Raw genomic sequence first — 91,966 nt, 5'->3', positions numbered from 1 at the left:
TTTTCCTGAATTCTACTATTCTTATCTTTTAATGGCACAATTCATGATCACAACTATTGGTATGGTTACCACCATTTACCGTTTTTTTCGTTATGGTAAAAAAGAGTAACCCCATGAAGAGATTACTCTTGCTCCGATTCCTTTTGTAGTGCTCTCACTTGATCATCTTTGCCAAGAATAATAAGAACATCTTTTTCTTCTAAAACTTCGTCCGGATTCGGATTAAAAATCATCTCATCCGAATTAGCTTTTTTCAATGCAATTAAAATTAAATCTGCCTTTTCTTTTATGTTAGCATCTTTAATCGATCGATCACATAGTTCTGATCCACTTGTAATCTCGATTTCATCCAAATCTAAATCAAGATTTCCTGCATGAGTGACTGTGTCTAAAAAAGAAATAACAGAAGGCCTAAGTAGCATAGATGCCATCCGATGCCCTCCTATCTCATTAGGAGAAACTGTTTTATTTGCACCAGCACGAAGCAGCTTATCATGCGACTTATGATTAATTGCCTTGGCAATAATGGTAAACTCATAATTTAATTCTCTCGCTGTCAACACGGTGAAAAGATTATCCGCATCTGTTGACAAGCTAGCTACTAATCCTTTCGCATCCTCTATCTTTGCTTTTTTTAATGCATCTTCAGTCGTAGCATCTGCAACGATTACATTAATATCATCTTCTTTGAGCGTATTCACAATATCGGGGTCGTTATCGATCACTACAAAAGGAATAGACCTAGCTTCTAAGGTCTGAATCACATAGATGCCCGTCTTTCCTGCACCACAAACGATATAATGATTGGTTAAACGTTCAATTCTGTCATTCATTCGCCGTGTCCTCCACGCTTCTTTCAGATTGCCTTCAAATATATAGCTAATAACAGTTGATCCTCCGTACCCAATAACACCAATACTGAAAATAATTAAGGCAATAGAGAATATTTTTGCCAAATCAGACATAGGTGCGACTTCACCATAACCAACAGTCGAGATCGTAATCGCCGTCATATAAATCGCATCTAACCAGCTTATTCCATCAAGAATTAGCCAATATCCGAGACTCCCTATGATAAAGAGGGCACATACTAATCCAAAAAAGAAAATAATTTTATTTCGATTTTTCATTGTATTACTCCAATAAAACGAGATTAGATTTTAATTCCCCTCCACACACTCTGGGAATCATTAGCATTATTATATCTTCTTCGTGAAATGAACACAATCAATATCTAAGATTCTCTCTCTTTATACGTTTTTGCCAACCTCATCCCAAATTCAAGGTAGCTTTCCTTGTGTTTCTCCATCTCTGTCAGCATTTTTGCAGACAAAATTAAGTTAGGATTCGTAACTTTTTCCCATTCCTCTTTAATAACACGATGATAGTTATTATTGCCTGACGTCTGATCAACAGCAATCGCGATTTTGTTCAGTTTTGCAAAGACTTCCTCCGCCCAATCAGTTAACAAAACTTCAGAACCATCGTATTGATACAACTTAACATTCGGCTTTCTACCTGTTAGTGCCGTTATATGATGATTTTCATTAGCCAAGCGCAATTCTTCTTCGGTCATAAAACGGCTATCCTCAAACAAACAAAACAACATAAAAATTTGCATAAAATGGAGCTGATTTAAACTAATACCTACTTTTTCAAACGGATTGTTATCAAGGATTCGAATCTCTAAATAACAAACACCCTCTTCTTCAAGACCTTTCAATTGTGACTCGCATTTCTTACGAGGTTTGAACCGTAAAGGCGAATAAAATTCTCCCTCATTTTGCAGAATATTACTATTTAATTGAATTTGTTCTCCATTCTGATAGATTCCTAATCTTTCATACTTATTGTGCGTTGTATTTAATAGTTTTCTAATATCAGATAGATACTCACTCAACTGGTTATAGGAAATATGCTGCTGATGTTCTACTTCGTTTGAATATCCAAAACGACTTACACGGATAGAAATCGCATTTTTTTGGTATGTTTTCAAACGATCTCGAAGATTGTGACACTGATTTGAAATAATGTCTAATTCTTTATCTAATGCAGATTCATAACTTTCATCATAAACCGGTGAAGCACCGAACAAATAAATCAATAACCATCGATATTTCATGAAATTTCTTGCCGTAGCAAAATAAATCTCATTTTGAAATGATTTTCTATCCATATCCCCACCATAATGGTGATAAAAAAAATCAATCAACGAATCTCCGAAAGAAAAATTATAATGGATACCAGATAACATCTGCCGTTTCTTCCCATATCGATGTGCTAAACCTTTACGGTAAATATACTTCTTCCGCCCTGATTCTGATTGATTGAATTTAGCGATCGGTATTTCTCTCTCATCATTTGGTAAAACCGGTGGCATACTTAATGGCCAAAGAAATTCATCATTAGGAACTCCATCATCGACTGTTTTATGTATTTTTTTTAATTGACCAAAAACTTCTGCTACACTTCGATATGGCTTTGTGACGATTTCTAATTGACTTTCCGCAAAATCTGTTGTTATTTCCGGGTTTTCTAATTTATCACCAAAAACTTCTGGATGATTGGTAACAGCCATTTCTCCTCCAGCAGTAGTGCGTTGGGTCTCTCTTTCCACTCCCCATCTTCCCTCGAGCAAGAAAGATGTATCTGGTAATCCAAAGATAAGATTCGATATCTGATTAAAATTCCAGTGTTTCTTACTATCCATCTATAATAAGCCCCTTTTACTACTAGTTTCTACTAGCGATTCAACCTATTACACCATATTCAGCTCCTTACACAAATACTACTGAAATTCTGCCATTAGCACTATTCGCTAAGCATCTCATCAAAGATAGCTGGTGTGTTTGCTCTTCCTATACTTAATTCCCAATTTTACATGAAATGAACCAATTTTTAATAAATAATTTCATTCGTCTATCCCGGAGCAATCGTCCGTTATTCCCACTTCACAACAACGAGAACACCAAGTTGTTTACGTGGGAGTAAAGAACGCTAGCACCCCGAAGGCTTCAAGCGCCTTTAGGTCATCCTTTAGGACTAACAATCAGTGGAGGAAAACCTAAAAACTCCCACTGATGGAAGTTTCACTTTATTATAATTGACGTAAAAAATTTTTTCTAGTTTAACACCTTTAAGCACCTGTTTATTTATTAGTAAATCGACAATCATCCTTAGCATCAGTATCCGAGCAGTCATTGAAACTGCTTTACTATATCAAACAAAAGGTATTGCAACTATTGATAGCTAATGAAAGAGGTAGGGAGAAAAGAAAAAAGGCAATATAATAACCGAACTATAGTAGAGGTTTAGTCAATTATGGTTTGGTTTTTTTCTGAGAAACATAATTAAGCACCTGAAATATGCGAGACTCTAGCGGGAATCAGCAAATGTTTTCGATGGGACGAGTAATCGCAGTCCCACGAGTCTGATGATCCACTCGGAAAGCGAAATTCACTTATCCGAGTTAGCTGAAGCCGTGCCCGCGGAAAGCAAGTATATTTCAGGTGCGGTGCTCTTCCACTTATTTATGCGAGAAGATTATTCGTATTTTGAGTAAAGGGATTTTTTTGTCCCACCTCTTTTTTGTCAGCACGAAGAAGGAGGTTACAATCTTGAAGAAAAGTCCAAGCTCAACTGGAAGCCAGATTGGAAAACTTACAGTTGCTCCGGGAGAAATTCTCGATATTTCTTATTTTGTGTCCTCTTTTTTTGTCCCACGATAAAATTTATGTCCACCAGATAAGTTCGATACATCTTTAAAACCATGGTTAATCAAAATGTTTTGCACAGCATTTCCAGTTGTACCACTATTGCAATAGGTCACTGTAGGAATATCTTTATCTAGCTCAGATAGCTTGTTACGAATTTCAGCATGTGGGACATTCACAGCGCAATCAACATGAGCAGTCTCGTATTGCTTAGAAACTCTCGTATCAATTATTTGGATTGGTTTCGACTGATCGATATCTGCTTGCACATCTTCTGTCGTCCGAATCGAACGACCATTATTTAATGCGTTATCCAAAATCATCCCACTATAATGAATAGGATCTTTTGTTGTCGAAAAAGGTGGTGCATAAGCTAGATCCAAATGGAAAAGTTCCTCTACCTTTGCCCCGTAAGTAATCAAGGTAACAAACACATCAATTCGCTTATCTACACCTTCCCTTCCTACAATTTGCACACCTAGTATTCTTTCTGTTTCTCGATCGGCAATCGTTTTGATACACATTTCTGTTCCATTAAAATAAGCAGGCTTATCTGGTTTTATGTTATGAGAGGTGACCGTATTATAGCCTAGTTCCTCTGCTTCTTTTTCTGATAAGCCTGTAGATGCAACCGTTAAGTCAAAAATTTTATAAATACTAGTACCTAAGTTACCGCGATATTGCAGTTTTCCTCCGGATAGAACATCTCCAGCAATTCGACCTGTTTTATTTGCAGTCGAGCCTAGTGGTCGATAAACTGGCTTTCCTGTAATAACTGAAAATGTCTCGATACAATCTCCACAAGCGTATACTTCATCCAGATTCGTTTGCATTCTTTTATTTACTTTAATCGCACCTGTTTCACCAAGGTCAATCCCAGCGTCTTCAGCAATTTTAACGTTTGGCTTTATCCCAGTTGCCATAATAATCATGTCACAAGATAATTCCTGTTCATCTGCCAACACTACCTTGTCTGATTTAATTTCAGTAATAGTTGTGTCTTTTAATATTGTTATCTTCTTTTTCTTTAAAATATCTTCTAAATAGGAAGCCATATCTTCATCAAGATTAGGCGTTATTTTAGACATTTTCTCAACGATGGTTACCTCTATGTCTTTCGCCATTACATTCTCTAACATTTCAAACCCAATAAATCCCGTTCCTGCAATCACCGCTCGTTTTGGTTTTTTCTCATCGATAAATCGGCGGATTTTTCGAGCATGTTCTACATTACGTAAAACAAAAACGTGTTCTTGCTCACCCCCTTCAACCCCTGGAACAAACGGAGTAGCTCCTGTTGCAATGACAAGCTTGTCATAACTATCATCAAAGGTCTCACCCGTTGATAATTTTTTTACCGTCACTACTTTTTGGTTCGGATCTAGTTTCACCACTTCGTGTCCATGAAAAACATCAATATTGTACTTTTTCTTGAAAAAAGCAGGGTCTCTAGGTGTGAGGGAATCGATATCCTCTACTTCGCCTCCAATATAATAAGGTAGACCACAGCTTGAGTATGATATATCTTTATCTTTTTCATAAATAACAATCTCTGCATTGTCATCATTTCGTCTTGCTTTAGCTGCTGCTGATGTTCCACCTGCAACAGCTCCAATTACGATAAGTTTCATTTTTTTACCCTCCGTAATGAATAATAGTTTGTAGATTCGCTTACTTTTGATTTATCTACAATAGACAACTTCAAATTTTTTTATCTAAGTAAAGTTTCTAATACAGTTATTTCTACCTTTACTATAATTAATTGCTAAAATCGTTTCAAACAATTGAACTCAAATTTACATGAAGTTTACATGATAAAGTGTCAGTGGGGGTTTTTAGGTATTCCCCCACTGATTGTTAGCCCTAAAGGCCTTTAAACCATTCAAGGGGCTAGTGTCCGTTACTCGCACTTAAACAACTTGATATTCTCGGTTGTTTTGAAGTGGGAGTCTTACGGACGGTTGCTCCGGGATAAAATAAAAATTAGCTAGTCTTGTCAGTGACGCTTTTGTGACAGGCTTTCTCATATCGAAAACGGTAGTTAACCATTCATGGTCAACTACCGTTTAAACATACTTCTTATAACAGCTATACAATTCTCCTGTAGAGCGGATCGCCTTTTTACCGTTTCATTACTTCAAGGAAAGTTTTAGAAAGCTTACTATTCAAAAGAATGATTCTTTATCCGATGATATTCTTCTTCCGTAATCGTTAAAACCGTCCCATGTTTGAATCCATAGGGAAAACCAAATGCAGAATCCGAACGTTTAAATACGCCAGATTCTAAGCTTTCAGCAACAAAAGGCACATATCCTTGGCCTTTTCCTTGCACACCGAAGAAATCAAGCAACAAGGTCCACTTTCCGTCTACCATCTTAAACGCTGTCGGTGCTTCATATGCCCCAGAACCTAGTTTACTCATTTCTTCATCAAATGAATAGACACGTTCAAACGGTCCGGTTATCGATTCACTTTTTAAAAGAATAACGCCTAATGGATTGTGCTCGCTTTTCACAAACAAGTAATACATCTCATTTTCTTCGTACATTGCGGAGTCAATCACACCACTATCTTCTTTACGGTATAATAATTGAGGTTCAGAGTAGTTCTGAAAATCTGTTGTTCGCGTATAGTAAATAGCCATTGGTCCAAAGTTATTGCTTCGATGTGGGGATGACCAATGTAGAATATAATCTTCATTCTTTTTATCATAAATAATATCCGGTGCCCACAAACAACCAAAGTCTTCTGTACCTAAGGTGATCATTTTTTGTTCAGACCAATGAACTAAGTCCTCAGATTCCCACATCACAAGATCATGGCTTCCATGGCGAGCAATGTTTCCCCATGAGTGTTCGTACTGATTTGGCATCCCGTATGCTAGTGACAAATCTGTAGCAAAAATGTAAAACTTACCATTGTTTGCTCGAGAAATCGTAAAATCTCGAACACCTTTATCTCCTTTTATACTCCAGAGAATCGGGTTACCATTATTGACTTCTTCCCATCGATAACCATCTTTACTTAGACCAAAGTATACTTGTTCACCATCAGGAGTTTTCTTTTCTTTGAAATGAACGAATAAATAGTGCTGCATGTTTCATAGCTCCTTTGTTTAAAGCAATAAGTGAAACTCTGCTCGGATCGGATCAGGGTTAGGTCCCCTCGCTGATTACTAGCCCTAAAGGATGACCTAAAAGACCCTTGAATCATTTAGATTACTAGCATTTGTTAGCTCACTTAAACCTTTTTAAGTGGGAGTCTTACGATGATTGCTCCAAGATGAGTGGTATGAACATTGACTCTTACACATTATCTTAATTATAACGATATTGTAAGCGTTTTATCAAGATGGATATACAATTTTTTTCAATTAGAAAAGAGAAATACGAGCAAAGCAAATACCTTATGCTCTAGCAGCACAAATTTCTGTCAGCTACAAAGAAAAAAGATGCTTCCATAAATAATGGAAGCACCTTGGTTTATTAAACTTGCTTGAACTCGATCCCACCTATGTGAATACCAGGTTTGGTGAATTCTAAATTCAACGCATAGAAACCGGTTTCTAATTCGATTTTCACTAACTTCTGTTTGATCCACTTTCCATCTGTTCCGTTAGAATTGACCGTAGTCATAATCTCACCATTTAACAGTACATTACAAGCGGTTTGTGCTAAATCTGTTCCTGGCGACATCAGATTGACAATAATACGATAATATCCAGGACGATCCACCTTCAAATAAGTGGTTGCTTGAGGATCAGGATGTACAGTAGAATCTTCTGTTAGCGAATGAAATTCAGCTGGTGCTAGGGTAGCATCTGAATCAAACTTCACTACTTGTTCTGCCATCACTTGATCTCGAGAGAAGACGGGTGCATGCATAAGGAAATCACAAATATTCATCGCGTTACGTTGCAATTCTCCACGTGTTAACGAGCCATCTTCTAAAGATGCGATCGTGTTATCATTTGTCGCATTCACTTCCGCTCCATAATTATTTACTACCATATAGAGATCATTTTGTGCGCGAATCATAAAATTCGTGTTTTTCACATCCTCAGGTCCGCCTGCGATACAATCATTCATCTTCGCCCACCAGTCGGTCATAACAATGCCATCAAATCCCCATTCTTTTCGCAGAACAGTAGTATTTAAATCATAGTTTGAAGCCGCCCAATGGCCATTTATAGGATTGTATGATGTCATGACACCTTTGGCTCCGCTCTCTTTAATCGTCATCTCAAAGCCCTTGAGATAAATTTCTCGCAAGGCTCGCTCCGATACAACCGCATCCACTTTAGTACGAGCATGTTCTTGACTATTACAAGCGAAGTGCTTCAATGTCGCATGGGCACCATCTTTCATAATTCCACGAGCATTGGCAATCGCAAAGACGCCTGTAATCAGTGGATCTTCAGAAAAATACTCAAAATTACGACCATTTAATGGACTTCGGCGAATATTCATTCCTGGTCCAAGTAACATATCAATCTGATTACTTATTAACTCTTGTCCTTCCAATTCAAACAAATCTTCTACTAACGCCGTATCCCATGTACAAGCTAGTAATGTTCCAATCGGCACTTGTGTAGCTTTGTGTCCACTATCCATTCGAATACCAGAAGGACCATCAGCCGTACAACCAACTGGAATTCCATAATTGAACAAACTGTCACTGACCCCACCGAAAGCTGAAGCAGTTCCTGGGGTAACCAATGGACTACTCATACCCTCTCCTCTAACAATGGTTGCAAGTTCCTCATCCGTTAATTGAGCGATAAACGTTTCCATCGTAATCTTCTTTTCCGCTACATCTTTCAACGTGTATCCTTGATTACCGGTTTGCGCCAAAGTTTCTGGAAGGTTCTTTTCAATTCGATCTGCTAAAGAAATTTGACGTTTTGGCACATCCACATACGTTAATTCATATGTACCATCTTCGTTTCGTTTACCTGGCTTCATTCTCGTGAAATCATCAATTGGTGCTAACACTTCTTCCAATTGCTCAATCACTTGTAGTTCTTCCACTACATAGCCATCTCCACCTGCTACAGCTATTTTTTCCAGATCCCTCACGCTGTTTCCTACATAGAGATAATAGGTTCCACTTTCCATCACATAAGCAGATTGATAACCCGTTACTCCGCTATCATCATAGGAGCACATCATTTGAACAGGGAACTGTAGTGTAAGCATATCTGTTTCGCCCGGCTGAAGTAATTTTGTTTTTTCAAAAGCAGCTAATTCTTTAGTTGGCTGACCTAACTTTCCTTGTGGTGCTTCATAATAAGCCTGTACAACTTCTTTTCCTGCAAAAGTAGTACCCACGTTCTTAACAGAAACTTCGATTTCAAAAAAGTCTACATTATCTTTTGTTACTACTTTCGCATCACTTGTTTCCACCGAAAAGTTAGTATAAGAAAGTCCATACCCAAATGGGTATTGAACTTTTTCAGGACAGAATGTTTCAAAATATCGATAGCCTACATAGATATCTTCTTGATAGACATTCTTAAGTTCGCTTCCGTGATTCTTCGTAGATGGGTAATCATCAATCGAGTATGCAATCGTATCTGTTAATTTTCCACTTGGTGTTACGTCCCCAACTAACACATCAGCAATCGCATTTCCGCCCTCCATACCACCATGCCAAGCATAAATGACACTCGGAATCGGATGAACAAAATCTTTATCATTAAGCCAGTCCATATCAATAATATTTGATACATTTAACACCACTGCTACTTTTTCAAAATACGTACTGACAATTTTAAGCATCGCTTTTTCATCTGATGTGAGTTGATAACTTCCAGGGGCATCCGCATTATCCTGGTCTTCTCCAGCAGTTCGTCCAATAACAACTATAGCCTTATCGGAATGATCTCTTGCCGCAGAAACAAGATCAGCTGACAAAGGCATTTCTTTTTGATGCCAAGGTTCTGCAGCCCAACCGCCGCCGCCATCATCAAATGGATTATCTTTAATCCAATTTTCGTACACACTAGCCAAATCCTCATTAATATTTATACTAGTTTTGTTTCGCAGACTATCTAGAAGGTTTGTCGTATACGTTACATTGACACTTCCGCCAGAGCCTGTTCCGCTTCGATAGTAATCTTTTTGTATTCTTCCAAATATGGAAACCTGTTCTCCTTTATTAATCGGAAGCACTTGTTCTTCGTTTTTCAATAAGACAGCACCATCAGCTGCCACTTTTCTACTGAATTCAGCAAAACCTGGTAAGGGTATTCCTATTTTACTTTTACTCATTAGATTTCCTCCATTTTTTCTTAGTATTTAAATTACCATATTTACATCTTAACAGAAAACGCTTTCGTAAAAAACAGATATCATAAAAATTTTATTCACACAACCGATAGATTCGTTTGAGCTATTGTCTAACTGGGTAATAAACACATATAAAGACACATTTAGGAGGGAAATTCATGATTAAAAAATTAGAGACTAGTGAAAAAAACATTTTAGAATATGAAGTATCTGATGAGATCACAAAAGCTGAAGATGACATGATTTTACGAGAAGTAAAACAGGTAATTGAAGAATACGGAAAAGTAAATCTACTCGTTCGCTTAGTGAATATTCCTAAAGTAGAACTTGCTGCTATTAATAACCGTTTCGATTTCGCCAAACAGTATATGGACAGTATCGATAAATATGCTGTGGTAACAGATTCTAGCGTTATCTCAGTAGTAGAAAAAGCAGTCGATGCTTTTACGGATCTCGAATTTAAGACTTTCTCTTTTGAAGAAGAAGATGTAGCACGTTCATGGATTCGCTAGGGGTGTAATTACAATACTAAACTCATTAATTAAATGAAAAAGAGAGAGGAAATATATCCTCTCTCTTTATAGAGTAAACTAACATTCTCTGTCTCGCTTTCCTGGGTATTAATACACTCTGACGTTATCCAGATATATTGCTGATTGACCGTAGCTATTACCAGAAGTGATGAATTCAACACCAATTTCTCTAACTTGGCTTAAGTTTGGAATAGATGACAAATCGATGGAGACATCTGTTGCATTCTGACTAATATCTACATTACTACCATCATGCCATGTCCAACCCGATCCTGTTTTAACATATATTTTTGCTTGCATACCACTTCCTACGTTACCCCAACTTGCATGCCTAACAGTAGCTGTCATCGTTGACCTATTTGAAAAGTCCATATTTTGAATAAGAGATAAGTAATACTTAGAGTTAGCCGTTAGCATAACATCAGCTTTCAAAGATTGACTGCCATGTGAACTCCATTCCGATACTGCCCATGGGCCGCCGTTAACATTAGAACCAGACCAGCCTTGGGTACCATCTTCAAAACTATAGAGTGTTGCACTTGGCTCTGATGGCGGAGTTGGATCTACTGGATCTATTGGCGGTTCGGTTCCATCTTCTGTAAAGACGCTAGCAACCCGACTAGTAGACCTAATCCCATTAACTCCATTTATTATTCTGTCTCCATACCAAGTTAAATTAGTGCCTCCCCAGTCATTTGACATGTCTAAATAAGCCCATTCAGCACTGTTACCTTTCCACGACCACGCTAACCAACCCACTCCTCTTTGTTCAGAATGACTAAGAATGGTGTCTTCGTCAACATTTCCATTTGTATGATAGTGTCCAAATTCACCAATGATAGCCGCTAGACCGTTATTAAGAACACGATCAATATTGTTTCTTACAGTATTTGCGTCTCCACCTGCATACTCGTACATATGAATGGAAAACATCACGTTTCCTTGAGGATCAGCGTTAAATACTTCGTTTCCATAATCGAATATCGATTGCGGATACTGCCCCCAACCGGCCGCATCAACGATTAACGTATGATTTAAGCCAGCATCTCGTAAACGAGGAATCACCTGTCTATATCCCTCTGCCCAAGCGATTCCATCCCAAGTACCGTACCATTCGTTTGCAATATTAATAATAACGGTGTCCTCTTTACCGATTAACGCACTTCTCATTTCAATCCAATAGTCTGTAGCTCGATTAAGTGAAGCAATTGAGTCATCTCCAGTTGCATCATGTACCTCTAGAACCGTTATTAAATTGTGCTGTTCAGCCAAATCAACTATATTTCTAATAGTATTAATGTCATCTTTCTGCCATTGCCCTCCATCAGATAGTACAATACGAATTGTATTCGCTCCCGTAGCAGCAACAGCCGGAATTACTGTGCTATACGTATCTTTGTACCAAGCATGTCCGTGATTAACGCCTCTCATAACAAAAGAATTTCCATTGGCATCAAGTAATTGAGTCCCATTTACCTGAAAACCTCTTGTACTTGCCTGAATAGGCGATTCAACGGAAAAAGAGAATACCAATGAAAAAAGTAACACGCACGTTAAAATCACTTTACCACTTAACCTCATAAAAAAACCTCCATAAATTTTTAGTTTATGCAAGTTCATAGGTGTTTAAATCTATTACATTGTTTTTTTCTCGTTTCACCTCCTTCTTAATTGAAAGAACAAAGGTAATTATGAATCCGCTTACATAATTATATTGTAAAGGTAATCGATTGCTTAAACAATAGGCAAATTTAACTAAAAATATTAATAGATTTTAAGTAACACTAGTCAATCCCTATTAGTACTTGGATAGAGAAAACAAAAAAGAGTTAAGTAGGATATTCTACCTAACTCCTCAAGTCAATTGTCAAATGAATTATTATATTATTTACCAGAACTAGATCTCAAAAAAGTTGTTTTGTACCGTTTGTTTATACCAGTAAAAGCTATCTTTTTTAATGCGTTCTAATGTTCGATAATTCACGAATACTATTCCAAAACGCATTGAATACCCTTCCGCCCATTCAAAGTTATCCAAAAGTGACCATGTCATATACCCTTTTATATTGACTCCTGAATGCATAGCGCGACGTAGTGCTGTTAAATGTTGCCTTAAATAAGTGATGCGCCCTTCATCTTTTACTACACCATTCACTGGTTCATCATTATAACAAGAACCATTTTCTGTAATATAGATAGGAACATTACCATAACGGTCTTTAATATATACTAATACTTTATAAAAACCTTCAGGAAAAACATTCCACCCTATATCTGTTTTTTGATAACCTTGATCGACTTGTTCGTGATGAAGCAATCCACCATCCGTATGTTTGCTTACACTGCCTGTATAATAATTAATTCCTAGAAAATCGATTGGTTGAGAAATCAACTCCATATCCCCTTCTAAAACTGGAACAGTAACCCCTTCTTTTTCTTTAAACCATTCTGTCATAAATGAAGGGTACTCCCCTTTAAAAACAGGATCCATAAACCACTCTATAAACCAGCCACTTGCTCGACGACATGCATCAATATCTTCTTGCCTATTACTAAATGGTTCATTCCATTCCACATTAGGAGCATAGCCAATTTGACCCTCTTTACTATTTAATCCACGGTATTTTTTTACAGTTTTCCCATGAGCTACAAGTATATGGTGAGCAACATTTGTTGCTAATTGAAGATCTTGAAAACCTGGTGCATGTACACCTATATAATTCGATAAAAATGATGCACACCATGGTTCATTAAATGTTATCCAATACTTTATTTTCCCCTCGAATTGTTTAAACATTAGTTCCGCATATTCAACAAACGCATCAATTGTCTCTCTATTATCCCACCCTCCTTTGTCTTGAAGTGCTTGTGGGAGGTCCCAATGATATAGTGTACACATTGGCTCAATCTCATTTTCAAGTAAGCAATCCACCATGCGATGATAAAAGTCTAGTCCTTCTTGATTTACATCACCAACTCCTTGGGGAATTACCCTTGGCCAGGCTATAGAGAAACGATACGTGGTAATACCTAGATCTTTCATAATCTTAATGTCTTCTTCAAAACGATGATAGCTATCACAAGCAATGTCACCATTGTCACCGTTTACAATTTTTCCAGGAGTTTTTGAAAAGGCATCCCAAATTGATTGTCCTCTTCCGTCAATATTTGCTGCCCCTTCTATTTGATAGGAAGCAGTAGCTGTTCCCCATTTCATTTCTTCGGGAAATTGAATAATAGTCATGATTTATCTTCCTCTCTTCTTTTTAAATTCGCAAAACTTATAATAAACCTTCATACGTATGTATCACCTGAAATATAAGTTTATCGATTAAGTCTTATTTTCATTTTATTATTTAAAACACTTCCTTGTCAACTATATAACAGATTAACTAAGTGAGTTAATAGTGAATTATTACTTAATACATTTATCATCAAAAAATATGGTTAAATACTAGTTTATCATGTGATAATACTATGACTTTCACAAAAAGAGAAGAACGATATTGACAATAATTTCAACACTATTTACTATTGGTTAGGTAAAGTAAATAAAGTTAATAAATAAGTTAAAATACTAGTTATCGGAGGTATCTCATGTCTCAAATAATGGTATATGTTCCTTATAATTCACTTGCGAATGATTTATATTTACATAATTATGGCCAGGAATTATGTATGCCAAACCATTTCTATGGTCCAGCCATTCGTGAATATTATTTATTACATTATATAAAGAAAGGAAAAGGAGTATTTAAATTAGGAACACGAAACCTACACGTGAAGAGGGGGTAGGGGTTCCTTATTCCACCTCATGTTATTACCTATTATGGAGCAGAAAAATGACCCCTGGGAATAGTATTGAATTGGCTTCAATGGATCTAAGATAGGGAGTGATATGAACAGAACATGCTTAATTATCAATAATCTCATTTTAACCAACGAACACGATGTATTGTTTCGTTTAAATGACCTCTCTAAGTTTAACTAAGATAATTGAAACCATAGCAAAATAAACAAACACCATTAAAGTCTGGTGTTTGTTTATTTTCAATTGATTTATTGGAGGTACCACTCTTTTAATACACGTTCAGCCTTCTTACCATATATATCAAACCCAAGATTTGTTTTAGCTTTATCTAATGGATATAAATCGACACTCCAATCCCACCAAAAGAAGCCTGCAAACCACGGCTCGTCCCAAAACACTTTGAGTACTGAGGAATAAAATTTTGCTTGTTCATCTTCGCTAAATGGTAAATGTGTATTAGAAAAATCCCAGGGCATCGTAGCGCAACCCTCTGCACTTCTACAGCCAATTTCCATGAATAGAATGGGTTTATTAAATTTTCTGCTTAATTTCTGCATCTTTATTTTCACAAGTTCCCAATTTTTGATCATGTTTTCTTCACTATCACCTGGTTTCTCAGCTACTGGATAATATGCACTTGTTCCAATGATGTCTACATTATCAAACCATTCAACCCCTTCTTCCTTACCGTGATTCGCATTATAAATCAATGGCCCATGATAAACTTCTCTAACCGATTCTATTAATTGCCTCCAATGTTCTGTTTGTCCTTCTGTTGCAACCATTTCACATCCTATACAAAGCATCTCACATCCTAATTTCTCAGCTAATTCTGCATAGTGGAGCATAAATTTTGTATAAGAATCAAACCATTTTGCCCAAAGGGCGACCGCTTCCTCTGGAAATCCTATTCTAGCTCTCCATATCCTGTCTCTAGAATTTACTACCGGCTTTAAACATACTTTCATATTCATCTCTTTTGCTTTTTTTACAGCGAAATCGATATCTCTATCTGTCATAGTATGCCCATAATCAAAGACTATCTCTGTAGAAGAGTATGTCTCTTGGAAAGTATAAAAGGACAAAGCTATCCACTCTGCTCCCGTTTCTTTTAGCTTTTCCATTGATTCGACTGCTTCTTTCGTTTGGTATTTTCCACGAGTTGTATTCCACCCATATGTCATACCTTTAATTAACAAATCTTTCATTGCCCACCATCCTCGAAAATAAATATGTAATAACACTTAAACTTAATTTTGAATGTCGCTAAATAGCATCATAACATTTTTACGGATGAAAAGCTAATCGTTAAGTTAATTTAACATTAGTTTTTGTTACGATAGAATGTGCACACTACTCGGAAGATATGGTATAATGAACACAAATAATATTTTTTACCGTTTTTACAACTCATATCACATAAACACTTCAACTAATCTTTTTATAAAGTAAAACTTCCCTAAAAGATGATAATAAAGGGCCTTGAATCGTAGTGATTCCATTTGTTTCTCTTTCCTTATTTAATAGCTGATTTTTTGAGATTTTGTGTTCATGATGTGGTCGTTTATTCACGTCTAATAGTATAGTTATCAGGTGCTCATTCGCTGCGTCCATGTTGTTAAATGTAAAGTCAGATGAGAAATTCTGAGCAATCACAGTCCCTAATTAGTAAACTAGCTTATTTCGCAGATACTGACACATTAACAGTTTTATCTAATTGACGCTTTTTTTATGATAGCCTTGAAACAGCAACAAATACGTCGAAGCCTTTTTCTATTTTCTATATTGACATTGATGGTTTTAAACAAGTCAATGATTCACATGGTCATGATGTTGGAGATGGATTACTCAAAGCAATTTCAAAACGTATCATATCATCAACGAAAGGAAAAACTCATCATGTAGATATTCATAGTGATTATCAGTATAAAACTAATTCCATTTACCGAAATGGCGGTGATGCATTTGTCGTACTAATGAACACCAACGATCACAAATTACTAGAAAAATATGCACAGAAACTCGTCGATAATCTTAGTAAACCAGTCTAACATAATTAATGTGTCAGGTAGTATCGGTATAAGTACATTCCCGATGGACTCTACTTATTCAGAAGAACTTCTTAAGCAAGCCGATACCGCTATATATAGCTAATAAAAAAAGAATTGATATAAATTTTACAACGAGCTAACTCCTTGAATTTTGTATTACCAAAAACGAAGCTTCTCTTTTTCTAGAGAAGCTTCGTTTTTTTACTCTTTGAATTATATCTCTTTTAATGTTAACAATATACTTGAGAAGTCCGAATGAGAATGATTAATGTTTAATCCTGCATTCATTAGCTCATCACCATAGTAACTTTTTTCTAACTCCTCAATGTAATATTTTTTACCTGAAGCTAAACCATTTAATTTTATCTTTTTAAATGGAGCATTTGGTATTGCTAGAACAGAAATATACACAAAAACAGCTTCTGTTTTGTTTTCTGTTACATAGATCCAAGACGTGTCATTGCTACTAAATGGACTTAACAATCGGTAGAATTCTCCAAACTGAATGATTGATCGTATCTTTTTATATTTTTTTATTTGTGCTGCCATGGCTTGCAACTCATTTTCTGTAAGTTTCGTCACATCAAGTTCGTATCCTAGATTACCCGACATCGCTACATGACCTCGAACATCCATTGAAGTCATTCGATTCACTTGATGATTCGGAACTGCAGAAACATGAGAACCCATAGAAATAATAGGATACGCAAGACTGGTCCCATATTGTATTTTCAAACGTTCCACTGCATCGGTATTGTCACTTGTCCATGTTTGAGGCATATAGTAAAGCATTCCTGGATCAAATCTACCTCCACCACCCGAGCAACTCTCAAATAATATGTGAGGGAATTTCGTTGTTATGCGCTCCATAACTTTATAGACACCTAACATATAACGGTGTGCAGTTTCTCTTTGCCGTTCAGGAGGCAAACTTGCCGATCCCGTTTCAGTCATATGACGATTCATGTCCCACTTCACATAGGAAATAGGATTTTTTTCTAAAATATCAGAAACTCTTTTGATAATTTCTTCACATACATCTTCTCTTGAAAAGTCTAAAATCAACTGATTTCTTCCTTCAGAACGATTTCTTTCTGGAACATGGATACACCAATCCGGATGTTCGCGATACAAATCACTATCTGGTGAGATCATTTCCGGTTCAAACCATAACCCAAACTTCATATCTAGCTTATTAATTTTATCAGCTAACACATCTAAACCACTTGGTATTTTTTTCTTATCAATATACCAATCACCTAATGATCCTTTATCACTATTACGATCTCCAAACCAACCATCATCTAAGACAAAAAGTTCAACACCTAAGCTTTTTGCCTTTTTTGCAATTTCATAGATTTTCTCCTCATTAAAATCAAAGTAAGTGGCTTCCCAGTTATTAATTAAAATCGGGCGTTCCTTATCTCTATAATTCCCTCTACAGAGTCGTTTACGATATAAATGATGGTATGTTCGAGACATTGCACCTAAGCCATCACTAGAATAAACCATGACCACTTCTGGCGTTTGAAACGACTCACCTGCCTTCAATAGCCAATTGAAATCAAAGGGGTTAATACCCATCGTGACACGGGAATTACTAAATTGATCTACTTCAACGGATCCTAAAAAGTTACCACTATACACAAGGTTAAACGCGAAAACTTCCCCATGGTTTTCATCTGTTCCCTTCCCCACTAACGCCATGAAAGGATTTTGCTGATGACTACTTGTTCCTCTTCTACTCTCAATAGATTGGACACCTGAGCGCAGATCTGCTCTTTCTATATGCCGTTCTCTAGCCCAAGCACCAGGTAATGTAATTAGGTCAAAATCATTCTGTTGAAAATCGAGACTCATACTAGCTGGTTTTAATAGCTTTAGAGAGCTATTTCCTTCATTAACAAAACGCGAGGATCGTGTAATCGCATTAAAATCGTTGAAGATTGTATACGATAGTATTACTTTCAGATTTGTTAATTCATCTACTAGGGTAATTTCTAATGTCTCCGCTTCATCTATTGATTCAACGTATGTCGCCGGCAAATCAGCTAATAATGGTTTACCTTGATTTATAACATGTGAGACGTAACGTAAATCAGTAATTGTTGTACCATTCTCAAACTGTACTTGATAAGCGGGATTTCTGAAATCAGAATTGCCATAGGCAGGATACTCTTGCGGTAAAGTATCCAATGAATAGCGAGCATCCCAATTCTCCGGATCTGGATTTGGAGAAAATGATCTTTCTGCGAAAATAAACTCATTTGATCCGTTGTATTGATTCACCTTTTTTCCCCAATAAAGGTGTGCTAAATTACCGTTTTTTACAATTCTGAAAATATAACTTGTATTTTTGGATTGCAGATGAAATGTTTTCGTATTTTTTTCAAATAAGATTGTCATAAATACCTCCGCTAAATAGACATTGAACATAAAGAATAAATAATCAATTGATAATTATGTTTAGATAAAATAAAGACGACTCTAGCTTATTTTTAGTTATTATAGATTAGAACCCCCTCCCAATTTTAGGAAGAGAGCTCTATTAATAATATTATTCAGTAACTTTCTTTCTTGATTTGAAGAACACTGTACCACCAATTAGTAGTAATAACATCCCTACTAATAAATAGTTGAACATGTTTGTTGCTGTATCAGCTAATTGATCTCCGTCTTTGCTTTCTACTGTTGAGTCTTCTTTCGAATCAGTTTCGACTACTTCTTCTGGTGACCCACTACCTTCATTCGGAGGAGAATCATCAACAGATTCAGTAGAAATTCCTTCTTTTAACTCATTTACTTGATTCTCTAGATTATTGATTAGTTGCTCTAGCCCATCAACTTTTCCATCAAGAGCATCGTACTTAGCTTTAAGATTTTCAAGTTCACCCTCTAACTCACTTACTAGCTCTTCAAGATCTGCTACTTCTGTACTGTTCTCTAACTCTTCTATTCTGTCAATTAAGTCAGAAATAACATCAATTAACTCTTGAGGGATATCAATTGGTACTTCAACATCAGTTTCAGCAAATAGGTTATAAACATTCCCTAAACGCTCTCCAAATACTGTGTAATCATCATTATAGAATTCAATGAAGTTTTCAAGCATTTCACTGTTTCCTAATAGGAAGTGGTTACGATATGGTACCCACATATGGTTTAACGCACCATTTCTCCACGTCATCATGTAAGCCAATTGACGAGCTTCTTCATCTTCTTGCAACTTATTTCCTAAATCTGTCCACCAAGTTTTGTTTTTATTTTCATTTTCATGTCCGTCTGGCCACAGACCACTGTTTTCGTACATTGCTCCAACTTCTGTAAGAGCTGCTAATTTATTTCTTTCGTTTGCTAGTCTTACAACCATCGCCGCATCTGCAACAAGACGGTCCATAGACTCTTCTGTTAAGTCTCTGTCATATTGATCAAACGCTAAGATATCAACGTATTCGTCACCTGGATATCCGAAGAAATATGCATCTTCGTCACCATCAAAGTAACCATTAGGTGAATACGCGTATAAGAAGCTATTAACGCCTTTCTCATCACGTAAATATTCCACCGTATATTGCCATAGCGCTATGAAGTCTTCCTCACTCGTGTTGTAAGGAGTTCCCCACCAGAACCATCCTCCATTATGCTCGTGGAATGGACGGAAAATAACAGGAATGTTATTACCATTTTCATCAACTAATAAGTCATTCGCGAAGTATGCTAAGTTATCTAACCAATCTTTATACACATCATTATGGCTTCCTCCTGGTAAGATATGTTCCGCTGCACTAGTAGTATCATAGAAATCTCCACCTGTGTAGAAGTTATTCATATGAGCACTTAACGTAATAATACCGCCTCTGTCATAAGCTAATTTCATAACTTCTGCAGTTTCATAGATACCGTTCGGCTCTTCTTGTCCATCAATTGACAAGGTATCCCATCCATAAACTGCTGGGAATTCACCTACGGAATTATATACATCAGATTGCGTACCATCACTACCACTAAATGTTACACCTTGAGTCGTAGCATGTTGGTGTCCAAATAGGATGTGGTTGTTACTAATGTTTTGTAAATAAGCATATAAAGATCGTGTTTCTGGTGTTGCATTTGGATCGATTAGATTAACATTATCCAATACGAAGTCATCAGTATTAATTGTTTCTTGTTTTACTGGTAATAGATCTGGATCTGGCCAATCACCAACAAGTTCAGTATCTTGGAAAATGACATTGTCGATGTATATTGGGCCTACATAATGAAGGTTATCAGCAACAAAGTTAATATTCAAGATGTTTTGCCCACTCGCATCACCTAAAATATAGTTTGTTGTTGTAATTCTAATATAATCTTTGTCATTAAACGTTACGATTGGGTAGTCATTAACTCTACGCACATTTTCACCATCACCGTATTTTACCCAGCCTGGATCTAACGCAATATGCGGATTAATTGGTCTACCACCTTGTCCTTCTAATAAATCTAATTCTAAGAACATGTCATAAGTGACCATCGTTACATCACTTAAAAAGTCAAGCTCTACAGACATTTTTAGTTCTTGCCAGCTATACATTTCGTCAATTACAGCACTAACACGTAACGCTCCATTGCCTACTTCTGTGCTGTGCTCGATTTTTGGATCGCCAAATTCTGCTTGCCATCTATTATCTTCTTCTTTAATGAAGAAGCCTTCCATGTCATTATCAAATGTGAATTCTGCAACAACATCTTCAAATTCACGGTTATCATAGTCAGGGTCTTCACGACGGCTATCATCAATTACTTCTTCTTCAGCAGGCTCTAAAACAAAGTGCTCAACGATCGCAGTGCCATTGCCAAGGAACTGAATGCCAAATCCACCTACATTATCTCGATCAGAAATGTGTGAAATATCAAAAGTAATTTCTGTGAATTCATCAGCCTCTATCGTAACTTCACCACCATCAACCCAAGTCCAACCTTCTCCAGTTTGGATAAATTGTTTCGCAATTAAAGAATCTGTATCTTCTACTTTTAATCGGGCAGTAATAGTAGCATAATCAGAAAAATCATCGCCAGTTTGATTTTGGAACATTGTTTCTCCATCTACCTGTATAAATACATTGCCATCTTCGACATAAATACCCTCTGGCTGCCAACCTTCAAGATCCTCTTCTGTTTCAAAAGTAATGTATCTTGATTCAATTTCAGGAACTCCGTCAAGTGTTGTTAAAATTTCAATCGAATCAATATATGCATTCGTAGTTCCTTCAGCTCCTTCTGGTGCAGTAAATTCAAGACCAATTTCTTGAACATTTTCTCTTGCAGCATTATCGGAAATATCGAATACAATCTCGGTATATTCATCAGAAGATAAACTAACGTCTCCGGAATCAGCCCAAGCCCAACCGCTACCTGTTTTAATAAATAATTTAGCATTCAAAGGATCGTCACCGAACGTTCCTTCTTCATCATGTTTTACTGTCGCTACAATATAGTTATGTCCACTTAAGTCATAGCCAGAGGTTTTCTTCACTTCGGTTTTCACTGCATTACCTAGACCAATTGGATGAACTAAGTTTCCATCTACGATCGAAGATGTACTTCCTCCCCAACCATCTAGGTCAGATTCAAAGTCGTAGATAATTGGTTCAACTTCACCAACTACTTCTCGTTCAGGTACTTTAGGAGCGTCTTCATCGTTCACTGCTCTTATATCATCAAAGTATAATGTACCGTTACCTCGTTCTCCACCCATATAAAGAGCAAATTGACTAACGCGCTCTAATCTAGGAGTATCAATTATCGCGTCTTGATTTCCTTCCCAATGTGCTGGTGCAAAATCGGCAAACGGAATTGTAACTAGTCCTTCAAAGCTTTCTTCTAAATCGATTTCAGTTTCAAAGCTCACTCCACCTAGCTGAATTTGAACCGTTAGGTGGTTTCCTGGGTATTCATCATGCTTTAACCAGAATTGGAATGCATTTGTACCAGACCAATCTACTGGTCCTAAAGATGTTTGCCTTCCAGAGTAGCCTTGACTACCAATTGTCCAATCATACTGAAGGCCGTACTCACCACTATTTTTGTGGTCAGGAGTTAATGATAATGAAATTGGATCACCATTAGTTGAATAGTTACGGTTTAATAAATCATTGTCACCAAGGTATCCTTCAAAATCATCAACTAATAAAGGATCAGCTGGAGCTTCAACGTATGCGTTTACAAATTGTATATTGTCTAAATAGAACGTGTCAGTAAAGTCTAATTGTTTTCCAATAAGTCCAAACTCAGTTCCCTCTGTAATCGTATCGTCTAAATTGATAGTAGCTTCATAAAGTTTATATTCCGCTCCATCAACTTCCACCGTTTCAAGATCAGAAACGTTTTGCTCTGTAGAACCTTCACCATATTTTGTTTCACCATCGGCTGCTAGAGCAGTACTTACTAATGCACCATCACCAGCTGATCCTGGAATTAATACATCTAGTTTCACTTGATTTACTAAATCAAAATCAATATGAGATAAATCCGCAAAACCGATTTTTAATTCTTGCCACCACTCATCGGCAGGCATACCAGAAACGGAAAGTGCAAGTTTTCCATCTTCACCTAATTCAGCATGTGAGAGTTCAAAGTCAACGCCATCTTCTGGCCACGTTCCTTTGTTTAGGGCACCTTCTGTATCTTCATCAAATGTAATTTCATCAACTAAAATCTCGGAAACTCTTAAGTACGTACGAATAACCTCTTCACTTACTAGATTATCAGAACCATCATAGTAGCGTACCGTAATATCCGCAGTACCACCATTTAATGCTGCGCTTGGAGTCCAATCTGCAGTATAGTATTGACCATCAAAGTTCATTTCTACTTCTTCTGAACCTTCTACACTATAAGTTACCTTCGCATCATCATCATTAACAACTCGCGTACGAATCGTAACAGTGTTATCTGTAATCGCATCTCCATTAGTCGGTGATAACGTGTATGCTACACTTTCATGTTCTGCCACTACAAAATTCTCACCTGTGTTGTAAACATGACCTTTTACTTGTTCAGTAAATAAAGACTTCTCGTCATCATGGAAAGCTTGGAATGTTTCCAAAAGTTCGTGATTTCCACCTAAATCACCATGTATATCTCGATAAGGAACATACATATTGTTAGGGAATCCAAAGTTAGCCCAAGTTAACATATATGCCGTATTTGCTGCTTCTGGATAATCCGGGTGATTCATGATTGCATCTAATAAATCTTCCCACCAAGAAAGATTATTTCCTTCTTCATTCATTCCCGTAGCACTATATCCGAATTCAGTAAATGCAGAAATTTTCCCTCTGGCTTCTGCTTCTATAGCAAGCATTGCTAAGTCTTCTGCAACCGCGTCTAACCATGCTTGTGAACCTGCATTGCTTTTGTTATCGTAATTATCAATACCCAAAATATCGACATAATCATCGCCTGGATATGTTTCAAAATAACGCTCAACATCACCAGCAGGACCAGCCCCCGGTGAATAACCTATAAGGAAGTTGTTAGCACTGTGCTCTCTTAAGTATTCAACTGTATATCTAAAAATCGCTTTATATTGTTCAGGTGTTGTTGTGGACGCTCCCCACCAGAACCAAGAACCTGTTTGTTCATGGAACGGACGGAAAATAATAGGAATATGATTTCCATCTTCATCTTTAACCAAATGAGATAAATCAACAATATTATCTAGCCACTCATTATAGTCGTCATGATGTGTTCCACCTGGTAAAATGGCTTGTACAACATTACCGTCTGTATCCCCATAGTAATTACCCGTTACAAAATTGTCAGGGTGCATACTAAGTGTAACGATTCCACCTAACTCATGTGCTGTAATCATTGATTCAGCAAGGTTTTGTGTTCTTTCCTCCTGAGATAATGGAACATCATCGATTGCATTACCTGGTCTTTCTCTACCATCTAAACTATTTGTATCCCAACCAAATACAGCTGGGTAATCTCCAACAGCATTTTTCACTTCAGACTGGGTTGATCCCACAAAGTTAACATCACCATCTTCTGGTTTAATCGTTAATCCTTCATCTGTAGCGTGTTGTTGACCAAATAAAACTTCATCATCACTTACATCTTGAAGATAAGCAAATAATTCCTTAGTAAATTGAGTTGCATCTGGGTCAGAGATCTTTAATACTCGCCCTTCTTCTACTGAAGAATTCGCCAAAATATTCGTCGGCATCATAGAAAACAATATGGTGAATATTAATAAAACCGAAAGTGATTTTTTGTAATTTATTTTCATGTTATCCTCCTTGCAGTTTTTTAAAACGCTTACATTTAGGGGTAAAATGTACAAAAGCTCTTCATAAATTGGTATTATCCCTCCTCCTATTTAACAAATTGCATAAAACAAAGATGGAAAACTACTAACATGATCTTAGAAACTACCTTAAAGGGGTTAAAGATAGTTACTATAGGTGCACGAAATAACTAAAATAAGCATAGCATTTATTAAACTTTATAAATGACTGAAATATTACTTAATTTTAGTTACATAATAACTATATATTTTTTAAATTATTAAGTCAACTATTAGTTATCGTTTAGTTAAATTAAGAAGTCTAGCATTTCACTACACTTCATTCCACGGAATATTCACCAAAGTTTGGAACAGGTTTAATTTTGATCAATAGAAAAAAGAAGAGAAGCTCTACAACATCCGCTCTCTTCTTTATTGCACTATGATTATATAGTTTCTCTAATTGTAAATATTGCTGAAGAAAAGTCTTCTGTTTTCTCTTTGGACCAAAACTCACCTGCTCTATCAGTATAATTTTCGCCTAATATAATCCCGACATTCATTAACTCATCACCATAGTGTAGCGTTTCTCTGCCTTCAATTAAATAAAGTTTCTCAGGATCTAACCCGACTAATTTTATTCGATAATACTTATCGTTAGGTTTAGAAAGCACTTTATAGTAACCAACAATCGCTTCTTTTTTGTCTTCTGACACAACCATCCAAGAGACTTCATTTGATTCAAAAGCGCTTAACAAACGATAAAACCGGCCATCACGAATTAATTTTCGTTTCTCTTTAAAGAACGAAACTTGTTCTTTTATTTTTTCTCTTTCAACATCATCTAATTTTGTAATGTCCATTTCGTATCCGAACGTGCCAAAATAAGCAACATTCGCTCTTGATTCAATAGAAGTTGTACGTCCAACTTGATGATTAGGTACCTCGGAAACATGAGCTCCCATTGAATATAATGGATAAACCATTGAAGTCCCGTATTGAATCTTGAGACGCTCCACTGCATCTGTATCATCACTCGTCCATGCTTGAGGTGCATAGTATAACATCCCAGGATCGAAACGTCCGCCACCACCTGCACAAGATTCAAAAAGGATTTTTGGATACTTCTTTATTAATTTCTCATACAGCTTATACACACCTAAAATATATCGATGGAAAAACTCTCCTTGTTGGTCAATTTCTAAATCTAATGAATATGGCTCCGTAATATAACGGTTCATATCCCATTTAATATAGGATATATCTGACTTTTCTAGTGTTTTATCCATTAAAGTAAAAATGTGATCAACAACTTCATCACGAGAGAAGTCAAGTATAAATTGATTACGTCCATGCGAAGCATCTCGATTAGGTGTTTTAATCATCCAATCTGGGTGATCTTGAAATAGTTTTGTATCTTTACAAATCATCTCTGGTTCAAACCAAAGTCCGAATTTCATCCCTAAGTTTGTGATTTTTTCCGCTAATCCTTCCATACCATTAGGCAGTTTTTCTTTATTTTCAAACCAATCACCTAGTGAACTATTATCTGAATTCCTTTCTCCAAACCATCCATCATCCAATACAAAAAGTTCAATGCCTAGTTCATTAGCAGTTTCTGCAATCTTCATTACTTTATCTTCATTAAACTCAAAATAAGTTGCCTCCCAGTTATTAATTAAGATAGGACGGATTTTATCTCTCCAATAGCCTCTAACGAGACGAGTACGATAAATATCATGATATGTTTGGCTCATATCATTTAATCCATTTGAGGAGTAGACCATGACACATTCTGGTGTTTGAAAAGTTTCGCTAGGTTTTAGGCGCCATTTAAATTGAAATGGGTTAATCCCCATCATTACTCTTGTTACATCATACGTATCAACTTCAACTTGACCAAGAAAATTCCCACTATAAATTAGACTGAAACCATAAACTTCGCCTTGATTTTCGGATGTATCAGGACGCTTTAATGCGAAAAATGGGTTATGAACATGACTACTAGCTCCTCGAGAACTGTAAATAGACTGTACTCCTTTAGACAACTGACTCGTTTGCACATGTGCTTCTCGAGCCCATGCACCAGCTAAATGGATCATTTCATAATTATCGTCTGGGAGGTCTACACTTGCGCTCATGGCAGTATCAAGATAAAAGTTCTCCTTTCCGATATTTTTAAATGATGCATTACGGCAAATTACATTTTTATCTTCAAATATAGTGTATGATAATACCAATTCACAAGCTAATACTTCATCAAACAATGTTACTTCTAACGTTTGAGCCTCTACATTATTTTCAACATATACTGCTGGTAAACCATTCATATCCCGTTTACCTTCAATTACTTCAAAACCTCTGTATTGAAAATTGGTAATTTTACTTCCTAATTGATTCGTTATCATATGAGCAGGGTAACGATAATCTGTCGATCCATAACTAGGATACTCTTGTTTTATATGTTCTAAACTAGATGTGTGATCTCCCTCAAACAAGTTACATGATGGCCGTACATCTCTTTCAATTAAATGCGAAAATGACTCGCGATGTTGTATTCTTTTTCCATAATAAAGGTTCTCTAAGTGTTTACTTTTTTCTAACACTCGAAAAATATAACTAATTTCATTATTAAATAGGTGAAACTCTAAATTTTTTTCATTAACAATAATCGGCATTGTCAGCTCTCCTTTTAATCATTTATAGACAGTTCATCACTATTGATTCTTACTGATTGATAATGTTCAAGACAAAATACCGCTTAAAATACTTATTAAGCGGTATTTTTCATTACAATGTAAAAGGAATACTTTAATCTTCTTCAAGAATAAATGAGTTAATTTTATTTTCTAAATCTGAGATTATTTTAACTAAGTCTTCCGCTAAAGAACCTAATGTTTCAGCCGCTTTAGCCTGTTCTTGAGTGGTAGCAGTTACTTCCTCTGTATTAGATGATGCAACTTCTGAAACTTCTACCATTTCACCAATTGAACTTTCTACTTTGTCTTTTGCATCTGTAATTTTCTTAATAGCAGATTCAATGGACACTACTTCACCAATAATAGAGCTTGTATCAACAATAATCTGCTCAAATGAAGATTTTGTCTTTTTGATCGAATCTGTTTGTTCCCCATACAGATTCATTGATTTCTTAACAAGGTTAACTGATAAGTCTGTTTGATTCAAAATTTTGTCAATCACTGATTCTATCTTCATCGTAGAATCACTAGATTCTTCAGATAACTTACGAACTTCCTGAGCAACTACCGCAAAACCTTTCCCAGCTTCTCCAGCTCTGGCAGCTTCAATACTTGCATTTAATGAAAGTAAACTAGTTTGATCACTGATACCTTTGATTAATTTCATTATTTCTTTAATTTCTAAAATATCATTTGATAACCGGATAATAGATTCGTCTACTTGCGAGATATTCGATCCCATTTCTTCATTTTTATCCGTTAATAATTTTATATTATTTATCGACTGTCCACTTAATTCTTTCGTTTTATTTGTTGCATTAGAAACATTAATGACATTTCCTTCCACTTCCTTAATCTGGTTTGATAATTCTTGCATTTCTGTATTAGATTTTTCTGCATGATTAACTTGCTCTGCTGAACCCGACGCTATTTCATCGATAGCTAGTGCAATTTGGCCTGTTATATCTGCAGATTCATTTGAGAAAGTTTTTAATTTATCTGCACTATCGGATGCGAAGTTCGACACATTTTTGCTTTCCTTTAAAATATCCTTTATCTTTTGTAACATTGTATTAAAGCTTAAGCCCAGTGCTCCAACTTCATTGTTATACGTGTAAGAAGATCTAACGGTTAAATCCCCTTGTTCTGCCTTCTTCATTAGAAGTACTATTTTATTAATTGGTTTCGTTACGCTTAAAGTAATGATTAGTCCAGCTATAATAGATAAAATAATAAAAATGGCTACGACAACGTAAACATAATTAACAACTTGATTGATTTCACTCATTAAATAATCTCTATTCGTCTTAATGATCACATTCCAGTCATTTATAGTTTCATTAATTGAATAAAGGAATTCATCTGTTTCTACCAAACTAGCATCTTCTATCCATTCGTTACCAGTTGCTTGTTCTAAGTTACTTACAACAATTCTGTTTAAGTCATCGATAATATAAACTTCTTTTTGATCCGCACCTCCTAACAAATCAAATGTTTCATTAAAGAAAGATCGATCTACAGTAATGACAAAAGCTCCTACCGTTCGGTTGAAATTATTTTTCACTCCTTGAAAAATGTAGATATGATCAAGGTCATTGCTAAAATTAGAAATCCACAAATATTCCTTTTCTTCTAATTGTTCTAATATGTTTTCCTCCATAAAACTTTCAAAAGAAAAGCCAGAGGAAATATTCCTACCATATATCTCTCCCTCATTATTAACAAAAAAGAAATTATCAATATGAGTATTCAAATGGATCATACTTGAAAACTCATCTGAAGCACTTCGAGCAAGCGCTGCTTTTTCATTATCTGTCAGATCGTCTCGTCTAATATTACTCATAAAACGTTGATTACCAACAGGTATGTACATAAGCCTTTCTGTCTGATCTATCATTGTATTAATATTATGGGTTAACTGAACACTTACCTCTTCTGTTAAATCTGTTACTTTGTCCTCAATTGCATTTCTTGATGCTAGAAAGACAAACGAGGCAACAATAATACTTGGAATTACACTACACAAAATAAAAGAGATAATTAATTTAGATTTTAGTTTCATTTTCTTTTTACTTTGCTTGTCTTTTATACGCACTTTTTTTGCGCTTTTTTTATTACTTCGCTTCAAAAGACTGAAACCATCTTTCAACCTTTTTCCTATTTTCATTTTATACACCCCTTTATGATGCTATAATAAAAAAATCAAATTAACGAAAAAATATAAATAAATCAACGTATTACAATAACAATATTAAAAACATCAAATCAGTTAATGAATTAACTTAAATAAGTTTAATTATTTTATATATTAGTTTATATTTTAATTAAAATATAAACTAATTAAGGTGGAAAAGCAATGATATATTGGTTTTATTGTCGGAAAAAAGCGCGAAATTATAGAATAACGCGCCACTTTATCCTTAAGTTAATCGTTTAATTATTGAATTTACCTTATCTCTAATCAAAACTAGCTTACCTTTTGCATCTTCAACAGAACTTCCTTTCACACCAAAATAAAACTTGATTTTTGGTTCTGTTCCTGAAGGGCGTATACAAAACCATGAATCATCAGAAAGGAAAAACTTTAGGACATCTGAAGGTGGAAGTTTGATTGTTTCTATTTCACCTGAGACGACATTTTTAGATACTGATATCCTGTAATCATCTTTCTTTATTAATTTGTTTTCTCCTACTTGAAACTCTTCTATCACTCTAAAATGCTCCATTATTTTAATCATTTGTACTAAACCTGCTTTACCTTTTAAGGTAATTGATTTAAGATCTTCATAAAAATAACCATATCTATCAAATATGTTTTCTAATGCTTGGTACAAAGATGCTCCTTTTGATTTATGGTATGCTGCAACTTCAGCAATAAACAAACATGCTTGAATTGCATCTTTGTCCCTAACAAAATCACCAATCAAGTAACCATAACTTTCTTCATAACCAAACATAAATTGATGCTTATTTGTTTGTTCGAACTGATTAATTTTTTCCCCGATGTACTTAAATCCAGTGAGTGTATCTATTGTTTCAAGATTATAAGCTTTAGCTATCTCGCGACCAATTTCACTTGTAACAATTGTCTTCAGAACAGTTCCGTTGGTTGGTATATCCTGTTTATTTGATAATAAGTAATCCAACATCAATGCACCCGTTTGGTTACCAGTTAGGACAACATAATTTCCTTGATTATCTTTCACCACAACACCCACACGATCTGCGTCAGGATCTGTTCCCATTAAAATATCCGCATCCATCTTTTCCCCATAACTAATTGCTAACTTAAAAGCTGCATGTTCTTCTGGATTTGGGGAATCAACTGTAGAAAAGTTAGGATCCGGCTGTTCTTGTTCTTTAACAATGTTAACGTTGGAAAATCCGAATTCTTTCAGACCTTTTTGAACAAGTCTATTAGACGTACCGTGAAGTGGAGTGAAAACAATTTTTAGTTCTTTTGCATACTTATCTAGTACTTCTTGGTTAACAATTATTGACTTCATTTCTTCCATGTATTCTTTTTCTATTTCTTGACCTATCATCTTTAATGTTCCAGAATCTAGTAACCTATCTTTGTCTAACACCTCAATTTCCAACTCGTCTACTACAGCGTTTATGTTAGAGATAATTGCGTTCGCTGCATCTAAAGTAATCTGACAACCATCTGATCCATAAACTTTATACCCGTTATATTCAGGTGGATTATGACTAGCAGTAATGACGATTCCAGCTGATGCATTCAAGCGACGGACTGAGTATGATAGTAGTGGGGTTGGCTTCAATTCATTAAATAAATACACTATTATTCCGTGTTTACCCAAAACTCTTGCAGCTTCTAAAGCGAATTCTGGAGATTTATGTCTACAATCATAAGCAATAACAACACCTTGTTTTTTCGCTAATTCACCTTTTTGAATAATATATTGTGCTAATCCCTCTGTTGCTTTTCGAATCGTATATACATTAAGACGATTTGTTCCTACCCCGAGTTCACCTCTAAGTCCACCTGTTCCAAACTCTAAAGACTTATAAAAACAATCTTCAATTAAAGTTTCGTTTCCTGCAATCACTTCTAATTGCTTTTTCATGTCACGATCTAACTGCGCGTTGGTTAGCCAACGTGTGTATTCTTCTTTCCAATCCATAGCCTTTCACCTTCCTATATTTTTTAAGCTGTTGTATGTGACACGATTAATTCTGTTTCCCCATTCAACTCAAATTCGTTTATAGTTGATGGAATAATAAAATGATCACCTTTACAAAACGGGAACTCTTTTCCTTCTATAATTACAGATCCATTACCTTTAAAAACACTCATTAGTAAATAACGATAATCTCTATTCATTTTTACAGACCCGGCTAGGGAGTAGTGGTAAACTGTGAAATATTTTTCTGAGACAAGCATCTTATAAACTAAGCCTTCTTGCTTAATAACTTTCTGCTCCAAATTGGGCTCAACATGTGGAATTGTCGATACATCAATTGATTTTTTTACATGTAATTCTCTTTTATTTCCCTCTTTATCAGTACGGTCATAATCGTATACTCGGTAGGTCGTGTCGGAACTTTGTTGTGTTTCTAGAATTAGTGCTCCTTTACCAATTGCATGGATCGTTCCACTTGGTACATAAAAAAAGTCTCCCGGTTTAATCGCTATCTTTCTCAATAGAGAATCCCAATGACCGCTTTCTACTTTTGCAATGAATTCTTCTTTTGTTTTCGCATGATGACCTACAATTAAATGTGAGTCCACTTCACAATCAATGACATACCAACATTCCGTTTTACCTAAATCCCCATGTTCATGTTGGTTTGCATATTCATCATCCGGATGAACTTGTACAGATAAATCGTCATTAGCATCTAATATTTTCACTAGCAGAGGGAAAGTATCGCCCTGTTCGTTTGCGAATAGTTCACGATTTTCTCTCCATACATCATTTAATTTTTTGCCTTTTAATGGACCATTTTTTAAAGTCGAAGGGCCGTTTTTATGAGCTGATATTCCCCAACATTCACCAGTTATATTTGAAGGAATATTATAATCAAAATAATCTCTTAATTTCGTTCCACCCCAAATTCTTTGCTTAAACTCCGGTTCAAGAAAAATTGGTTCACTGTACATAACAATAGCACTCCTTTTTCATTTCAATACTTTTAATTGGTGAGTTACAACTAGGAATCTTTTAAAATTTTATTTATTTCACTAATTATTTCATTTGATAAAGTAATTTCAGAAGCCTGGGCATTTTCCACAACTTGTTCTGGTTTGCTTGCTCCAATAATCGTACTAGCTACACTTGGATGTCTTAATATCCATGCAATTGCTAATTGAGAAAGTTTCACTCCAAGTTCTTTTGCAACTAACTCCAGTTTAGCAACCTTCTCTAGAGCATCGTCTGTTAAATACGGGTTCATCCACATATTGGCGGTTTCGTCAGTCGCCCGACTATTTTTAGGTAATCCCTTTCCTTTTTTATACTTACCAGTTAAAACCCCTTGCGCTAATGGTGAGTATACGACTTGACTTATGCCCTTATTTTCACAAAAAGGAATAATTTCTTCTTCGATTTTTCGATCAAGCATATGATACATCGGTTGATTTACGACTATTTTATCCAATAAGTATTGGTCTGCAACCCCCAATGCTTCAGCTATTTGAGCCGCCGTCCACTCACTTACTCCAACATATAATACTTTTCCTTGACGGACAAAATCATCAATCGTTCTCAATGTTTCTTCAATAGGGGTCTCTGAATCGAATCGGTGGCAATAGTAAATATCGAGATAATCTTTATTAAGACGTTTTAGAGATGAATGAAGTTGTTCGAAAACGTGCTTTCTTGATAATCCGCGATCATTCACGCCATCTCCCATAGGCCAATATACTTTTGAAGTGAGGATATAAGATTCTCGGGGGTATTGTTCTAAGGCCTTTCCAACAATTCTTTCTCCTTCTCCTTGAGCGTAAACATTTGCTGAATCAAAAGAATTTATTCCAACTTCATAAGCTTGCTTAATTATATTTGTGGCTTTTTTTGCTTCTACAGAGTTTCCATATGTAAGCCAACTTCCCAGGCTTAATTCACTTATCTTTAAACCTGATCTACCTAAATTACGATATTTCACTTTTACACCTTCTTTTCTAAATTATAGAAATAAAGTACATTTTTAAGTAAGACAAGCCATTGAAATATAGCCTACTTTCAATGGCTTAACTTTACATAAAGCTAGTATTGTTTTTTTATTCGTTCGATAAGCTCAAAACAAAAGCGGGAGTTATGATATGGACATTTCCATGGTTCTACTTTTGGCATGTTTTCATATACCTTTCTATTCTTTGCAACCTTCCAATACCATTCACCATTTTGATGATCAATCATATAATCATTTAAAAAGCTCCACAAACCAAATACTTTTTTTAGATATTTTGGATCTTTTGTAATTTCAAAAGCATTAAAAAAACCTACCATCCCTTCTGCTTGTACCCACCAAACCTTATCCGCATCAACTATAGAAGTCTGATCCGCTTCATTTAAGATACTACCATCATCATCGAAACCATCTTCATAGACTTTGTCTGCCATGTTTATTGTAATATTTTTCACTTTAGCAATAAGTTGCTCATCCCCTGCTACTTCAGCAGCTTCAAATAACAACCAACTTCCTTCAATATCATGACCATAAGAAATTATCTCTGACTTGGAGTTCCAAGCTTCGTCAAAGAAAAGTTTAAACTGGAACCTATTATTATCTATAATTTTATCAATTGAAATATTAATCAGCGAAACCAGCTTTTCTTTTAAAGCTTCATCTTTCCAAGCTCGATATAAATTTGTATATGCTTCCATAATATGAAGATGTGTATTCATAGATTTTGGATAGTTTAAATCTTTATCACTTAATCGCAAATCTTCTTCAACTTTCCATTCCCGCGTAAAGGCTTCAAAGTACCCACCGTGAACATTATCATAGGCATGTTTTTCGATTAGTTCGAAAAGTTCCTTTGCTAAGTCCAGCGCCTCTTTATCACCTGTTGCTAGATAGTACTCTGAAAGCCCATAGATGCCAAACGACTGGTTGTACACATGTTTTTTTGTCACTGTTGGCTGACCTTCGGAGTCCACCATCCAATATAAACCTTTATATTGCTCATCTGTAAAGCTTTCTTTTAAAAATTGATATGCGTGTTTGGCTATTTCTGAGTATTCTTTGTTCTCGTACGTTCTAAACGCTTTAGAAAAGGTCCATAGAATGCGCGAATTTAATATACAACCTTTTTCTGACTCTAAAAGAATTTCTTCATCATTAGTTATATATCCATAAAAACCACCATTTTCCTTGTCAATGGTTTTGTTGGCCCAGTATGGCAAAATCCCTTCAATTAATTCTTTTTCAATGTCTTCTTTCAAACGCATTAAGTTCATCATTTCCCCCACCTTCATTTTTTATGAAAAAAGGTAAACCTTTTAGGGCTTACCTTTTTCATTTCAACTATTTACTTTCCTAATTCATTATCATCTGCAATATCTTCATGATTTTCTATGGTATATTTTATAATCTCATCAACCGTTGTATAAGCAACCCCAACATAAGTATCTGCTGCGCCGTAATAAATAGCGATTCGACCAGTATCTGCATCGGTCAACGTTGCACAAGGGAAGATAACGTTATCCACAAAACCTTTTTCCTCATACCATTCTTCTGGAGTTAAGACAAAGTTTTTAGATCGGTATTTAACTTTTGATGGGTTTTCTAAATCTAAAATTACACTTCCCATGCTATACACAAGACCATTACATGTTCCGGTAACACCATGGTAAAACATTAACCATCCCTCAGATGTTTCAATAGGTGCTGGGCCACCACCAATTTTCACTGCTTGCCACCAACCATCTCCACCTTTACTCATTACATGGCGATGTTTACCCCAAAAAGTTAGGTCAGGACTTTCACTTAAGAAAATATCTCCAAACGGAGTATGACCGCTATCACTCGGGCGCGATAACATTACATAGTTACCATTGATTCGACGCGGAAACAGAACTCCGTTGCGATTGAATGGTAAGAATGGGTTTTCTAGTCTAACAAATTCTTTGAAATCTTTTGTTTTCGCCACACCAATTGCAGCTCCGTAGAAATCAGTACACCAAATGATATAATACGTATCTTCTACTTTTAGTAACCTTGGGTCATACGCATAATTCGGTTGATAAGGATCGCCATTTTCATCAACAAATTCAATTCTGTTTTCATCGATGTCCCATTTCAGTGCATCTTCACTCCACCCTAAATGTAAGTGAGGGCGACCGTTCACTAACTCAGCACGAAATACACCAATGTATTTACCTTCATAAGGAACTACTGCGCTGTTAAAAATTCTAGATACTCCGTTTACAGGATTTCTTTTGATCACAGGATTTTGAGAATGCCTCCAAACCGGGGCGTGATGATTTTCTGGTTTTTCTTCCCACGGTATATTCGGTAATGCTTCTCCTATAATATTAAATTTATTCATATGAAATCTCTCCTTATAATTTACTAAATTTTAACCTTTCATTGCCCCTTGAGTAAAACCGTTATAAATATACTTTTGCAAAAATATAAATAAGACTAAAGTTGGCACGATAACAATGATAATACCAGCAGAAATAACTTCCCATTGCGCCCCAAAAGGCCCCATAAATCTATACAGTGACGTTGATACTACTTGCAATCTTTCAGCCGGCATATAGAGAAATGGAATATAAAAGTCATTATAGATCGCTACTCCTCTAATAATAAATACAGTAGCCATCGCTGGTTTTAACAGTGGAAGTATTATTTTGCGATATATTGTAAAATAACTTGCACCATCAATCATTGCAGATTCATCCAATGAGAGCGACGAACTATCAAGGAATTGCAGAAATATATAAATCCCAATTATATCCGTTCCAGTAAATAACAGAATAGCAGCCCATCTTGTATTAAATAAACCTAAAGAACTAATAACTTGAAATGTTGCTACCTGTGTTGTAATACCTGGAATTAACACGGCAAACAAAAACAACCCAATCATAACTTTACTAAACTTAAACTGAAAACGACTTAAAATATAAGCAATCATTGTACCTATTAAAATAGAGAATACAATGGCCACAAGTAATATAAAAATCGTGTTAAAGAAACCTACCAACATATTCCCTTCTGTAAATGCTCTACGATAGTTCTCGAAATTCAACCAACTTTCGGGTGCAGTGAGAATATTGGTTGTTCTATATTCCTCTGTTGTTTTAAATGAAGAAAAGAACACTACTAAAATTGGTATTATCGCTGCAGCTACCCCTATAAATAAAGAAGCATATTTTATAAATGATCCTGAAAAAGATTTTACTTTATACAATTTCTAGGCCTCCTTTTCTTTAAGCCAAGTTTTTTGAACAAGTGTTACCAATAGAACGATTATTAACAACACTATACCCATTGCTGAAGCTAACCCAACTTTTCTAAACTTAAATGCAGTATCTAGGGTTTGAATTACAAAAGTCATTGTACCGTTTTGACCTTGAGTCATTATATACGGAATTTCAAATACACTTATTGCACCACTAATTGCAAGGATAATATTTAATTGTAAGATTCTTTTAATACTTGGAAGGATAATATATCTGAATTGATGCCAGCGGTTAGCTCCGTCCACTTCAGCAGCTTCATAAATTTCCCTTGGAACAGATTGTATTGCACCTAAGAAAATAATAAAGTTGAATCCCATATATCTCCAAACCGATGTAGCAGCTAGAGAAATATTAACTATACTTCGGTCACGAAGCCAAAACTGAATATATTCTCCTAAACCAAACATTTCCATCAGACTATCAAGAGTTCCTCCTCCGGTATAAAACACACGAAAGATAAAACCGATAGCAACACCATTTAATAAGTAAGGAAAGAATAAGACTCCTTTAAAGAAATTTTTAAACTTCACATCAAAACTTAGAATTGTTGCAAAATAGAGCGCAAATCCCATTTGAAAAAAAGTAGCGACAAAGTAGTAAATACTAACTCTAAAAACAGAGAAGTACTCTGGATCAGTAAATATTGTTTTATAATTTTCTAAACCAACAAAATTTTCAACAGGTCCTAATCCATTCCATTCATGGAAACTATATCTAAACATTTGCATAAGTGGATAATAGGAAAATGTGAATAATAATAATAATGGAACAATAGAAAAAGCAATAATTATTATACTTCTTTGCTTCTTATAGCTTAAATCACTTAATGACATCATATTAAATTTTTTTTCTTTTGGCTTTTTTTCCATTTTACAACCCCCGTACCTCCATTATTGTATCTAATCAAAGTTAAAAAAACATAAAAACATACTTAAACCACACATTACAATAAAGTTTTTTCCCCCAATCAATTCATAAGTATTAGTTTATCGTTTAAGTTACAATAACATTTTATTATGTCAACGCTTACTTGTCAAGAGTGAATACTATGCAATATACACAGACACTTTAATCCATCTATAAATCTCATATGCTATGTATTTTGAGTTTAGGCTAAGAGTTTAGTTTCTCTATACTCTATTCAAAATCACAATCTTTCTAGTTATAGTCTAATCTAGATTGTTCCTTAAGAAGCAGGCAGCTTAACTACACAGTAAGGTTATGAATTTTTAACATAATAACAACAACTTAAAAACGTCCTAAACCACGGTGTGGTTTAGGACGTTAAAATGACCCATGTTTTTTTTGTATTGCATGAGTGTCTATTGCAACCAATAGCACATTTATGGCTAAAGCATAACTAAAGGGTGCTAAAAATAAGAATAATAAAAAATTGTAAATTGCTAATTGATAAAACAAAACAATCAATACAATAATTGAAATAGAAACCCATAATTTTTTTATAGATAAGTAGAGTGCAATTAAAAATGTATTTTTGAAACCATAATTATTCTCCATTGCCAGGTAGCTATATAAAGTTAGAACAATTATGTGTAAAAATAATAGATAAAATAAAATTAATAATAGAATTAAGTTAATATTTTCATTATACTCATTCTGTAAAATAAATAAGGTAGAATACAAAATGATTATTGGTATTGACATACAAAAAGATTGTATTTTTTTATGATCATATTTCTTCATATTTGCCTTGAATATCTCATTTATTGAACTGTGATCCGTGCCTTTCCAGATTCTTTTCACAGTGGCAAGTAGGGCTATATTGGCAGGTAAAAAATTATATATTAAGAAGCCCTGTAAGATATATTTATAGTATAAAAGGCTAGTTGAAATCAAATCATAAAAAGTTGTAATAAACTTTACCATGTTACCTCCTTGGAATACTAATGCACAATACTAAGATTTAGAATAGCAGTCTATACGGTTTACCGATTCTCGATAGATTACATTCCCTTTAATTAAAATTCGACCATATTTAGCAGTTTTATCTTTTATCTTCTTAATGATAATTTTTACAGCCACTGAAGACATTTCTTTAACATCAACGGCTACAGTTGTTAATGGCGGGGTTGTAAGACTAGCGTAAATATCATCATCAAACCCAACTACTGAAAAATCATTTGGCACGTTGTAACCTAAACTGTTCAATCTTCTTATCAAATTATAAGCAACCTGATCGCAGTTACATACAAAGGCAGTAGGTAGATCACCTGTGAGCTCAATGTCTAAATACTTTCCGTAATCGTCCCTATCTTTAAATATATAGGAGTCTTTTAAAGGTATATTGTGCTCAAGTAATGATTTATAATACCCTAAATATCTATCCTGTATACTACTTGTTGAGTGAATGTTACCGACAAAGCCTATGTTAGTGTGCCCTAATTTGATAAGGTAGTTGGTAAGTTCATATACACCATAAAAATTATCCGTTACGATAGAATCGAACTGGGAATTATCTGTATAAAAGTCCAAAAATACATTTGGTATGTCAATATTCTGAAACATTTCTATATAATCATTATTGAGTTGACCCAAAACAATAATTCCATCCACTTTATTTTCCGAATAAATTCTTGGGAAATTCAATTCTTCTTCGTCCTTTTTATCAAGAATTTCAAGGATAGCATAATAATTATAATTTTCCAGCACTTTTGATACTTGATTATAAAATTTCATATAAAATGATTGTAGATCTCCAGTAAATCTTTCAGGAATTAAGATTCCTATATTATAGGAGTAGCCTTCTTTCATTGATTTTGCTAATGTATTAATCCTATAACCCATCTCTATAGAAACCCTTTTTATTTCGGCTTTTAACTCTTCACTGACGCCATCTTTATCATTAAGCGCTTTAGAGATTGTTACACTACTAACACCCATTCTTTTGGCGATATCTTTCATTGTTACTTGTCGATTTTTCATATGCAAAATCCTCACTATCATTATTTCTATGGTTGAGCAAACGTTAGCTTAAATCGTTTTTTAAAAAACAAACTATATCTACTTAAATTAACGATTGCCTTACTTAATTATCGACATTTTTTTTCTCCTTGTCAAGTTTATAAATTTTTTCCAATAACAAGTATACCATTAACTAAACAAATATCCCTTTAGTTTTGCTTTCAGATAAAGTTAATAAGTAGGGGGAAGTTATTCCCGCAACTGCTTACTTATCGTAATAAGCTCTATGATAACTCAACAGTTGATAAACGAAAAGAAAACACTATCAATTCCACTGCGAAGTACCATGCTATAGGGGAGTTGGAAAATAGAAGGGCCTTTTCATCTATGCTAGCGGATAACATATAACAGCAATATTCTATTCATACAATATCACAAGTGAATTTATCTAGGAAAGTTTCTTAAAATCAGATTAAATACAATAAATTAAACAGTTTCTCATTTTGCATTTATATATGCGCTACAGCAGCCTAGGTGTACTCCCGTAAATTTTTTTCATTTTATTTTTATTTTATTCAATGATTCTTAAATGAATTGTACTACATTTTGATAAAAAAATTGGGACTCACTGATTTATTCAGTAAGTCCCACTATTAGTTAGTCTAAAACAGTTTCTCTTGCAGTGTTCCATCTTTCATTTAAGTCGTTCATGATATCGTCGAAAGACTCATCTCTGTTTCCGATTGCTGCCTCAACAATTCGCAATTTAAAGTCAGGCTCCCAGAAACCAATCTCAGCAAGGTTATCAATATCTCCAATTAAGCCTTCTTCTCCAACAGGCGTAGGTACTACATTACCTACTTCAACACCTAAATCCTCTAATAAAGATGGTAATGCTTCGCCTCTAACAGGAGAAACACCTCCCATTGCCTCGGTAGCATAGTCTGTTTCATGAACAAAGAAATCAACCCACGCACGAGCCGCCTCTTTGTTATTGCTATGTCTATTAATTCCAATTGTGAAGTCAGACTCAATAGGAATTATGGTTGGATCTGCGTCTGTCGGGTACGGCATAAATCCGATATCATCAGGGTTTTCAGCAGCTTCCATCATTTGAGGAACTGCCCAGTTACCTAATACCATTGCTCCAATCTCACCGTTACCCATCATAGTTTTAGAAAGTTCCCAATCTGTTGTATATGGATCTGCTTCAATTAAGTCATTCGCAGCTACATCATACAATAGTCTGTAAGTATCATAGTGTGGCATGCCAGGAGCGAAAATATCTTCCGTATGAAGACGGTTAACGTCATAGTATTCAAAATCTCCCGCCACAACAGTTACATTGGATTCAAATTGAGTCATCGTCCAGCCAGCAGCAAAGTTTGTGTAATACGGAATAGCATCTGTATTATCAGCAATTGCTTGCATCGCTTCAATAAACTCATCATGTGTGCCTGGAAGACCAGTTACACCAGCGTCTTCAAAGACACGTTTATTATAAACAATACCTGGGAACCCTAGCGCAGTTGGAATACCGTATACAGTTCCTTCATAAGAGGAAGTCGTAATTTCTAAGTATTCATCTTCCATTTCTTCTACAGTACCTAATGGCTCGAAGAATAGTTCAAATTCTTGAGCGTCAACTTCAGGAAGCATAAGTACATCACCATAGTCTTCTGTACTCATACGTGTTCTCACTTGTCCATCATAGTCAGTCATTACTTCAAAATTAACAGTTACATCTGGATATTTTTCATTGAAAGCGTCTCTATAATCACGAAATAGTGTATCATTAATGTCCGTTCTGTGATGTAAGACTGTAATAGAACCAGATAAAGAATCTTCTGTTTCCCCTTCATCTGGTTGTTCATCAGAAGTTCCGTTGTTACCTGTCATTTGTTCTTCTTCCTCCCCATTACCACAACCTACAACAAGACCGAGGACTAACAGAATACTAGCCAAAAATAATAATAAACTTTTCTTCATCTCTTTTTTTACCCCTCTCAGCTTTATATTTTATAGTTACCGTTTAAGTAACAATTTTATTTTATATTGTAACCGTTTACTTGTCAATACTTTTTCTTTATGTTTTAAAATATGAACTTAATAATTTATTTTTGAGTAACTTTATTTTTATATAAAAGTAAAGTTATATAAACTTATTGACGTAGTATAAGAGCTCCCGCACCAATGATACCTACATCTCCACCCAATGAAGCCTGCTTTATTTTTGTTTCCCTAGCTTTAGGGTTTAGTGCATAGTTTTGAATATATTTTTCAATAGAACTAATCATTGGCTGACCAACTTTAGAAACCCCTCCACCTAATACAAGAAGATTAATATCAAGCAGATTAATTAATGAGACACAAGCCATTCCCAATCGGTCAAATATATCATTAACCATCTCAACGATTTGAACATCTTTATTGAAATACATCTTGAATACTTCTTCTGTCGTAACATCCTTTTTCAGTAGATCTGTGCCTTGTCTAGCAATAGCTGTTCCTGAAGCAATCCATTCTAGGCATCCTTTCTGACCGCATTTACACGTTCCGTATGAAGGATCTACAACCATATGTCCAACTTCACCGGCATTTCCTGTACTACCTGCCACAAGACTTCCGTTTATAATAATTCCTGCTCCGATGCCTGTACTTATCGTCATATATAGAAAGTCCTTCTCTTCCTTAGCTGTTCCAATCCACATCTCAGCCAAACCAGCTAAACTAGCATCATTCTCTAATTTCACTTCTAATCCTACTCGCCTTCCCAAATCTTCTACTAACTTAAAATCATTCCAGCCCGGTAAATTGGGGGGGCAGACTATTTTCCCTAGTTTTGTATCAATAGGACCTGGCGCACCAACTCCTATTCCCTGTATTTCTTTTTTACTGATGTTTAAATCATTGATTAATTGTTGCATATTCGTGTTTATTCTATCCATCATTATATTAGGAGCTACACTTTGATCCGTAGGGATAATAACCTTACTTAATAGTTTTCCTTCTCGATTGAGAACTCCTATTGCAGTCTTTGTTCCTCCAATATCTATTCCAATTGCTAAAGTCATTTTTCATCCATCCTTTTTATATTATTGATACATAAAAAGAATACGACTATTTTAGAAGTCTCTCACAACCCCTACGTATAATCGTATTCTAGTTAATCTATTATTTTGTTTCCTGCTGTATTAATACGTTATTTTTCTCTACCAAAGTTACTCTTTGTTTTGCACAATCCAATGATCGAAGTGGATCTTCAGGGGTATTGAACGTGTAATCCACTAGTTTTTCAATGGTTGTTGTCGCAACATGCGTACGCGTATCACTAGAAGCATAGTAAATATACACATTTTGTTTTTCATCTACTACTGCACCATTACAGAAAATAACATTCGATACATCTCCAACTCTTTCTCTATCATACGGAGCTATAAAATGCCCACCTGGTTTTGCGATCACTTTGGTTGGATCCTCTAAACTTGTCGCAAATGTGTACAATACATATCTAAGGCCAGCCGCAGTATTTCTCACACCATGAGCAATATGGATCCAACCTTTATCCGTTTTAATAGGAGCTGGACCTTGACCATTCTTCACCTCATAAACAGTATGGTACACCCTTTGATCCATAACTACTTCATCTTTAATTACTGGTTGCAATATATCATCACACAGGCCAAAAGCAATTCCTCCACCAGATCCTGTAGAAATAAATCCATCCTGTGGTCTTGTGTAAAATGCATATTTACCATTAACAAATTCAGGATGAAGAACTACGTTTCGTTGTTGAGGTGATGGTGTTTCAATGTTTGGCAAACGTTCCCAATCTTTTAAATCTTTTGTTCTAACAAGACCTGCTTGAGCTACTGCACTTGAAGTATCATGTTCAGGAGCGCTAGGATCTTTCCGCTCAGAACAATAAATGCCATAAATCCAACCATCCTCATGTTTTACTAGGCGCATATCATAAATATTTGTTTCTTCTTTGTCAATATCTTCCCAAGTTAAAGGCTTGTCTAAAAATTTAAAGCCGTCTACCCCACTATCACTCTCCGCAATAGCAAAAAAAGATTTACGATCTAACCCTTCAACTCTTACAGCTAAGTAATATTTGTTATCATGATAAAGGGCGCCAGCATTGAACGCTGCATTTATTCCCAATCGTTCCATAAAATGAGGATTGGTGTTTTTATTTAAATCAAAACGCCAATGCAATGGAATATGATGGCGAGTAACAACAGCTTGCTGATATCGATCATAAATACCATTGTAGAACTCGCTATTTTTTTCATTTTTCTTATTCAATAATTCCTCTTGCTTACTTTGTAATGTAAAGTACATTTCATGAATCAAAATTAACATCTCCTTTTTAACTAAACGTTAACTTAATTATAATGTATGAATTAACTTACTTCCACTTTTTTTATCAATTAACTGAATTTATTTTTCTTAGCTGCGCTTATAACTATCCCTTCACCTCTACTCTTTACTTCTGTAATATCTCTTAACCAAGTTTTTGATAATGTCCGCTTCAATCCGAACACCACCCTTACTATCTCGTGTGAATTAGCTAATAGAAACACCACATACAGTGGTAATTGAAAATATATTGCTATCGCTGCCACCGGAATCCCCACCAACCAAACTCCTAACAAATCTAAATACAATACAAACTTGGTGTCACCTCCCGCACGAAGTATCCCCATATTGTTAACCATGTTTAAAAACCTGGGGGTAATAATGAGTCCGTATATGAGTAATACGCTTCTCGCATTCTCTACCACTTGTGGTGTTACGTTATAAAGCTTAATAAAATGTGGTGCTACTAGCAGTATACCTACACCCGCCATAATAGAAAGCATAAATGTAATCACTAAAAATCGTTTCGAATGTGTATAGGCCAACTCATTTTTATTAGCACCTATACTGTTACCAACCATAATCGAAGATGCATCACTTATACCAATAAAAGAAGCCATGAAAACAAATATCAATGGATCGACTAGAGTTACAGCTGCAACAACATCTGTCCCGAGAAAGGCATATAGCCAGAAGAATGTCACTTCACCTAATGTCCATACAACATGATTAATTACTGACGGAATTGCTATATCAACATATCTACGAATTAGTGCAAAGTCAAAGATTTGTCTAAAACTATGTTTACGTAATACGGATAATACATTAAATCTCTTTACGAGTAAAATCAAAAGAATACATTGCATTAATCTCGCAAAAACTGTTGCAAATGCTGCTCCTTGAACCCCGAAAGCAGGCATACCTATACTTCCAAAAATAAATACATAATTTAAAAACGTATTTAAAACAATGACAAATACATTCACGTACATTGCTGATTTCACTTCACCCATAGACCTTAAAATAACCTGAAATAATATTGTTACTCCTGTAGTTATATAAGAAAAAGCTATAATCGTTAAGTAGCTAGCTCCTAAAAGTATAACCTCTTGATCGCTAGAGAAAAGGCTAATCACACCTTTGCTAAACAAAAGAATAATTGCCATAAAAAGTGTTGCAACTGCACTTATAATTACAAAAGTAATCACAGTTATCTTACCAATACCTAACCTATCTTTCTTCCCCCAATATTGAGCCGCAAAAATTGCTGCTCCCGTAGCAAATCCTTGCAAAATAATAAAAAACATGGAGTTAACTTTGTTGGCTAATCCTACAGCTGCTATACTATTAACTCCCAGCTGGCCGACCATTATAGAGTCGACCATGTTTAGAGAAGAGGTGATCAGCGTCTGTATAATAATCGGTATGGCAAAAGACAACATTCTTCGATAAAATTGCTTTTTTTCATTATTTATCATTAGTGCTAATCCCCCTTAGAATCTTAATTTTTGTATTGCTATCCTCTTCGCTAATTAAAATGGGAGTTAGTAGCACATACTTTCGTAGCATTTTCCCAATGTTCTCCATACGTGTTTCTCAAAACCCTTGGCAAGCACTACACGCAGCAGCCTGTAGATCAGGAAATACTCAACTTTTCTTAATTGTGTGTCGGATATTTCTTGAATGAAAATATTTCTATTCATTTTCAATGTAATCATACATAGTACGAATTTTCAGATCGTGAAGATCGAATTGTTGATCAAATTCAACAAGTTTAATTTCACCAGGCACAAGATCAAAATAATTATCAGATAATAAACATTCTTCCTCCGTTGATAGGTGCACTTGCTTAGCTATGAAATCAGTGCGCAAAGCAATAACATTATCTTCTATTTGATCAACTGTAATTGTGGGTTTCTTTAGTTCAATTTCTTTTAATGATAAGAAATAGTATTGTTTTTCATCTAATAAGCTAGATTCGCTTGATAATTGCACTGACAACAGGCTCTTTTCTAAAGGATGGTCTTTTAGAACGTTATCACGATCTAAAGAAATGATTACTTTGGATGAATTTGACTCAATTTTTGTTTCCATAACACCCTCATCCAAAATATCTCCATAGAAGGTTACTAATCGCCATTTAATTTGCCCTACGAAAGAATTCAGCTTATCAGAAACCACATAAACATCTACTTTGTTATCTTTTTCAATGATAGAAACAATCGTATCTTGATAGCTTCTTTTCACAAAGTATTGTGCAGCTTTCCATCTACCAAAATAATCCATGCTAGCCCATGACGCAACTGGCCAACAATCATTCATCTGCCAATAAAGCGTCCCCATACAATAAGGCTTGTGACGACGATGACTTTCGATAGCAATTTTCATTGCCTCCCCTTGTAGAACTTGACTCATGTAAAGGAAAGAAAGGAAATCTTTTGGCTTTTTATAATATTTTTGCATGTATTCATTTATAAGTTGATTACCTCTGTTATTTTTTTGATGGTTGAGCATAACTTCTGATTCCAGAAACATATCTTTGTCTTGAGCAACAGTACGCACTGTTTTCTCTTCCGGAAATGATTGAAATCCATATTCACTCATGAACCTTCCGACATATTTATTAAAATTCTCTAGTGGCTCCTCCATATGCCATACACCCCAGTAATGAATATCACCACTAGTAGCTTCATTAGAACTGTGTTGAGTTTCGTCACCGGTTAAACCACACATAGGTGAAGAAGGCCAATAATCAATTCCAGGAGAGAATTCTAACACTGCTTCAGGCAGGATTTCATGGAATATTTTTTCGTAATCACTCCAGATTTTATTTCTTACTTCTTGCGTGTAGTTATTTTTCCAACCCCATCCAGATTCTTCATTATAATGTGACCAAGCCATATCGATCTCGTTATTTCCACACCATAGAACGATTGAAGGATGATTTCTTAATCTTTTTATATTGTCAACCGCTTCATGTTCTACAGATTCCAGAAAATCATCATCACCAGGATACATACTACAAGCAAACATGAAATCTTGCCAAATAAGTATCCCGTATTCGTCACATAATTGGTAAAATTCATCATTTTCATATATGCCTCCACCCCATACTCGAAGCATATTCATATTTGTTTTCACGGCTGACTCAATTTCATGTCTATATTGTCCTATCGTTACCTTGTCATTAAAGCTATCATTTGGGATATGGTTCGCACCTTTTATAAATATCGGTTTTCCATTCAATTCAATATAAAAGCTCGTTCCCGCTTTATTCTTTTTTCTAACTAATTTAGCAGACCTTAAGCCTGTTCTGACATCTTTTTGAGACAACACTACGTCCTCTACGAATAAAGATGTTGAAAAATTATATAAAGTAGCATCACCTAAACCATTGCACCACCACAATTCAGGGTTTGCGATCGTCAAATCTAGTGTGATTTTGTTCATACCTTTTTTTAAAGCGATCGGTATTTTTTTATCTATCCCCTTTGTAGTTATCTGAATATGTGCATTTAAATTAGCATCGGAGTGAACTTCAGTTATAACGGTTAGATCCGCACTTTCTTCACTTACTTGATTTTGTTGAATAAATACATCTTCAATGTGAGCATTGCTCCAACCTCTTAACATTACTTTTCTCCAAATTCCACTTGTAACAAAGCGCGGTCCCCAATCCCAACCATAATGATAAGGGGCTTTCCTTGCAAAAACACTTACTTTTTTATCTCCTAGTTCGCCCATTTCAGAATCATCGTTCGCTGCAGGCAGGCTATATCCTAGCTCTTCTAGCTTTGGTAAGTCTTCATGAATTGGAGACTTAAACAAAATTCGCAGCGTGTTATTTGATTGTTTAATATAATTTTTCACATCTATCTTCCATGTTCTAAACATGTTATCTGCTGATAAAATAAGTTGGCCATTTAAATAGACATTAGCATAAGTGTCTAAACCAGAAAACTCTAGTTCTAGGTTGGAATGGTTATACATCCTCTCATCCAAATAAAAAGCCGTTTCGTACTCCCAGTCTCGTTTATCAATCCACTGAAGGTCCTTTTCATTGGTCCCGTAAAATGGGTCATCAATAATACAATGACTATGCAAATCTGAATGAATACAACCAGGCACTTTAGCAGTTAACCATGTTTCACTAGGAGATTTAAATTTCCAGTTTGTAAGTAGTATAGTATTTTCCATTTTAAACTTCCCCTCAAATCGCACAAATTGGTTTTGCAGTTATTTCTTATCCTTGCATTTGTTTCAGTTGATAGAATTCACCTTTCTTTTCAAGTAACTCTTCATATGTCCCGGTTTCAACACATTCTCCATTCTTCATAACTATTATTCGATCTGCATCACGAATTGTAGATAATCTGTGCGCAACGATAAACGTCGTTCGCCCTTTGATTAGCTCTCGTATCGCTTCTTGAATCCTAAATTCTGATTTATTGTCTAAAGCTGATGTAGCCTCATCCAATAATATCAGCTGCGGGTTACGAATAATTGCCCTCGCAATTGCAATCCGTTGGCGTTGCCCTCCTGACATTTTGTTACCATGCTCTCCAATATGAGTTTCTATTCCATCAGGCATCTCTTCAATAACATCACGTAAATTAGCCATCTCAATTACTTCTTGTATTTTTTCTTCTTTCACATTAGATAACCCATACATAATATTCTCTCTAATCGATCCTGAGAATAAAATTGTATTTTGAGGCACAACAGCAATTTTCTGCCGATATGATTGTAAGTCAAGATCATCGAGAGCTATTCCATCGATAAGAATACTTCCCTTCGTTGGTTTATAAAATCCTACTAACATACTTAATATAGTTGATTTCCCAGCCCCTGATTCTCCAACTAATGCGATACATTCTCCTCGGTTCACATCTATATTTACATCTCGTAGTACATGCTTGGCTGTATCATTGTAATGAAAAGACACGTTATTGAATTGGATGTTTCCATCAATATGCTCAATTTTTTTCGTTCCGTTATATTCATTGATATCATTAGATAATAATACTTCAGATACGGATATGATTGACTCATATCCTTTTGCTAATTGTGGGTATACATTAATAATATGATTTATGGACATCAAAATAGAGTTGAAGAAACCTTGATACATAGCGATATCACCAACCTGTATCTGTCCACGTAATGCTAAGATGGACGTGAACACAAGACAAAACATTTGGAACATCTGAAAGACAACCCAACCAGACGCGCCGAATAATGCTTCCGCTAGATCTAAACGATACCCCTTTCCTTTTAGATTCTGGAGAGTATGATCGGTTTTCTCTATTTCCAAGTCCTCTAAACCGTGAGCTCTAGTTACCGGAATCATGGTTAATGTTTCAGTAACTTGACCTGACATCGTTTCAATTTGTTTACGAAAAATTCGGTTCCTCGACAGCAAACTTTTTTTAAAGAAATAGACTAACCCTATCCCAATTGGTATGACCAAAATAAAAAACAACGCAACAATTCCATTTTGATAAGCAGTAACACCAATTGCTACAACAACATTTGTTATTGCTGCAGAAAATGTAAACATAATCTGCTTGGATAACACCTCTATATTCTCGACATCTCTCAGAACTTTCGCTTGTAATCTACCAGCCCTCAACTCACCGTGATAAGAGATTGATAAGTGTTGAAGTTTCCTCATTAGAGTACTTCGTAATCCAGACTCCACTTGACGGGACGCTTTACTCAAAAAACTGATGTGGAAATATTGAGCAGGGATATTCTGCGCAATAATAATACTAATAACGAGTAAATTAATCCATATCCCGCTAAGGTCTCTTTCCGCTGGATTACTTGCGATATTAATCATATTGGCAGTAATAATAGGAATGATCCATACAGGCGAATGCTTAATTAGAAAAAAGAAAAAAGAAAAAAATAAGTTTAGTCTCTGTCCTTTATAAACCGCAGCTAAAAAAAGGAAAGGTTTTTTTAATTTGTCGGAGTTTTCATTAAACAACGTTTCATAATCGATTTGCTCTTCTTTCTTTCTCCCCACCTCCACTCTCCCCCTTTGTGTTGTAAATTGAAAGGAAGGAATAGCCTTCTCCCACCTTTCGCTTTTTTCGCATCTAAAATTAATAAAAACATTCTACAAACTCTTAACAAGCAGCATTTCTTATTTTTCTAGTAAATATGGTAATGAAAAAAATGAAATTATTTTTTCGAATAATAGTATTTAATTGTTTCTTCTGCTTTTTTTCCGTATACACAGTAATCAGTATTTTTTGATGCTGTATCTCTGTTGTATAGTTTTGCAGGCCAATCCCATAATGCATAGCCTGAAAACCAAGGTACTGAATCAAGTTTTTCAAACATTTCCTTGTAATAATCATTTTGTTCTTCCTCATTGACATCTCCAACGTGATTCCAGTCATTAGGAGCATTTGAAGAACCAGTTCTACTTGGACAACCTGCTTCCATAAAGAAAAATGGTTTGTTTTGTTCTTTAACAACTTTCTCAATTCGTTTAATTTGTTTATCCCATGTTCCGACAGGATAATAACCACTAGAAGATATCATATCTACTGCATCCCACCATGTTAAACGGTCTTCTTGATACTTATCACAGTTATAAGTGATTGTTCCAGAATACACTTCTCTTACTTTCTTAATTAATCGACGCCACTCGAAATCCCTTTTATCAGCCTGGACCATTTCACAACCAATACAGAACATTTCGCATTTTGTTTCCTCCGCCATTCTTGCATAATAAAGAATATATTCTTCATAACTATTAAACCATTCTGTCCATGACGGCTCCCCCGGTACATCTTGATCAAAAAAGTTGATATGAGCTCTCCATGTCCCGTTCGTGCAATTTACAACTGGTTTTAAACAAATCTTCAAACCTAAGCTTTTCGCTTTGTCTATAGCCCAATATATTTCCTCAGTTGTTACGACAGGGGAATCCTTATAATTAATTTCCGTACTGTGTGCTGTTTTTTGTTGCGCTTGAAATGCAACAGCAGTCCAATTCACACCCAGTCTGTCTACCATTTCTTCCATCGAATGTTCGGCTTCCGTTGTTTTCCATTGCCCTCTAGTACCTATCCAACCCCATGTCATCCCTTTAACGAATTCCATTCTTACACCTCTTTTGTTATTTTTGTTATTATATTTGTTATTAATTATACGTTTTATAATAACACTTTAAGAGGTGAATTAAAAGTTTTTTTTCTACTCTTTTACTTTTGGTGAAGATACAGATTCTCTTATCATTAAATCACCATCTACTAATATTTTTTCCGGCGGGAATTGTTCATGGTTAATTCTCCATAGAAGTTTCGAAACCGCTCGTCTTCCAATAGACTCTTTCATTACTTGAACTGTCGAGATTGGCGGGGTTGTATACATTCCGACCTCAAGATTATCAAACCCCGTTACTGAACAGTCCTCCGGTATACAAAGGCCTTGTTTTGTCAAAACCTTCATTGTATTTACAGCGATATCATCATTGGCACAAACAAATGCAGTGGGAAAAGATAAATGTTTCTTCTCGTTTTGCGCTATCCAATCATTAAATTTGTTTTCAAAATTATGATAAGCAAGGGATATTTGCGCCTGAGAGTGTTCCGTATTAACCCCAGCTTGTTCACAAGCAATTCGAAAACCTAACCAGCGATCATAGAAACTGAGCGAAAAATTAATATCACCTACAAAAGCTATTTGAGTATGTCCTAACGCGATTAAGTGTTTAGTCATTCTATTAACTCCACCGAAGTTATCCTTAAATATGGTATCAGATTTTATTAGTGCATCTTCGTTATCTATCATCACTATTGGTACAGCAAGTCGTTGTAAATCTAGCAGGTAATCAGTAGATATTTGCCCAACGCAAATAATACCGATTAGTTTTTTAATATTTATATGTTCTTTTATCTCTTGGTTTTCCGTCATAATTATTGTATTTAAATTTTTTTCATAGATACCCGACGTAACACCGTCAATCACCCTTCCCCAGTACGGTGAATTTTCAAAATACTCATTTTGATTAGGGACTACAACTAAAATTAAACCACCATTCTTATCTCTTTTCCCATCACTCGTTGCCAGAATATCTCCCTTAAAATACCCTAGTTCCTTTGCAATATTTAGTACTTTTTTTCTCGTAGTTTCACTTACTCCCGGCTTCCCATTTAATGTTTTTGACACTACATACTTAGATACTCCAGCAATTTCACTTATCTTTTGCATCGTTATTTTTTTTCTCGCCATATTTCCACCTCATATTTTTTATCGTTGTTATTTTTGTTATTTTTGTTATTTTTGTTATTTAATTTTAGCACATTAATTAGTAGGTCGCTATATCATTATCTCAACTTATTATTGGAATTTGAAAATGTCGCCAGTTCAAAAGAAATAGTGTTCACTAAAAATACTGATATATCCCTTTCTTTCTAGTCATATAACCCTTTCCTTTAACATCTCTAATATTTTTAATAAATAATAGTTATGTCTAAAGAATGTATATTCATACTTCCTTATGATTACTTATCTATTCAAATACCCTTCAGGAGAACTAATTTAACAATAATTACAAATCAAACGACCAATCACATTACTGTTCAACAAATTTTTATTCTATCACTTTTAGTCAACACTATAACTCCCTATTTTATGTCGCAAATTAGACAAAAAAAAAGAACCCTTAATCCACTCCTAGGGCTCTTTGCTTGAATAAGAAATTTCTTTGTACAAATCTTTTATGCGACGTTTGGAAACATGTACATGATGTGGATAGTTTTTTAGGTGGGCAAGATATGTCTCCCCTTCTAAACTAATATGAGAAATACTATATACATTAACAATAAAAGAACGATGAGTACGATAAAAATCACTGTTTAATCGTTTAGAAATACTATCTAAAGATTCATTTGTTTCATAGATTTCTTCTAACGTGTGAATCACTGTCTTTCTATTCGCTCTTTCGATACATATAATAGAATGAAAATGAATGAAATAACTATTTCTATTCATTTGGATTGTCAGTATCTTTTTTGCTTGTTGTATAGGGTCTAATATCATTCGTCTTGCCTTTTCTAAAGCACTATATAAGCGTTCTTTTTTAATTGGTTTGATTAGATAATCGACTGCATTCAACTCAAATACATCCACTGCATATTCCTGATATGCCGTTAAAAAAATAAACTTTACATTAGGATTCACCTCCAAACAAGATGAAACCGCTTTAACGACATTTAATTTCGGTATATTAATATCTGCAAGTATTAAGTCTGGTTTCCGATTAATAGTTACTTCGAGCAGACTCGCTCCATTATCAACAACATCGATTAATTCTAAAAATTCAATAGGTAAAATAAAGGTTGACATTATTTCTTGGGCATCTAAATTATCATCTGCAATAACTAATTTAATTTTTGAATCCAATCACAATGCCTCCCCAAAACTAAACAATAGCACGTACTTTCCTTGCTAAGTCAAGTATTTTCAGATAAAGTGAAACTTCATTTAACAACGATAATATAGTTGGTTCAACATGAACTCGGACCACTCTGTGAAGAACGAAGAATTAACCATCCTAAACCGCTTTATTTTCCCCTTATTTGAGCTCAAGTCTTCCCATGTCACTTTACAACTATATTGTATCATTATTTAGCGATTTTTTAGTAAATATGGCCAAATTGGAAATAATTTTTTAAGAAGGTTACGAGGCAATTAATGTACTTTCTTTATTGCCTCTCTATTCTTGATCTCCTGCTTGATTAACTGAATAAAGTTTCTATCTAAACTAAGTTCTACTGCCTTTTCATAAACTTCAAATAATAGTTGATCACTTAACATATGCATCTATTTAAACCCCTTCACAAAAAATGTTCGTAACAATTATATTCTCTTCATCTATGTTTTCAAACATCCGTTAACTTATCCCTGTTACATATAACCGAATAATTGGATAATTCAAACAATATAATCGTTAATTCAACATAAGAAAACGACTTTCTAATATTTTTTTGTGGTCTAGTAAAAAAACTAGACCACAAGCAAAAAGAAGAGGGACAATCCTCGTCTTTAACAAATTTTTTCAAAAAAATAGAGTGAAATATTTTTAGGCTTCATTCTTCATTTTTACTATTATGCCGTAGTTACAGCAGCATTTAGCTCTTTGGTTAAACGATCCATATCTTTAACTTTTTCATTTAAGCCCGTAATTTTCGCATTTTGTTCTTCTACACTAGCTAGCACTTCCTCAGCAGAGGCGTTTAACTCTTCTGAAACACTAGAAACAGAGTTTACTTCGTCTACAACGGTTGCAGATGAACTACTCAACAGCTCCACTTTTTGATTGATTTCCGTCGAAATTTCTTGCAACTCCATAACAAACTGTTCAATACTATTGAATGCTGAACCTGTTTCATTCGTTAAATCCTTACTCGTTTTGAATGTGTTTTCACTTTGTGTCACTCTCGTTGTCGCAGAATTTGCTTTATCCTGAATTAACGTTAAAATATTTCCTATCTCGTTTGTTGACTGAATGGAGTGTTCGGCAAGTTTACGCACTTCCTGAGCTACTACTGCAAACCCTTTACCGCTTTCGCCCGCACGGGAAGCCTCAATCGCTGCATTCAATGCTAATAGATTTGTTTGGTCTGCAATATCTGAAATAGTCTGTAGAATATCACCAACTTTAGCAGTGGAACTATTTAATTCTTTCATTTCTTCTACGGTAGTTTGTAAAGTGTGATCTAGCTCAGAAATTGTTTTGTTTAGTTGCTCTACTTTAACAGAACCAGACTTCACCATTTCACTTGTGTTTAATGCTCGATCCTTCATTGTGTTCGCACTTGAAGAAATATTATCCACTTCTTCATTGATGGAGTATATCGATTCACTCATCTCCATTGCACTATTTGATTGGCTTTCAACCCCACTAGAAATCTCTTTAAAGGTAAGTGCTAATTCATTGGCATAGGCATTTGTAGAGCTCGAATGGTTTGTTAACTCAACATTAATTTCTTCTAATTTGTTTACAGTAGATCGCACATGATCGACGATTTCTCCCATGTTTTCCTTTGCTTTCATTGCCTCACTAGCTATTACCTCGGTATCATTTTGAATACTTTTCCCAATAATACTTTGGTAGATTAAAAAGGTCGTCATTAATATAAACAATAGATTCAATGAAGCTAAATAAACCGAATCATACCCCACTATTGTTTCCTCACCATAATTGATCGCAAAGTAATTCGTAATAATCACTCCAAAGAAACCAGATACAATCACATAACGATAATTATGATAAAGTGAGATAATAATAACACTATAATACACAAGTAAATAGGTAGTAATAGCCGGTCTGTTTAGTAGCATAAAGACTGTCATCATAGCTAAACTGACAATAAGAAAATAAGGGATCCAATTGATTTTTTTATGGAATTTGTGCATTAATGTTGCTATGATAATGGTGGTTACACCGAATAGAATACCAATAAGATTAGTGAGAAAGGGGATCCCTCCTGCATGCAAAATAATGCCTGCCAAAGCTACCGATAAGACATATAATTTAATTAATAAACTGTTTCTTGCTTCGAATGAGTAATTTTTTTTCTTTTTCACAATAAACCTCCAGATAATGTAATGTTTTCACTTTTTTCTATCATATGTTATTTTTTCATTCAATTCTTTCTTTTTTTGAAAAATAGATATAAAGATCTATTTGGTTCGTGACTTTTCGCTCTATACATTTTATCCCTCGCAACCGCCCGTAAAACTCCCACTTCAAAATAATGAGAATATCAAGTTTGAAGTTTCACTTTATTGAATTGAATAACCCCATTGAGTTGTCTATATCCTATCAATTTTTCATGCTAACTTATTATCTCCTATCAGCCGATATAACGGATAGCGAGTACGTCTTTATGAGTATTTTTCCATTAAACATGCTTTGGGTTTAAAACAAAAAGGAACGAAACTTCAGAAAGAGGAGAAAGAATGAAAAAAAAAATATTGCTATGCATCTTGTGCTCCACCATAATATTCAGTTTTAATGCTAGCTCGTATGCGTATGCGGCACCCAAGATAGGTGATGTCATACAGTTGGGGCAATACAACGATAAAGCAATAAAGTGGATTGTTATTCATATAGACCGTGATGGTGATCCCTTATTGTTATCGGACAGAATTCTCACATATAAAGCTTTTGATGTTACAGGGAATTATCATCAAAGCGAACTGAGACAGAAATATGGAAGTAACTATTGGCAAGATTCAAATATTCGTCAATGGTTAAACAGTGATAAAAGACAGATTGACTGGATACAAAATCCTCCTACTGAAGATAATTTGCGCTTTTCTTTTTTTCTAGATTATGCCTATGAAAAGGAACCGGGCTTTTTATCTGATCCAAACTTTACGAAAGCAGAAAGAAATGCAATCAAGTCCTCTACACATAAGGTGTTATTATCTCAAGCAGATCTTGATAAACGAGATGGCGGGGAAGAAGGACATCAATTTCACGAGGATATTGATCAAGTCATGCAAAATTACGATACGTCTTATTATCAACTAGTTACAGATCGAGTATTTCTGCTTTCTGTTCAAGAATTACACGATTACATCTATAAAAATGGTTGGCCACATACTGCAAGACCTGTAGATGGTCTATTATTACCCGGTTCAGGAACAGGTGGTTGGTGGCCTTATTGGCTACGCGATTCAGTTTTTTACTCTGAATCTCAGCCTCGCTTCGTACTGCATTTAGGAAGTATTAACGGAAATGCTGATAGTGGATGGAATAATCATTATCTTCTTTCTAATACAAACGGCATTCGTCCTGCTTTTTATTTGAATTGGTCATCGGTTCAGTCAAAAACAGGAGTGGGAATTGGGAGTGATCCTTTCGTATTTGAGTTAAAATCCCCTCCTCAACTTAACATAGACATTCAACATCAAGAGCCTATCACTCTTGTGGTTGGGGAGAACGAAACGTTAAACATAGACACACCGATAGAAGAAATTCATTTTTATTTTCAATCAAGTGATAAGGAAGTAGCTGAAATTTCTCCAGACGGTACAATTACTGCTATCGGACCTGGGGTTGCAACTCTATACATAGAGGCAACACACGATTCTTATGAAGATTATTTTGTCTCGATAGAGGTAATGGTTGAGGGAGAAATTTCGATCGAAGAAGAAATTCTCCGTAATGATAGTCGGAATAACAGGGGAAATCTTCAGGATAAAAAAATTGTGCTTATCTCCGTTAGCATTTGCATAGTGGTGGTCTCCTTCCTTTTTATAAAAAAATTCAGACGTAAAAAATGAGAGATCAAATGAAGTGGGAGTAACGGACGCTTGCACCCTGAAGGTTTCAAGGGCCTTTAGGTCATCCTTTGGGACTAACAATCAGTGGGGAAAACCTAAAAGCCCCAATGATCGAAGTTTTACTATATAGGCACAATACATAGCGAAAAAGAATAGAATGATATGTAAAAATTCAAACTGTTTATTAAAATAGCTATGAAAGGAAGAAATCAGATGTATCCTACACATCAACCATATCAGTCTTTTTATCCGATGAGTCATCACCACCATTTTTATAACAACTTACATCCTCACCATAAAGGGGGAGCATATTGGAACAATCATTTACAACATTTCCCTTGGAGAGATTACGGACCTTCACCATTTGTAGTAAATATAAAGGAAACTACGAAAAAAAACACGAATTTTCGAACCGCTCTCTGGACAGGAAAGTATATGCAACTTACACTAATGCATATAAATGCTGGCGATGATATTGGTTTAGAGGTTCACCATGATCACGACCAATTTATTCGAGTGGAACAAGGGCAGGGAATTGTAAAAATGGGGGATAGAAAAAATCAACTAAACTTCCAAGAAGAAGTTTATCCGAATTACGCTATATTTATTCCTGCTGGTAAATGGCATAACATTATCAATACTGGCCGTACACCGCTTAAAGTCTATTCGATCTACGCACCACCAGAACATCGTCACGGAACAGTACATCGAACAAAAAGAGAAGCTAGTCCACACTACGCTTATTAATGGAAAGAAGTATTTTTATTAGGGGACAGTCCAAAGATCCTCCGTTACTCATACAAGGATTGGAACATCAGAGTAGACAATAAATTATGAGTTGAACGCTATTAATGTTGTTATCTCGTGGAACATTTTTATCATATCCTTATCAAACAGAAAAGCAAAGTGCTGATTAGGAGCACTTTGCTTTTTTTACTGGATAAAGTGAAACTTCAATCAGTGGGGGGTTTTTAGGTATTCCCCCACTGATTGTTAGCCCTAAAGGATGACCTAAAGGCCTTTGAACCATTTGGGGTGCTAGCGTCCGTTACTCCCACTTAAACAACTTGATATTCTCATTATTTTGAAGTGGGAGTCTTACGGACGGTTGCTCCGGGATAAAGTGAAACTTAAATCCATCCGGTTATCGATTTTCCTAACACTCTAAAAGAAGGTCTAAAGTAGCTTGAACCATTGAGAGACTAACCACTTGTACGCCTTAGATTTTCTGTTGTTTTGAAACTTACGGACGGTTGCTCCGGGAAAAGATATGTTCCATTGGATAATTATTATGATGATTATTAATTCACGAGAGTACTAGTTTTCTGTGGAAAAGTATTCGTTAATTTCTTAATAGATAAAGACAAAAAGAAAGATCTCGATAAACTAAATAAAACAAAAGCAAGCCATACACCATGATAACTATAACTTGGAATAAAGATGGCCATCGTAATAAAAAATACAAGTAAAGCAAGTAAAATAGAATTTCTTATCGCAGTAGCTTCTGTTGCTCCAGAAAAAATCCCCTCCAACTGTAAGCCCCAAAAGCCCGTAAACGGAAAAATAATCATCCAGATTAATAATTGACTAGCAATTGCTTGTACTTCTTCTATCGTTGTGAAAAAGCCAAGTATATGATTACCGAATAAGAAAATAGTAAGGGACATAAGAAAAGCGGAAAATAATCCCCATTTAGCTGAATAAGTAAGAGCTAGTTTATAAGTGTCGATATGTTTTTTACCAATTGCTCTCCCAACTAAAATACTTGATGCATTGGCAAAACCACCAAAAAAGTAAGCCATAATATATTGAATTTGCAGCATAATCGCATTTGCAGCTAAAATGCTTTCCCCCATACTTGCACTAATCGAAGTGAAAGTAAATGTCATTATAAGCAAACAGATCGTTCGCAAAAATAAATCCCGATTCACTTGAAACATATGAACCAATGAACGTCGATTCAGTAACAAATGAAACGATATTGCTTTTATCCTTGCGCGGTGATGAAAAAACACAAAAATGATAGCAGTCAAAATCACACTAATTTCTGAAAGGACAGTTGCATAAGCAATCCCAGCAACGCCCATGTTAAAAACAAGCACAAAAAGAATATCTAACACAATATTAAGTAGATTCATAGCAATTTGAGTAGTTAAAGATAATCCTACTTTCCCGAGTCCGATTAACCATCCGATAATGGTATAGCTTAATAAAATAAACGGAGCACCCCAGATCCGAATAGAAAAGTATGTTTCTGCAGATGATAAAACTGCGTCACTTCCTCCCATCAAAGTAAGGGAAATGTTCAATATTGGTTTTTGAAAAAGAATAAATAAAAGTCCACATAGAATGGAGATAATCATTGGACGTAATAATGATAAAACAATTTCTTTTTCGTTATTCGCTCCTTCAGCTTGTGCAGTAAATCCACTTGTGCTTACACGAAGAAATCCTAACAACCAATACATGGTGTTAAAGATAACCGTGCCAATTGCAACCCCTCCAATGTAAGACGGGTCTGTCATTCTTCCAACAACAGCAGTATCAACCGCCCCTAAAATCGGAGTAGACACACCAGATATAATTAAAGGAACTGCTAGTTTAAGATACATAGAATTATTCGTTATTTTGCTATTTTTATTAGGAAGAGTGGTGTTCATGTGCTTCAATTATACTCCTTCAACTAGGTAATTTATGATAATGACGCCACCTTGATCAATTGCTTTGTATAAAGATGACGATTTTTCTTATATAAATCTTTCATATGGAAATGATCAACAATGATGCCTTGCTTTAGAACAACAATTTTTTCACAAAGAAAAGTAACGGCTCGAATATCATGAGAAATAAATAGAATCGTCATGTTGGTTTCTTCTTGTAATTTCTTTAGTAATTCTAAAATCTGAAATTGTACAGTTACATCCAAACTTGCGGTTGGTTCGTCACATATTAACAAACTAGGTTCAAGACTGATTGCTCTAGCGATACTCACACGTTGTTTTTGTCCACCACTTAATTGATAAGGATATCGATCAACGAATTCTCGCTCTAACCCCACCATTTCTAATAAGTGACTCGCGACAGCTTTTCTAGACAAACCGTCCTCTTTTATAAAAGAAGGTTTTACTTCCTTAAAGTTATCTAATGGTTCTAATATAATTTTCCAAATTGGTAACTTAGGATTTAATGCACTCGTAGCATCTTGAAAGACCATTTGAACATCTCGTCGATAATCACGATAATCCTTCTTTTTCTTTGGTGGTATTTGTAATCCTTTAAATAGAATTTGACCTTGATCGAAGGATTCTAATCCTAAAAGAATACGAGCAAGAGTACTTTTCCCACTACCACTTTCCCCTACAATTCCAATGCATCCTCCTTGATCTATTCCAAGAGAAAATTCATCTAGTGCTACTGTCTCCTTAGCATAACTTTTCGTTAATTTTTCTATTGTTAGAGTCTTCATTTCACCATCACCTGACTAGCTGTAGTAATCAAATCTTCACCCGGTAATGCAAGCAAACAGGAGCATAATTTTTTTGTATAAGGATGTTTGTGATGACAACGCACTTCCTCAGACAGACCTTCTTCAACAATTCTGCCTTGCTGCATCACATATATTCGATTCGTGTGTTTATAGGCTTGAGCAAGGTCATGAGTGATAATTAGAACTGCACAACCTGTTTCTTTTTGAACTTTAGCAAGATAATTTAATACTTTTTCTCCTGTAATGACATCTAAAGCCGTAGTCATCTCATCACAAATAATTAACTCGGGCTTTAAAGCTAAAGTCATCGCAACGGCCGCTCTTTGAATTTGCCCACCGCTTAATTGAAAAGGAAAACGATGATAGATCGTTTTATCCTCCAAACCCACCTCATTTAGCACCTCTCTAGCTAATTGCTCGGATTGTTTTTTTGTGAGCTTTATATGAGTACGAATGGTTTCTGTCATTTGTTTACCAATACGGATAAAAGGAGTGAAACTTCCACGATAATCTTGAAATATATAACCAATTTTGATCCCTAATTGTTTATACCGTTCTTTGTCACTTAGTTCCAATAAGTTATTACCACCATAAGAAATACGACCACTTACACGCATTTCTTTAGGTAGAAGTCCTGTAACCGCTCGGGAAGTGAGGCTCTTTCCACTTCCACTTTCTCCAATTAGACCAACCATTTCCCCCATCTTTATGGTTAGGTTCACGTCTTCAAGTAGTGGCTGATGACTTCCATTCAATGTAACAAACAGATGCTCGATTGAAATAAGCTGGTCTTTCATTTCCTCAGCCCCCTTTTTCTAATATCAAAACGATTCTTTAATCCATCTCCAAGTAAATGAAAAATCAACACAGTTAGCATAATCGCTAAGCCTGGATACATCATTAATGCTGGTACAACTTGAAAATATCCTCGTCCATCATTTAACATTGCTCCCCATTCTGGAATATGCGGTTGCGCACCGAGTCCAATATAAGATAATGATGAAATTAGCAGAATAACTTTTCCGACATCTACAGCACCAATCGCAATAATTGTTGGTATGAGATGTGGTAAAATATGCATCCTTATGGTTCGCCACTTACTTGAATAACTGATTTTTGATGCGAGGATATATTCTTGTTGCTTTAGTTCCAGTACCTGACTGCGAACAAGACGTGCATAAACAATCCACCGAACAAGAACAATGGCAATGACAATGTTTGTCAAGCTTGGCCCTAATAAACCAGCTATCGCTATTGCTAAAATAAAATCAGGAAATGTGAGAATGGCATCAATGATACGCATAAATACAGCATCGATTTTGCCACCACTAAAACCAGAAATAAGACCGATTGGTACACCGACAATGACAGATAAGATAATAGTAATTACCCCTAATCCGATCGTAAGCTTAGCACCGTAAACAATCCGAGAAAAAATGTCTCTTCCTAGCTGATCTGTGCCTAACCAATGCTGGTGTGACATGCTCTCTAAACGATTGTTCATGTCTATTTGAAATGGATCATATGGCATGATCCATTCACCAAAAAAGATAAGGATCAACAGAAAGGACACAAGAGTAATTCCTAATTTTGTTGTTATCGGAAGATTAAATAGCGTTGCATTTCCTTTTTTCATTGCGCACGTCTCGCTTCCTGCATAATTTGAGGATTAATTAACATCGTAATTAGATCAACCAATAGATTAATGAAGACTACTAAAGATCCAACGACAATGATATAACCTTGAATCAGTGGATAGTCTCTTTGTGTAACGGCATTTACAATTAATTCTCCCATACCTGGCCACGAAAAAAGCATTTCAATAACTGTAATTCCGCCTAGTAAGCTTCCAATACTTAAACCGAACATCGTTACTAACGGAATCAAACTTCCACGTATAGCATGAAACAACAAGATTCTCCATCGAGGAATTCCACGAGCGATAGCAGACTCTATATAGGAACTCTGTAAAATATCAATCAATTGTTCACGCAATAATTTTATATAAACAGGAGCCATTGCCATTCCCAATGTGACGGACGGTAAAATGTAATGCGCTAACGTTCCTCTTCCCATTACTGGTAACAAATTAAGTTGTAAGGAAAAAAAGAAAATCAGCAGCAATCCTAACCAGAAGCTAGGGATAGAAGCTCCGATGATTGCCACCCCTCTACACAAATAATCTGGCCATTTATTTTCATAAATAGCTGCTAAGACACTAAAAGGAACCGCAATGACTAAAAGAGCAACTAATCCTCCTATCGTTAAAGCAACTGAAGCAGGTAAACGATTGATGATCAGCTGAAGCACTGGTTGCTTAGCGATAATGGATTCCCCCAAGTCTAATTGCACAACATTGCTTAACCATTCCCCATATTGAATCAAAATAGGACGATCAAATCCGTACTGTTGTTTGATTAGTTCTTCTTGAGCAGTTGTCGTTGAAACATCTTCTACATTTAAAATAGTTCTGACTGGATCCCCCGGTGTCAACTTCATTAACACAAAAGTAATGAAGGATAATAGTAAAAACATAATAAGTAATTGAGTAATACGTTTCCCGATCATCGAAAAAACAAGTCGCATAACACACCTCCATACCTTTCAATTAAGTAAAACATAAATCAGTGAGTATCAAACATCACTCACTGATTCATAGGGGGTAAAAAAACGATTGTTTTCTTTCCGCATCTGTTGTGGAAACACACTAAAAATTAGATTCAGTGCTTTTTTTATTCAAGATCAAGTTCATTTGTTATGAGATAATATTCTTCAGATCCTGGTGTCCAATTTTTCACCCGGTTATTCACACCAACAATAATATGTGGGTACACGATATACGATTGTGGTACTTCCTCTTGAATAATATCAACCATTTGTTTTTGCAGTTGAATTCGTTCCTCAATCGTTGACGTTTGATTCAATTGTGTAATCAATGCATTTACATCTTCTATATAAATATCTCCAGGGTTTAGAGAACCATCTGGCGAAAAGGCTACATTAAGGAAGTAACCACCATCTCCTCTTGGAGCACTCAACATCGAGTACGTAACAAGATCCCATTCCGTTTGTTGTTCCCATAGATACGCATCAACATTCTCAACCGTAACGATATTTATTTCAATTCCAAGTTTCGATGCTTCGGCTTGAAGATATTGAGCCATTTGTGGTAATTCAGGTCTCCCTTGATACGTTGCTAAGGTGAGTTGAAGTACTTCGTTATCTTTTTCAAGTTGACCATCTGCATTTTTTTGATAACCAGCTTGCTTCAATAATGATTCAGCTTGTTCAGGATCATAACTTTCCGGTGCGCCATCATTGGAAAAAGAAAAATCCGGGTGAAAAGGTCCATTCGCTACCGTTGCATGACCTGCCATGATTTCGTCAGCGATTATTTGACGATCAATAAGTAAGTCTAACGCTTGTCTTACGTTTTGATCTTGTAGTGGTGAGCTTTTCATATTGTATAGAAGGAAATGCACACGTAAACTCGATACAGATTCAACTCGGAGGTCGTCTCTTTGTTCAATTGGAGCTAGCGTTTCTGGCGGTAAATGATAAGCAATATCCGCTTCTCCTGATTGAAGTGCTAATCCACGCACATTTCCGTCTGAATTGAACTGAACCGTTACCTTATCAATAAGTGCTACCCCATCCCAATAATCCTCATAGCGTTCAAGTTCAATTTTTGACTCTGTAGTAAAATCAACTACTTGAAATGGTCCTGTTCCGATTGGTTGTTCATTGATATTTTCTGTATCCACCTTAATAATGGAAGTATTCGTATGTACCAATTCTGAAACAAACGTTGGGTAGGATTCAGAAGTTACAAATAATATGTCTCGTCCATCCGCTTCAATGGATTCAATTTTTAAATTGTTAGCCATCGCATCATTTACTTCTAACAATCTTTCGAACGATGCTTTGACCGCATTTCCATCAACAGGGGTATCATCATGAAATGTAAGACCCTCTCTCAGCGTAAATCTCCAAGTTTGCTCATCTTCTTGTTCCCAATTTTCAGCCAGCCATGGTTGAATAGATAAATCTTGATCAATCTTCACTAGCGTCTCAGCAATCCCAGCACGAACTCCCATCCAATCTTGATGTGGGTCAATGGTAGAAGAAGGAAAGCTAAATAACAATGTCAGGGATTTATTTTCTTGATCGATATCCTCCGATAGATCATTCGCATCTTCACAGCCGATAAGAAAAATGAACAAGATAATTGCAGTGATTTTATAGATTGTTTTTTTCATTTTTACAGTCCCACCCTTTCGTTTTATTATTTTTTAAAAGCACCCTAACGTAAGACTTCCACTTCGAAACAAATGAAGAATGAAAGTTGTTTAAGTCGAAGTAACAGATGCTAGTACACCATATAGTTAAACTAACAACATGTTGGAGGAAATCGAAAACCCAGCTGATTTAAGTATCACTGAATATGGGTTTCACCACATCACAAAGCATAATCATTACGATTTAATGTATATTATGTTGCACCACAGAGAAATATTACCTCACTTAAATCGTAATGATTACTATTTTCGCTATACATTTATTTACTATAATCAATACTAAGTAGTTAGTCAATCGTAAATCAAAATTATTACGATTTATTGAAGATGATTATACAAGTTATGTATCCTTTATTTGTAAATAGTCAATTCGAAACAGTAAAAAATTCACTTTTACCATCAAAAAAAACACTTCAATTCGATTCGAAGTGTTTTTTTGATTTATTCTATTTTTCAAAATAACGATCAATTTTACGAAATTCTTTACCTGAACGAAAATCCGGATCGTCATGATGCATATCCACATAAATCATTTTCTTCTGCCCTACGATAAAGCCCATCACACTACCTACCACCGCAGCGCCACCAACTTGAAACCCAACCATTTCGATCAACATAACTGCTGCAGCAATCGGTGCATTTGCAATACTCGAAAGACTTGCTGCCATTCCCGCTATTACCATGGAAGAAGCAAGGTCCACACTCGTTGGAGCTAAAAAATTCCCGATAATGCCACCTGTTACTGCTCCAATAAAAAGAGCGGGAATAACTAGTCCTGCACTACCACGAAAGCCTACGGTAAAAGCTGTAGCTAACATTTTTGCTAATAGTAGAAGAATCAAAAAATGTGTATGGAAAGAACTCTCTATGATTTGTTGAATAAAGCTAGAACCCGTACCGCCCGCTTCTGGGAAGTAAATTAACACGATACCTGTGAGTATTCCACCCAAAACCGGTAGATAACCCCCGAATTTTTTTTTCGAAAGTCGATCTCCAAGTTTATCCACTTTATGATAGATCGTCATAAATAAAAGCGCTGCATAACCAGCTAAAACACCAGCAAGGATAAAGTATAGTACATTAGCGGGATTCGGTAAATATGCTGGAATAGTAAACAATGGATCTGTTTTACCAAATGTTGCATAAACAACAAAACCCATTGTAGAGGATAAAATAGCAGGAAACATATCACTATAATGTAAAGAGGACTTATATAGAAGTTCTGCTGCAAAAATACCGCCACCTAATGGTGATCGGAATATAGCGCCAATCGCGCCAGCCGCACCGCATACTGTTAGAATTCTTCGGTCTTCTTTATTGATCCTGCGATTAATAAAAGGTATGGACGTCAGCCAGTTCGCCAAACTACCACCCATTAAAAGCATTGGCCCCTCGACACCACCACTTCCATTAAAACCAATGGTGGAAGCAGAAGCTAAAAGTTTGGTTAACCAAGTTCTCTTGGTGATCCGTCCTTTAAACAAATTAATTCCATCAATATATTTTGGCGTTCCTGACCCTGAAACATTCGGATCTATCTTAAATAAAAGAGAGACCAAAATTCCCCCTATAACTGGGGCAATCACTAGGGGAACACGGTTACCCCATTGAGAAACCCAATTAATAGCCGTATTTAACAATAGCGCAGATATACCTCCACCAATTCCAATTAACGTAGCGTAAAATAACCACTTCGCCATATACCCTCGCGCAAAACCAATTTTTTTCGGCATATAGAATCTCTCCTTAGCTTAATTTCTGTCAAAAAAGCTATTGTAACACAAGAGCGTGATTTTAACATGATTTTAAGGATTTTTTTATTATTTGCACAAAAACGAGAAAATCCGTCATTTTTTGGATAATCATACACCCGACTTAATGGCTGTAACTAGGCTTGTTTCATAGAAACTACCGGGTTTGTTTTGAATGTGCATTCCAAAATTATCTATGCTTGATGTTTGCATAAAGTGAAACTTCAATCCGTCTCATTTTTCAATCCTTAGTCGTTGTGAGCAAATGTTAGTAATGAATCGTTACTAACGAATATGTATTCATGCAAAACGTGAAGTGGGGTATTAGAACAGGATTTTCTAATAACCATTCAAAATATCTATACTCTTAATGCCTGTACATTGCTTTCCTTCAAAAGTAAATTGAACGATCCATGGCATGAGCGTTTTAATTTTTTCAAAATCCTGAAACCCAAATGAACCATCATAATAGTTGATGACTGTACTTAATGCAGTGCCATGACTACCGATGACTATATTTTTGTTTCCATGATCTTCTAAAATTGCATGAAGTGCAGCGATGTTCCTTTCCTGAACTTCATGTAATGATTCCCCTTCTGATCGTTTGTAATTAAAATCTTCCCACTGTTGTTTAGCAAAGGACGAAAAGTCATCAATCCAACCAGCATCTACTTTTCGTTCTCTAAAATCATCAATCTTTTGAATAGCATACCCCTCCTGATCGGCAAAATCTTTAACCGTATCCACCGCCCGCTTATAAGGGCTAGAGAAGACAAGATCTATTCTTTTTTCTAGCAAAAATTTAGTAACTAATTTACGATCTTTCTTTCCTTTTTCTGTGAGTTCTCGACTTAAATCATCATGATTGTTAACGTTTGATTCTGCATGTCTAACAAAATATACGATAGTCATCTAATGTATCTCCTTTGCAAAAAATGCTTAGCGCTAGCAAACGGCAACCTATTCTTTATTTCTCCATTTGCTGAAAAGTTATTTTCTCATTGTAATGCAAATCTGTCACCATAGCAATCTAGAAAGCCTGACTTGCCTAATGATAGCGTTTAATTAGAAACAGACGGTTCTTCCGGCATAAGAAAAACCAGGAAAACTACTCGGTTTTTTTAAAAAAATTAGAAGCTATATTTTGTCCCGGAGCAACCGTCCGTAAGACTCCCACTGATTGAAGATTCACTTTATAAGGGGCTGATATTGACAAGCGAATGCTTGTCATGTCACGCTATAGTGTGACACTATCCAGATCCTACTGCTATACTAGAACATCTTTTGCATCTATATTAATGATAAAAAAAGAGCCTTTCAATGATGAAAAAGGCTCTCTAATTCTAACTATATTCAATTTTCTATTTTACACAAGTTTTCTTTTCTTCTTTTTCAAATGAAGGAAAAGAAGAACAACTACTCCAATTACACTTAGTAGGAATCCGACTGTTAGATAATTGAAAATAGGTGTTGCAGAGTCTGGAAGATTACCGCTAACTGGCTTTTCATTTTTCTTTTCTGTAGCGCTTATTTCTACGTCTTCTTTTTCTACTACATCTTTTGAATCCGACTTTTCTTCTTTATTCGAGGTTGAGTCACCTGGTTTTTCCTCTTCTTCTTCGGAATCTGGTTCTGGCTCGTGATCTGGGTTTGGATCTGGGTCTGGATCTGGGTCCTCCGTTTCTGATTCCACAATATTGTCCACAGTAATAACGTGTACTTCCGCCACGCCATCATTAGTTAAAACAAATACCGTGTATACCCCATTTTCTGATACTTCGAATGTTCTTGTTGCTAGGAAATCCTCACCCGCATTTTCAAAATCTGCAACTGTTTTTTCTCCCGCCAACCATTTTAATTCTGCTAGCTCTGCATCTGTATCGATATCGACAGAAATGGTTACCTTTCCTTCTGTTGGTTCTGTTGTGGATGGCGTTAGGGCTACAGATTTAATCGGTGCTGGTGGTTCTATGATATTTTCAATCGAGATCAATTGAACTACTTCTACACCATCACTGTTCCTAGCGTAGACCGAGTACACACCGTTCTCAGTTACTTCAAATACTTTTGTATCAAGAATATCTGTACCTGCATTTTCAAAATCTGCTGCAACTTTTTCACCTGCTAACCATTTCAATGCAACTAAATCGGCATCTGTTTCTACATCCACCACAACAGAAACCGGTCCTTCTGTTGGTTCCGTTGTGGATGGCGATAGGGATACAGATTCAATCGGTGCTGGTGGTTCTACGATATTTTCAATCGAGATCAATTGAACTACTTCTACACCATCACTGTTCCTAGCGTAGACCGAGTACACACCGTTCTCAGTTACTTCAAATACTTTTGTATCAAGAATATCTGTACCTGCATTTTCAAAATCTGCTGCAACTTTTTCACCTGCTAACCATTTCAATGCAACTAAATCGGCATCTGTTTCTACATCCACCACAACAGAAACCGGCCCTTCTGTAGGTTCCGTTGTGGATGGAGATAGATCGATCGTAATTGGTGCTGCCGGATCAACAATATTTGTTATCGTGATTGTGATGATCTCTTCTACACCAAGTTCATTTGAAGCATAAATGGTATAAACGCCATTTTTGTCTACTTCAAAAGCTTTTTCCTCTAAAATGTCTTCTCCAGCCTCTGCAAAATCCTCTACTACTTTTTCACCCGCTAACCATTTCAGTTCCACCAATAAATCTTCATTATCTGCTTCAACAAAAATGGTAACCGGTTCTTCCGTTTGCTCTGTAGTAGATGGCGTCGCAACAAGTTGAATCGGTGCAGGAGGAACGACGATATTATCAATCGTTATCGTTTGAACTGTTGTTACCTCCGCATCATTTTTTGCGAATACCGTATAAGTACCGTTTTCTTCCACTTCGAAAGTTTTTTCTTCTAAATCAATCACAAAACCAGATTCTACAAAGTCGTCTGCTACTTTTTCACCCGCTAACCACTTTAATTCTACCAATTCTTCCGTACTATCCGTATCGACAGCAATCTTGACTGGACCTTCAGTAGGGTCAGTAGTAGCTGGTGTTAATACAATAGAAAATTCTTCTGGCTCTTTGACTACATGAAGCAATAGTTCTTCTGTTACATCATTCGCCACGATATCCTCAACTGTTAGCGTCAGTGTATTCGTACCGTATTCTAATTCAGGTAACGTTATTACAAAAGAACCATCTTGTTCTAATTCAACCGTATCTGTTACTACGATCGTTTCTTCTTCATTTGTAATTTCATATTGAACAGCTAACTTATCATTAACATCGTATGGTAATCCAAGCATCATCTCGATTGTAGATTTATAATCTATGAAAGAATCCTCAACAAAACCTGTAAGTTCTAGTGGTTTTCCATCCAATTCTTCTGAAACATCAGACAACGAAATTTCTGGATTCGACGTTTTCACATAGAAAGGTGCTACATAACCTAATTGCTGCCCTACAGAATAATTATTCATAAAAATCGCATAAGCACCTTCAGGAATATCTAATTCTTCATTAGTTTCCCAATCGATATAGCTGCCATCTACATCTAATGTATTAGCACCTGGTAGGAAGTCTAGGAGAGTTGATGGTAGATATCCAATATATCCATCTTCGTAATAGCCACCATCTGGATCATTCAAATCAAATACTTCAAAAATTGTATCCCATTGCATATCATATAAACCGTAACGCAAAGTAGTCGATTCAAATTTTCCATTTCCATTTGGAGCGATCGCTTCATCATCTATTGTCATATACTCTAGGCCTGTTAATTCTTGCGATGATAAATCCGCAGCAAACGGCAAGGATAGATGGGTCGTTCCATTCGTGATTTGTATATAGCCAAATAATTCATTTGTTGTCGTCGAGTTTCCAGCTGGTACTGTTAACGTTACCGTCAGGAGTTCGTGATCGGTTAATGTAAATGTTTCTTTATCTACAGAAACCTTTGCACCAGATAATTCTTCCGTAGGTTGCTTCGTCGTTTGAATACTAACCTCATAATCACTTGACTTATCTGTTAAGTTACGAACTTCAATTTGTCTTGTGATAGTCACTACTTCTTCTTCATTTGGTAATACGTTACCAAACCCAATCGTTCCTGTCTTGTGTTCGATATCTTCATCATACTCTTGTTCAAAGGTAGCTAGTGAATAGGCTAACGCTTCTGCCGTCGCAGCCTTCATCGGTTGCACACGTCCTGAACCTTGATCAAATACATCGAATTGTGAAGTATCTAACTGTTTTGCCGTATTGGACATGGCTACTTTTAAATCAAACGGTCCCCAATCAGGGTTTAGCGATAACAATAATGCAGCTACACCAGCAACATGTGGTGCCGCCATACTCGTTCCTGTGAATCTATCGTAAGAAGTTTCATAGTTGGCTTCTGGAAAGTCCCTTAAGTAAGCTGGAACAGTAGACATAATGTTTGTTCCAGGTGCGACAACATCGGGTTTAATATCGAAATAAGGTGTTGTCGGACCTCTGGAACTAGAGTTATTCACTAGATCTCCGCCATTTTTTTCACTAACAAAATTTTGGAAAGTCACTTGACCAAGTTTATCTTCAGACGCTTCAATTGCTTCTCTAAACGATAGACCTTTTTCAGTTGGTATATCTGCAGTGGGAATAAATTGAAAAGAATCGCCTAATAAAAATCCAGCTGGTCCAGCGCCAGCTACATTGTTGTGTAAAATAACTCCAACTGCACCTGCGTTTTTGGCAACTTCTATTTTTTCTACAAATGGAATCTCACCACGTGAAACCAATGCTACTTTTCCATCTACATTTAAATCTTCATAATCAGAAGCTGCTCCAATGTTTGGTACTGCTACAACGTCAAAAGTACCTGTTAATATATCTGCTGGTTCAGAACCAAAAGTCCAGGCCATTAATTCCGCTTCGTATTGATCAGCATAGTCTCCTGCTTCCACTGTCAATTCTGTTTGGTATTCGATTTGCGGTGAAGTAGAGTTTCCAACTGCAATCCCTAGTGGCGCAACAGCTGGTTGCCCAATAGTTTCACGATTTGGGCCACTATTTCCAGTAGCAATGACTGCCGTTACTCCTGCTAGTGCTGCATTATTGATTGCCGCAGCCTCTACCGTAGTGGAATCATTATTTCCTCCACCTAATGATAGATTGATAATATCCATCTCTTCTTCCACCGATTTATCAATACCTGCAAGAATCCAAGAAAATTGACCACTTCCATACGCTCCTAAAACTCGATAAGCATACAAATCAACTTGTGGTGCAAGTCCTTGAATACCATATTCATTTGCTCCTATGGCAGCAATCGTTCCCGCTACATGTGTTCCGTGATTGGTATAAAAAGAGTTTCCATTACTATACTCGGGTTCATTTTCTGCTCTATCCAGTGGGCTCGTTTCATATGGATCGTTGTCGTCACGTGGGCGGGCATACATCGGATTATTCTCTTGCGGTACAAAGTTAAAGCCACCTTTATAAACTCCCTCAAAATCGGGATGCTCATAGTCAATTCCCGTATCAAGGACAGCTACTTTAACTCCTTGACCCTCGTAACCCATTTCCCAAAGTCCGGATACATCTAAAAAGTCTATACTTGTATCCATTAAAGGAGAAGCTGTCTCTGCGTTTGCTACATCTTCAAGTGCATATACTTTTTCATCAATATCAACACTAATCACTTCATCTATGTTTACTAGTTTTTCTATATCTCTTGCTGTAATCGACATTGCCACACCATTTACAGCATGTCGGTAAGTAAAACTTCTTACATAATCAATCTTTTCTTGAGATAATTTTTTTTCAAAGCCTTTCTGTTGTGATTCTACTTTTCTCAGAACAGAAGTTTCCTCAGAAACACTCAATTTTTTCCCTTGTAATGCTCTTCTACCTTTTTCGATTGCAACTGATCCTTCTGAAAGCTGAACAATAACATCAACTTTTTCACCCTCATCGATATTTTCTAAGAACGGATGTACAACAGGATCCCCAGCAACCAAAGCTTGGTGTTGATCGATTACTTCTTGTATCTTGCTTAGTTTTTCTCCATTTTCAAACTGATCCACTGGAAGTTGGTTCGTATTTGCCGAAGCAAAAATCGGATTAAATAGTGAAAAAAATACTAAAAATATTAAAAAGCTGATTGATAGTTTATTGCTAAAAAGTTTTTTCAATAACACTGCCTCCCTATATTGTTTCTCTACACTACATAAAATCCTAAAACTCCCTCCTTCATGCAAAAATCCAAATTACCTTTTTTATGTAATCTGGTTTCGAACTATTTTATTAAGAACATATGAAAAATAGAACTGTATTCTTAGACAAACGTACAAATAAAGTGAAAATTCAATCAGTGGGAGTTTTTAGGTAGTCCCCCACTGATTTTTAGTTAAACCATTCGGGGGTGCTATCGTCCCTTACTCCCACGTGAACAACTTGATCTTCTCATTTTTTGAAGCGGGAGTCTTACGGACGATTGCTCCAGGGAAAATATAAAGTACAGAAATTTTTTAAAGAGAAACAAACGACTTTTGACTAGGTTGGGGGTGTTTTGCGGTGCTAACCTAAGTGAAAGTAAGGCTTTTGGCGAGGCCAACCTAAGCGAAAGTGCGGCTTTCGACTAGGTTGGGGCTGTTTTGTGGCGCTAACCTAAGCGAAAACGCGGCTTTCGACTAGGTTGGGAGCTTTTTGCGGCGCTAACCTAAGTGAAAGTAAGGCTTTCGACTAGGTTGGGGGCTTTTGGCGGCGCTAACCTAAGTGAAAGTGCGGCTTTCGACTAGGTTGGGGCTGTTTTGCGGTGCTAACCTAAGTGAAAACGCGGCTTTCGACTAGGTTGGGAGCTTTTGGCGGCGCTAACCTAAGTGAAAGTGCGGCTTTCGACTAGGTTGGGGGCTTTTGGCGGCGCTAACCTAAGTGAAAGTGCGGCTTTCGACTAGGTTGGGAGCTTTTGGCGAGGCCAACCTAAGCGAAAGTGCGGCTTTCGACTAGGTTGGGGGCTTTTGGCGGCGCTAACCTAAGTGAAAGTGCGGCTTTCGACTAGGTTGGGGCTGTTTTGCGGTGCTAACCTAAGTGAAAGTGCGGCTTTCGACTAGGTTGGGGCTGTTTTTTGGCGCTAACCTAAGTGAAAGTGCGGCTTTCGACTAGGTTGGGGCTGTTTTTTGGCGCTAACCTAAGTGAAAGTGCGGCTTTCGACTAGGTTGGGGCGGTTTTTTGGCGCTAACCTAAGCGAAAACGCGGCTTTCGACTAGGTTGGGAGCTTTTTGCGGCGCTAACCTAAGTGAAAGTGCGGCTTTCGACTAGGTTGGGGGCTTTTGGCGAGGCCAACCTAAGCGAAAGTGCGGCTTTCGACTAGGTTGGGGCGGTTTTGCGGTGCTAACCTAAGTGAAAGTAAGGCTTTTGACTAGGTTGGGGGTGTTTTATGAGACTAACCTAAGCGAAAGTACGGCTTTTGACTAGGTTAGGGCGGTTTTGCGGCGCTTACCTAAGTGAAAGCACCTCTTTACCCCTAGTATCTTCCGCTAAATGTAACACAAAAAAACAGGTGCAATACGATAATTTCCGTATTACGCCTGTCTATCCAATTCTCTATTTTTATTACCTACTATTCTACTGCTGCCATTTCTTTATGTGCTACAATATTATTTTTAATTTCTTTGTTAATTCTAATCGCTAGAAATCCAGTCATTAAAATCGTTAATCCGTCGGCAACTGGTTGTGCTAAGATAACACCATCTAATCCAATCCAAAGTGGTAAAAATAACACGGCAGGAATAAGAATAAGACCTTGTCTTGACACAGACAACAAACCGGCTGGAACTCCCCTACCCAGAGCCTGGAATAATGAAAAATATATCAATTGAAAACCTAACATTGGGAATGGAATACTGTAAGCTCTCAATGCACGCGCTCCGATTGCTAATACCTCAGGATCATCACTGAACCAGGACATCACTTGTTCAGATAAGCCAATAATGAAAACAGAAATAACAATCGTAAAGATCGTAGAAAGCTTGATCGAAAAACGAATCGCTTCCCATAACCGATCATACCGCTTCGCACCGTAATTAAATCCAGCAACCGGTAGAAAAGCTTGACTATAACCAAATAATGCGAATAATCCAAGCGACATTACTCGTTTTACAATTCCCATCGCCGCTACGGCCGCATCGCCGAAATCACTTGCTGCATTATTAACCAAAGCCATCGCACCGCTATTTAAACCTTGCGTAAAAAATAGTGGAAGGCCAATGATAAAGATTTGACTAATAATTACTCTGTTTGGGCGGTAACCTTTTAGCCTTAGTTGTAAGTAACTGCGTCTTGATTGATAATACCAAACTTGAAAAACTACCGAGATAGCTTGACTAATAATCGTTGCCACAGCTGCTCCTCGAATCCCCATATCAAATGTAAAGATAAAGATAGGGTCTAAAACGATATTCAATACTGCTCCTAATAGTAATGCGACCATACTTGCTTTCACGCTGCCTTCAGCACGCATTACATTATTGAAGAACATTTTCAACATAACAAATGGACTTCCAATTACCAATACTCGCCCATAATCTAAACCATAAGATAATATACTTTCTGTTGCACCAAATAATCGCAGGATATCTTCCAAGTAATGAAGCCCTAAGAACATTAAGGCGATCCCAATCCCAACGACCAATAAAATACCAGTGATTGCTGTATTTTCCGCTTCCTTTTTATTATCTCGTCCTAATGAACGAGAAATATAAGAAGCAGAACCCATTCCAATTGCAATTCCTAACGAGGAAATTAGCATAAAGAAAGGAAACACAACAGCCACTGCTCCTACTGCACTTGTTCCAATTCTCCCAACAAAAATTGTATCAACAATATTATATATTCCATTGACAACCATTCCTATAATCGAAGGAATAGCTAACGTTAATAGCGTTTTTTTGATTGTCCCATTTCGAAGCATTTCAGTTCGTTTATCAGGTATACTCAAGTTGTTAAAACTCCCTTGTTTAAATTTTTACGTTCACGTTTATCCTAAAGCAACCGTCCGTAAGACTCCCGCTTGAAAACAATAAAAGATTCTTGTTGTTTAACCGGAGTAATTCGCTCGTGGTTCCACTCCAAAGGCTTCAGTTCCTTTAGGACTTGCAATCAGTGGGAGATTCTCGAAAAACTACCACTGACTGAAGTTTCACTTTTCTGTCAGAAAAAGAAAGCCACTAGTTTAAAGTAGCTTTCTAACTATGTCTTTTATATAGGCGATATTGACTTCTTCCTCTGATTCGAACTCGGTAATTAGATTCACCATCGATAACATAATCGTACCAAATACGCGCTCCTGATATTTGGGGCAAAGTGATTGGTTTGACTGTGCTTGGATTTCATGGATCAATCTCATAAAGCAAGCCTTCACTTTTCCTTTGATTTCTTGCATTTTTTCTTTTCCATAAAGACTATGCTTCATTAACTCTTTCCCTACTCCTTTACGACGAACAATTTCATGATAAAGAGTTTCTAAAAATCGTTCCAACTTCTCATCAGGAGAAATTTTTTTCTCGAAAACTTCCTCCAAACATTCCAATGTCTCTAACCAGCTCTGAAGAATAACTGTCGTTGTCAGTTTCTCTTTATCAGCATAATAATTATAGAGCGTCCCAACTGCAATACCAGATTCTTTTGCAATCATTCTCATACTTATAGCAGAATAGCCATGTTGACTAATCAACTGAACGACACTGTCGAATATTTTTTCTTCCACATTTTCAATAATTTTCGGCATAACAGATTCACCTTTTTTTATGAACGTATGTTCAATTTAACATATCGGTCTGAAACTGTAAAGAAAGCACCCACTACTTATTTCTTCAAATATTGCTAGTATTATCTACCATACCTTCCTTTCAAATTAATTATCTATCTTTTCCCTTTATCCCTATTAAAGAAATCTAGTAACCCACAGGCTTCATTATCAATCAAAAAGAGAATACCTAAGAACAACACTTGTTGAAGTTTCCCCTTTATCCACGTGTGCGTTATAATCATTGGAAGGAGGGATAACATGTTACCTTTTATTATCATCGGGGGTGGAATTGCCGGGGCTTCGATCGGTTACCATCTGGCTAAAGCTGGACATTCCGTCACCGTTTATGACCGCTTTGATCAAGGACAAGCAACCTCAGCCTCTGCCGGAATTATTTGTCCATGGGTAAGTCAACGACGCAACAAAAAATGGTACAGGCTTGTGAAAGAAGGTGCTTCTTATTACCCAGATTTCATTCGAGAACTCGAAAAAACTACCCAACAATCAACAGGATACCAAAGAAATGGAGCCATTTGTCTTTTTAAAGATGAGCATATCCAACAATTAGCTTACGAAAGAATATCAGCAAAACAAATAGATTCTCCAGAAATAGGAAAAGTGAAAAAACTAACGAAACAAGATGTCAAAACATTGCACCCTCACTTAACTAATCTCTATCCAGCAGTCTTTGTAGAAGGAGGAGCACAAATTAACGGAGAATCTTTACTTTCCGCACTAAAAAAAGGCATTCTTCTTTATGGTGGAAAGTGGATAAACAAAGATAAAATCCCGCTTAAAGAGGCCGCGACCATTATTTATACAGCTGGAGCTTGGTCTCGTGAATTTTTTGAAGAGCCAAACGTCCGTCATCAAAAAGCAGAGTTATTACACCTTGAACTTCAAGCGCCAACAAGCAAAAGCGAAACACCGATCGTGATGGGGTTGGGACCTATGTATATCGTTCAAACTGGAGATGCAACATTTGCAATTGGAACTACGCATGAAGATACCGATTCATTTGATATAACTCCATTAGCGGAGCACCAGCAATACTTACATAAGGAAGCAGAACGATATTTTCCTGAAAATAGTATTCAAGACCAACGGATGGCAGTAGGTTTGCGACCATTCACACGTGATAACTTACCTTCTATTGGTTATGTCAAAGACAACATCTATGTAGTCAATGGTCTTGGTTCTTCTGGTCTTACAGCCGGTCCAGTTATTGGAAGAGAAGTGGCTGCACAACTAACAGGCAAGCAAACGAAACTGTCTTTAGAGGACTATCAATAATCATGTTATCTTCTACTCGTTTAGTCAAGTAACGTGCTTCTTTCCACCGCTGATCGCTAGTTTTACTTCCCTATAGATTTTTTTCGAATAAGAAAATGAAAATAAAACTAGTTTCCTGTTACCTTTTTAAATCATATTCGTTTTATTAATGAGGGGGGAGCAAATGAAAGAATCTATCGATCGTTTTTATCATCAATATTTCCATGATATTTACCGGTTTTTGCTCTCCCTAAGTAAAGACCATCACACAGCAGAAGATCTAGTACAGGAGACTTTTTTCAGAGCTCATCTGAATATTGAACACTATGATGGGAGGACAGTGAAATCGTGGCTGTTCACCGTCGCATACCGGACATATATCGACTATTATCGAAAGCATAAACGGGTGATAGTCACGGAACAAGAGCGGTTTGCAACGATCGTGGATAAAAAAAGGCACCTGTTGGATGATCTTGTAAGGAAGGAACAAATTGAAGAGATTCTTACTTTATTAGACCGTTTACCTGATAAGCATAAATACGCAGTGCTCCTCCATGATTTCCATGGGTTGTCTCAACGGGAAGCAGCAGAGGTTATGAACATCCAGCAAAGTCATTTCAAAGTATTGTTGTTTAGAGGTAGGTCAGCGATCAGACGTAGAAAGGTGGAAGAAAATGAGTGATGATTTCAAAAGGAAACTAGAAGCCTATGAAAAAGGTGAGTTAAACGAAGCAGAGCTTGAGACATTAGAAAAAGAGTTAGATAAATTGGAAGAATACCAAGAATTTTTACAAGAAAATGATCCGCAAGAACAAGTAAATGCCTCCACGCTATCTATAAATAAAAAGCAAAATAAAATGTTACGACACGGAAAGTGGAAAGCCAGATTTCAAACAGCTTTAGTAGCTATAGGGATCTTTATTGTCTTTACAATCTTCTCTACGATCTTTACAGGAATTTATTATTCATGGGGAAGCCCAGATCGAGTAGATGTATTCCGAAATATCATTGACAATACGCTAACGGTAACAAACCCCTATGGTAACAGAGGAGGCACAAGCACCAGCTCAACTAGCTATTTTGGTTTACAAGCCACCAGAAATTTAAATAAAGTGGTAGGACATGATCAGATTGAAGTTGGTGAGCTGAAAATGAATTTCCTTTTTTCATGGATGACTATACCGGAGGAGCAGAATTACGGACGGGTGAACCACGAGCAACCAATGTTCGCCCTTCCCGGTTCCGGTGTCACAGGCGAGGGGGATTGGAATCAATTAGAAAACCTACCTGAAGGTACAGTCGTTTCTGCCTATGTTTCCTTTTCCACTTTACTAGAAACACAAGAAGTGTTTGATTTCTTTGATGGAAGAAACATGGACCTACTCTGGTTTCCCGTTACGACCGGGATAGAAAACGAATATCCCTTCGATGGGATAATACTTGACCCAATCGGATTTCCAAGTTCTCCAATTTGGCTTGATGATGATTTTATTGTAACTGAACGAACAGAAGAAAACAGTGGCTGGTTTGGAGGGAAAATAGTTTCCGAAACCGCAGAGTCACCAGAATATGAAGAAGGTGATTATCAAGTCCTACACAATCAATTCATGAAAACATTAACTTTCTTGGAGCAACACGAAAATAAAGTGAATAACATAGTCTGGGGCAGACTAAATCTTAGTGAAATAATAGATTACCTGAATGAAAATGGCTTTCAGCATTATGGGGCAGTGATTACAGGGCCAACAAAAGAAATATTACAACTACAAGAGGAAGACACGATTGCTCTACTAGAAATTGACGAGGTAGGATTCTGGAATTGGGAAGAATTATGAGAGTAAATCACTTTAAATAAGATAAAGTGAAACTTCAATCAGTGGGGGTTTTCAGTTATTCCCCCACTGATTGTTAGCCCTAAAGGATGACCTACCATTCGGGGTGCTAGCGTCCGTTACTCCCACTTAAACAACTTGATATTCTCGTTGTTTTGAAGTGGGAGTCTTACGGACGGTTGCTCCGGGACAAACAGGGGAAACCACCCGGTCTTTTTTAAAAAATTAAGATGCTATATTTTGTAAATGTCTGAAGGATCTCCTTCAGACATGATGTCAAAGTCTCGTACTACATTGTACGGGGTTTTTTCTTCTTTCGCTTTTCTGCTGATTTCTGGTTACTCGTGAGAAAGCGAATCAATCCTTTCTATATACATTTTTTCTTCCTCTTTTAGGGCTTTTTTAATGACTAATTCTCCATTATCGAGGCACAGTTCCCTCATATATTCATAGCAATTTTCACAATTGGGACAAATCATCGGACTTTTGCGCTGGTTGCGATGATGCGCTCTCTCCATGTTCTCTGGCGTAGAACCTTTTTCTCTTTTAGAATCCAACGTTTCTTTTTTTTGTCATACTTCGATCAGATTTTTGCTTAGTGCTTGTATATTCAGTTGTATTCGCTATTCTTGTATACCCTTCTTCAAGCGGACTAGTCTCTCTACCAAAATCAAATCTCAAATGAACAAGGTTGCTTTCAAGTTCTGCATTTTTACCTTCTCTTGTGATTTCTTCTTCGCCTCTGTTATGAAAAGAAAGTAATTTTACTAGTGTTAATGATAGTAAAGCTAAAAATCCGATAGTAAGTATATTTTACTCTTCTCCATTACTACTTTTTAATCGTACAGGTGACCGCTTTTTTCACCTCCTAAGATATTAGGAAAGCGCTAATATAAAAATGCGAAAATTAAACTTGAAAGTGTCACCCCACTTCACATTGCCTCTATCATATCAAAACAAAAGTACTTCAGCGCATGTTATGTATTATTTTCCTAATTAAATATACACTTATTGAGAAATATTATCAAAAAAATCAAAAAAAGGTTGTATATGTAAATTTATAGATTTATAATGTAAATAGTTTTTCAAAACTATCAATCTTATAGGAGGATAAAAAATGACAAAAAAGAAAAAAACAGTTTAATTGTTATCTTAACAGTATTGCTAATATTAATCCCATCTAGTTTGCATGCATATTCAGGCAGATATAACTTTAACATTGCTTGGATGGTGACTGGTCCACATGACCATGAACTTGCTAATAAAATCACAAAAACTACTGTAACAGCAGAAACATATAACATTGACGATACGGTAAGTAGGACGAAAGAAACATATCAAGTTACTCTTAGAAGAGATAATTTTTTTAAAACTTCTTACCATACAAGTGATATTACAGCTAATGGAGGAAGAGTTACACGTAGTTTTGGAACAGTTAAAAAGGGTAATTATGCAGTGCGAGTAACAATAAAATCTGGTGACGCAACCTCTCACACGCGTATCAAAGGTTCAGGTACTATTAATCAATAGGGAAGCGATGAAGTGATAATATGAAAATACTCTTAAGAATAGAAAATGTCACAAAAAAATATTCGGGTGCAAGTGAAATTACTCTGCACCCAACTTCCTTTCATGTTGCAAAAGGAACGGTAAATGTTATCCTGGGTAAAAGTGGATCTGGAAAAACTACATTACTTAATATAATGAGCGGAATGGATGAACCCTCAAATGGAAATGTTTATTATTTAAGCAATAATCTATATCAATTAACAGATAAAGATGTATCGTTTTTGCGAGGAAAAGATTTTGGATATATTTTTCAGTCTTTTCAGCTAATCGATGAATTGACGATTTTTGACAACATTTGCTTACCACTACATTTCACGAAGCAACCCATTATTAAAGAGGAAGTTAAAAAATTGGCAAGTGAATTAGGTATACAACATAAATTAAGCGTCTTTCCTCAAAGCCTATCTGGTGGAGAACAACAACGTGTTGCTATTGCAAGAGCAATGATTAACAAACCTAAGATAATTTTTGCAGATGAGCCTACAGCAAACCTTGATAGAACCAATAGTAGTCAGGTTGTTAAATTACTATTTCAACTATGTAAACATCATGGGGTGACTTTAATACTAGTAACACATGAAGAAAATTTAATATCAAATCCTGACTATTTATATTATATGGAAGAAGGAAACCTTAATTTACGGTCAGGGTGATAAAATATGAGTATATGGAAATTAGCACTACTAACTCTAATTAAGAGAAAGAAGATGTTTATTCTATTAATAAGCATTGTAACTTTTGCTATACTCAGTATGCTAACTTTGGATTCAACAATTGAAACCATAAACTGGTCTTTACTTGAAAAAACATATTTAAAGTACGGAGAACATCATTTTATATTACACGACATTAACCAAGACGATCGTGAGTATCTGCGTGATTCAACAGAAGTAGATACTTTTAGTGAGTATGCTTTGGTAGGAGTTAACAACATAAATAAAAAGTTAGAATCTCTAGAAACTTTGGGCTGGGTAGATTCTTCTACATTAACATTAGGAAGAATTAACTTCATAGAGGGAAGAATGCCTTCACAGAAAAATGAAATTGCTATTGAATCGTTTTATGCTACACGAGGGTCGTTTGAACTTGGGACACATCTTAATATAAAAGTGGGTGAGAGTACAGAAAAGTTTAGAATAGTTGGGATCGTATCTGATTATTCAATGAACTGGGCAGCACCTCCTGTTATAACTAGGGGTAGTAACGATTTGCCAAATGTTTTTCTATATAAGGAAGATCTCTATAAATTTGGCACTCCTTCCTATCATACTCTGGTTAAACTAAACGGTTCCCCTAAAGAAGTACAGAATAATCTATACTCTGTTTTAAATAACTTTGATCCTGAAGAAAGAGTAGTAAATGAATTCTTATTTAACAGTTTATTAACAAATATAAACACCCAAAATGTTGCGTATTTGTTACAATTCTTCCTATGGGTGACTTCTTCAATTTGCATCCTATTTATTTTTAATCTATTTTACGTTAACTATCGAAAAAAAATCTCTGTTTTTAGAACTTTAGGCGCTTCAAAAAGGAGAATATTGTTAATCATACTGTTGCAAAGTTTAGTTGTAGTATCGGTAAGTACATTTATTGCATTGCCATTCAGCCTTTTTTTCAGTCAATTAATGGCATATATTCGGTTGGGCGAATCCATTCGTATTTTCTCTTTATCAAAAGTGATCTTTTTAAAATTAATTGTTTGGTTGGTTATAACCTATATTGGAGTTTTCATAGGATCTTTACTCCCACTCATCTGGCAATTTAAAAGATCTGTAGCTGAGAATATGAATTATCCAAACAAATATCCAGTGTGTTTTAAAAACAATCATTATTCTCCTTTTTGGTTCAAATGGTCGTGTATACAAGTAAGAAGTTCTATTAAACATACATTATTAATAGTTTTCACATTATCATTAAGCACCTTACTGATGTTTTTAGGGTATATTTTTGCAAAAGAAGTGACAAGCACTTCATCTTCCTATATTGATTTTTACATCAATTCTCAAACATGGCATGTCGAACATCAGTTTCATGGTTTCCCAATTTCGGTTTCAGAAGGGCCGATATTTAACAGAAATGATCTAGACCAACTAGAGAAACTTGAAGGGATAGAATATGTTGACAAACAACCCATTCAAGATGGTATAAGTTTGTTATTAACTAATGAGCAATTACGCTCGAGCCCTTATCTGAAAGATTGGGTAGAAACATATCAATTATCTGACACTCCAATTACTGGTATTCCTTCTCTCAAGCATCTCGGGATTTCAGATGATTTACAAGTCATCCCTCATGTCAATTATGTTATTTTAAATGATGATGAATTTGCGAAACTAAATGAACAATATTTTGATGGAGAATTGAACAGTTTTACGTTTCAAAACAATCCTATAGCTGTTGTTTTTTTACCATCAGAAGGTGAAATGAATAAAACTCTCAAAGTTTCTGCTGACAACAATATCAAACTTGGTCAAATTAAAAAAGATCCTCACTCTAAAGAGGTCAATTATTATGAGTGGGATTTTACTGTTGAACACTTTGTTCCCTATTATTTCTCTCTTGAAATTAATGAAAATATTGAGAAGTCTAGTAGTAAAATTACAGTTGTTTTACATCAAGATATCAATAAAAAAATGAATATTTTTCGTGGTTTCTCCGAAAGTACTATATATGTAAATAACCTCGCTAACAAAAATCAACGATCGGAGATTGAATATTTAGTGAAAAAAATTGTCTCACCAATACCAGGTAGCTTTTACGAATCCATGAATGACATTTCTAATGAAGAAAAAGCTAATTCGAATTTCATAAGAATATTCACTTTATTTTTATTTATATCAACAGTTGCTTTCTCTATAGTTAGTATCGTGGCTATAATGTACGGAAGATTTTTAACAAAACAAAGGCAGTGGGGAATTTTTAAATCTTTAGGGATTACAAAAAAGCAAATAAGTATCATGCACCTTATAGAGGTATCTATTTATGTAGCAATCTCAAATCTATTCGTTTTTGTTTTTGTTATACTTTTTTTATTAACCCAACCTTTGTATGGTGAGGGCGTAAATTATTTTAGCTTTTTTATTTTTTCAATCCTATTTGTTCACCTTCTGTCAATTATCATAGTGATGTATTTGCTTAGAATAATCCATAACATGAGCATTTCTTCTTTACTACGAGCTATTGTTTAAACACTAGATTAAAAATATGAATGGAGAAACGACTAATGCCTTATATAACGTTAAATCTAGTATTTATAGGTATGATTTTATTAGGTTTGTATATTGTTATCGATATAATAAGACAGAAGAACAGAAACATCATTAAGAGATTGGTTTTTTATAGTTTCCTGTTCTATTCGATTGTTGTGATTGAACTTACAACTGGTGGTATTACAATACCACCTACAGATAATCCGTTATTCAGATGGCAACTAATACCTTTTCACTTTATTTATGATTGGTTTTCATTTGACAGAGGGAGTTGGTTTTTCTGGAATGCAGTTAAATTATCATTTTTTAATTTCATCTTGTTATTTCCATTAGGTGTGTATTTAAGTATTTTGTATAAAGTTAAAAAAATAAAAAAGGCTGCACTCATTGTTTTTCTTACCAGTTTGACGATTGAAGCGTACCAATTTGTTTTGGGTTATTTTGGTTTTGTTTTTGCACGCACAATTAACATCGATGATCTGATATTGAATACCTTCGGCGGCACTTTAGGTTTTATCACTTTTGAATGGATTAGAAAAAAGATAGCGAATAAGAAATTCAATTCATAATCCCCTTTGCACAAAATGGCTTTTGCTGTTAAAAGAAAAGCGTGGATATTTACTACTTGTTCCATTCCACCTCTGTGATCAAATAGTCCACTTTTTAGTTAAGGTTTAAATCCTGGCAAAAAAGGAATTTACTTATTATAGTAAGTTTAGTATCACATAGAAAGGATGAGACAATGGGATTATTAGTAGATGGTCAATGGCATGATGAGGAAAAAGATATCAAAAGCAATGAAGAAGGTAGGTTTATTCGTAAGGACTCGCAATTTCGGAATTGGATTACACCTGACGGAACTCCTGGTCCGGACGGTGAAGAAGGATTTAAAGCAGAAGCGAATCGTTATCATTTGTATGTCTCTTATGCCTGTCCATGGGCAAATCGGGCACTAATTATGCGTAATATCAAAGGGTTAAAAGACATCATTTCTGTCTCTGTCGTAAACCCTTTCCGCGAGAACAAAGGTTGGACATTTGAACCAGCTGACGGTGTCGTTCCTGATCCAGTTATGGATGCTAAGTATTTATATGAAATATATGCAAAAGCTGACCCAAGCTACAGTGGACGTGTTTCTGTCCCTGTTTTGTATGATTTGAAGCAGAATAAAATCGTCAATAATGAATCTGCGGATATTATACGCATGTTAAATTCAGCATTCGATCACTTAGGAGCTAAAAAAGACAACTATGCTCCAGAAGAGTTGTTACCTGAAATTGAATCAATTAATGAAAGAGTTTATCACGCAGTTAATAATGGGGTTTATAAAGCTGGGTTTGCAACAAAGCAAAAGGTTTATCAAGAAGAAGTGAAACATCTATTTGAAGCACTTGATGAATTAGAAGCCCGATTGAATGACAATCGCTATTTAGTTGGTGACCAAATTACGGAAGCTGATTGGCGTTTGTTCACGACATTGATTCGCTTTGATTCCGTTTATTATGGTCATTTTAAATGTAACATCAAACGATTAACTGAATACGAAAATCTGTGGCGTTATACAAAAGAATTATATAACTATCCGGGTGTTTCTGAAACCGTGAATTTCCAGCATATTAAAGAACATTATTATCGCAGTCATAAAAGCATTAATCCGAACGGCATCATTCCCGTGGGCCCTGAACTGGATTTAAGTTTGAACCAGTAAAGGAAGTAAGTAACGAAGTAAGTAAGGAAGTAAGAAAATATGGAAAACACGTCCTATCGTAGAACAAAAGCGCAGAGCGTAGGGTTTAAAACGTAGCAATTGGGCGAATCAATATGGAGGTAAGAAATCACGTTTCGCTTGCGAACCGATGATGCTTTTCGTAGATTGCTTCGTAAATTTGCCCGGTTTTCGACGCTCGGAGCTAGATGTTGATCTAACAAGCTTCCATTTCCTTAGTAAAAATAGAGCCGAATCAGTAAGAGTAGTGAAAAATCTCTCCTGAATCGGCTTATTCTATTATATGCATCTACCATTCACTAATTTGTTTTTTGATTTTTCCAACTTCCTAAAAAATCATGGATTCGATCATTTGCTATCGCCACGCCAAAAATAAACTTTCGAAATCCATTTTCAGTACCACCTAAATTTATCCCAACTATTTCAAGATCTTCATTGAGTAATGCACTTCCACTACTTCCTTTGGAAATCAATGCTGTATGTTTTATCACAAAGTATTCAGTGGTATCGTCATGAAACGAATAACTTTCCTCTTCACGAATTATCTTTCCAGCAGTAACAGCATTTCTATTCCCATATGGATTACTCATTGCTACCACTTTATCCCCAGACACAGGAGATTTTTGAGCAATTTCTAAAATCTCATACTCGTCATCACTAATAAAACTAACGACAGCTAAATCATATTTATCATCAGAATACTCAAGTACAAGCTCCGGAAATTGTTGATAAAAATCCTCTAATCCTTGATATTCTCCGCCTTCATTTAGATAGTCTTTAAAATCTAAGTCCTCATGCCCTAGCACAAGGAATTTATGTTGATCACTGTATTCTTCCATCACATGTTTCGCTGTAAGGGCAAAATACTTATCTTCTTCTTTATGGATGATCACTCCACTAGCACCTTGAGAAGAAGCTATTCTCTCATTTTGATATTCATCCGTGCCATAATCTAATTCTATAAACATTATGTTAGCGGATAGTGCTTCACTCTTTACCTTCTCGATTAATTCAGTATTTACTTCTTGATTAACATATGCTTTTATATCAGGGAAAAAAATGATCATGATGTTCATGATGATTATACATGCAATTGCTACTACATATATTTTTAATTTTTTATTTGTTTTCATCCCCATACTCCTCTGGTATTACGATCTAAATTTCCTTGCTTATTCAACCTGCCACCGATATACTGCTGCGTGAAGATGATATAGGGAAACTTGAACTTCTACCCTTCTATCCTTTAGAAGTAGCTCACCACTGAATTTCGTTTTGTTATATCCATAGGTCTCATCTATGATCTCATAGGCGTTTTCGTTTACATCTTTTGAAAACCTATCAAAATCGACTTCTATTCTCCTGTTGCCTTCACAATAATAGACATGACTAAAATCAAAATCAACACCTGAGATTTTTATGGTTGATTTTCTAGTTTTGTATACCTCTTTTTCACCCACTTTGAAAAAGCCATCTTCAAATTCGAATAGCAGAAGATCATTGAAAAGAGCAGTGCTAGATTTTTCAACAATAACTTTTGTGATGATCGCATCGTGAAGACTAACCGGCAATGTCACGTTAGGTTTCGTGTATTCGTTCATATCTGCTCCTTCTATTTAAAATTCTTCATTCCCATTGAAATTTAATTTCGCTAAGAGTTGTTTTCTTGATTCATCGTTCAAATATCTTGTCGGAATAATTTGTGCACTGATTCCACTTAAGTAAATTAAGATTAGATCATCAGATATCTTTATATCTTTGATACTATTTTTTGCTACTTTTTCAGATGTGAATTCACCAAAAACAGTAATATCATTTTCATCAATCACCATCGTCTTCTCCCCAAATATAGAAGAATTATCTCCCTCTTTCAATAATTTCTTCGTTTGTTTCTCGATTAATTTTTTGTATTGTTTCGGATAAGTAATCATCCAAATCAATGCAAAGAATACCGCGATAATCATCCAGTACATTCTTGGTTGATTAAATACCATTGTACCAATAATATAGATAGGTATGGTAAATAGTAAGGGGATTGCATAACGTAAAAGATGGTACATTTTTTTCTGTGATGGTGAATTTTGAATGTGAATTAGATTAAATTGAATATAATCTTCTTCGGTAATTTCAAATTTAACTTCCATTCCCACTGCTCCCTATTTTCTATTTTTTTACATGTATTTAGAATTTCATCAGTGAGTCTGACAAAATATTCAAACATGTATAGATCTTCATTATATTCCAAATAAACGAAAGAATATAGTAGAAAAATAGTTTTTTTCTACTGGGCCACTCTTATCACGTAAAGCTCCATGCCCCCTCCATTTCTCCATATCAATAGTCCAATTTCCACTAGCCAAGTAATATCTTTGAAACCATTATCCCTTTTCGGTAAAATAAAGTGAAACTTCAATCAGTGGGGGTTTTTAGGTATTCCCCCACTGATTGTTAGTTGAACCATTCGGGGTGCTAGCGTCCGTTACTCCCACTGTAACAACTTGATATTCTCGTTGTTTTGAAGTGGGAGTCTTACGGACGGTTGCTCCGGGATAAACGTAGAAACTATTTAAGGGGGTGTTAAAGGTGAAGTTAACTATCTATTTAGCAGGGCAAATACATGATGACTGGCGTGAAGATGTCAAAGAAAAAGCGAATAAAAGAGAACTGCCTCTAGAATTTGTCGGCCCACAAACCAACCATGAACGTTCCGATAATGTGGGCGAAGATATCATTGGTAAGCAACCTGGGAATTATTATAAAGACGACGCTGCATCTGCCATTAACAATTTAAGAACCCAGGTACTTATGCAAAAAGCCGATCTTGTCATTGCACTTTTTGGAGAAAAATATAAACAATGGAATACGGCAATGGATGTGAGTACGGCTCTCGCTTTGAATAAACCTACGATTATTATTAGACCTGAATCACTCATACATCCACTGAAAGAATTATCAAACAAAGCGAATGTGACGGTAGAAACTATCGATCAAGCATTGGACGTCATTGCTTATATCTATGAATAAGGGAGATTAATTGCGGTTGTCTCCCTCCTTTTCCTATACTTAGTTTACATTGTCACGCAAAATCATTTATTGGAAAGTTTCTTTTCTGAGAGAGCTTATCACAGTAAGTAAGTAGATCGTCGTAATAAGTGCTGTGATGACACCGATTATCACTTCATTTAGTGTAATCGTCAACGTATAAAGAATCATTGTTATTCCCATTAAGATAATATAAGCTCTGTCCTTCGCAATATATTTTTCGGATACTCTTTTTCGCCCCATCACATCAAAGTGATCCACAGTTGCCTTCAGTAAACTGTGAATAAGCAGAAGTTCAATCATCATACTTATCAATGGATAAAAGATAAAAGGGACCGCATTTCCAATCTGTACTTCACCAAGAAGCGATATGAAACCACCGATAAAATGTAGGACTACTAGTATAGTTGCTAGTGAATAAGCCTTTGAAAAATCTCCTTTCTGAGCATACTTATCAAGTATGGAAATACCTGTTGCCACAATTGTCCAGCCTATAAAGGTAGGAAGTATCGTAACAAACCCTAAATTTATACTAAACGTAGCAATCAAGATACCCCAGAATATTTTTTTATAGCCTCCTCTCACTTTACATTGCCTCCTTTGCCTTTATGTATACCTGTATAAGTCCATAAAATGATAACGATAGTCTTCACTGGAGGTATTATATATTCTTAAAGATTGCCTGTTCCCATCTTCTCCAAGAATAATTAGTTCAGGATGAATATCAAATCTAGTGTATCTCTCCAGTATCTCATCAACAGGCTTCACTCGTGAAAAAAGAGTGAGGTTATGCCCTTTTTCGACGGAAAGACCTCCCATATCATGTAGAGTATCTGAATCAACTCCATTCATTTCGATTTCTATCCTGTGGTCAAACTTTTCATATAAAGGACCTTCTATTTTAAGTATGCTTATCTCTTCAAGAACGTTGTACCTTGATTCACTCGTACCAGCTGATGAAGCTGAACCCGACATGTGTTTAAGCAGATTTGGGGAATGTTCATGTTTATAAAGATTGATCTGACCAATATCAACAACCATATTACTTCCATCACTAAAATATAGTTCTGCTTTGGTTATCGTTCTATCCTCCTCAATATCGTACATCCTCATTTGGAGGTAGACTGTTCTTACACTATATTGACCAAATATATCTCCATGTTGTTCCCTTTCTTCATAACCCCAACCAAAACCATGCATGTTATATTCAGATGCCATACCGTATAGATCTGGATGCTCTGGAAAGCTCACTTCAACAACCGTTCTGCTATCGTTAGCATTTGTAATATAACCAAGTTCAAATGGGATATCTTGATAAGAATCACTGTCACTAATAAACGAAAGATCATAGTAGTGATCAAAGAACACCGGTTCCTCAATCCTTACATGACGAATAGTGATAGTGCTTGACAACAACTAATGCTACTATAATTAAAAACACTACCTGAAGTAGTCTATCATTTGTTTTCATTCCTGATCATCTCCCCTACATAGCTTGTATTATTCTTAACAATTTACCGTTCTATCTTTTGGTTGTTGCTGTTATCAATAACACTTCCATACTAGCTATTTCGTTCTTTTCACTCCTACCGACTGGATCAAAAAAACTAGATTCGCATAACTCTACAACTCTGGGTTATCCCATTATGCCAAATATTAATACTTCAATGTTTATGTAAATAATCGAAGAAAAACAAAATTTGATACCTCTTTTAAAAGCTTTCACTACAGCCTTATCCTATTTTACCTCATGTCATTTTAACATTTGTTTTAAAACTAACATACCTGAACTTGGATAATCAATACAGTTACAAAGAAAATTCCTCCATTGATAAGAAATTAATGAAAAATATTCCTTTTATGTTATAATTCAAACCAACAGAAGCAAAACTACATTAATTACTTAGGTTGATAGAATGTAGTAATACAATGAAAAAATAATTTGAACGATAACAGGTTAGAGCCTTTAAATAAGGAGATTACGTTTATGAAAAAATACAAAAGACTAAAATTTTCAAGGAAATTAGGTCCACTTATTACCATCATTCCAATACTAGCTAGACAAAATTTATCAGTAATCATCCTAGTCGCGGTTGCTTGGGTCTTAATAGACTTAAAATTTATTGAACCTAAATTGCCAAGAAACAATAAAAGGGCTGTCGGTGAATTATTTGTCGTAGAACCAATGAAAAATACATTTTTGATTGGAAAAGTCATAAAAAAACAAATTCCATCGGATGATCCAATAATGAACGGGGGCCATTTGATCTATTTATTTCAGCAAACTTCTAATCCATTAGATATACCAGAATATTTAAATCCTAATAACTTAATTATTCCACCTCAAATCATTGATAGTAAGGGGTGGGAAAAAGGCTATTTTCAAACAATTGGGATTCAAGAAGTTACTCACGAGGAACTCCATTTGAATTATGGTTTTTGGGATATAGAAACCAATAAATTTGTTAATGATGAGGGAAAAGAACTAAGTCATAAACCCGATATCTATAGTGATTACGGTCTATTCAGTTATGGCTCGATTATTGATGAGTTAAAAATAGCTCTAAATGCTCCTTACTAA

Annotated in this window: 62 protein-coding genes and 1 pseudogene; 15 read left to right on the top strand and 48 right to left on the bottom strand. The window is 35.7% G+C overall.

Annotated elements, in window-relative coordinates:
* Window positions 1-122: 122 nt before the first annotated feature.
* The 5 genes from OWO01_RS07825 to OWO01_RS07805 form a co-directional block, all read right to left on the bottom strand.
* The gene (locus tag OWO01_RS07825) at window positions 123-1,130 is read right to left on the bottom strand and encodes a potassium channel family protein (protein WP_268779887.1); all 1,008 of its coding nucleotides are present in this window, start codon (window positions 1,128-1,130) and stop codon (window positions 123-125) included.
* A 104-nt stretch (window positions 1,131-1,234) separates the two neighbouring features.
* The gene (locus tag OWO01_RS07820; protein ID WP_268779886.1) at window positions 1,235-2,710 is read right to left on the bottom strand and encodes a hypothetical protein; all 1,476 of its coding nucleotides are present in this window, start codon (window positions 2,708-2,710) and stop codon (window positions 1,235-1,237) included.
* Between the two features lie 984 nt (window positions 2,711-3,694).
* Window positions 3,695-5,344 (bottom strand): FAD-dependent oxidoreductase, encoded by a 1,650-nt coding sequence (locus OWO01_RS07815; RefSeq protein WP_268779885.1) that lies wholly within the window; start codon window positions 5,342-5,344, stop codon window positions 3,695-3,697.
* 530 nt (window positions 5,345-5,874) lie between these two features.
* A complete protein-coding gene (locus OWO01_RS07810) occupies window positions 5,875-6,810 on the bottom strand; it encodes a glycoside hydrolase family 43 protein (protein ID WP_268779884.1) in 936 nt (311 codons plus the stop codon).
* A 388-nt stretch (window positions 6,811-7,198) separates the two neighbouring features.
* Complete coding sequence (locus OWO01_RS07805) at window positions 7,199-9,985, bottom strand: glycoside hydrolase family 3 protein (protein WP_268779883.1); 2,787 nt, start codon at window positions 9,983-9,985, stop codon at window positions 7,199-7,201.
* A 176-nt stretch (window positions 9,986-10,161) separates the two neighbouring features.
* On the opposite strand from OWO01_RS07805, the gene OWO01_RS07800 reads away from it, so the two are divergent.
* Complete coding sequence (locus OWO01_RS07800; RefSeq protein ID WP_268779882.1) at window positions 10,162-10,515, top strand: SpoIIAA family protein; 354 nt, start codon at window positions 10,162-10,164, stop codon at window positions 10,513-10,515.
* A gap of 108 nt (window positions 10,516-10,623) precedes the next feature.
* On the opposite strand, the gene OWO01_RS07795 is transcribed toward OWO01_RS07800, so the two are convergent.
* Together OWO01_RS07795 and OWO01_RS07790 are read right to left on the bottom strand one after the other, a co-directional pair.
* Window positions 10,624-12,117: a glycoside hydrolase family 5 protein gene (locus tag OWO01_RS07795; protein WP_268779881.1), complete on the bottom strand. Its 1,494-nt coding sequence runs from the start codon at window positions 12,115-12,117 to the stop codon at window positions 10,624-10,626.
* A 316-nt stretch (window positions 12,118-12,433) separates the two neighbouring features.
* A complete protein-coding gene (locus OWO01_RS07790; RefSeq protein WP_268779880.1) occupies window positions 12,434-13,780 on the bottom strand; it encodes a GH1 family beta-glucosidase in 1,347 nt (448 codons plus the stop codon).
* A 353-nt stretch (window positions 13,781-14,133) separates the two neighbouring features.
* On the opposite strand from OWO01_RS07790, the gene OWO01_RS07785 reads away from it, so the two are divergent.
* Complete coding sequence (locus tag OWO01_RS07785; protein ID WP_268779879.1) at window positions 14,134-14,331, top strand: AraC family ligand binding domain-containing protein; 198 nt, start codon at window positions 14,134-14,136, stop codon at window positions 14,329-14,331.
* 264 nt (window positions 14,332-14,595) lie between these two features.
* On the opposite strand, the gene OWO01_RS07780 is transcribed toward OWO01_RS07785, so the two are convergent.
* A complete protein-coding gene (locus OWO01_RS07780) occupies window positions 14,596-15,555 on the bottom strand; it encodes a glycoside hydrolase family 113 (RefSeq protein ID WP_268779878.1) in 960 nt (319 codons plus the stop codon).
* A gap of 537 nt (window positions 15,556-16,092) precedes the next feature.
* Between OWO01_RS07780 and OWO01_RS16150 the strand changes: the two are divergent.
* Window positions 16,093-16,398: pseudogene (locus OWO01_RS16150) on the top strand (GGDEF domain-containing protein); the annotation flags it as partial.
* A gap of 213 nt (window positions 16,399-16,611) precedes the next feature.
* On the opposite strand, the gene OWO01_RS07775 reads toward OWO01_RS16150, so the two are convergent.
* From OWO01_RS07775 to OWO01_RS16065, 24 genes are all read right to left on the bottom strand, one after another.
* Window positions 16,612-18,804: an alpha-galactosidase gene (locus OWO01_RS07775; RefSeq protein ID WP_268779877.1), complete on the bottom strand. Its 2,193-nt coding sequence runs from the start codon at window positions 18,802-18,804 to the stop codon at window positions 16,612-16,614.
* Between the two features lie 151 nt (window positions 18,805-18,955).
* Window positions 18,956-24,673 (bottom strand): glycosyl hydrolase, encoded by a 5,718-nt coding sequence (locus OWO01_RS07770; protein ID WP_268779876.1) that lies wholly within the window; start codon window positions 24,671-24,673, stop codon window positions 18,956-18,958.
* Between the two features lie 443 nt (window positions 24,674-25,116).
* Window positions 25,117-27,348, bottom strand: a complete 2,232-nt coding sequence (locus OWO01_RS07765) for an alpha-galactosidase (protein ID WP_268779875.1) — start codon at window positions 27,346-27,348, stop codon at window positions 25,117-25,119.
* Window positions 27,349-27,481: 133 nt separating this feature from the next.
* Entirely contained in the window at window positions 27,482-29,536 is a 2,055-nt protein-coding gene (locus OWO01_RS07760; RefSeq protein WP_268779874.1) for a methyl-accepting chemotaxis protein, read from the bottom strand.
* Between the two features lie 253 nt (window positions 29,537-29,789).
* Window positions 29,790-31,517, bottom strand: a complete 1,728-nt coding sequence (locus OWO01_RS07755; protein ID WP_268779873.1) for a phospho-sugar mutase — start codon at window positions 31,515-31,517, stop codon at window positions 29,790-29,792.
* Window positions 31,518-31,540: 23 nt separating this feature from the next.
* The gene (manA, locus tag OWO01_RS07750) at window positions 31,541-32,497 is read right to left on the bottom strand and encodes a mannose-6-phosphate isomerase, class I (RefSeq protein WP_268779872.1); all 957 of its coding nucleotides are present in this window, start codon (window positions 32,495-32,497) and stop codon (window positions 31,541-31,543) included.
* A 50-nt stretch (window positions 32,498-32,547) separates the two neighbouring features.
* On the bottom strand, window positions 32,548-33,501 hold the full coding sequence (locus tag OWO01_RS07745; protein WP_268779871.1) for an aldo/keto reductase family protein: 954 nt from the start codon (window positions 33,499-33,501) through the stop codon (window positions 32,548-32,550).
* Between the two features lie 101 nt (window positions 33,502-33,602).
* Window positions 33,603-34,799, bottom strand: a complete 1,197-nt coding sequence (locus tag OWO01_RS07740; RefSeq protein WP_336283904.1) for an AGE family epimerase/isomerase — start codon at window positions 34,797-34,799, stop codon at window positions 33,603-33,605.
* Window positions 34,800-34,870: 71 nt separating this feature from the next.
* Entirely contained in the window at window positions 34,871-35,890 is a 1,020-nt protein-coding gene (locus OWO01_RS07735; protein WP_268779869.1) for a glycoside hydrolase family 130 protein, read from the bottom strand.
* Between the two features lie 30 nt (window positions 35,891-35,920).
* Window positions 35,921-36,757 (bottom strand): carbohydrate ABC transporter permease, encoded by an 837-nt coding sequence (locus OWO01_RS07730; protein ID WP_268779868.1) that lies wholly within the window; start codon window positions 36,755-36,757, stop codon window positions 35,921-35,923.
* A 3-nt stretch (window positions 36,758-36,760) separates the two neighbouring features.
* Window positions 36,761-37,645 carry a carbohydrate ABC transporter permease gene (locus tag OWO01_RS07725; RefSeq protein WP_268779890.1) on the bottom strand — a complete coding sequence of 295 codons (885 nt, stop codon included), beginning with the start codon at window positions 37,643-37,645 and terminating at the stop codon, window positions 36,761-36,763.
* Window positions 37,646-38,093: 448 nt separating this feature from the next.
* Window positions 38,094-38,696, bottom strand: a complete 603-nt coding sequence (locus OWO01_RS07720; protein ID WP_268779867.1) for a hypothetical protein — start codon at window positions 38,694-38,696, stop codon at window positions 38,094-38,096.
* Between the two features lie 30 nt (window positions 38,697-38,726).
* The gene (locus OWO01_RS07715) at window positions 38,727-39,752 is read right to left on the bottom strand and encodes a substrate-binding domain-containing protein (RefSeq protein ID WP_268779866.1); all 1,026 of its coding nucleotides are present in this window, start codon (window positions 39,750-39,752) and stop codon (window positions 38,727-38,729) included.
* 636 nt (window positions 39,753-40,388) lie between these two features.
* Window positions 40,389-41,720, bottom strand: coding sequence for an ABC transporter substrate-binding protein (locus OWO01_RS07710; protein ID WP_268779865.1), 1,332 nt, complete (start codon window positions 41,718-41,720; stop codon window positions 40,389-40,391).
* A gap of 173 nt (window positions 41,721-41,893) precedes the next feature.
* Window positions 41,894-42,805 carry an ROK family protein gene (locus OWO01_RS07705; RefSeq protein WP_268779864.1) on the bottom strand — a complete coding sequence of 304 codons (912 nt, stop codon included), beginning with the start codon at window positions 42,803-42,805 and terminating at the stop codon, window positions 41,894-41,896.
* Between the two features lie 100 nt (window positions 42,806-42,905).
* On the bottom strand, window positions 42,906-44,090 hold the full coding sequence (locus OWO01_RS07700; protein ID WP_268779863.1) for a glycoside hydrolase family 130 protein: 1,185 nt from the start codon (window positions 44,088-44,090) through the stop codon (window positions 42,906-42,908).
* A 77-nt stretch (window positions 44,091-44,167) separates the two neighbouring features.
* On the bottom strand, window positions 44,168-45,574 hold the full coding sequence (locus OWO01_RS07695; RefSeq protein ID WP_268779862.1) for an MATE family efflux transporter: 1,407 nt from the start codon (window positions 45,572-45,574) through the stop codon (window positions 44,168-44,170).
* 217 nt (window positions 45,575-45,791) lie between these two features.
* Window positions 45,792-48,293, bottom strand: coding sequence for a beta-mannosidase (locus OWO01_RS07690; RefSeq protein WP_268779861.1), 2,502 nt, complete (start codon window positions 48,291-48,293; stop codon window positions 45,792-45,794).
* A 46-nt stretch (window positions 48,294-48,339) separates the two neighbouring features.
* The gene (locus OWO01_RS07685; RefSeq protein WP_268779860.1) at window positions 48,340-50,127 is read right to left on the bottom strand and encodes an ABC transporter ATP-binding protein; all 1,788 of its coding nucleotides are present in this window, start codon (window positions 50,125-50,127) and stop codon (window positions 48,340-48,342) included.
* Between the two features lie 158 nt (window positions 50,128-50,285).
* A complete protein-coding gene (locus OWO01_RS07680; protein ID WP_268779859.1) occupies window positions 50,286-51,215 on the bottom strand; it encodes a glycoside hydrolase family 113 in 930 nt (309 codons plus the stop codon).
* A gap of 93 nt (window positions 51,216-51,308) precedes the next feature.
* Window positions 51,309-52,346, bottom strand: coding sequence for a LacI family DNA-binding transcriptional regulator (locus tag OWO01_RS07675; protein WP_268779858.1), 1,038 nt, complete (start codon window positions 52,344-52,346; stop codon window positions 51,309-51,311).
* 444 nt (window positions 52,347-52,790) lie between these two features.
* Window positions 52,791-53,519, bottom strand: a complete 729-nt coding sequence (locus OWO01_RS07670; RefSeq protein ID WP_268779857.1) for a LytR/AlgR family response regulator transcription factor — start codon at window positions 53,517-53,519, stop codon at window positions 52,791-52,793.
* A gap of 288 nt (window positions 53,520-53,807) precedes the next feature.
* On the bottom strand, window positions 53,808-53,939 hold the full coding sequence (locus OWO01_RS07665) for a sporulation histidine kinase inhibitor Sda (RefSeq protein WP_268779856.1): 132 nt from the start codon (window positions 53,937-53,939) through the stop codon (window positions 53,808-53,810).
* Window positions 53,940-54,224: 285 nt separating this feature from the next.
* A complete protein-coding gene (locus OWO01_RS16065; protein ID WP_268779855.1) occupies window positions 54,225-55,706 on the bottom strand; it encodes a methyl-accepting chemotaxis protein in 1,482 nt (493 codons plus the stop codon).
* A 375-nt stretch (window positions 55,707-56,081) separates the two neighbouring features.
* Here OWO01_RS16065 and OWO01_RS07655 point away from each other — a divergent pair, with 375 nt between their 5' ends.
* Together OWO01_RS07655 and OWO01_RS07650 are read left to right on the top strand one after the other, a co-directional pair.
* A complete protein-coding gene (locus OWO01_RS07655; RefSeq protein WP_268779854.1) occupies window positions 56,082-57,413 on the top strand; it encodes a DUF6273 domain-containing protein in 1,332 nt (443 codons plus the stop codon).
* A gap of 213 nt (window positions 57,414-57,626) precedes the next feature.
* Window positions 57,627-58,160, top strand: a complete 534-nt coding sequence (locus tag OWO01_RS07650) for a cupin domain-containing protein (protein WP_268779853.1) — start codon at window positions 57,627-57,629, stop codon at window positions 58,158-58,160.
* Window positions 58,161-58,714: 554 nt separating this feature from the next.
* On the opposite strand, the gene OWO01_RS07645 is transcribed toward OWO01_RS07650, so the two are convergent.
* From OWO01_RS07645 to OWO01_RS07590, 11 genes are all read right to left on the bottom strand, one after another.
* Window positions 58,715-60,073, bottom strand: coding sequence for an MATE family efflux transporter (locus tag OWO01_RS07645; RefSeq protein ID WP_268779889.1), 1,359 nt, complete (start codon window positions 60,071-60,073; stop codon window positions 58,715-58,717).
* 32 nt (window positions 60,074-60,105) lie between these two features.
* Complete coding sequence (locus OWO01_RS07640) at window positions 60,106-60,879, bottom strand: ABC transporter ATP-binding protein (protein WP_268779852.1); 774 nt, start codon at window positions 60,877-60,879, stop codon at window positions 60,106-60,108.
* A complete protein-coding gene (locus tag OWO01_RS07635) occupies window positions 60,876-61,697 on the bottom strand; it encodes an ABC transporter ATP-binding protein (RefSeq protein ID WP_268779851.1) in 822 nt (273 codons plus the stop codon). The genes OWO01_RS07640 and OWO01_RS07635 overlap by 4 nt, the downstream gene beginning before the upstream one ends.
* A complete protein-coding gene (gene nikC, locus OWO01_RS07630) occupies window positions 61,694-62,536 on the bottom strand; it encodes a nickel transporter permease (RefSeq protein ID WP_268779850.1) in 843 nt (280 codons plus the stop codon). Before nikC ends, OWO01_RS07635 begins: the two co-directional genes overlap by 4 nt.
* Window positions 62,533-63,486 (bottom strand): nickel ABC transporter permease, encoded by a 954-nt coding sequence (gene nikB / locus OWO01_RS07625; RefSeq protein WP_268779849.1) that lies wholly within the window; start codon window positions 63,484-63,486, stop codon window positions 62,533-62,535. Before nikB ends, nikC begins: the two co-directional genes overlap by 4 nt.
* 146 nt (window positions 63,487-63,632) lie before the next feature.
* Entirely contained in the window at window positions 63,633-65,159 is a 1,527-nt protein-coding gene (nikA, locus tag OWO01_RS07620; protein WP_268779848.1) for a nickel ABC transporter substrate-binding protein, read from the bottom strand.
* A 485-nt stretch (window positions 65,160-65,644) separates the two neighbouring features.
* Window positions 65,645-66,931 carry a chloride channel protein gene (locus OWO01_RS07615; protein ID WP_268779847.1) on the bottom strand — a complete coding sequence of 429 codons (1,287 nt, stop codon included), beginning with the start codon at window positions 66,929-66,931 and terminating at the stop codon, window positions 65,645-65,647.
* A 357-nt stretch (window positions 66,932-67,288) separates the two neighbouring features.
* Window positions 67,289-67,861 carry a histidine phosphatase family protein gene (locus OWO01_RS07610; protein ID WP_268779846.1) on the bottom strand — a complete coding sequence of 191 codons (573 nt, stop codon included), beginning with the start codon at window positions 67,859-67,861 and terminating at the stop codon, window positions 67,289-67,291.
* Window positions 67,862-68,315: 454 nt separating this feature from the next.
* On the bottom strand, window positions 68,316-73,118 hold the full coding sequence (locus tag OWO01_RS07605; RefSeq protein ID WP_272506050.1) for a S8 family serine peptidase: 4,803 nt from the start codon (window positions 73,116-73,118) through the stop codon (window positions 68,316-68,318).
* A gap of 1,427 nt (window positions 73,119-74,545) precedes the next feature.
* On the bottom strand, window positions 74,546-75,922 hold the full coding sequence (locus OWO01_RS07595) for an MATE family efflux transporter (RefSeq protein WP_268779845.1): 1,377 nt from the start codon (window positions 75,920-75,922) through the stop codon (window positions 74,546-74,548).
* Window positions 75,923-76,156: 234 nt separating this feature from the next.
* Window positions 76,157-76,711: a TetR/AcrR family transcriptional regulator gene (locus tag OWO01_RS07590; protein ID WP_268779844.1), complete on the bottom strand. Its 555-nt coding sequence runs from the start codon at window positions 76,709-76,711 to the stop codon at window positions 76,157-76,159.
* Window positions 76,712-76,990: 279 nt separating this feature from the next.
* On the opposite strand from OWO01_RS07590, the gene OWO01_RS07585 reads away from it, so the two are divergent.
* The 8 genes from OWO01_RS07585 to OWO01_RS07550 all read left to right on the top strand — a co-directional run bounded on the left by OWO01_RS07585 (window position 76,991) and on the right by OWO01_RS07550 (window position 86,325).
* Entirely contained in the window at window positions 76,991-78,025 is a 1,035-nt protein-coding gene (locus OWO01_RS07585) for an NAD(P)/FAD-dependent oxidoreductase (protein ID WP_268779843.1), read from the top strand.
* A 163-nt stretch (window positions 78,026-78,188) separates the two neighbouring features.
* Entirely contained in the window at window positions 78,189-78,686 is a 498-nt protein-coding gene (locus tag OWO01_RS07580; RefSeq protein ID WP_268779842.1) for a sigma-70 family RNA polymerase sigma factor, read from the top strand.
* Entirely contained in the window at window positions 78,679-79,839 is a 1,161-nt protein-coding gene (locus OWO01_RS07575) for an anti-sigma factor (protein WP_268779841.1), read from the top strand. The genes OWO01_RS07580 and OWO01_RS07575 overlap by 8 nt, the downstream gene beginning before the upstream one ends.
* A gap of 1,227 nt (window positions 79,840-81,066) precedes the next feature.
* Window positions 81,067-81,366 carry a hypothetical protein gene (locus tag OWO01_RS07570; protein ID WP_268779840.1) on the top strand — a complete coding sequence of 100 codons (300 nt, stop codon included), beginning with the start codon at window positions 81,067-81,069 and terminating at the stop codon, window positions 81,364-81,366.
* Between the two features lie 20 nt (window positions 81,367-81,386).
* The gene (locus OWO01_RS07565; RefSeq protein ID WP_268779839.1) at window positions 81,387-82,058 is read left to right on the top strand and encodes an ABC transporter ATP-binding protein; all 672 of its coding nucleotides are present in this window, start codon (window positions 81,387-81,389) and stop codon (window positions 82,056-82,058) included.
* 6 nt (window positions 82,059-82,064) lie between these two features.
* Window positions 82,065-84,596 (top strand): FtsX-like permease family protein, encoded by a 2,532-nt coding sequence (locus OWO01_RS07560; protein WP_268779838.1) that lies wholly within the window; start codon window positions 82,065-82,067, stop codon window positions 84,594-84,596.
* Between the two features lie 35 nt (window positions 84,597-84,631).
* Entirely contained in the window at window positions 84,632-85,186 is a 555-nt protein-coding gene (locus OWO01_RS07555) for a VanZ family protein (protein WP_268779837.1), read from the top strand.
* A gap of 173 nt (window positions 85,187-85,359) precedes the next feature.
* On the top strand, window positions 85,360-86,325 hold the full coding sequence (locus OWO01_RS07550; RefSeq protein ID WP_268779836.1) for a glutathione S-transferase family protein: 966 nt from the start codon (window positions 85,360-85,362) through the stop codon (window positions 86,323-86,325).
* A gap of 317 nt (window positions 86,326-86,642) precedes the next feature.
* On the opposite strand, the gene OWO01_RS07545 is transcribed toward OWO01_RS07550, so the two are convergent.
* From OWO01_RS07545 to OWO01_RS07535, 3 genes are read right to left on the bottom strand one after another with little or no spacing between them, the layout of a single operon-like run.
* Window positions 86,643-87,476, bottom strand: a complete 834-nt coding sequence (locus OWO01_RS07545; RefSeq protein WP_268779835.1) for a S1 family peptidase — start codon at window positions 87,474-87,476, stop codon at window positions 86,643-86,645.
* 39 nt (window positions 87,477-87,515) lie between these two features.
* Window positions 87,516-87,944: a hypothetical protein gene (locus tag OWO01_RS07540; RefSeq protein ID WP_268779834.1), complete on the bottom strand. Its 429-nt coding sequence runs from the start codon at window positions 87,942-87,944 to the stop codon at window positions 87,516-87,518.
* A gap of 15 nt (window positions 87,945-87,959) precedes the next feature.
* Window positions 87,960-88,487: a YcxB family protein gene (locus tag OWO01_RS07535; protein WP_268779833.1), complete on the bottom strand. Its 528-nt coding sequence runs from the start codon at window positions 88,485-88,487 to the stop codon at window positions 87,960-87,962.
* A gap of 439 nt (window positions 88,488-88,926) precedes the next feature.
* On the opposite strand from OWO01_RS07535, the gene OWO01_RS07530 reads away from it, so the two are divergent.
* Window positions 88,927-89,367 (top strand): YtoQ family protein, encoded by a 441-nt coding sequence (locus OWO01_RS07530; RefSeq protein WP_268779832.1) that lies wholly within the window; start codon window positions 88,927-88,929, stop codon window positions 89,365-89,367.
* Window positions 89,368-89,433: 66 nt separating this feature from the next.
* Here OWO01_RS07530 and OWO01_RS07525 read toward each other — a convergent pair whose 3' ends face one another.
* Both OWO01_RS07525 and OWO01_RS07520 read right to left on the bottom strand, forming a co-directional pair.
* The gene (locus tag OWO01_RS07525; RefSeq protein ID WP_268779831.1) at window positions 89,434-89,970 is read right to left on the bottom strand and encodes a hypothetical protein; all 537 of its coding nucleotides are present in this window, start codon (window positions 89,968-89,970) and stop codon (window positions 89,434-89,436) included.
* A 21-nt stretch (window positions 89,971-89,991) separates the two neighbouring features.
* Entirely contained in the window at window positions 89,992-90,798 is an 807-nt protein-coding gene (locus OWO01_RS07520) for a hypothetical protein (protein ID WP_268779830.1), read from the bottom strand.
* 574 nt (window positions 90,799-91,372) lie between these two features.
* Here OWO01_RS07520 and OWO01_RS07515 point away from each other — a divergent pair.
* Window positions 91,373-91,966, top strand: coding sequence for an Imm26 family immunity protein (locus OWO01_RS07515; RefSeq protein ID WP_268779829.1), 594 nt, complete (start codon window positions 91,373-91,375; stop codon window positions 91,964-91,966).

Origin of the sequence: Natronobacillus azotifigens (genome assembly GCF_026805325.1) — a bacterium.
Classification (GTDB): Bacteria; Bacillota; Bacilli; order Bacillales; family Amphibacillaceae; genus Natronobacillus; species Natronobacillus azotifigens.
This window is presented reverse-complemented; position numbering and strand designations above follow the sequence as displayed.

Bases quoted from the DNA above. Each gene is read 5' to 3' on its own strand.
- OWO01_RS07545 (WP_268779835.1), bottom strand. From the start codon at position 87,476: ATGAAAACAAATAAAAAATTAAAAATATATGTAGTAGCAATTGCATGT.
- OWO01_RS07665 (WP_268779856.1), bottom strand. From the start codon at position 53,939: ATGCATATGTTAAGTGATCAACTATTATTTGAAGTTTATGAAAAGGCA.
- OWO01_RS07740 (WP_336283904.1), bottom strand. From the start codon at position 34,799: ATGAACTTAATGCGTTTGAAAGAAGACATTGAAAAAGAATTAATTGAA.
- OWO01_RS07515 (WP_268779829.1), top strand. From the start codon at position 91,373: ATGAAAAAATACAAAAGACTAAAATTTTCAAGGAAATTAGGTCCACTT.
- OWO01_RS07795 (WP_268779881.1), bottom strand. From the start codon at position 12,117: ATGAGGTTAAGTGGTAAAGTGATTTTAACGTGCGTGTTACTTTTTTCA.
- nikA (WP_268779848.1), bottom strand. From the start codon at position 65,159: ATGAAAAAAACAATCTATAAAATCACTGCAATTATCTTGTTCATTTTT.
- OWO01_RS07765 (WP_268779875.1), bottom strand. From the start codon at position 27,348: ATGCCGATTATTGTTAATGAAAAAAATTTAGAGTTTCACCTATTTAAT.
- OWO01_RS07550 (WP_268779836.1), top strand. From the start codon at position 85,360: ATGGGATTATTAGTAGATGGTCAATGGCATGATGAGGAAAAAGATATC.
- OWO01_RS07575 (WP_268779841.1), top strand. From the start codon at position 78,679: ATGAGTGATGATTTCAAAAGGAAACTAGAAGCCTATGAAAAAGGTGAG.
- OWO01_RS07760 (WP_268779874.1), bottom strand. From the start codon at position 29,536: ATGAAAATAGGAAAAAGGTTGAAAGATGGTTTCAGTCTTTTGAAGCGA.
- OWO01_RS07695 (WP_268779862.1), bottom strand. From the start codon at position 45,574: ATGATAAATAATGAAAAAAAGCAATTTTATCGAAGAATGTTGTCTTTT.
- OWO01_RS07680 (WP_268779859.1), bottom strand. From the start codon at position 51,215: ATGGAATTCGTTAAAGGGATGACATGGGGTTGGATAGGTACTAGAGGG.
- OWO01_RS07535 (WP_268779833.1), bottom strand. From the start codon at position 88,487: ATGGAAGTTAAATTTGAAATTACCGAAGAAGATTATATTCAATTTAAT.
- OWO01_RS07770 (WP_268779876.1), bottom strand. From the start codon at position 24,673: ATGAAAATAAATTACAAAAAATCACTTTCGGTTTTATTAATATTCACC.
- OWO01_RS07815 (WP_268779885.1), bottom strand. From the start codon at position 5,344: ATGAAACTTATCGTAATTGGAGCTGTTGCAGGTGGAACATCAGCAGCA.
- nikC (WP_268779850.1), bottom strand. From the start codon at position 62,536: ATGAAAAAAGGAAATGCAACGCTATTTAATCTTCCGATAACAACAAAA.
- OWO01_RS07725 (WP_268779890.1), bottom strand. From the start codon at position 37,645: ATGATGTCATTAAGTGATTTAAGCTATAAGAAGCAAAGAAGTATAATA.
- OWO01_RS07645 (WP_268779889.1), bottom strand. From the start codon at position 60,073: ATGAACACCACTCTTCCTAATAAAAATAGCAAAATAACGAATAATTCT.
- OWO01_RS07805 (WP_268779883.1), bottom strand. From the start codon at position 9,985: ATGAGTAAAAGTAAAATAGGAATACCCTTACCAGGTTTTGCTGAATTC.
- OWO01_RS07785 (WP_268779879.1), top strand. From the start codon at position 14,134: ATGTCTCAAATAATGGTATATGTTCCTTATAATTCACTTGCGAATGAT.
- OWO01_RS07585 (WP_268779843.1), top strand. From the start codon at position 76,991: ATGTTACCTTTTATTATCATCGGGGGTGGAATTGCCGGGGCTTCGATC.
- OWO01_RS07590 (WP_268779844.1), bottom strand. From the start codon at position 76,711: ATGCCGAAAATTATTGAAAATGTGGAAGAAAAAATATTCGACAGTGTC.
- OWO01_RS07580 (WP_268779842.1), top strand. From the start codon at position 78,189: ATGAAAGAATCTATCGATCGTTTTTATCATCAATATTTCCATGATATT.
- OWO01_RS07615 (WP_268779847.1), bottom strand. From the start codon at position 66,931: ATGCCGAAAAAAATTGGTTTTGCGCGAGGGTATATGGCGAAGTGGTTA.
- OWO01_RS07610 (WP_268779846.1), bottom strand. From the start codon at position 67,861: ATGACTATCGTATATTTTGTTAGACATGCAGAATCAAACGTTAACAAT.
- OWO01_RS07690 (WP_268779861.1), bottom strand. From the start codon at position 48,293: ATGGAAAATACTATACTACTTACAAACTGGAAATTTAAATCTCCTAGT.
- OWO01_RS07790 (WP_268779880.1), bottom strand. From the start codon at position 13,780: ATGACTATTATTCAATTTCCCGAAGAAATGAAATGGGGAACAGCTACT.
- OWO01_RS07720 (WP_268779867.1), bottom strand. From the start codon at position 38,696: ATGGTAAAGTTTATTACAACTTTTTATGATTTGATTTCAACTAGCCTT.
- OWO01_RS07755 (WP_268779873.1), bottom strand. From the start codon at position 31,517: ATGGATTGGAAAGAAGAATACACACGTTGGCTAACCAACGCGCAGTTA.
- OWO01_RS07675 (WP_268779858.1), bottom strand. From the start codon at position 52,346: ATGGCGAGAAAAAAAATAACGATGCAAAAGATAAGTGAAATTGCTGGA.
- OWO01_RS07775 (WP_268779877.1), bottom strand. From the start codon at position 18,804: ATGACAATCTTATTTGAAAAAAATACGAAAACATTTCATCTGCAATCC.
- OWO01_RS07540 (WP_268779834.1), bottom strand. From the start codon at position 87,944: ATGAACGAATACACGAAACCTAACGTGACATTGCCGGTTAGTCTTCAC.
- OWO01_RS07640 (WP_268779852.1), bottom strand. From the start codon at position 60,879: ATGAAGACTCTAACAATAGAAAAATTAACGAAAAGTTATGCTAAGGAG.
- OWO01_RS07560 (WP_268779838.1), top strand. From the start codon at position 82,065: ATGAGTATATGGAAATTAGCACTACTAACTCTAATTAAGAGAAAGAAG.
- OWO01_RS07780 (WP_268779878.1), bottom strand. From the start codon at position 15,555: ATGAAAGATTTGTTAATTAAAGGTATGACATATGGGTGGAATACAACT.
- nikB (WP_268779849.1), bottom strand. From the start codon at position 63,486: ATGCGACTTGTTTTTTCGATGATCGGGAAACGTATTACTCAATTACTT.
- OWO01_RS07715 (WP_268779866.1), bottom strand. From the start codon at position 39,752: ATGAAAAATCGACAAGTAACAATGAAAGATATCGCCAAAAGAATGGGT.
- OWO01_RS07735 (WP_268779869.1), bottom strand. From the start codon at position 35,890: ATGAATAAATTTAATATTATAGGAGAAGCATTACCGAATATACCGTGG.
- OWO01_RS07565 (WP_268779839.1), top strand. From the start codon at position 81,387: ATGAAAATACTCTTAAGAATAGAAAATGTCACAAAAAAATATTCGGGT.
- OWO01_RS07820 (WP_268779886.1), bottom strand. From the start codon at position 2,710: ATGGATAGTAAGAAACACTGGAATTTTAATCAGATATCGAATCTTATC.
- OWO01_RS07800 (WP_268779882.1), top strand. From the start codon at position 10,162: ATGATTAAAAAATTAGAGACTAGTGAAAAAAACATTTTAGAATATGAA.
- OWO01_RS07555 (WP_268779837.1), top strand. From the start codon at position 84,632: ATGCCTTATATAACGTTAAATCTAGTATTTATAGGTATGATTTTATTA.
- OWO01_RS07825 (WP_268779887.1), bottom strand. From the start codon at position 1,130: ATGAAAAATCGAAATAAAATTATTTTCTTTTTTGGATTAGTATGTGCC.
- OWO01_RS07650 (WP_268779853.1), top strand. From the start codon at position 57,627: ATGTATCCTACACATCAACCATATCAGTCTTTTTATCCGATGAGTCAT.
- OWO01_RS07710 (WP_268779865.1), bottom strand. From the start codon at position 41,720: ATGAAGAAAAGTTTATTATTATTTTTGGCTAGTATTCTGTTAGTCCTC.
- OWO01_RS07655 (WP_268779854.1), top strand. From the start codon at position 56,082: ATGAAAAAAAAAATATTGCTATGCATCTTGTGCTCCACCATAATATTC.
- OWO01_RS07705 (WP_268779864.1), bottom strand. From the start codon at position 42,805: ATGACTTTAGCAATTGGAATAGATATTGGAGGAACAAAGACTGCAATA.
- manA (WP_268779872.1), bottom strand. From the start codon at position 32,497: ATGTACAGTGAACCAATTTTTCTTGAACCGGAGTTTAAGCAAAGAATT.
- OWO01_RS07810 (WP_268779884.1), bottom strand. From the start codon at position 6,810: ATGCAGCACTATTTATTCGTTCATTTCAAAGAAAAGAAAACTCCTGAT.
- OWO01_RS07635 (WP_268779851.1), bottom strand. From the start codon at position 61,697: ATGAAAGACCAGCTTATTTCAATCGAGCATCTGTTTGTTACATTGAAT.